The organism is Nocardia pseudovaccinii (assembly GCF_050942345.1).
GTDB lineage: Bacteria > Actinomycetota > Actinomycetes > Mycobacteriales > Mycobacteriaceae > Nocardia > Nocardia pseudovaccinii.
Genome location: NZ_CP192074.1, coordinates 2,177,933 through 2,292,833, shown reverse-complemented (window position 1 = coordinate 2,292,833; position 114,901 = coordinate 2,177,933). Strand labels below are relative to the sequence as shown.

Below are 114,901 nucleotides of genomic sequence, written 5' to 3'. Positions count from 1 at the left end.
TGGTTTCGCATCCACCGGGACTCCGGTGTGGAGATCTCCGGCGCCGATGTCGCCGCGCTGTTGCGTGGCGACATTCCGGACGACGAATTCGCCGAGCGAGGCAGTCAGCGAGGCCGGGTTGGCCCATCTCGAGCGAGCACTACCGCAGTTCCGCCGCGATTCACTGGCCCGCCCACTGCGAAATGATCAGGTGCACAGTCTGGTAACCGTAGGCAATCTGATCGATCTGGTGCATTCGCTGGCCGCGCAGCACAGAACCGAGGCTACGCCGATGGAGGTGGAAATTGAACCCCGCGGCCCTGCTAGCCCGACTCCCCCGGGCCGATCGTGAACGAGACGCTGCGACCGCGGGCGTCCAACCTGCCATCGCCCCAACTCGCGCTGCCGTAGGCGTCGACTTCGATGGCGTACTCGCCGTCGGCCAGATCAGCTGGTAGCCGCACCGACGCCGACGGTCGTCGGTCCACGAGGTCCAGGTAGATCCGCTGCGGGTCGCCGCCGAGCACCACCAGGAAGATCCGTGCGTACTCGAACTTTTTGCGGGCAGCCGATGCGTTGGCGGCCGACCATGTGATGCCGAGCGATCGGCGCGCGGCATCGGTGAACTCGACGCCGACTCGCAATGTCGCCTCGCCCTCCAGCCCGGCCCGGTACCGCACGGCTTCCTCCTCGTATGCCTGCTACGTCGCATTATCTTCCGGGCCGGGTCGGCCGTGCGTGAATTCAGCTCACGCGGTTTCCAGCTGATTCATGCACATGAAGAGATCGCCCAGATATATGTATCGCCGGTCGCCAGTGGATCCACATCGCAGCCTCGGTCGCGCTCGATCGCCGTCGCGCATCTGACGTGTTCAGCGGAATGTCGATTTCAGGTAGTGGGTGACGTCGGGCTGTCGCCGTAGTCGATCAGCAGCTGGGCTTCGCGCTGCATCACATAATCCGGATCGGTCGAATCCGTGCCGATGCCTTCGCGGGCACTGCGAACCGTCCGGCCGACCACCTCGTCGCCGACCGGCCTGCGCTCGGCGTCGTAGCTGGCCAGCAGATCGGTGGCCGCATCGCCTTCGACGGCGAGCGCGAGCTTCCATGCGAGGTTGTGCACGTCCTGGATACCGGTGTTCATGCCCTGCGCGCCGGTCGGCGGATGAATGTGCGCGGCATCGCCCGCCACGAAAGCCCTTCCGCGACTGTAGGAATCGACGATCCGGTGGCTGATCCGGAATACCGACGACCACCGCAGTTCGGACGCTTTGGCAGGCTCGGGTCCGAGCCGGTCCAGCACCGCCTGCAGATGCGACAGTTCGGGCTTGCGCCCGGATTCGAAGCCGTGCGCGATATTGTCGCCGTCGGCCGCCTGAGCGCTCGCGAGTTCGTCGGGGACGAGCATCGAGATGCGGTACCGGGACCTGCCGGGCAACGGGATACACACCAGGACCTCGGCACCATCGACATAAAGGATCTGGCCGCGCAATTGGATCGCCGCGTCCAGCACCTGACGCAGTACGCCCATACCCTCGAACACTTCGAGCGTGCGGGGTTGAATACCAACGGCTTTCGGCTACCGGGGTGGTTCCAGCAGTGGGTCGATGATCCGGCACGACACTCCCCTGCGGCGCAACTCGATCGCCGTGGTCAGGCCGATCGGGCCTGCGCCCGCGATGAGTACGTCGGTCTCATCCATCCGGCATCACCTTCATGTCATCGACCGGGGGTAGTCGCCTCGGTGGTGCTGGTCGGACTCGCGCCGGTGGTCGCCACATCCTTGCCCGGCAGGGCATCGGCACCGTAGAAGGTCGGCAGCATGCCTTTGACGAGCACCAGGGCGGATCCCTCACCCGAGGGAACCGTCGCAAGATTCGTGGCGACCACGATCGTGAGGTCCGATGCCGGGTCGTGGCCCATGAAGGTCATGAAGCCCGGGAGCTGACCGTCGTGTCCGATGAGGTGAGTACCGAATCGCACGATGCCGAGGCCGTATCCGGCTTGGTCCGGGTCGGCCGGATCGATCGGTTGAATGCTGTCCAATCGAGTCTTCTGCATCTTCGCATCGAGCAGACCACCGCCGACGAGCGCCTTCACATACGTCGCCATGTCGGCGGCCGTCGAGATCGCACCACCGGCGGTCCACGCCCAAGAGACGTTGATATTTGTTTGGTTGCTCGGTTTCAGGGTGCCCGCGACGGCCTCGGCCTGTTCCGCGGGAGGAAGTGCGTACGTGTCGATGGTGGAAACGTTCGTGCCGAAGGCATAGCCCTGGGGATGCGGATCCGGAATCGAGGAGTCCGTGGGCGCAGGCAGTGATGTGTGCGCAAGCCTCAGCGGTTCGAAGATGCGCTTCTGAAAACTCTCGGCGGCAGTCATTTTCGTGAGCTTCTCGATGACCAGGCCGAGCAGGATGAAGTTGGTATTGCTGTATTCGAACTTTTCCCCGGGTTGGAAGTTCACCGGGTGCGCGAACGCGATGGCCAGCAATTCCTCCGGCGTATATACCTTCTGCGGCTCGTTGTCGAGCGCGGCATTGAACTGCGGGTCGAAGGTGTAACTGTATAGCCCGCTTCGCATTTCGTTCAGCTGCGCAATCGTGATCCGATCACCGTTCGGCACGCCGGGCCAATACTTGTCGATGGGGTCGTCGAGCGAGAGCTTGCCATCCTGCGCCAACTGCAGGATGACCGTCGACGTCATCGTCTTGGTATTACTGCCGACGCGAAAGTAGTCGTCGACTTCGATCGGCTCGCTCGTGCCGATGGCACGCGTACCGAATGCCGCGGCCCAATCGCCTTGCTTCGGCGATTTGACGACTACCACAGCGCCCGGAATCGCGTTGTCCTTCATCAGCGTGGTTATCACCGGCCGGATAGCGGCGACGTATGCGGGCTCGGCGCCCGATGCGGTCGATTGCGTGGAAGTTCCGGTGGTGTCCGTCGACGTTCCGCAACTCGTGACGATCAACAGCCCGGCCGCAATGCACGCGGCGATGCCTGTCCTGTGTCCCATAACGCTCCGTCCGAGGTTTGCTGGAACGTGGCTATGTAGCGCGGAGCAACACTAACTCCGTGCGACACGGTTTCGGGCGGGAATGCCGGGCAACCCGTCAGCTCGGGCGATGCTCCGACCTTTCCGAAGAATTTCGGCGCGGCCTGCGCCGACGTGATCCGCGTCTCAGGTACCGTGCGACGACCTACGGCCGGGCCATGAGCGGCTCGGTCGGCACAGCGAAAGGCGGGCATGATGGGCGGACTCTCGCGCGGCGCGGCCGGTGTGGCGCTGGCGGCTGCGTGTCTGGCAGTACCGACAACCTTTGCACCCCAAGCGAATGCGATGATCGCCCCGACGCTGTCGGTGACGATGGTCGGCCCGGCACTCGGTGCGAACAGTGTCGCCGCGGTCGGCTGTGGGCAGACTGCGCAGGCAACCGTGCAGCGCCCCGATGGCACTCCGGTACAAAGCGGTGTCGTCGAATTCACGAGCCGCCTGCCCGGCCTCGGTGGGAATATCGTCGGGACCGTACCGGTCACCAACGGCACCGCGAGCATCCTCTGGATTCCCGACACCGTCGGCCAGCACATCGTCAGCGCCGTCTACTACGACGGCCCGCCCGACTACCAACCAGCAGCCGGGTACACCACCGTCACCGCAATGAACCTCGGCGGCATCTGCCTGTAGTTCCGAACGATCCACCGAAACGACGAAGGCCCGGTCCGTGTGGACCGGGCCTTTCGAGTGGAGCTGCCGGGAATCGAACCCGGGTCCTCCGCCGCGTCTTCAGGGCTTCTCCGTGTGCAGTTCGCTAGGTCTCTACTCGGATCTCCGGGTCTCGCGAACAAGCTCGGATGACGATCCCAGTCGCTGTTGGATGTCCCGTCCGACTCCGCGACCGAGCCGGACGGTAATTCCCTCTAGCTGATGCCAGTACCCGGGTCGAGGGACGAACCCGGACTGACAGAGACGACCTGCTACTTAGGCAGCGAGGGCGTACTCGCGCTGATTGGAATCGGCGCTTAATTGGTTGCAGCGACGCTTACGGTGGTCTCTTGCCTGCACCGACACGCTTCCCCTAAATCTACGTACGCAGTCGAAACCGTTCAGCCCCGTACGTCCCGACACCTTGTCGGGCTAGTCATGTTAACACTCGGTGACCCGCTGTTCATTCCATTATCCCCGTACCCGAACTCAGACCTCTGACCTGGGCGGAATCAGTGTCGGGCGCACCACACCGTGATGTCACTGCCGTACATCCAGCCCCATCAGTCGCACCAGCATGCCGGGTCAGGACCCGGCGAACTCGATCAGGCCGCCGCGATCAAGCCGACCGCAGCGAGCGCCAAAGCCATCCCGACCTGTTGCTGTCGCCCGACCCGCTCACCGAGTAGGGCCATCGCCAGCAGGACGGTCGCGGCCGGGTACAGCGAGCCGATCACGCTGACCAGCGAGAGCATCGAACCATGGAAGGCGTATAGCAGTGCGGCATTCGCGACGGTGTCCAGCACCGCGATATAGGCCGCCAACCGCAGTGGTTCACCGCGCAGCGGCCGGAACTCCCCCGCTGACAATGCAATGAGCCAGACCATCGGGCTCGCCGCGCCGCGTTGGGCCAGCAGCGGCCAGACCCCGGCACTCGCGTTGGTTTCGTGCAGGAAGACGAAGGCGAGTCCGAAGGCCGCACCCGAGCCGATGGTGAGCAGCGCGACCTTCCTGGTGAAGCGCAGCTCACGCCCACCGGTGATCTCCTCGGTGACGTCATCGGGCGACTCGCGGCTCACCAGGTATACCGCACCGAGCGCGAACACGATGCCAGCGATGGCGAGCGGGCCGGGGCGCTCGCCGAGCACCAGCCCGACCAGCACCGGAATACCGGCGACCAGCAGGGCCGTCAGCGGCGAAACCACCGCCATCGGACCGCTGGCGAGCGCGGCATAGAACCACCACACCGCGAAGCCGCTCGCCACACCGGCCGCCAGTCCCCACAGCATCGATGCGGTGTCGGGAGCGCCGTCGAACAGCGGCAGCAGCGCGAGGACGAACAGCACCGACATGGGATAGGAAATGATCACGACGCGCAGGGCGGTCACCCGCCGAGATGCCACCCCACCGAAGAAATCACTGACGCCGTAGCCGACCGCGGCCACCAGCGCCAGCAGAACGGCGGTCAGCGCATGCCCTTGATCCGCCGCCCCAGTTCTCGGGTGACCTCGCGCTCGGCGGTGCGCTTGGCCAGATCCTGTCGCTTGTCGTAGTCCTGCTTACCCTTGGCGAGCGCGAGTTCGACCTTGACCTTGCCGTCGGAGAAGTACATCGACAGCGGCACCAATGTCTGATTGCCCTCGCGCGACTTGCCGACCAGCCGCTCGATCTCGCGCTTGTGCAGCAGTAACTTGCGTACCCGGCGCGGGGAGTGGTTGGTCCAGGTGCCGTGGCTGAACTCGGGAATGTGCAGGCCGCGCAGCCACACCTCGCCGTTGTCGACGGTCGCGAAGGCGTCCACCAGCGAGGCCTTGCCCTCGCGCAGACTCTTGACCTCGGTACCGACCAGCGCGATCCCGGCCTCATAGGTGTCCAGGATCGTGTAGTTGTGCCGCGCCCGGCGGTTGGTCGCGATGACCTTGCGCCCCTGTTCCTTCATAACGGTCAACTTTAAGTGACTCGGCAACCGAATTATTCCGCGGCTATCGCCCTAGCCACCCGGCCGGACCGCGAGATACAGCAGCAGCACCGCGATGAAAGCCGCGACCAGCAAGACCGTGGTCATGCGTGGTAAGCCGCGCGGGCGCGGTGGTGGTGGCGGACGATGGCGCAGCCAGACGGATTCCACCGCGGGGTCGTGGGTGCCGCGCCGATACGGCGGCGGATCGCCAGGGTCCGTGGACGGCGAGCTGCCCAGGTCGGGCCCGTCGTCGGTGGGGCCATCACCGGAATGCATATCGTGAACGGTAGCCGCCGAACTGGTTCGACGCCGGGCAATTTTGTTGCGATTCAGGCAATTCGGCGGGTGAACGCCGCGTCGGCACCTCCGCTCGCAAGATCGACGGTGACCACCGTGAGGTCGACAGTGCTCGTGGTGAGGTCCATGACCATGAAGCCGAGCTCGTGATAGTTCTCGAACAGGGCGGCGTTGCCGGAGCCGCCGGGATTCAGCTTCGGTTCCGCCGCTACGGTTTTGGCTGCCGCGCCGGAGACGAGCTGGCGGGTGCCCTTCGATGCCGCGGTCGGCTCGAGCACCTGCAGCGAATGATCGTGCCCGGAGAGGATGAAGTGGCATTTGCCGACGACATGGTCCTCGAAGAACCGCTTCGCGTGGATGCCGTTGATCGGTGCCACCGAGAGCCCCTCGTAGCGACCGGCGTCACCGTGCGGACCGTTGTTCACATACGGGTGGTGGGTGCAGGCGATCTTCCACTCAGCGGGTGATTCGGCGATGGCGCGGTCGAACCAGACGCGCTGCTCGTTCATGAACTGGCCGTCGACCGCCCAGTACGGATCGAAGATCGGCGGGATATAGGCGGCGAGCGGATTGACATCCAGCACAAAGAATTCGACCACCGGCCGCTGCTCGGGTATCCGCACCGAGTAGTACCGGCTCGGCATCCACCAGCGCGGCGAATTCGCGTGGTATTCGACCTCGCTGTTGCCGCGCAGCAGCCAACCACCGTCGCCGCCGAGGACCGAACTGTTGTCGTGATTGCCGAGCACCATCAGCCACGGGAAATCCAGTTCCGCATTGGGGTTTTCGAATTTGTCCGCGAACTGGGCATCGACGGCGCTGTACGGACCGCTCTCATAGATATTGTCGCCGAGGCCGAGGGCGAGCGAAAACGGTTGGCGGCGATGGTAATCCCGCATTGCGTCGGCGACGGCCCACTGAGTGCGGGTGCCGGTGCCCGCATCGCCGGTGACGAGCACCCGCACATTGCGGTCGGTCGGGAAGTCGAACTTGGTGACACCGCTCGCGACCGGAACCGCATCGGCGGGCGATAGACCGACCAGCGATGCACCTGCCGCCGCGGTGGCCGCGCCCGCCAGAAACCCGCGCCGCCCGATCATGCTTTACTCACTTCCCCGGCCAGGACGGCGAGTACTCCATCGCCGTACTTGGCCAGTTTGTTCTCACCGACACCGCCGACCGTCCCGAGTTCGGACAGGCTCGCGGGCTTACGTGCGGCGATCTCCCGCAGCGTCGCGTCGTGGAAGACGACATAGGCGGGTGCGCCCTGTTCCTTGGCCGTCGCGGCCCGCCATTCACGCAGCTTCTCGAACAGCGGCACGTCTGCCGAAGACAGGTCGGCAGCCGGGGACTTGCCCTTCGCCGCCTTGGGGGTCCTGGCTGGTTTGACCGCACGCTCCGGTTCGCGGCGCAGTAGCACTTCACGGCCGTCGAACAACACCTCGTTACTGGCCTCGGTGAGGATGAGCACGCCGTAGTCGCCGTGCACGGCGAGTAGTCCCTGTGCGAGCAATTGCCTTACGACACCGCGCCATTCGACATCGCGCAGATCGGTGCCGATGCCGAAGACCTTGAGCTCGTGGTGATCATGTTGCAGCACTTTGGGATTCGATTTGCCGAGCAGGATATCGACGATGTGGCCCGCGCCGAAGCTCTGTCCGCGTTCCCGCTTCAGGCGCAGCACCGTCGAAAGCACCTTCTGCGCGGGCACGGTGCCGTCCCAGGTTTCCGGCGCGGTCAGGCAGGTGTCGCAATTGCCGCACGACTGCCCCGACTGTCCGAAGTAGGCCAGCAGCTGAGTTCGCCTGCATGACACCGTTTCACACAGCGCGAGCATCGCGTCCAGGTGCAGCTGCAGTTGCCTGCGGTGGGTGGCGTCGCCGTCGGAGGAGTCGATCATCTTGCGCTGCTGCACCACGTCGGCGAGTCCGTAAACCATCCACGCGGTCGACGGCGACCCGTCGCGACCTGCTCGCCCGGTCTCCTGGTAGTAGCCCTCCACGGACTTGGGCAGATCGAGATGGGCGACGAAGCGCACGTCGGGCTTATCGATGCCCATGCCGAAGGCGATCGTCGCGACCACGACGAGGCCGTCCTCACGCAGGAACCGCGCCTGGTTGGCCGCGCGGGTGCGCGAGTCCAGGCCCGCGTGATACGGAACCGCCTCGACGCCGTTCTCGGTGAGGAAGGCCGCGGTCTTCTCCACCGAATTGCGCGACAGGCAGTAGACGATGCCGGCGTCTCCGGCGTGCTCGGTCTTGATGAAGTCCAGCAGCTGCCGATCCGGCCGGTTCTTGGGTTCGATCCGGTATTGGATATTGGGCCGGTCGAAGCTGGCGACGAAACGCCGGGCCGCGCCGAGGTCGAGACGCTCGATGATCTCGTCGCGGGTCTTCGCCGTCGCGGTCGCGGTGAGCGCGATGCGCGGCACATCCGGCCAGCGCTCGTGCAGCATCGACAGGCCGAGATAGTCGGGTCGGAAGTCGTGGCCCCACTGCGATACGCAGTGCGCCTCGTCTATGGCGAACAGCGCCACCTTGCCGCGATCCAGCAGGGCGGCGGTCGACTCCAGGCGCAGCCGCTCGGGCGCGAGATACAGCAGATCCAACTCCCCCGCGACGAACTGCGCCTCGACCATCCGGCGCTCGTCCGGGAACTGCGTCGAGTTCAGGAATCCGGCGCGCACGCCGAGCGCACTGAGCGCGTCCACCTGATCCTGCATCAATGCGATCAGCGGTGACACCACCACGCCGACGCCGGGACGGACCAGTGCTGGCACCTGATAGCACAGCGACTTTCCGCCGCCCGTCGGCATGAGCACCAGCGCGTCCCCGCCGCCGACCACGTGCTCGACGATCTCCCGCTGATCACCGCGGAAGCTGTCGTAGCCGAACACCCGGCGTAGAACCTCTTGTGCCGCACCGGATTCGGCGACCGGGGCACCGTCGGTCAGAACAGCCGCGAAAGCATCGGGGGATTCCACGCGGCCCATCCTACGAGCGCGGTCGGACAACGGAACCCCTACATCGGCGCGGATCCCAGGTGACCGGCCGAGTTGTCCACATGTGGATAACCAATTTCGATCGCCGCGCGGTGGGCTCGTCGCCCACCCACCGACGGCCTCACACGAGTTACAGCGTGTGCGAGGCCGTCATCCGCAGGTCAGTCGCGCACGTAGTAGCGCAACGTGCCGTAGGCCGTGATCGCGGCGAATACGATGCCGAGTGGTGCGACGGTCAGGGACACCAGTGCGATGTCCTCGCCGGTGATGTGCGGGAAGACATTGCTGTTGAAGAGCGCACCGAGTCCACGGTTCACCACCAACGGCTGTGCGAGGAACAGCCCGACAACCGCCAGAATCGATCCGGTCAAGGCCGCGACCACCGCTTCCAGGAGGAACGGCAACTGCGTGTACCAGCGCGTCGCACCGACCATCCGCATGATGCCGACCTCCTCGCGTCGACTGAACGCCGCGATCTGCACCATATTCGCGATCAACAGCAATGCGGCCAAGGCCTGCAATGCCGCCAACGCGAATGCCGCATTCCGCAGGCCGTCGAACACCCCGACCAGGCGGTCCACGGTGTCCTTGTCGTTGAGTACGCTCTGGATCCCGTCCTTACCGTTGAATGTCTGGTAGATCCGCGGGTACTGATCGGCATCGGTCATCTTCACGCGCAAGGATGCGGGCAGGCGGGTGTCCTTGATCATGTCCAGCATTTCGGGCTGGTCCTTGAAGGTCACCTCGGTGGCTTCCTTCATCGCCTCGTCGCTGTTGATGAACTGGACCGAGACCACACCGTCGGTCTTCTTCAGATCCGACATCAGCTGCTGACACGGATTCAGTGAACAGTCCCGATCGTTCGCCGAGACCAGATCGGAGAGGTAGAGCCGGATCTCGACCCGGTCCATGAAGTAGTTCTGGGTCTTGTCCGCGATTCGCAGTGCGAGCAGACCGCCGCCGAGCATGGTCAGCGATACCGCGGTGGTCAGGATCATCGCGATGGTCATGGTGACATTGCGACGCAGGCCGGTGAGGACCTCGTTGAACAGGAATCCAGCGCGCATTACCGGCCCACCCCGTAGACGCCGATCGCGTCGTCGCGGATCAGCCGACCCCGGTCCAACTCCACCACTCGCTTACGCATCGCGTCGACGATGTGATTGTCGTGTGTGGCCATCACCACGGTGGTGCCGATGCGGTTGATCCGCTCCAGCAGCAGCATGATGTCGCCGCTGGTGTCGGGATCGAGGTTGCCGGTCGGCTCATCGGCGAGCAGGACCAGCGGACGGTTCACGAAGGCCCGCGCGATCGCGACACGCTGCTGCTCACCACCGGACAATTCGTGCGGCAGCCGATCGGCCTTGCCGCCGAGCCCGACCATATCCAGCACCTCGGGCACGGTCCGGTCGATGAACTGGCGCCGCTTGCCGATCACCTCCAGCGCGAACGCCACATTTTGGGCCACGGTCTTCTGCTGCAGCAGCCGGAAGTCCTGGAATACGCAACCCATGCGCTGACGCAACTTCGGCACCTTCCGCCCGGGCAGCCGGTCGACCTGGAAGTCGGCGACCCGGATCTCGCCCGCGGTCGGGGCCTCCTCCTTGAGCAGCAGTCGCATGAAGGTCGACTTGCCCGAACCGGACGGGCCGATGATGAAGACGAATTCGCCCTTGCCCACACCGACGGTGATGTTGTCCAGCGCGGGTCGCGTCGAGGTCTGATACGACTTGGTCACGTTCCGCATAGCGATCACGGCTAGCCAGTGTAACCAGCAACTGTCGTGCAGCCACCAGCTACATCATGGTCAATGACCCGGCGTGGCCGTATTCAGCACTGCGGGAACGGTGTTGAGTTTCTCGGGCGATGTCACGATCGGTTGATCGGGCTTGACGAACAGGTACAACACGAACGTGGCGACCCATGATGCCATCAGGATCGCCGTGGATCTACGTGGTCTCACTGATTCCCTCCCGGCGCAATGCCGCGGCGACTCGCACCCGCAACTCGCGACCGACCTCGAACTGCTTACCCGGCAACGTTCGGGCAACCATTCGAATATTCATTTGGTCCACTGTCAGGTCTTCGACGCCCATGACGGTGGGCTCGTCGAGCAGCAGCGGCTTCAATCTGCGGTCCTCGTACGCCTTTGTACCGACCTCGTGCAGGATCTCGTTGATCCTGGTGATGTCGACGCTGGCCGCAACCGGAACGTCGATCGCGGCACGCGCCCAATCCTTCGAGAGATTGGTCACTTTGACGATCTGGCCGTTGGGCACGGTGATCACCTCACCGTCGGCATTGCGCAGTGTGGTGATCCGCAGCGTGACGTCCTCGACCGTACCCTCGGCCTGCTCCGCGGATCCAGTGACAGCGATGCGAACCACATCACCAAATCCGTACTGCCGCTCGGTAATCAGGAAAAATCCGGCAAGGATGTCCTGCACGATCCGCTGTGCGCCGAAGCCGAGCGCGGCGCCGAGCACGGCCGCGGGTGCGACCAGACCGGTGACCGCGAAACCCATCCGCCGCAGCACTTCCATGCCGACCAGGACATAGACGACGGTCAGCACCACCCAGGTGACCACCTGGGCCAGCGCGTGTCGATGTTTGGCCGCCTCGGACCGCACCAGTGCGTCACTGCTGCGGAATCCGGCGTCGATCCTGCGGGTGATCCGATCGCGGATAAAGGTGGCGAAACGGCTGAACAGCACCGCGCCCAGGAGCAGCAGGACGATCTCTAGACCGGAGGACCGCAGCCAGGTGGTGAAGTCGGTGGACGTGGAGAAAGCCTGGGGTACGTCCAACTAGCTCGCCTGCTCTCGCATTCGCCAACGAATTCCGGATTCGATGAAACCATCGATATCGCCGTCGAGCACGGCAGTCGGGTTGTTGACTTCGTAGTTGGTGCGCAGATCCTTGACCATCTGGTACGGATGCAGCACGTAGGAGCGCATCTGGTTGCCCCAGGACGCGCCCTCGTTCGTCTTGAGCGCATCCATTTCGGCGCGCTCCTCCTGCCGCTTGCGTTCCAGCAGTTTGGCCTGCAGCACCCGCATGGCCGAAATCTTGTTCTGCAGCTGGGATTTCTCGTTCTGACAGGTCACCACGATGCCGGTCGGGATATGGGTCAGCCGCACCGCGGAGTCGGTGGTGTTGACGCTCTGGCCGCCGGGACCCGAGGAGCGGTAGACGTCCACGCGGACCTCGCCCTCGGGAATTTCGATGTGGTCGGTGGTCTCGACCACGGGTAGCACCTCGACCTCTGCGAAGGAGGTCTGACGGCGGCCCTGATTGTCGAACGGGCTGATCCGGACCAGGCGGTGCGTGCCCATTTCCACCGAGAGGGTGCCATAGGCATACGGCGACTTCACCGCGAAGGTGGCGCTCTTGATGCCCGCCTCTTCGGCGTAGGAAGTGTCGTAGACCTCGACGGAGTACTTGTGCCGGTCTGCCCAGCGGATGTACATGCGCATCAGCATTTCGGCCCAGTCGGCGGCATCCACACCACCCGCGCCGGAGCGGATATTGACCAGCGCCTCACGCTTGTCGTACTCGCCGGAGAGCAGGGTGCGGACCTCCATGGCCTCCACATCACTGTGCAGCGTGGCCCGCTCGGCATCGGCGTCGGCGAGCGCGGCCACCCTCGCCTCGCCCTCCTCTTCCTCTGCCAATTCATATAGAACGGACAGATCGTCGAGGCGCTGGCGCAGTTCCTCGACCCGGCGCAACTCGCTCTGCGCGTGCGACAGCTCACTGGTGACCTGCTGCGCATGCTCCTGGTTGTTCCACAGATCGGGATCGGCGGCCTGGTGCTCGAGCTCATCGATCCGTCGACGCAGTTCCTCGACATCGAGGACCGACTCGACGGTCTTGAGCGTGGCGTCGAGTTCGGCGAGGTCAGCGGAGACGTCAGGATGCACGATGCTCAAGCCTACTGGGCGCGGTGAAGACAGCGGAACACGCGGTCGTGTGGGGGTAGCCGTCCTCAGCCGGAGACGGCACGCAGCCCGCCCGGACGGCGACCGGCGAGGGCGTCGAGGGCGGCCGCGGTGGCGTCGTCGGCGGGGAGGTAGACGATGAGCTGCTGGTCGTCGTCGGCGGATAGTTCGAGGGTTTCGTAGGTGAGGCGCAGGTTGCCCGCCTGGGGGTGGGTGAGACGGGTGGTTCCGGTGGCGGCGGCGAGACTGGGGACGGATCCGACGCGGCGGGTGAACTCGGCACCGGCGGCGACGGTCAGTTCGTCGGCAAGGGCGGCGATGTGCGGGTCGCTGCGGAACGGGCCTTGCTTCAGTGCGGCGACCAGTTCGTCGGCGATGTGGTCCCAGTCGGGATAGGCGGTGCGGGCCCGCGGGTCGGTGAAGGCGAACAGGGCGAGATTGGCGCGATGTTCGTGGTCGAGCAGTCCGATCGGCGCCATCAGGCGCTCGAATCCCTCGGTCCAGGCGAGCACCTCGCGCAGTCGGTTGACGACCAGCGCGGGTGCGGGTTCCAGGCGATCGAGGATGGCGCGGACCGCTGGGCGCACCTCGCGCGGCGGCTGCGCACCGCCCATGCAGCTGAAACCCGGATCGGCGCCCTTGGTGAGACGGTGCAGGTGGATGCGTTCGCTCGGCGTCAAGGCGAGAGCGTCGGCGAGTGCGGACAGCACCGGTGGCGAGGGGTGGCGGTCGCGTCCCTGCTCGAGGCGTGTGATGTATTCGACGCTCACACCCGCCAGGGTTGCCAGTTCCGCGCGACGCAGGCCGGGGGTTCGGCGGCGCGGTCCGGTGGGCAGGCCGACCTGAGCCGGGGTCACCGCCTCACGGCGGGTGCGCAGGAAAAGACCCAACTCGTTGTCGCTCACTCCACGACGGTACAAGCGTGGTCGGCGCCGAGGGTGTCCCTGCCACTACCACTCTTCGCGCGGTCTTCCTGGTGGCGATGCCGGGCAGCAGATTGGGACTCGAACAATTTCCTGATCGGAGGAGAACACCATGTCCTTGAAGCTCGCGGTGATCATCGGCAGCGTCCGGGAGGGACGCTTCGCACCGACCGTGGCCGACTGGTTCGTCGAGGAGGCCGCTCGGCACGGACAGTTCGAGATCGACCTGATCGATCTGGCCGAGGCCGATCTGCCATTGGGCCTGCCCGCGGTTCCCCCGGCGATGGACCCCGACCCGGAACGCCCGGCCGGGATGACCGACCTCAGTCGGCGGCTCGGTGCGGCGGACGCATTCGTCATCCTCACTCCGGATTACAACCGCAGCTACCCGGCCGCGCTGAAGGCCGCGATCGACTGGCACTTCACCCAATGGGACAGCAAGGCAATCGGTTTCGTCGGCTACAGCGGTGCGAGCGGCGGCCTGCTCGCCATCGAGCACCTGCGCCAGGTCTTCAACGAACTCAATGCCCACACCGTCCGCAACTACGTCAGCTTCCCTCGCTACTACCTGCTCTTCGATGCCGAAGGCAAACTCGTCGACCCGACCGAACCCGCCGCTGCCGCACAGTCCATGCTCGACCAACTCCACTGGTGGGCAAGTGCCCTCGCCGCCGCCCGCTCCGTCTCCACCGCCGCATAGCGGGCGCCTCGTGGCTGCCTCGCACAAGGTACGTCCTATGCGAGGTGGGCACTGCTTATGCGACAGCGGGGATGCGTCTGGCGGGACGGGGGATGGGCGATAGGGTTCGGGGGTGGCTGATTACTCCTCCGATCTCGAACTTGCGCTCCGATTGGCCGATGCGGCCGATGGGATTACCCGAGCGCGGTTCGGGGCGTTGGATTTGCGGGTCGACGCCAAGCCGGATCTGACACCGGTGTCGGATGCGGATCTGGCGGTGGAGAAGGCGATACGCCAGGTGCTCGGGCAGGAGCGGCCCGGGGATTCGGTGCTCGGTGAGGAGTTCGGCGGTGACGTCGAGTTCAACGGGCGGCAGTGGGTGATCGATCCGATCGATGGCACCAAGAACTTCGTGCGCGGGGTACCGATTTGGGCGACGCTGATCTCGCTGCTCGAGGACGGCGTTCCGGTGGTCGGCGTGGTGAGCGCACCCGCATTGGCGCGACGGTGGTGGGCGGCGGCCGGTTCCGGCGCCTGGGCCTGCGTCGATGCCGATGCGCCGAAACCGATTTCGGTCTCCGCGGTCGGTGAGCTCGGCTCGGCCAGCCTGGCCTTCTCCAGCCTGTCGGGCTGGCGCGAACGCGGTCTGCGCGAGAAGTTCCTCGACCTCACCGACGCGGTATGGCGGGTCCGCGGCTACGGCGACTTCTTCACCTACTGCCTGCTCGCCGAGGGCGCGGTCGATATCGCCACCGAACCCGAAGTCTCCCTGTGGGACCTGGCCGCCCTCGACATCCTCGTCCGCGAAGCAGGCGGCCGCTTCACCTCCCTCGCCGGCGCCCCCGGCCCGCACGGCGGCGACGCCATAGCCACCAATTCCCTACTCCACGACGCTGTTCTTACCCGGTTGAACTGAGTCGCGAGATACTTTCTATCGTCTCGAATCGGCCGGAGTCAGGTCGATGCCCGCGGGCGGACGTAGTCGACGCAAGGTTCCGTCCATGCTCGTGACGAACAGTGCCCACCCGTCACCGTCGCGAGCGATCCGCACGGAGGTCGCGCCGTCCGGCGGGTTGCGCATCGGACCGGGTTTGATCAGGCCGGTGATGATCGTGCAGCCCGCGCCGGTGGCCGGGTCGATCTGGTAGACCGCGCCCTGGATGTGGTCGGCGACGAAGAGCTGACCCGCGCGGGTCGCTTCCATATCGTCGAGCAGCGCAACCAGATCGGGAGCACCGGCGACGACCGTCGCGTTGTCGGGATCGTCGAGCGGGACGCGGAAGACGCGCAGCGTCATATTGTCGGTGTAGATCGACTTCCCGTCGGGGGCAAGCGCCAGCCCATTCGCCCACGGCACGTTGGACCAGGTCTGCGTGTACTCCCCCGTCGACGGCCGATACCGCGAGATGCCGGTCGGTGGCCCATTGATACCGATGGTGGCGAATACGAGGTCGCCGTCGGGCAATTCGAGCAGTCCGTTCGGACCGTTCAGCCCGGTGAGCAGAATCGTCACCGCACCGGTGTCGATGTCATAGCGCCGCAAGGTGCCCGGCGCCTCCGCCACACCGTCGCCGGTGACGAAGTACACGGACCGTCCGACAACCCGTACACCCGCAGGGTGATCCAGACCGGTTACCAGCTTCGCGAACTCGCCTGTGGCATCGATATGGGCAAGGTACCCGTCGACGATTCCGGTGACATAGAAGCCGCCGGCCCCGTCGGTATCGAGATTCTCCAGATTGCCGACCCCGCTGACGATCGTGGAAACATCCCAGCCGTCCGCACAGGACCCCGAGGGCGTCTGCGCCCCGGCCGTTCCTGCGGACACGATGCCCGCGGTAATTGCCGCGGTCAGCAGCGTTGCCCTCAGTCGCCGACTACGCGGCCGTCTTGCCATGCGGCACAACCTAACAGCCGCGCTGGAATGTTGCCCGGGGCGGACCGTCCGCCCCGGGCGACTCGGCTCACGGAACGAACAGTGTGGCAATCATAGTGAGGACCCCGGAGACGAGCTGATCGACAATGCGAGGAACCATGGGCATCTCCTTTCTAGTACTGCGGTATTCGGCCTCGGTGGAAACGCGGCCGAGTGCTGTGGACGGCACCTGTGTAGACAGGCGTCGATCGGTCTTCGTTGCCGCCGGGCTCATGGATGGCTTTATCCGGACCGCTCAGCTCAGATGTTTCGCCGCAGGCCACATTTCGGCCAGCGGTGCTCGCGGTTTGCGGCAGATGAACAGCGGTCGGCCCTGTTCGTCGTTGTCGATGCCGAGACCGTTGTCGATGTGACCGGCGGGTTCGACCTCGGCGAAGTACCCGGTCAGGTGGTCACGATCGAGGCCGACAGTGATCACCGCGGTGGCCGTATCGCTGGGTGGGCCCCACCACCAGTAGGAGTTGTGACCGCTGTGCGGAGTCGGCAATCCGTATTCGCCGCCGAAGCGTTCGATCGCGCCCGCCTCGCCATAGTTGTCGGTAAGGATGGCGACGTCGGGTCCGAGCGGGGCCCGCACCTCGGCGATTCGGCGCACGAATTGCGGCCAGCCGATGGTTTCGCCCGCGTCGTAATTGATCGCGAGGACCGGCGAATCCTTCAGTACCGCCACGGGTAACACCGGCAGGAACAGCACCGCGGAGACGATCGCATTCACCGCGATGACCGAACCCACTGCTGCCCAGCGGGTTCGCCGACGCCCCAGCCAAGCGGCGACCGGTACCGCACCGGCGGCCATAAGAATCGGGTACATCCCGCCCAGGTAGTACGCCTTCCCACCGCTGACCAGGAAAACCACGAAGAGCACCGCATACGCGACCGCAAACGCGCGCCGACGCGGATCTCGCCACAGTCGCCAGAGCCCGAGTGCCCACAGCGGCACCAGCAAGGGGCCCATCAGCCCGAATTGCGAGAGCACGAACATCATCGGCGAATCCGACGTTCCGGAGGATCCGCTCGCGATCGCCCGGCTCATCTCCCACTGTGGCCAACCATTGCGCCACTGCCACAGCAGATATGGCAGCCAGATCAGCACCGCCAACCCGACCGCCATCGGAAAGTACTTGGTGGCGAATATCTTTCGCGGACCGACGAGAACCAGCGCAAGCACCAGCGCCGCCACCGAAAAGATCAGCAGCACCTTGTTCTGCAACCCGATCCCGACAACCAGCCCCACCCCGAGCCACCACCGCGGCCCCAACCCACCGACACCCGCACGCCCAACCGCTTCGGAGCCCGGCCCGATCCGATCGGCACCCCACCGGTCCGCGCCTCGCAGCAGCCCCGACACCAACAGGCAAACCAACACCCACGCCGCCATATCGAACGACGCGGTACTCAGCAGATGACCGATCCCCAGCACCATCGCCGCACTCGCGACGGCAACCGACGCCAACGCCTGCGCCCCACGCCCACCGCCGAGCTCGCGCGCCATCAACCCCGCGGCTACGACAACGAAGGTCGCCGCCGAGATCGACGGAAGCCGTAGTAGCAGTAACGAATCGGCATCGATTGCGGACATCGCGCGGGCCAGTAGCGGAGTCAATGGCGGTTGGTCCGGGTAGCCCCAATCCGGATGCCTGCCCGCCGCCAGAAAGTACAGCTCGTCCCGGTGATAGCCGTAGCGCGTGGCGAATGCGGTGAGTAGTGCGGCGAACAGCACAGCGACGACGGACAACGGTCGTCCGACGACTTTGGGCACTTGTCCAGCCTGACACAGTTCGGCGGCGTATGCTGCACCTCGACGCACTTCTTACTCTGGAGTAAGATAGCCTTACTCAGGAGTAAGATAGCTGGGACCAGACCTCACCCCACCCATCCGAGAAAACAGGTGATGATGAGCACTCGAGACAGCGCAACGAAGCGAAGTCCAGACACGTCCGCGGTCGGCCTGAACCACCCCAAACGGGACTGGATGGGCGCGGCAATGCGGGTGATGACGACCATTACCGGGTCGGAGCTCGCCGAGAAGTACAACCTGCGCAAGCCGATCGAGCGGGTCACCTACGAAGGCACCAAGACCGGTTTCCGCACCCTCGGCGCCGCCACTCGCGCATTCGGCAAGGTCGCCGGTGGCGGTGCGCCGAAACGCTTGGCGGACAACGAGTCCAAGAGCAAAGACTTCTTCGACCTCACCCCGAGCGACGAGCAGCAGATGATCGTCGAGACGGTGAGGGAATTCGCCGCCGAGATCCTGCGCCCGGCCGCCTACGAGGCCGACAACGCCGCCAAGGCCCCGCGCGACCTGCTCGAACGCGCCGCCGAACTCGGCATCACCCTGATCAATGTGCCCGAGGAGTTGGAAGGCGCGGCCGCCGAGCGCGGCGCGGTCACCAACTCGCTGGTCGCCGAGGCACTCGCACACGGTGATATGGGCCTGGCCCTGCCGATTCTCGCGCCGAGCGGTGTCGCGGTCGCCCTGTCCCAGTGGGGTACCGACGCGCAGCAGCAGACCTACCTGCCCGCCTTCACCGGCGAGAATGTGCCGCAGGCCTCGGTCGTGATCAACGAACCGCGCGCGCTGTTCGACCCGTTCGCCCTGCAGACCAAGGCCACCCGCTCCCCCAGCGGCTACCGCCTCAACGGTGTGAAGAGCCTGGTCCCGGCCGCCGGTGATGCCGAGCTATTCATCGTGGCCGCCGAGCTCGACGGCCGTCCCGCCCTGTTCATCGTGCCGTCGGACAGCAAGGGTCTGGTCGTGGAGGCCGATCCGAGCATGGGTCTGCGTGCCGCAGGCCTCGGTCGCCTGCTGCTCAACGACGTCACGGTCGGCACCGACGCCATCCTCGGCGACGGCGATGCCAAGACCCGCGCCGAGGAGTACGCCGACGCGGTGCGCCTGGCCCGCCTCGGCTGGGCTTCGCTGGCCATCGGTACCGGACAGGCCGTGCTCGACTACGTGATTCCGTATGTGAACGAGCGTGAGGCATTCGGCGAGCCGATCTCGCATCGCCAGGCGGTCGCGTTCATGGTCGCGAATATGGCAATCGAACTGGACGGCCTCCGGCTCGTGACCCTGCGGGGTGCGTCACGTGCGGAGCAGGGGCTTTCCTACGCCCGCGAGGCGGCACTGGCCCGCAAGCTCGCTACCGACAAGGGCATGCAGATCGGTCTCGACGGCGTGCAGCTGCTCGGCGGCCACGGCTTCACCAAGGAACACCCGGTCGAGCGCTGGTACCGCGATCTGCGGGCCATCGGCGTCGCCGAGGGTGTCGTGCTCGTCTGACCGGCTGGTTCCTTACTTCCAGGAGACATCACCATGATCAATCTCGAACTTCCCAAGAAGCTGCGGGCCAGCGCCAACCAAGCCCATCAGGTCGCCCAGGAAATCTTCCGGCCGATCTCGCGCAAGTACGACCTCGGTGAACACGACTACCCGGTCGAGCTGGACACCATGGCCGCCATGGTCGAGGGCCTCGCCGACTCCGGCACCCAGAAGATCGGCGGCGCGGCCGGTGGCCGTTCCGACGGGGACGAGCACGCCACCGAGCTGCTCGGAAACACCAACGGCGGCAATATGTCCGCGCTGCTGAACGCGCTGGAGACCTCGTGGGGCGACGTCGGCCTGATGCTGTCGATTCCCTACCAGGGTCTGGGCAATGCGGCCATCGCGGCCGTCGCCACCGATGAACAGCTGAAGCGGTTCGGCAAGGTGTGGGCCTCGATGGCCATCACCGAACCGTCCTTCGGTTCCGATTCGGCCGCCGTCACCACCACCGCCGTACTCGACGGCGACGAGTGGGTGCTCAACGGCGAGAAGATCTTCGTGACCGCGGGTCAGCGCTCCACCCACATCGTGGTGTGGGCCTCGGTCGACCGCAGCCTCGGCCGCGCGGCGATCAAGTCGTTCGTCGTGCCGCGCGACGCTCCCGGACTTTCGGTGGCCCGGCTCGAGCACAAGCTCGGCATCAAGGCCTCCGACACCGCGGTACTGCTGTTGCAGGACTGCCGGATTCCGAAGGACAACATTCTCGGCAGCCCGGAAGTCAACGTGGAGAAGGGTTTTGCCGGGGTCATGCAGACCTTCGACAACACCCGGCCCCTCGTGGCCGCGATGGCGGTCGGTGTCGCGCGGGCGGCGTTGGAGGAGTTGCGCGCCATCCTGAAGGATGCGGGCATCGAGCCGTCCTACGACATCCCGGCCAACAACCAGCCCGCGGCCGCCGCCGAATTCCTGCGGATGGAGGCCGATTACGAGGCCGCGTACCTGCTGTCGCTGCGCGCGGCGTGGATGGCGGACAACAAGAAGCCGAACTCCTTGGAAGCCTCGATGTCCAAGGCGAAGGCGGGCCGCACCGGCACCGACATCACCCTCAAGGCCGTCGAACTCGCGGGCACCATCGGCTACTCCCAGCGCACGCTGCTCGAAAAATGGGGCCGTGACTCGAAAATCCTCGACATCTTCGAAGGCACCCAGCAGATCCAGCAACTCATCGTCGCGCGCCGGGTACTCGGCAAGACCAGCGCCGAACTGAAATAGCAAGTCGCACAACGGAAAACCGGTGTCGATCCATTGACGGGCCGACACCGGTTTCTTGTTCACTGCTTCTTGACCGATACGAAGGAGGGGAAGGAAAGTCCCCAGGAATGCAAAAACGTCACGTTTGCGCTGTCACCACATTCATCAGTGGAGGGGATTTCGGGAAAACAACCGGCAAGGACGTCAAGGATCGGTGGAATGGCCCGGGCCGCCACGTCAATTGGTCGGCGTGCACGGCCAGTTTGATGTCGGGTAGGGCGTCGAGAAGTTGGTCGATGGCATCCTGGGCGATCAAGTAGGCGACGGAGCGGGCTGGGCAGGCGTGCGGACCTGCGCCCCACGCCAGGTGTGAGCGGTTGCCCTTGTACTCGCCGATGTTTACCGCAGGATCATTGTTGCAGCCGGCCATGCTGATGATGACCGGCTGGTGAGCGGGCAGCCAGACGCCGTCGATCAGGCTCGGCTGCCGCGGGTAGCTGGGGCAGTGGTTGGCGAACGGCGGGTCGTTGAACAACACCTCATCGAGAGCGTCGCGGGTTGCCAGGCCGCCGCCCAAGACACCACCGGCGAACCGGTCGTCGGTGAGGATCAGCAGCAGGGTGTTGATGATCAGGTTCTGTTGCGGTTCGATGCCACCGCCGTAGAGGTTGGCTATCTGGTGAACCATCTCCATGTCGTCGAGGTCGGCCGGGTGGTTCAGCATCCGTGTGGTGATGTCGTCGCCGGGCTGGGCGCGTTTGAGGGCAATCAGCTCCACTATCGCCTCACTGAACATTTGCATGCCTTGCTGCGCTTCGACGCCCTCGAAGACCGCCGCCATGCCAGCCGCGACGCGCTGCCCGATCTGCGCCGGACAGCCCAGCATGTCGTTGACGACTGCTGAAGACAGCGGAAATGCGTACTGGCTGATCAGATCCGCCGTACCCGTTTCGCAGAAGGTGTTGATCAGCGATACCGCGATCCGTTCCGCAGTGGTGTGCACGGCGTGCAAGTCGACCCCCGTGAGGCCCGCGGTAACCGCCTGTCGATACCGTGCGTGCTCGGCTCCGGCGCTGTGTACCGAGGTCGGCCGGTATTGCAGCATCGGCAGGACCGGGCAGTCGCTGGGAATGTTCTTCTCCCAGATGCGTGGGTCGGCCGGGAAGCGTTCGGGGTCATTGAGTATCGCGACCGCGTGGTTGTAGCCGATCACCAGCGTCGCGGGAACCCCTGGAGCCAGGTCCACTGGCACCAACGGCCCGTAGCGGTGGCGCATGTCGCGATAGACGCGGTGCGGATCAGAGGAGAACTCCGGGGAGTACAGCGGGACGCGAGGTCCATCAGGGGCGCCGGGTGATGCGTAGGCCACAGACTGGGTCTCTGGCTGGTCGGGGGGCAGTGTGGCGGTCAAGTATGTGACTCCAGACGATGAAGCGGGAACTTCACGAGCGACTCAGTGGCTGTACACAGATGCGCCGCTCGCCGCGCATCGAGCGCAGTGGCCATCAGGGAGGATATACCGACGTTGCTGTTCGCGTGGGCGGCGAAATGGAAGAACGCTCGTAGGCAGCGGCAAGGCGAGCCGCACGAAATGCCTTGGGACAGGACGCACTTCAAAGCATTTTGGCGCATGGCGAGTTCACGGGCGATGGCGACGTTGGCGATCACGGGGCGTTTGCGGTGGGCGGTGAACTGCTCCCACGAAGGCACCCAGCAGATCCAGCAGCTCATCGTGACGCGCCGCATCCTCGGCAAGACCAGCGCCGAGCTGAGGTGACGCCGAACTAGCAAGTGCTACAAGGGAACCGGTGCGACTCGCGCCGGTTTTCTTGTTTCAGCCCGTCCCCGGGGACGACTGCGGTCGGCGCGATCCGCGGCACCCGCCGAAACGGGTGAAGTGACGCACGGTATCTTGCCTGCTGAGAATCAGCGGACGAATTCCATCGAGCAGTACCAAGAACCCCCACAGGAGACTGGTTATGCACAGGCTGGGTTTGATACGTCGCTTCACCGCCGCAGTCGCGGCCACCACCGCACTCGTCGTCGTCTTCGCGGGTCATGCCACTGCCGAGCCGACGACATTCGACTGGAATGTGGCGACGCAGCAATTGCGCAAGGCCGCCAGCGGCAATCCCGCCGCCGAACAGGCTGTGGATCGGCTGCTGGCATCCGGACAGGTCGCCACTCAGGTGGCAGTGCCCGCACAACCTTTCCAGATCCCGGCGCAGTCCGATATCGGACGCGGTGACGGGCCGGGCGTCTACGGGTCCGGCATCGCCCTCGGTTACGACGGGTTGCGGTTCGGATTCTTCGGCGGGCCGGGCACGATCGCACCGGATCAGACCGGGGCCAAGCTCCAGATCCTGTGGATCAATCTGTCCAACGGCCGCAGTGGCACCGAGGTGCTCTCCGAGCACAACGACGCCACGGTCGACACCACGATCCGCACCCGCCCGGTCGACACCGGTGGCGGCGTCATCGTCGGCGCGGTCTACGGCACCCTGTTGCACCGCTGGCCCGTCCCGGTCAGCGACGCCAACCCGGATGGTTTCCAGTACAAACTCGCAACCATCTCGGTCCCGTCCTTCGGATCGATCTACAACTGACCATCCGGCACGCGAGCCCGGCACGTTTCCGTGCCGGGCTCTTGCGTCGCATCAGCTAACCATTGCCAGCGATTACGTAACTCCGTATGTTTGCGCTCGTGAGCGTGGAGGACCGACTAGCGAAGCTCGAACGCCGACTCGCGGCCAAGGACCTCATCAAGGATGGCAGCGGGCAACCGACTGGATCCGCCGCGCAGGGCGGATGGGCGCTGCGGCGGCTTCATGAGGAATTCGCGAATGCGGACCAGCACAATGGCGGGGTGATGTTCGCCGGTTCGGGCGCACTACCCAGTACGGAACAATTCGAATGGCAAGTCCAGTTCAGCACCGATGACATCGTCGGCTACGACTGGGACGATGCCGCCGAATGCCTCGCCGCCCTTGGCAGTCCGGTCCGCCTGCGGATTCTTCGGCAGATCCTTCGGGGCAGCAGAACCGCCGCCGAACTCACAGACCTCGGCGAGGTGGGCAGCTCCGGCGAGATCTACCACCACCTCCGTCAACTGGCAGCGACCGGCTGGCTGCACACCGTGGGCCACGGCCACTTCGAAGTCCCCCCGAATCGGGTCGTCCCGCTGCTCGTCGCGCTGGCTACCGCGCGCAGATGATCAAGACCAGGCGGGAACCTCTTCGGATGTGATGTGGGTCATAGCGCTGATACGGTTGGTGAGACAGAACGATTGTTCAGATCGCTTGGGCGAGTGCCGACGCGAGTTGCTGGTAGAGGTGGTCGACGATGAAGTTGGCGCATGCGCTGGAGGTTGCGAAGGCATTCGGGGTGCTGCGGGCACGCGGGGTCAGCGATCCCAAGAAACCACTGGAAACGTTGCGGACGGTGAAGGAATCGCGGGTCTATGGGCCGCAGGCGACCTTGATCCGGCATTCGGCCCGCATCGTGCCCGATGCCCCGGGGCTGGTCGACGAGCGCGGCGAACTGACCTACCGGCAATTGGACGAGCAGTCGACCGCGATCGCGCGCGGGCTGCGACAGGCGAATCTGACCGAGGGGTCCGTGGTCGGTGTGCTGGCTCGCGACCATCGCGGTCTCATTCTGGCCATGGCCGCGGCGGGCAAACTCGGCGTGCGGGTCGCGCTGATGAATACCGGCTTCGCCAAACCGCAGTTCGCCGAGGTCTGCGAGCGTGAGAAGGTCAAGGCCGTCCTGCACGACAGCGAGTTCCTCGGCCTGCTCGACGCGTTGCCGCCGAGTCTGCCGCGCTACCTCACCTGGGTCGACGAGGGCACCGAATTGCCCGAGGGCGCACAGACTCTCGACGATCTCATCGCCGCCAACTCGACCGCGGACCTGCCCGCACCGTCCAAGCCCGGCGGCTTCGTCATCCTCACCAGCGGCACCACCGGCCTGCCGAAGGGCGCACCGCGCAGCAAGGTGACCCCGCTGGCCACCGCACAGATGGTGGACCGAATCCCGTTCCCGGTCAGGGGAACTCAGGTCATCGTGTCGCCGATCTTCCACAGCACCGGCCTCGGCACCTACCTGGTGGCCTCCGCGATGAGCAATAAAGTGGTGGTGCGCCGCCGTTTCGACGCCGAGGCCACACTGAAGATGGTGGCCGATCACAAGGCCGAAATGCTGGTCGCGGTGCCGACCATGCTGCACCGGATGACCGAACTGGCTCCGGAGATCCGCGCCAAGTACGACACCACCTCGCTGAAATGCATTCTGCTCGCGGGTTCGGCGCTGTCGCCGGAGTTGTGCGTCAAGGCAACGCAGATCTTCGGTCCGGTCCTGTACAACCTGTACGGCTCGACCGAATGCGCCGTCGCCACCGTCGCGAACCCGGACGATCTGGCCAACGCGCCGGGCACCGTCGGCCGCGCGCCGATCACCTGCGAGGTCCGGCTCTACGACGACAACGACAAGCAGGTCAACGCGATCAACACCACCGCGCGCATCTTCATCCGCAGCGGTGCGCCGTTCGAGGGCTACACCGACGGCAGGCATAAGCAGATCATCGACGGCTATATGTCCAGCGGCGATGTCGGCCATTTCGACGGGCAGGGCCTGCTGATGGTGGACGGCCGCGATGACGACATGATCGTCTCCGGCGGCGAGAACGTCTTCCCGCAGGAAGTCGAGAACCTGCTGCTGGAGCGGCCTGATGTATTCGATGCGGCCGTCGTCGGCGTCGACGACGCGGAATTCGGCAAGCGCCTGCGCGCCTTCGTGGTCCCCGAGGCCGGTCACTCCCCCGACGGCGAGGAGATCAAGGCCTACGTCAAGGAGAATCTGGCCCGCTACAAGGTGCCGCGCGAGGTGATCTTCCTGGACGATCTGCCCCGCAACCCCACCGGCAAACTGCTGCGCCGGGTGCTCGTGGAGTACGAAGTCAACGCTTAGACCTGGGCCGTAGGGACAACTGAGATACGTGACACAGCGAGTCACAGATGCTTGCTATTGTTAGCGGCAGCACTGGATCTCGAAGTTGCGGTCCACACCACCCCCGGTCCCGGTGGGTGGATCGCGGAAGGCGTTGACGAATGTCCCTATCCCTGCCTGCGCTCAATGACTCCGTCCGGAAGGCGGGCGATTTCGCCCAGGGCGTGAATGTCATGGTCAAGCGGCGCTTGTTCAATCCGCTCCGACCCGATCACGCGGCGCGGTCCGCGTTCAATGTGCTCAAATTCGGCCCGTTCGCCGGTGTCGTCATGCACGCGGCGCAGACCAGACCGGATGCGGCGGCCATCGTCGACGAGCGCGGCGAGGTGAGCTTCGGCGAGCTCAACGAGCAGTCCAGTGCCCTGGCTCGCGGGCTGGAAGCGCAGGGAATCAAGCCTGGTGACGTCGTCGCGCTGCTGGCGCGCGACCATCGCGGCATGGTGCTGAGCCTGCTCGCGACCGGCAAGCTCGGCGTGCGCACGGTGCTGATGAATACCGGCTTCGCGAAACCGCAGTTCGCCGATGTGGCAGCGCGCGAGAACGTCAAGGCCGTACTGCACGACAGTGAATTCCTCGACCTGATGAGCGCGATCCCGGCCGAGATCCCTCGGGTGCTCACCTGGGTGGACGAGAAGGACAATGTCGATCCGTCGGTCTCGACCATCGAATCGCTGATCAAGGCCCGCTCCACCGCGCCGCTGCCCGCGCCCGCCAAGCCCGGCGGCATGGTCATCCTGACCAGCGGCACCACCGGCACGCCGAAGGGTGCGCCGCGCGACCGGGTCAGCCCGTTCGCCTCGGCCCAGTTCGTCGACCGCGTGCCGCTACCCAATAACGGGACCATGATCATGGCCGCGCCGATCTTCCACGGCACCGGACTTTCCCAGTTCACCCTGGGCCTTGCCCTCGGCAACCGGGTGATTTTCCAGCAGCGCCGGTTCGATCCGGAGAAGACGCTCGCGAATATCCAGCAGTACCAAGCGGATTCGCTGGTCGTGGTGCCGACCATGCTGCAACGCATCCTCGATCTCGGCGACGAGGTGCTGGCCGAGTACGACCCGCGCACCATCAAGGTGATCTTCGCGGCCGGTTCGGCCATCGCACCCGATGTGGTCACCCGCACCCTCGACTACTTCGGCGACAGCCTCTACAACCTGTACGGCTCCACCGAATGCGCGGTCATGACCGTCGCGACACCGGAGGATCTACGCAAGGCCCCGACCACCGCGGGTAAGGCCCCGGTCGGCATCCGGATCGTGCTGCTGGACGAGAACCGCAAGCCGATCACCGAGCCGAATGTCACCGGGACCATCTTCGTGGACAACGGTTTCGCCTTCACCGGCTACACCGACGGCCGCACCAAGGAGATCGTGGACGGCATGATGTCCAGCGGTGACGTCGGGCATTTCGATGCCGACGGCCTGCTCTACATCGACGGCCGCGACGACGACATGATCGTCTCCGGTGGCGAGAACGTCTTCCCGCTCGAGGTGGAGAACCTGATCGCGGGCCGCGACGACATCTTCGAGGCCGCGGTAGTCGGCGTGGACGATCGCGAATTCGGAAAGCGGTTGCGCGCCTTCGTCGTTCCCGGCCCGGAGTCCAAGCGCGATGCGCAGGAGATCAAGGATTACGTCAAGGCGAATCTGGCGCGATACAAGGTGCCGCGCGAGGTGGTCTTCCTCGACGAGCTGCCGCGCAATGCGACCGGTAAGTTGCTACGCAAGCCGTTGATCGAGATGGAAATCGACGCGGACTGATTCGAGGCCGAGCCGCACACCTGCGAATTCGCCGGGTGTGCGGCTTTTGCTTTTCTTCCAGCTGGAAACTCGATACATCCCGGCCGCCACTCGGGTGGGAATCGGCGGGTAATTCGTCGGTTATCATCAGCGCGTGAGTATCGAGTTCGGCCCGGCCGCTGCGGGGCATCGCAGCGCCGTCGCGCGGGTGCGCGGCGCATGTGCCGGTTCGATCTCCGGTGCCATATCCGTTGCGGCACATGGGTGGGCCTCCGGTGGGATGCCGCCGAGCAGTACCACGCTCGCGCTCCTCGTTGCCGCTTCCGCGGTTGTCGGCGCGCTGGTCGCCGGGCTCGCACCGCTGCGCGATACCTCGATCGGGCTGATCTCGGTGCTCGTCGGGGGTCAGCTGCTCGGGCACGTCACCATGGGCTGGGGTTCGGGGCATATGCATCACGGCGATGCCCAGCTCACGCCCGGTATGGTCGCCGCGCACCTCGTCGCGGCCGTGCTCGCGGCGGTGGTGATCCGAGGTGCGGAGACCGCATATCGAATCGGTTGTGCGGTGCTTTCGCGGGTGCTGCCGTTGCGGTATCGTCCGCCCGCAATACCAGGGCCGGTGCCGCTGCGCCTGACGCATCGCGATCGTGTGATTCTGCGCATATTCGCGACGGAATCACTACGCACACGCGGTCCGCCGCTGGCGTTCGGTAGCTGATTTTCCTTACCCGGTGCATGGGCTCGGCTCGTGCGTCGTCGTTTTCGCGCAACATCTTTCGCTGATGAGATTCCGCAGCCTCATGCGAATTTCTCGCGAATCACGTTGTCGTGCACTCGACCATTCCCGGGTTCTTCCGAACTCCAGAAACGAATAACCATGAGCATTACGGACGCCAGTCCGCCGGATGCCGAATCGTCGGCTCCGGCAAAGGAAATACGGTCGCGCAACGGCCTCTATCCACTCGCGATGCGGTTGCATTTCTATGCGGGCATCTTCGTCGCACCGTTCATCCTGATCGCCGCGGTCACCGGAGCGCTCTACGCCATCTCCCCGACCCTGGAATCGATTACCTCGCACGACCTGTTGAAGGTCGAGGCGAACGGCGAGATGCGGCCGCTGTCCGAACAGGTCACCGCTGCCGTCGCCACCCAGCCGAATCTGAAGCTGGTCGCGGTGGCGCCCGCACCCGAGGCCGACGACACCACCCGCGTGCTGTTCGACGACCCGTCGCTGGGCGAGTCCGAACGGCGTGCGGTCTTCGTGAATCCGTATACCGCGCAGCCGGTCGGCAGCGATGTGGTCTACGGCAGTTCGGGTGCGCTTCCGATGCGCACCTGGATCGATAGGCTGCATCGGGATCTGCACCTGGGCGAGCCCGGACGCGTATACAGCGAACTCGCCGCCTCCTGGCTGTGGGTAGTGGCGCTGGCCGGTCTGGTGCTGTGGATCCGTCGGGTGCGCGGACGCCGCAGCCGCAACTCCGCCGCCTGGCTGCTGGCACCGGACGGTTCCCAAAAGGGGCGTGGCCGTTCGATGAGTTGGCATGGGGCCGTTGGTATTTGGATCATGCCGGTGATCCTGCTGCTGTCGGCGACCGGGATGACCTGGTCGACCTATGCCGGTGCGAACATCACCGAACTGCGCGAGCAGCTCAGCTGGACCACACCTGCCGTGAGCACCGCACTGCCGGGTGCGGCCACGCAGGAACACGCCGGCGGCGAGCACCACGGCGGCGGCCATACGCCCGCGCCGGTCGATGTCCCGACCCGGATCGCGCAGCTCGACGGGGTTTATGCGGCGGCCCGCGCCAATGGCGTCACACAGGGTTCCGAGATCGCCATTCCGGCCAAAGCCGGCGCCGCATTCGCGGTGAAGGAACGGCGCATGCCGGGCACCTACACCGTCGATGCCGTCGCCGTGGACGGCGCGACCGGCGCGGTCACCGACAAGCTCGCCTACGCCGACTGGCCGATCATGGCCAAGCTCACCAACTGGGGCATCCAGTTCCACATGGGCCTGATGTTCGGGCTGCTCAACCAGTTGCTGCTGCTCGCGGTGATGATCGGGCTGATCGTCGTGCTCGTGCTCGGCTACCTGATGTGGTGGAAGCGTCGTCCGACCCGCGGTGCCGCGCGGTTCGCCATCGGACGGCCACCACGTCGCGGCGCAATGCGCCAGACCTCGCCGTGGCTGGCGGCGCCCATCGTGGCGGCCGCACTGGTTGTCGGCTGGTTCGTGCCGCTGGTCGGGCTGAGCCTGCTCGCCTTCCTAGCCGTCGACATCATCGTCGGCCTAGTGGCGGGCAAGCGCGCCACGGCCTAGTGCCGCGGGTTGTTCCTGAGGTCCGATTCACGTGCCGCGCACGTCATCGCGCCGCATGTGATGTGCGGCGCCGGGCGAATGCGCGCGGGACGCACCAACTGGAACTGCCGGAGCGTGAGGGGCTCCGGCAGTTACCACCAGCCCTTAGTATGGTTGTAAACGACTGCCGCACAACCGAATACGAGCGCCCCACCCGGTCACAACCAGGCGGGGCGCTCGTATCTGCTGGAACGCTGCCAGAATCTGGGGACTTCAGTCCCGCTTGCGTCCCGCGGCCTTGGTGTCAGACTCAGAACGCTTCTTGACGCCGAGAATCTTCTCCGCTTGACGACGGCGCGACTGAACCTGCTCCGGCGACAACTTCACGCGCACCGGATGCAACACATCTCTCGTAAGCGCACTCACAGCTCGCCCTCCATCACAACGGCGTATATGCGCCACATACTACGCGCGGCGTCGAAGGCTACGTCAACAATGAAGTAGCTCCGTGCGTCGATGATCAGTACCTCGCGCTCCTCTGGTATCTCGGCGAGTTCACCGAGCCTGAGGGCGGGGGTGCCTACGGGCACGATCAGGTCGAGAATCACTGGGTCGATATGCCTCTTCGAGTGCGGCGGTATCGCTGCACCACTGGTCGACAGAAACCCGGCTTCCCTGAACTCGACGTCGACAAGCGCTCGTGCCGACGCCTCATCGCTCAGCCCGTAGATGGCCGCCTCGGTCTCCCGAGTGACTCGCACGGTTTGCGGCAGTGGATATTTTCGCAGGCCCGACCGTATCGCTTCGATCCGACGGTCGAGTTCGTCTGTCATCGGGATCGTCTCGCGCATGGCCTGATTGATCCGTTCGTATCCACCGAGTGCATATGCCTCGATCACGTCGCGCTCAGTATCGTTCAATCGATCGGCGCTCTGCCCAGCGAGCACTGCCGCGGCCAGCGGTATCGCGTCGAAACTGTCGTGAGCATCGGCCACGCCTGGATTGTTCCGCATCGACGGGTGCTGTGGTTCAAATCCGGTGCAGCTCAGTGTGATCGATGCCGTTGCACCCCCGGAACATTCGCGGCTGAACAGCCTGGAGCAAGTCGCCTACGACCACACCACCTGGCAATGGGATGCCGCTCAATTACGCGAATTCACCGGCCGATGCAGAGTTGGGCCCCCGCGCTCACGGGTCTTGCCGAGCACGAAGACAGTCCACCGATGAGTTGTCCATCGCAGATCGTTGCGCTCATGCGGATCCAAGTACGAACATCGGTGAATACCGCCGCAGGATCGTTGCCGTAAGTTCGCTGGGGTTCGGAGTTCTGGCCGATCCTGGGTGGATTCGGTGGTGGCCTGTGTATCTGTCGGTGGTGTGCGGCATCATCTGTGCACGCAGCCATCCACGAATACCGCTCGGAGTTCACCATGCCGTCCCCACGAACGAAACCACAGCCGTTGTCGGACACTGAGATTCAGCAGATCGCCACGGACATCGCCGGCGGCCGCCCGCCGATGGTGTGGTTCACCGCGGCCGCGGTGGGCGTGCCGGAGGGACGGTCCGGCAAGGTGGTCGAGATCGGTGATCGATCCGAAAGCGACTTCCTGCGGGTCAAGCCGACCGGATCGAAGGATGTACTGTCCTTTTCTCCGACCGAAGTCACGTTGACCAAGCCGCCACGGGATAAGGCGGCAACCACAAGCTCTGCCCAGCCGAAGTCGACAACCAGGAAGGAATCCACTGTGACCCAGCCGTCGACCTTGACGAGCACCGCGACACCGGCCCCCCGGCCGGCCCCGAGCCCGACCCCGCCCGCCCCGGCCCCGAAACCCGTTGCCGCCGCGGCGGAACCGGCCAAACCCGCGACACCCGCAGCCACCGCGAAGCCCGCGGCGAAGGCGACGACCGCCGCGCGGAGCAAGGCGAAGGCGCCGGAGGTCACGGTGACGCTCACCGGTACCGCGGACGGCGAATGGTCGGTCGATGTGGTCAGCGGCAAGAAGAAGTCCGTGCGCGGTCTGCCGGTGACCAGCTCCGCGGTGGCACAGGCGGCCAAGGTGCTGCATCCGGAGGTGGCCGAGGTGGTTGCCGGAATCCTGGAGGCGGCCCGGGTGGTCCAGGAGTCCAAGGTGCAGCAGTTACAGGCCGAGTTGGAGGAAGCGCGGCGACTGCTCGACGAGCTCTCGGACTAGACCGCGGTGCTGGCGGATTTTCCGTTGGCGTTGTGGGAGCGGCCGCTCGGGCGCCAGATCCGGCGTCCCGAGTCGGCGGTGTTGTGCCGCGGTTCCGCACCGTGGCGCAGATCGTCGTGGAAGGCGTAGCCGAGCGAGTACTCCTTCGCGTGGTACATCGCCGAATCCGCGTCCCGGATAAGGTCGTAGATGGTGTCGTCGGAGCTGCGCGGACTGCCGCAGGCCAGGCCGACACTCGCGGTGATCGGAATTTCGCCCGCGCTCAGCTCGAACGGCCGAACGAAGGCGCCGAGTAGTCGCTCCGCGAGCATGGCGGCCTCCTGTCGATCCACCGTGGCGAGCACCACGAATTCGTCGCCGCCGTAGCGGGCCACCACATCGTCGCGCCGGATGATGTGCCGGATCCGGGATGCCGCGTTCGCGATCAGCTCGTCGCCGACCGCGTGGCCGTAGCTGTCATTGACCATCTTGAAGCCGTCGAGATCGATGAACAGCAGACACAGCGGCTGCTCGATCCAGTGCTCCTGATTGCGATTCAGCGCGCGCAGCAGCGCGGACCGGTTCAGCAAGCCGGTGAGCATGTCGTGATCGGCCTGGTACTGCGCACGCCGTTCACTGCGCGCACTGCGGACAATCGCGCGCTCGCTACGCACCAGCACGCCGATGAGCAGCAGCGCGCACAGTGACGAGACAACCACCCGATCGAGGGTGTCCAGACTGGAGCCGACCACCGGAATCAGCGAGGCCACGATCAACGCGACGGCGATGACGCTGGCCCGCTGCCGCGAGTGGTGCGGGTGGATGTGCCGTGGCGCACCGAGACTCGCCATGGTCGGATGCAGCGCGGCGACACCGACGATCGGATAGGCCACCAGCAGCGGCACCAGCAGCAACTCGTGCACGACGGGTGCGCGCCCGACGGCGTCGAGGCTGTACCCGAAATCGCCGATCAGCACGGCGATCAACCCGACGTGCAGCAGACGCAGCGAGGTCTCCGAACGGGTCGCGGTCGCCATCGAATGCGCGACCAGGGTCAGCAGCAGAGCATCGAGCACCGGATAGGTCGCGGCCACCACAGTGTTCGCGGTGGTGTCGTGCGACTGCAGGATCGGTGAGATCAGAAAGGTCCACGAGGCCAGTAGTGCGCCGAGTCCGATGAGCGCCGAGTCGAGCAGCAGATCGTAGTTGGGCCGGGCCTGGCGCGGGCGCAACCACAGCGCCGCGGCCACCCCGGTGCCGAAATAGCCTGCGAGAGTGAACAGGTCGTCGACCGGGTGCAGCGCGTGGCCGTCCACCTCGCGGATGGCCGTACCCACCGCGAACAGCACGGCCGAGGCCGAGAGCAGATACCAGGGCACCGGCCGCTCGGGACGATATCGCCGCAGGCCGATAAAGATCATGGTGAGCGCGCCGAGCACCACGGCAGCCATGGTAATCAGCGACAACGGCCGGACGTCGATGCAGAGCAGCACCGCGAGACCGATTGCTGTCAGCGCGAGAATTACTGTGCACCACCGCATTTCGAGGCGGTGCCGAACGATGGTCGGCTGCTCTTCGCGGACGGTCATCAGCCCCCCTTGGTCGCTCCATCCCCAGTGAACCGCGCCGCGTAGTAGGTCTGTGAATCCTCCACCGCGACTTCGACGTTCGCCTCTTGCTCATCGAGCACCGCTCGAATGCTGTCGGCGAAGGAAAACCGAGTGTTGTTATACGAGCAGATGTCCCAACCGACCGCTGCGCGCTCGGCCACCAATACCTGGACAACTGATTTGATCATGGCATGAAACGCCGCCCCTTGTCGGGCACTTGGCGCAACAAGGGTGAAACCCGCGTAGTAGATCGCATCGCGCGCCGCATGCTCGGGATAACGGGCGGCGAAATACTCCGGACTGATCCACGGGACGGTCTCGAGATGTTTGGTCAAAGTCGTCACGCCGATGGGGTCGCCGGTCGCGGTGCGCGCGACGTGTTTTGCGACCCGCGGGTCGATCATCTCCTCGCGGAATTCCGATCGATGCAGGACCTGCCTGGCAACGGCCTTGGTACGCAAGGGTCCGAAGGCCTCTTCGTACAGCAGGTGGAACATGTCGATCCGGTCGTCCGGAATGGTCGATTCGATCGTTACTTTCAGCTCAGGCAGCCCACCCGTCGCCCGACCACGACACCCCATGGAATCGCTGCGCGATGCTGTCATTGTCGACCCCACGGTGTCGTGTGGTACGCCGCGAGCACCAGCGCGCAGGTCGGCGTGCCATCGGAGCGTGCCTCGGTGGTGCAGAGTTGAATCGGGCCGAAGCGTTGCGGCCGGTTGCGGGTCATATCGGTCAAACTCGCGCGAATCAGCGTCGCGACCTGCGCGGCCGTCTCCGCCTCGTGCTCGACGAAAAGTCCGGCGCCGGAACCGTCGTCGCGCAGCGCCCAGCCGATGCCCGCGCCCGCGCGTTCGCCCGCCGCATTCGCATGCTGCGCGGCGTAGACACAGTAGAGCCGATCACCCCAGGGAATCGGCTTGCGGACGCGACCGTTTCGGACCAGAACGGCGCGCGGTGGAATGACCGATGACAGGCGGATCAAGTTGGCATCACCTACTCCCAGGTCACGCAGTGCCGCATCGAAGGCCGACATAGCCGTCGGGCCTACCCCCGTCGCCGCGCTGATCTCGATCGTCAGTGGAGCTCCGGAGTCACGCTGATCGCCGCGGTCCGGCCTGCCCATGGGCGGGAGTAGTCGATCGATCCACTGCAGCCCGAGCAGGCCGCCGCGTGGGGTTGTCTGAATCATAATGCCCTCCCATAACCATCGGCCGGATTTTTTAGGCCGGTATTGCGTCAAAACCGACTGTGCGTCAAGGCGATCGATCACGCATCCGAGCGGGGTGAAAGACGTGCTCCGGAGGCGTGTCTCGTAGGGTGTGGTGCCCAGGGTCGCTGGGATGACATGCGTGGGCACTGGCAATGCGACGAAGCGAGGAATTCGTGCCGAAGTGGGTGGCGCCGGGGCGGGTCAACATCATCGGTGAACACACCGATTACAACGACGGTTTCGTGCTGCCGATCGCATTGCCGCTGGTAGTCGAGTGTCGGGCGGAAGCGCGAACCGACGGCCGTGTCCGGGTGGTCTCGCGACAGCGGCCGGGTGAGACGGTGCTGGTCGCGGTGAGCGAGCTTGCCGCCGAACGGGATCGGGTGCCCGGATGGTCGCGGTATCCGCTGGGCGTTGTGTCCGAATTCGCCCGGCGCGGTTATGCGCGCGACGGCATCGACCTGGAGTTGGACGGTGCGGTGCCGATCGGCGCCGGATTGTCGTCCTCGGCGGCGCTGTCGTGCGCGGTTGCGGTCGCGCTGCGAGATCTGTTCGCGCCCACCGTCACCGATCGGGAGTTGATCGACCTGGCCCGCGCCGCCGAGAACGACTACGCCGGGGTGCCGACCGGACTGCTCGATCAATCCGCATCGATTCTGTGCACGGCGGGGCATGCGTTGTTCCTGGATGTGCGGCGTCTGGTCGCGCACGACGGTGTCGCGCACGAACAGATTCCGTTCGATCTCGATCGATTCGGGCTGGAGCTGTTGGTGATCGATACCGGACAGCCGCACGCGCTGATCGATGGTGGTTACGCGCGGCGGCGCGCCCAATGCGAGGCGGCCGCCGCGGCACTCGACGTACCCGCGCTGCGTGATATCGAATCGCCGGCCGCCGTGGACCGCATCGGCGATGCGGTACTGCGGCGACGGGCACGACACGTGGTGACCGAGAATGCGCGAGTGCTCACGATTGCCGAAAAGTTGCGAGGCGGTGCGGATCCGCGCGAGATCGGGCCGATCCTGACCGCGGCGCACGAGTCGCTGCGCGATGACTTCGAGGTTTCGACACCGGCACTGGACGCCGCGGTATCCGCCGCGCTCGACACCGGGGCGCACGGCGCGCGCATGGTCGGCGGCGGGTTCGGCGGCAGCGTGATCGCGCTGGTCGATCGGGACGACACCGCGTCGGTCGCCGACGCGGTGCGAGATCGGTTCGCGCGATCGGGTTTCGAGGTACCGCGCACGTTCGTGGTCGTCGCGGGAGCGGGTGCACACCGCATCGTTTGAGCAACCGCTCAACTTTTGTGCGTGATTGTGCCGCGCGCGTGCGGCACAATCACGCACAGTAGAACGCGAGACGTCCGGTTTCATCGCCTGGAGGGACGACGCTGTGCCGCTTGCCGATTCGACCGTTTTCACATCGGCGCTGGATGCCGTCTCGGTACACGCCGAGACGACACTGCGCCTGGACGCGCAGCCCGTCGACTATGCGCTGGTAGCGCTGTATTTCATCTTCGTAATCGGGATCGGTCTGCTGGCCAGGCAGCGGGTCTCGTCGAGTATCGACTTCTTCCTCTCCGGACGATCGCTGCCCGCCTGGGTGACCGGTCTCGCCTTCATCTCCGCCAATCTGGGCGCGGTCGAAATCATGGGTATGTCGGCCAATGGCGCCGAATACGGCTTCCCCACCTTCCACTACTTCTGGATCGGCGCGGTCCCGGCCATGCTTTTCCTCGGCGTGGTGATGATGCCGTTCTACTACGGCTCCAAGGTGCGCAGTGTGCCGGAATTCATGCGGCGGCGCTTCGGTACCGGCGCACATCTGGTGAACGCGTTGAGTTTCGCGATCGCGCAGGTGCTCATTGCCGGGGTGAATCTGTATCTGCTGGGTTCGATTCTGAATGTGCTGCTCGGCTGGCCGCTGTGGGTGTCGGTGATCGTCGCCGCGGTGATCGTGCTCTCCTACATCACCCTCGGCGGATTGTCCGCGGCGATCTACAACGAGGTGTTGCAGTTCTTCGTGATCGTCGCCGCGCTGCTGCCGCTGACGCTGGTCGGTCTGCACAAGGCGGGTGGCTGGGATGGGCTGCGGGACAAGGTGACCGCTTCACCCGGCGGTGGCGCGCAGTTGGAATCCTGGCCGGGCAATGCGCTCAGCGGATTTTCCGATAACTTCCTTTCGGTGGTCGGCATCGTCTTCGGCCTCGGATTCGTGCTCTCGTTCGGCTACTGGACCACCAACTTCGTCGAGGTGCAGCGCGCACTCGCGACGCATTCCATTTCGGCCGCGCGGCGTACCCCGATCATCGGCGCGTATCCGAAGATGTTCATTCCGTTGATCGTGGTGATTCCCGGCATGATCAGCGCGGTGCTGGTACCGCAGATGAGCGAGTACAAGGCGGCGGAGACGACGGGTTCGAACTACTCCGGTGATGCCACCTACAACCAGGCGCTGCTGTATCTGATGAAGGACGTGCTGCCGAACGGACTGCTCGGCGTCGGACTCGCCGGATTGCTTGCGGCATTCATGGCGGGTATGGCGGCCAATATCTCCGCCTTCAATACGGTGTTCAGCTATGACCTGTGGCAGCAGTATGTGCGGCGGGATCGGCCGGACGGGTACTACCTGAACGTCGGTCGGCTGGCCACGGTCGGCGCGACCGTGGCGGCGATCGGAACCGCGTTCATCGCAGGCAATTTCAGCAATATGATGGACTATCTGCAGACGCTGTTCAGCTTCTTCAACGCGCCGCTGTTCGCGACGTTCATTCTCGGTATGTTCTGGAAGCGGATGACGCCGACGGCGGGTTGGATGGGGCTGGTCTTCGGAACTGCCTCGGCGATAGTGGTTTTCATCCTGCACAAAACCGATGTCTTCGAATTGTCCGGTCAGGGTTCGAGTTTCGTCGCGGCCGGGGTGGCGTTCGTCGTGGATATCGTGGTCAGCGTGGCGGTTACCCAGGTGACGCAGTCGAAGCCGGATGCCGAACTGGTCGGGCTGGTGTATTCCGAGACGCCGAAGGAACTGCGACACGATCCGGACGAGGCGAGCCTGCCCTGGTATCAGCGGCCGGTGCTGCTCGCGGGGATTGCGCTGGTACTGGTCATCGCCCTGAATATCATTGTCGGATAAGGAGGCCGGTCGATGCTTTTCGATATCCGCACCATTGTCGGCGCGCTGCTGGGCAGTTATGCGGTCGTTTTGGTTGTGACCGGACTGGTACACGACACCGGAGCCGAGGAAGCCAAGACCGGCGGAGTGAATGTGAATCTCTGGGCCGGCCTCGGGATGGGAGCGGTGGCGCTGGCCTTCCTGGTCTGGGTGTTGTTGCGGCCGGTCGCGGTGCCGACCAAGGCGGACACGCCTGTCGGCGAGGAGGATTCCCCTCCTGAGGCATGACTCGGGCTCGCGATTTCGCCGGTGCTACGGTCGAGGCATCCGAGATTCGCGAAGCGGTTGCAGGAGAGATCTTTGAGCCACGCCGACCCGTTCCCGCTCCAGCCGTCACCGATTCACGTACCCGATGCGGTGCTCACCGATCTGCGACAGCGGCTCGCGCTGACGCGCTGGCCCGACGATGTGGGCAATGACGACCGCTACTACGGCGTAGACCGCGGCTACCTGCAAGAACTCGTCGAGTACTGGCAGCGCGAATACGACTGGCGCGAGGCCGAAGCCGCGATCAACGCCTATGACAACTACCTCGTCGACGTCGATGGCGTGCCGGTGCATTTCCTGCGCAAACCCGGTGTCGGCCCGAATCCGATACCGCTGATCCTCACCCACGGCTGGCCGTGGACGTTCTGGCACTGGGCCAGGGTCATCGATCCGCTCGCCGATCCCGGGGCGTACGGTGGCGATCCCGCCGACGCCTTCGATGTGATCGTGCCGTCTTTCCCCGGTTTCGGCTTCTCCAGTCCGCTCTCGAAGCATCCGGACATGAACTTCTGGAAGGTCGCCGACCTCTGGCACACCCTCATGACCGAAACCCTGGGCTACCCGAAATACGCCGCCGCGGGGTGCGATGTCGGCGCGTTGGTCACCGGTCAGCTCGGCCACAAGTATGCCGACGAGTTGTATGCCATCCACATCGGTTCGGGCCAGAAGCTGACTCTGTTCAACGGTGACCGAGGCTGGGACCTAACCGGCGGGCGTCCCATTCCGGACGGCCTGCCCACGGATGTCTACGACCGAATCATCGAGCTGGAGCACCGTTTCGGCGTCCACCTCGCCGCGCACGTCCTCGAACCGAGCACCCTGGCCTTCGGCCTCTCCGATTCACCCGCGGGCATGCTCGCCTGGATACTCCAGCGCTGGATGGCATGGAGCGACAACGGCGGCGATATCGAAACCGTCTTCAGCAAGGACGAACTGCTCACCCACGCGATGATCTACTGGGTCACCAATTCCATCGGTACCTCGATCCGCACCTACGCCAATAACAACCGGTACCCCTGGACCCCATCCCACGATCGCGACCCCGTCGTCGAGGCCCCCACCGGGATTACCTTCGTCGGCTACGAGAATCCACCCGGCGTCATCACCGCCGACCGCGTCGAGCACTTCCGCACCAGCGACCGCGGCCCTTGGTACAACCTCGTCAACCTGACCGCTTACGACCAGGGCGGCCACTTCATTCCCTGGGAAATCCCGGACCTCTGGACCCAGGACCTTCGCCGCACCTTCCGCGGCCGCCGCTAGGCGGGGGCTTGCAGGGCCGGAAACCAGATGTCGGTGAGGACTTCGGCGGCTTGCGCGGCGGAGACATCGATGGTGCCTTGCATGGCCCAGCGGGTGAAGAAGCGTTCCAGTTGGGCGACAAGGAGTTCCACGCGTAGGCGCGCCTCGTCGCGACGGTCTTCGGGCCAGCGGGCGAGGTAGGAGGTCATGGCATTGGGCAGGGCCAGAATGCCGCGGCGGGCGATTTCGCGGAATTCCGGCTCCAGTGCGGTGGCCTCGTCCCAGGCGGGCAGCAGGTCCTTGTATTCGTGGAACCAGGCGATGGCTCGGGTCACCCAGTCCACGAATTCCGCGCGAGAGCCGGTGTCGAGTACCCGGTCCAGATCCTCGTAGAAGTGCAGTGCGGTCGGCGCGGTGCTCTGTTCGGCGATGGCGCGCAGAATCTCCAGCTTGCTGCTGAAGTGCAGGTAGAAGGTGGCGCGGCTGCAACCGACGGCGGCGGCGATGTCGTCGACCCGGACCGCCGCATAACCCCGTTCGGTGAACAACGCCTTGGCGCCGTCCATCAGTCTGGCGCGGGTCTGCAGCTTCTGTTCGTCGCGCAGGCTCAGTCCGGGCGGGTTCGACTTGGTCGGCATGGTAGACATCATGTCATTCACTAGACAGCAAGTCTAGTCAGTGCTAATTTGTTGCCTACGTCACTCCACGTGCCGCAGGCGGCGCGGGATGGTTCGCCGCACCGGATCCGGTGCCGCCCACGTGACGGCAATCCTTCGGACGAGGACTACGGAATTGACTCACAGCAATCTGCCCCGGGTATGCGTCATCGGCGCGGGCCCCTCCGGAATCACCGCCGCAAAACGCCTGCAGGACTTCGATATTCCCTTCGAGGTCTTCGAGGCGAGCGATGAGGTCGGCGGCAATTGGTATTTCAAGAATCCCAATGGGATGTCGGCCTGCTACCAGTCGCTGCATATCGACACCAGCAAGTTCCGGCTCGCCTTCGAGGATTATCCGGCGCCCGAGGAATGGCCGGACTTCCCGCACCATTCGCAGCTGTTCCAGTACTTCAAGGACTACGTGGACCATTTCGGCTTCCGCGACAAGATCCTGTTCGATACCAAGGTCACCGCGGCCGAGCGGCAGGACGACGGCAGCTGGCTGGTCACTGCGAGCGATGGCCGGACCCGGGCCTACGACGTGCTGATCGTCTGCAACGGCCACCACTGGGATCCGCGCGTTCCGGACTATCCTGGCGAATTCGACGGCGTGCTGCTGCACAGTCACGCCTACAACGATCCCTTCGATCCGGTGGACATGCGCGGTAAGAAGGTCGTGGTGGTCGGCATGGGCAATTCCGGTCTGGATATCGCCACGGAACTGTCGCAGCGCTTCGTCGCCGAGAAGCTCACCGTGTCCGCGCGCCGCGGGGTCTGGGTGCTGCCGAAGTATGTGAACGGCAAGGTCGGCGACAAACAGAGTGTGCCGCCGTGGATTCCGCGCAAGGTGAGCCTGAAGCTCAAGCAGCGTTTCGTGCGCAAGTTCCGCGGCGATATGGAGTTCTACGGACTGCCGAAACCCGATCACAAACCGTTCGAGGCACATCCGTCGGCGAGCGAGGAGTTCCTGCATCGCGCGGGCTGTGGCGATATCGCCTTCAAACCGGCCATTACCGCCCTGGAGGGCACGCAGGTGCGCTTCGCCGACGGCAGCACCGAGGAGGTGGACGTCATCGTCTGCGCCACCGGCTATCACATCAGCTTCCCGTTCTTCTCGGATCCGAAGCTGGTGCCGGACGAGCAGAATCGCATCCCGCTGTTCAAGCAGATGATGAAGCCGGGTGTGGACAATCTGTTCTACCTCGGTCTGGCCCAACCGCTGCCGACGCTGGTGAATTTCGCCGAACAGCAGAGCAAGTTGGTCGCGGACTATCTGACCGGCAAGTACCTGCCGCCGTCGGAGGCGGAGATGACTGCCGCGATCGCGGCGGCCGAACAGCGTCGCACCGGACGGTATTACAACTCGCCCCGGCATACGATCCAGGTCGAGTTCGAGCCTTATGTGCGCGATATGAATCGGGAAATGGCAAGGGGTGCAAAGCGAGCCGCTGCCGCCGGCAATGCGCTGCCGGTGCCCGCCAGGGCGCTCGAGAACGCATGAGGGCGGCGCGATGACGACATCAGGATTCTGTGCCGATGAATTCGCCGGTGTGCGAGAAGAATTGGCCGACCAGATCGCCTCGGGTGCGGAGCTCGGGGCATCGATCTGCGTGACCGTCGACGGCGAACCGGTCGTCGATATCTGGGGTGGGCACCGTGATCTCGAGCGGACCGTGCCGTGGACCGAGGACACCCTGGTCAACGTCTTCTCCATCAGCAAGACCATGACCGCGCTGTCGGCGCTGCTGCTGGTGGACCGGGGCGAGCTGGATGTGCAGCAGAAGGTCGCACGCTACTGGCCGGAATTCGCCGCGAACGGCAAGGGCGATATCGAGATTCGCCATCTACTCGGCCACACCTCCGGAGTCTCGGGCTGGGAGCGGCCGATCGAGCTGCCCGATATCTACGACGCCGAGGCGGCGAGCGCGCGTCTCGCGAACCAGCCGCCGTGGTGGGAACCGGGCACCGCATCGGGCTATCACGCACTGAACTACGGGCATCTGGTCGGCGAAGTGATCCGTCGAATTACGGGCCGCACCCTCGGCGAGTTCTTCGCCGAAGAGCTCGCCGGACCGCTCGATGCCGATTTCCATATCGGCACCGCACCGGAAAATCATCACCGCATCGCACCACTCGTCCCGCCGCCGCTGCTGGAATTCGATATGGCCACGCTCGATCAGGACAGCATCCTGGTCAAGACGCTCACCAGTCCGCTGCTCGATATTCCGGAGGCCAATAGTGCCGCATGGCGGAAGGCCGAGATCGGCGCGGTGAACGGGCACGGCAATGCGCATTCGGTGGCGGCGGTGCAGTCACTGGTCGCCTGCGGCGGCGAGCTGCGCGGGCGAAGGTTTTTATCGGAGAAGACAATCGATCTGATCTTCGAACAGCAGTCCGACGGTGCGGATCTGGCGCTACTACTGCCGCTGCGCTTCGGCCTCGGTTACGGACTCCCCCAGCCGCAGACCGCGCCGGAGGTGCCCGGCGGGAAGGTGTGCTGGTGGGCCGGATTCGGCGGCGCCATCGTGGTCAACGATCTCGATCATCGAGTCACCTTCGCCTACACCATGAACAAGATGGCGCCGGGACTCATCGGCTCCGATCGTGCGAATGCCTATCTGCGCGCGGTGTTTTCGGTGGTGCGCGGATGATGCGGGCATTGCAGCTCACCGAACCCGGTGTGCTCGAACTGCGCAAGGTCGCGGTGCCCGCGATCGGGCCGACGGATCTGCTGCTGCGCGTCGGTGCCGCGGGTATCTGCCATTCCGATCTGCATGTGCTGCATATTCCGTTCAAGATGCGCGAGGATCCGCTGACGCTCGGGCACGAGGTGGCGGGCACCATCGAGGCGATCGGCAGCGATGTCGAGGGTCGGGTGGCCGGTGAGCGCGGCATCGTCTATCTCTGCTGGTCGTGCGGCGTCTGCCGAGAGTGTGTGAGCGGCAATGAGAATGTGTGCCTCGCCGCCGGACGTACCGCCATGCCGCCGTGTCCCGGACTCGGTCCGGACGGCGGTATGGCGGAGTACATCCGCATCCCCGCAAGCTCTTTCGTACCCATCGGGGAGCTGGATTTCCTGCAGGCCGCGCCGCTGGCCGATGCGGCGCTGTCCAGCTATCACGCCATCAACGGTGCACGAGAGCAGCTGTACCCCGGTTCTGTCGCGGTCGTCATCGGCATCGGTGGACTCGGCCATGTCGCGGTGCAGATACTCACCGCGACCAGCGCGACGCACGTGATCGCCGTCGACGTGAGCGAGGACAAACTCGCCCTGGCCGCTCGCTGCGGTGCGGCCGAGGGTCTGCTCTCCGGTGCCGACACCGCGCGCGAAATCCTGGACCGCACGAATGGCCGCGGTGCCGACGCGGTCTTCGACTTCGTCGGTACCGATGCGACCGCCAGGCTGGCGGTGGAATCGGTTGCCCCCAATGGCGCGTACCGCATGATCGGGCTCGGCGGTGGCGCACCGGAAATCACGGCTGGACCGGCGGGCGGTCCGGGCTGGCCGTGGGGTGCTTCGATCCGAAAGTCCTACGGCGGCACCAAATCCGACCTGATCAACTCCGTTGCCCTGGCCCAGTCGGGTCGGCTGACCGTCGAAACCGAACGCTTCGATCTGGTGGACGGCCGCGCGGCCCTCGACCGGCTGGAGCGCGGGCTCATTACCGGCCGCGCCGTACTTGTGCCCTGAACCACGAGGAAGTTCGTTCTATGACAAAGCCTTTCGATCCACAGGCAATGGCCGCGCGGGCCGTCGCGCGGCTGACCGGTCCCGGCGGACCATTCGAGATGACGGTCGAAGACGTACTCGGCGCGCCGATTCCGGTGATCAAGGACCGGGTCCGCGCACTGCGCGAAGTCCTCGCGGCCTCGGTCGCCCTGGGTGATCGCGACTACCTGGTCACCGAGGACCGGCGAATGTCCTACACCGAGCACGCGGCCGCCGTCGGCGCGCTGGCTCGTGCGCTGCGGGACCGGTACGGCGTCGAAAAGGGCGACCGGATCGGTATCCTCGCGGCCAACACCCCTGAATGGGTGGTGACGTTCTGGGCCGCACAGACGCTCGGCGCGATCGCGGTCGGCTACAACGCCTGGTGGATGCCGCGCGAAATCGCCTACGGCCTCGAGCACACCAGTCCGAAGGTCCTGATCGTCGACGCGAAACGCGCGGGTCAGGTGGCGCAGCTGGACGTTCGGGTTCCCGTGCTCACCATGGAGCACGACCTGCCCGCGCTGATCGCCGAATTCGGCGAAGGGGAACTACCGCATACTCCGGTGGACGAGGACGATCCCGCGATCATCCTCTACACCAGCGGCACCAGCGGCCGCCCCAAGGGCGCGGTGCATTCGCATCGAAACCTGGTGGCGGTCATCGACTATCACCGATTCAACGACGCACTCGCCGCCGCCTTCCAGGGTGGCGTCGACGACGGCAGTCCGAAGGGCCGCCGCTTCCTGCTCACCTCTCCGCTGTTCCACATCGCCAGCCTGCACAATCTGGTGCTGCCGCGGATGGTAACCGGCGATACCGCCGTCATCTACCAGGGCGCGTTCGATGCCGAGCGGATTCTGCGGCTGATCGAACGGGAGCGGATCAGCAACTGGGGCGCGATGCCGACCATGGCGAGTCGCCTGCTCGAAGTGGATCTGTCGAAGTACGATCTGACCTCGCTGGCCGCCTTCTCGCTCAATTCGGCACCGTCCTCGGCCGCACTGCAACAGCAACTGCGCGAACAGCTTCCGGTCGCCAAGACCGCGCTGGTGACCAGCTACGGCATGACCGAATGCAGTACCGCGGCGACCATTGCCGCACCGGCTGAACTCGCCGCCTTCCCGGATACCGTCGGCCGCCCGGTGATCGGGGTCGACCTGCAGATCCGCGATGCGCTCGGCGAACCCGTCGTCGAGGGCGTCGAGGGTGAGATCTGGGTGCGCAGCCCCTATGTGATGCTCGGCTACTGGGCGGACGAGGCCGCGACCGCGGCCGCCATCACGCCCGAGCGCTGGTTGCGCACCGGCGATATCGGTGTCCTGGAGCAGGGCCGACTCCGATTGTCCGGCAGGCGTTCGGATCTCATCCTGCGCGGTGGCGAGAATGTGTACCCGACCGAGGTCGAGCAGTGCCTGGACGAACATCCCGCGGTGCGCGAATCAGCCGTCGTCGGACTGCCCGATGACGATCTCGGCCAGGTGATCGCGGCACTGGTTGTCGTCGAGGACGACTCCGCCACAACGGAACAGGAGCTGGCCGAGTTCGCGAAGCAGCGCATCGCATACTACAAGGTGCCCGCAAAGTGGCGGATCACCACAACGCCCCTGACCCGCAATGCGACCGGCAAGGTCGTGCGGGCCGGGATCGCCGAAGCGCTGTCCGATTCCGCCGCGGAGTGAAGGCATGTACGACACGATCATCAAAGGCGGACGGTGGTTCGACGGCACCGGCTCGCCGTCGGCCGTCCGCCATCTCGGTATCCGGGAAGGTTCTATAGCCGCAGTTTCAGCCGAACCGCTCGACGAGACCGACTGCCCGCACGTCATCGATGCCGCCGGGAAATGGGTGATTCCCGGCATGATCGATATCCACACCCACTACGACGTCGAGGTGCTGCAAAGTCCGGCGCTCGCCGAATCCATCCGGCACGGCATCACGACCGTACTGCTCGGGTCGTGCTCGTTGTCGACAGTGCACGTCGACGCGTCGGACGCCGGTGATCTGTTCGGCCGGGTGGAGGCCATTCCGCGTAAGCACGTCATCGAGGCGATGGCCGAGATCAAGTCCTGGACTTCGGCACACGAATATGTCGAGGCACTGGAGGCACTCCCGCTCGGACCGAACCTGGCCGCCTTCATCGGACATTCCGATATCCGGGCTGCCGAGATGGGGCTGGATCGTGCCACCCGCAAGGAGATTCGGCCGACCGATGCCGAATTGACCTCCATGGCAGCGAAACTCGATGAGGCATTGGACGCGGGCTTTGTCGGCATGTCCTCCCAACAGTTGCTATTCGACAAGCTCGACGGCGAGGTCTGCCGCTCACGCACCCTGCCCTCGACCTATGCGACCGCCAGGGAACGCCGCGTGCTCAATGCGATCCTGCGCCGTCGCGGCCGCGCACTACAGGGCGGCCCGGATGTGGCCCGGCCACAGAGTCTGATCGCGATGGCGGCCAGCAGCCTGGGCATCTTCCGCAAACCGCTCAAGGTCAGCCTGCTGTCCGCGGCCGATATCAAGGCGATTCCCGCTGTCGCCCAGATCTTTCCGTTGATCGCGCGGCTGATCGATCGACTGGGCGGCGACTTCCGCTGGCAGCATCTGCCGGTGCCGTTCGAGGTCTACTCCGACGGTATCGATCTGCCGGTCTTCGAGGAATTCGGTTCGGGCGCGGCGGCACTGCACCTGTCCAACCAGTTGGAGCAGCGCCGGGAACTACTGCGCGACGAAGGTTATCGACGCCGATTCCGCAAGGATTACGACAAGAAGTTCGGGCCGCGGGTGTGGCATCGCGATTTCTTCGACGCCGAGATCGTGGAGTGCCCGGACGCTTCGGTGATCGGCAAGACCTTCGGTCGGGTCGGACAGGAGCGTGGTGGCCTGCATCCGGTGGACGCGTTCCTGGACCTGGTTGTCGAGCACGGTGGCAAAGTGCGTTGGCGCACAACCATCTCCAATCATCGACCGCAGGTGCTCGACAAATTCGCCGCCGATCCCGGTGTGCAACTCGGCTTCTCGGATGCGGGCGCGCACCTGCGAAATATGGCCTTCTACAACTTCGGGTTGCGGTTCCTGCGCAGGGTGTACGACGCCGAGCGCGCTGGCCAGCCGTTCCTGTCCCTCGAACGCGCGGTGCATCGCATCACCGGTGAACTCGCCGACTGGTATGGCATCGACGCGGGCCACCTGCGTCCCGGCGATCGCGCCGATCTGGTCGTCATCGATCCCGCACATCTGGACGAGGCCGTCGAGACCTACGCCGAAGCACCGATCGCCGTATTCGACAACCTGTCACGCATGGTCAACCGCAATGACGCGACGGTGGTCGCGGTGCTCGTCGACGGGGAGTACGTCTTCGGCGGCGGCGTGGCGGAACCTGCCCTCGGCACTCGTCGCACGGGTCGCTTCCTCCGGGCGGGTGCCTGACCTCGCAGTACCGATTGCCCGCCGGCAATTCGCTTCGCCGCCGGATCCGCGCTACCTTAGCGTTACTGGCGAACACAGGTGTTCGCCTATCCACTCGCAAGGAGGCGCCGTGGCGATCTTCACGCATCGCGGTCGGGATGTCGTCTATGACCGCGTCGGCAGCGGCGCACCGGTCATCCTGCTGCACAATGCGGGCGCCCAGCGCCACATCTGGGACGATCAGGTCGGCGAATTGCGGCACGAGCACGAGGTATTCGCGCTGGATCTGCCCGGTTACGGCGAATCCGACCAACCCGCGGACGGCTATCACCTGGCCGACTACGTGCGCATGCTCGAGGCCTTCCTGGCCGAACAGGAACTCACCGATGTCGTGCTGATCGGCAACTGCCTGGGGGCCGCCACCGCACTGCGCTACACGATGACGCATCCGGAAAACGTGCGCGCTCTGGTGCTGTGCAACCCCCTGACCTGGAACACCATGCGGGCTGGACGCCAGTCCGGACTGGCCTGGGTCGATGCCAGACTCCCGCTGGCGCCGGTGGCCCGCAGGGTGACGCTGCCGGATGCGGTCATCTCCCGGATCGTCGCCGACCAGCTCGGCGTGAAGGGGCGGCGGCGCGATCTGCACCACTCGCCGCGTCTCATGGCGCACTGGGGCGATAAGGGCCGGTTGCAGGCGCTGCACGGCCTGGTGCAGGATTTCCCGACCTATGCCGACCTCGATGGTTTCAACCCCGGCCCGGGATTCCCGCCGATCTGCACCATCTGGGGCGAGCAGAACCGCATCCTGTCGGCCCGGGCCGGCGCCCGACTCGACGACACACTGCATCCGCACACCCGAATTCAGCTCACGGAATGCGGCCACCTGCCTATGGTGGAGGATCCAGAGACCGTAACGAACATCATCACCACCTTTCTGTCCAGTCCGGAGGTACGGCCGTTCGGCGCGACAGAACACCCGGTCAAACCTTGATTCCGGGTGTTGATCTTGTTGTTTGACGGCGCCGAACGCGGTTACCCGAACCTCAGCCATCGAGGAAAGGGACGTCATGTTGCTACGCCGATTTGCCCGACCACTGCTGGCGACCGCGTTCGTCGCCGATGGGGTCGACGCGCTGGTCCACCCCGAGCCGCGCACCCAAGCGGCATCGGCCCTGGTCCAGCAGGGACAGCAGTCGCTGCCCGACAATATCGCCGCGAAATTGCCAGCGGATCCCGGGACGTTCGTACGGATCAATGCGCTCACCCAGGTCTCGGCCGGTGTGCTGCTCGCCCTCGGTAAGTTTCCGCGCCTGGCCTCGCTCACCCTGGCCGCGACGGTGATTCCCGCGACGGTCACCGAACAGGACTTCTGGGCGGAAAAGGATCCGGAACGCAAGGCGGCCAAGCGCAAGGCCTTCGTCAAGGATGTGAGTCTGCTCGGCGGTCTGATGATCGCCAGCGCGGATACCGAGGGCAGGCCGTCGCTCGGCTGGCGTGGCCGACGGGCCGCGAGCAATGCCACGGCGGCGGTTTCGGCCGCATTGCCGTTCACCGCAACGGATTCGGCCACCGGTGACGCACTGCGCCGCCGCGCTCACGATGCCGCCGTGCGGGCCCGCGAACTCGGCGATGTCGCGCAGGAGCGGGGGTCCGATATCGCGGAGACGGTAAGGGAACACGGTCCGGAATGGGCCGAGCTGGCCAAGGAACGCGGTGCGAAGTGGGCCGAGAAGGCGGCGGAATTCGCGGAGCTCGCCAAGGAACGCGGGCCGGAAATCGCCGCGGCGGCGCGGGAGCGCAGTGTGCACCTCGCGGAGCTCGCCAAGGAACGCGGCCCGGAACTCACTTCGACCGCACGCGAACGCGGCGCCGAAATCTCGGGCAAAGCACAGAAACGTAGCGCGCGGTGGGCCGAGAAGGCCCAGCACCGCGGCATCGAGCTCACGGAGCTCGCCAAGGAACGCGGGCCCGGAATCGCCTCGACCGCACGGGAACGCGGCGCGCACCTCGCCGAAATTGCCCAGCACCGCGGCACCGAGATCGCCGAAATCGCCCAGCACCGCGGTGCCGAAATCGCCGAAATCGCCCAGCACCGCGCCGCCGAGCTCGCCGAACTCACCAGGGAACGCGGGCCGGAACTCGCCTCGACCGCACGCGTACGCGGTGCCGAGATCTCGGAAAAGGCGCAGAAGCGCGGCGCGCGGTTGGCCAAGAAGGCGGAGCGGCGTGCGAAGAAGGCGCAGCCGCGGGTCGACAGGGCCCTGCGCCGTCTCGACAAGGCTGAGGAACGGGCGGCGCTGGCGCAGGAACGGATCGCGAACGCGCGTGCCCGTGTGGAGGCGCGGTTCCGCTGAATCACGCGGACCCTACACCGGGGCGGTACATCCCGGTGTGGGGTCCGCGAGCGCCGCGGCCAAGGAGCCGACGCGGCGGAAGTTCGTGGCAAGTCCGGTGAGCTCGATGGCCCGATCGACACAGCGCACGGTGGTGATCAAAACCATTCGGCGGTCGGCCTTTGCGGCCGCCGCCTGAGCCTCGATCAGGGTCGCCAGTCCGGCGGCGGCGAAGAAGGTGACCGGGGACAGATCGACGACCATGATCGAGCCCCGAGAACCGAAGGCACGCAATAGTTTGTCCCGTAGTCGCGGCGCGGTCCACAGATCGACCTCGCCCGTGACGACCACCAGCGTGACATCGCCACGCGGATGGCTCACTGTGAATTGGATGATCCGAGCTCCGGGCACGGTCGAAATATCGACCCGCTCACCGTGTTCCGTTTTGTCACGGTCAGCGGGTCTACCTGCCGGATAAGCGAAATGGGTCGACATGCGCTGGCTCCTGCGGTCCGGTCGGACCTGTCACACAAGTCAAGCAGGGTCGGCCGGGTCTGTACAGGGATCCTGCGCGTCGCACGGTAACGGATGCGAAAAATTTCCGGGAACCAAAGCGTGACACCGTACGACTAAGTGTCCATGCCGTACACAGCACTGCGGATGCGCCCTACCGAAACCGGCGGGCGCACCGGAAGGCCCATGAAACGCGCAGCGGTGCTGGCCATGGCCGTTGGCACTATCGCTGTCACCGGATGTTCGACCACAGTCACCGAATCCGCGACCACCGCGCCTGCCGCCGCGACCGAGGGCATCACGAAATATCCCGTCACCGTGGAGAACTGCGGTAAGAGCTACACCTTCACCGAGACACCGAAGCGGGTCGTGGTGATGAACGGCGGTTCGATCGGCGAGGTTTCGTCGCTGGTCACGCTCGGTGTCGCGGACCGTGTCGTCGCAAATGCCCAGTCCTACGGCTCCTCCGATGTGTCCGGTCGCGCCGATGCCATCGCGGCCCTGCCGACCGGCGATATCACCCCGAACAACCTGCAGGACATCCCCCGCGAAGCCATGCTCGCCCAGCATCCCGATCTCGTCATCTCCACCGGAGGCGGCGGCTTCTCCGCCGATCAGGGTTTCGCCACCCGCGCCGAGCTGTCGAGTGCGGGTGCCAATACCTATGTGCCCCGGTCTAATTGCGGTGTGACCGGCGCGGTCACCGGCATGCCGTCCATCGAGGACAGCTACGCCATGCTGCGCGATTTCGGCACGATCTTCGATGTACCCGGTCGCGCCGCGAAGCTCATCGATGACACCGAGCGCGAGATCGCCGAGACATCCGTGCGGGTGGCCGGGCAGCCCAAGAAGAATGTGCTACTCATCTTCCCGGGGATGGGTATGGGCGATGGGGGCGACTTTTCGGCCATTGCGGCGGGCGGCATCTGGAACGACATCATCGATCAGGCCGGTGCGGTGAATCCGTTCAACCGCACGGACGGAACGACTTTCGTGTCGATCAGCAAGGAGCAGCTCGCCGTCACCCCGATCGATGGACTCATCGTGGTCGACTACCGCAATCCCGATATCGATGGCGCGGCCAAGCGGATCCTCGCGCAGTTCCCGCAGTGGACCGCGAGCAAGAACACCAATTACACGGTGCTGTCGGATTCGATCTACCTCGGACCGAGCAATGACATCGCGGTGGACAAGATCGCCAGACTCGTACATCCCGAACAGTTCGCATGACGAATACGCTTCGACAACGGCGGTTACCGGCGACGACACCCCTGCCTCTAGCGATTGCCGTATCGCTGGCAATCCTGTTCGTGGTCATGCTGGTATCCATCGGTGCGGGATCGGTCACGGTCTCGGTCTCCGATACCTGCCGAGTCATCCTCGCCCACTTATCGAGTAAGTCACCGGATGTCGGATTCACCGTTGACCAGATCGTCTGGAACTATCGTCTTCCCCGGGTCATCCTCGCCGCACTCTGCGGCTGCGGCCTGGCGATTTCCGGCGTGATTCTGCAAGCGCTGGTGAACAATCCGCTTGCCGACCCGTATGTGCTCGGTTTGTCCTCCGGCGCCTCGCTCGGCGCGGTGACCGTGATCGTCACCGCAGGTGCGGCGCTCGGCGGTATGGGCGTTTCGGCCGCCGCGTTCATAGGCGCAATCGGCACCGCCGCAGTGGTTTTCGCACTCGGACAGCGGCGCGGCAGCCTGGCTCCGACCCGTCTGGTTCTGGCAGGTGTCGCCGTCGGATACCTACTGCTGGCGGCGACGAACTACCTCCAGTTGCGGGCCACCCCGAACGAGCTGCGCGCGGTCATGTTCTGGACCATGGGCAGTGTCTCCGGCGCCAGCTGGTCCCGACTCGGACCGGTGACGCTCGTGGTCCTCGTGGTCGTGACCGTCGTGCTGGCCTTCGGTCGACGCCTCAATGTGCTCGGCACCGGCGAAGAACAGGCGACCGCGCTCGGCGTCGATGTCCGCACCACCCGGATCATCCTGCTGGTTCTGGCCTCGCTGCTGACCGGCGTGCTGATTGCGGTGGCGGGTGGAATCGGCTTCGTAGGCTTGATGATTCCGCATCTGATACGTCTCGCCTTCGGCATGGACCACCGTCGGGTACTCCCGCTGGCCGCCCTGCTCGGCGCGGCATACCTGGTCCTGGTCGACCTGCTGTCACGAACCATCGACGCCCCCGACGAACTCCCGCTCGGCATCTTCACCGCCGCCTTCGGCGCGCCGTTCTTCCTCTGGTTACTCCGGCGCGAAGGAGGTCTCGCATGACCGGGCACTCCGTCCATATGTCGGGTGGCCGCCCAATGGAGACACGGGGTGCCCGGATCGCCGAGTTGTCGGTGGTGGGGGTGACGATCGCATTCGGGGGCGCTCGGGTGCTGGATGCGGTGACGTTGCATGCACCGCCGGGGTCGTTCGTCGGGGTGGTGGGGCCCAATGGGAGCGGTAAGACGACGCTGTTGCGCACCATTTATCGCTCACTGCGGCCGGAGCACGGGATGGTGCTGATCGACGGCACCGATATCGGCACGATGTCGGTGCGTGCGGCGGCGCGCACCACGGCCGCGGTGCTCCAGAATGGTTCGGGCGCACCGGAATTGACGGTCGCGGAACTGATCCGGCTCGGCCGTAATCCGCATCATGCGCTGTTCAGCCGGGATACCGCCGCCGATCACGCGGCGGTCGCGGATGCCATGGCGCGCACCGATGTCACCGACTACGCCGAACGCCCGATCGGCTCGCTATCGGGTGGTGAGCGTCAGCGAGTGCTGCTGGCCAGAGCACTCGCACAGCAACCGCGCCTGCTCGTGCTCGACGAACTGACCAACCATCTCGACGTGCGTGCCCGATTCGAACTGCTCGACCTGGTCCGTTCGACCGACATCACGACGCTGGCCGTGCTGCACGAATTGGATCTGGCCGTGCGCTGCTGCGATCAGCTGGTCGTGCTCGACCACGGCAAGGTCGTCGCGGCCGGTGCGGTGCTCGAGGTCATGACCCCGGAGCTGCTGCGGAATGTCTTCGGTGTCAATGCCACTGCCGAGCGGCATGATGACGGCGTTGTCCGATTACATTACGCCGCAAAGCCTTTGGCCGCCCGTCAAACAGCCACTCCCCCTGTGGATTCGTACTGACCGGAAGCCCGGAGTCAGCCGTCCCACTTTACCGGCGACCCGATTGCGTTACACCACAGAGCCTTTGGTCGCACGCTGAACAGCCGCTCCCCGGTGGAGATTCGTGGTCAGCGGAATCCGGAAGTCAGCCGTTCACGCGGCCGCCTACCGACGACCGATTGCATCACACCGCACAGCCTTCGGCCGCCCGCGAAACAGCCATTCCCCGCTGAGGATTCGCACCCAGCGGAGGCCGTCAGCCGTTCGCGCGGCGCTTACCGCCGAAGCGCGTTGCGGCGACGAGCTCCTCGCGGGCGCGTGCTACTCGGGACCGCACCGTCCCCACCGGACACCCGCACACCGCCGCCGCCTCGGCGTACGACAACCCGAGCACCTGCGTCAGCACCAATGCCTCGCGCCGCTCCGCGGACAAGTCCTCGAGCAACAGTTTGAGCTCGACAATGTCGGCGAGCCCATCATGCCGACCCACCTGACGGTCGGCCGCCGCCACCCAATCGACACCCTGCGCGATACGCGGCCGGGCCACGGCCATCCGCACCTGATCGACGACAACGCGACGCGCGATGGACAGCAACCAGGTTCGAGCGCTGGAGCGACCCTCGAAGCGCTTGATGCTGCCCAGCGCGCGCAGATAGGTCTCCTGTGTCAGATCATCGGCACGCGACAGCTCGGTGAGATGGGCCAGCAACCGCCAGACATCCTTCTGGGTGGCCCGGATAAAAGCTTCCAGGGCACGTCGATCCCCACGCGCCGCCGCTAGTGCCAGCTGAGTCGTCTCGTCATCCTCGGCGGGCGTCGGCATGGGCTCGAGAATAACCCGTGCGCAACCCTGGGAACTTTGTGGTTCCGGCAGACGACAATCTGGATGTGGAGTGCAAGGTATGCCGGACCGCGCTGTCGGCCCGGATCGATGGCGAACGCGAAACCGTGCCCGCGGTACGCGTCGACGAACACCTGGAACAGTGCGCGCAGTGCTGTTCCTGGTACGCGGCCGCCGTGGAAACCTCGCGCCTGCTGCGCGGCGGTTCGGCGTACGCACCCGACCTCACCGACGCCATATTCGCCGCCGCGGACCTGCAACGCCCGCGCAGATCGGGGTGGTGGACATCACTTTCCGGGGGCGGCTGGACCAGGCTGCTGCTCGGCCTGCTCGGAATCGTGCAGTGCGCGCTCGCAATCGGTCAGTTCGCCGGATTCGACTTCGGTATGACCCATCACCACGGCGCCGAAATGACTCGGCACCTGATGAACGAGTCGACGGCATGGAGCCTGGCGATCGGCATCGGATTCATCTACTGCGCGCTGCGGCCGTACGCCACCTCCGGTGTGCTCCCGGTGCTCGGCGTGCTGGTGACAGCGCTCACCGCCTTTGTCATCGGTGATCTGTATTCCGGCGTCGTGCCGATCTCCCGGGTGCTCTCGCACGGCATTCTGGTCGCCGCGCTGGTGCTGGTCGTGGTGGTGCATCGCACCCGCCGACCGGAAACCTCACCGCCGGCCCGGACCAGCAATCCCGCGCCCACCGAACTCGTCCTGCCGCCCGGCTCGCGATTCGGCCGACGCACCGGCCATCTTCGCTCGACCCAAGATCCCGCCGCCTGAGACCGAACGGAATCGAATGAACACAGCATTGCGCAGCGATTCGATGAGGGGTGGCGGGCGGGCGATGGGTGGGCTTGATCTCGCCACCCGTCCCGAGGCTGCGACCACTCGCTTTTCGCTCGCGGTATCCGGAATGACCTGTGCCGCCTGCGCGAACCGGGTGGAACGCAAGCTCAACAAGGTCGACGGCGTACTCGCTTCGGTGAACTACGCGACAGGCGTCGCCACCGTCGATGCGGCCGAGCACATTTCGGCCGATCAGCTCTGCGCCGAGGTAGTCGCGGCGGGTTATGGCGCGGAACCGAGAACCGATAGCACCGCACGCGTATCCTCCGCCCCCGAGGAGGCGGCGGTCCGGGATCTGTTCCGCCGCTTGGTCGTCGCGCTGCTGCTGTTCTTTCCCCTCGCCGATCTGTCGGTGATGTTCGCGATGGTCCCGGCCACCAGGATCACCGGCTGGCAGATCATCCTGACCGTGCTGGCGCTGCCCGTTGTGGTCTGGGCGGCCGCGCCATTTCATCGAAAGGCACTGGCGGGCGCGAGGAATTTCACCGCGAGCATGGACACGCTGGTATCGGTCGGCGTGACGACCGCGACGCTGTGGTCGCTGGACACCATGTTCCTGCACGCGGACCGGACCGACGTCCCGGAGGGTGTGTGGGACGCGTTCTGGTCCGGCGATTCGATCTACCTCGAAGCCGCCGCGGGCGTCACCACATTCGTACTCGCCGGACGGTATTTCGAGGCGAAGGCCAAGCGTTCGGCGGGCAGTGCGCTGCGGGCGCTCGCCGCGCTCGGCGCCCGTGAGGTCACGGTGCTGACCCGCGACAATCGCGAAATGCGGGTCCCCATCGGCGAACTCGTCGAGGGACAGCGGTTCGTGGTCCGCCCCGGTGAGACCATCGCCACCGACGGCCTCGTGGTTTCCGGCGAGTCGAGCGTGGATGCCAGTGCAATGACCGGCGAATCCATTCCGGTCGAGGTGACCGAGGGGATGGCGGTGATCGGCGGCACTACCGCCCTCACCGGTCGGCTGGTCGTCGAGGCGGCCGCAGTGGGCGCGGATACAAAGCTCTCCGGCATGATCCGATTGGTCGAGCAGGCGCAGACCGGGAAGGCGCGCATGCAGCGCGTGGCCGACCGGGTCTCCTCGGTCTTCGTACCGTTCGTCTTCGCCGTGGCGGCAAGCACTTTCGCAACCTGGTGGCTGCTCGGCTCCGGTGTGGACCTGGCCGCCTCGGCCGCCCTTGCGGTGCTCGTGGTCGCGTGTCCGTGCGCGCTGGGGCTGGCGATTCCGACCGCGCTGATGGTGGCCTCCGGGCGCGGCGCTCAACTGGGCATTTTCATCAAGGGGCATCAGGCGCTCGAGGCCACTCGCGATGTGGACACGGTGGTGCTGGACAAGACCGGGACCGTGACCAAAGGCGTCATGAGTGTCGTCGGGATGACAGTGACGGATTCGGTGACCGAGGACGAGGTGCTGCGGCTGGCGGGTGCGGTCGAGGCAGCCTCCGAACATGCCGTTGCGGCAGCCGTCACCCGGCACGCCAGGGCCGTGCTCGACGAATTGCCGGAGGTCGAATCCTTCACAGCGCTACCGGGTCTGGGTGCGCGCGGTCTGGTGGCGGGTCGTGAGGTGATGGTCGGCCGCCTGCGTCTGCTGAACGATCGCGGTATCGATGTGCCGCAGACACTGAGTCGTGCTGTGCGCCGAGAAGAACGCGCGGGACGCACCGCGGTGCTCGTGGTGATCGACGGTGCGGCCCGCGCGGTGATCGCGGTCGCCGATACCGTGAAGGACACGGCAGCCGATGCCATCGCCCGGCTGCATACGCTCGGTCTGCGCGTCATGATGTTCACCGGTGACAATGCCTACGCCGCACAGTCGGTCGCGGATGAGATCGGTATCGATGAGGTTGTCGCCGAACTGCTTCCGGAGGCCAAGGTCGAACTGATCGCCCGTATGCAGGAGCAGGGGCGGCGGATCGTGATGGTCGGCGATGGCATCAATGACGGCGCCGCGCTGGCCACCGCCGACCTCGGGATGGCCATCGGGGCGGGTACCGATGTCGCGATCGCGGCCGCCGATGTCATCCTGGTCCGCGACGATCTCGCGGCCGTCGCCGATGCCATCGAACTCGCGCACGCCACCCTGCGCACCATCAAGGGAAATCTGGTGTGGGCCTTCGGTTATAACGTGGTCGCCATCCCGGTGGCCGTACTCGGCCTGCTGAATCCACTGATCGCCGGTGCGGCCATGGCGTTCTCGTCGTTCTTCGTGGTCTCGAACAGCCTGCGGCTGCGGCGAGTTCGGTTCGTGCGCTGAGTCAGCGACGCGACTGCGCCAACTTCTCCAACATGGCGTTGTAGGCGGCGAGTTCGGAGTCTCCGTACTCGTCGTCCTTGCGATCGGTGCGCACCGCGGTGCGGCGATCCTGGGCCACCCACTGCGTCAGCAGTGCACCGACCACGAGCAGGATCGGGATCTCACCGGAGACCCACGCGATGCCGCCGCCGACCCGCTGATCGGCCATCAGGTCCATATGCCAGGGCAATTGGAGTTGTTGGTAGAAGCGCTCGCCGATGACGGTGTTCATCGACATCACCGCGACGCCGAAGAAGGCGTGAAAAGGCATGATGGCGAACAACATACCGAGCCGACCCAGATGCGGCAGTCGGCGCGGACCCGGGTCGATGCCGATGATGGCCCAGTAGAACAGATAGCCGATGATCAGGAAGTGCACGTTCATCAAGACGTGCCCCCAGTGGTAGCGGATCAGGTTCTGGAACAGCGGCGTGAAGTACAGGCCGTAGAGCGAGAGCACGAAGGCCGCGATCGCGGTGCCGGGGTGAGCCAGCATCGCGATCGGGCGGGAATGCAGAATCCACAGAACCCATTCGCGCACACCGGGAACCGCGTCCTTGGGTGCGGCGGGGACGGTGCGCAACAGCAGGGTCACCGGCGCACCGAGCACCAGCAGCACCGGTACGAACATATTGAGCGCCATATGCGTGATCATGTGCATGCTGAACATGGCGTAGCCGTAGGTGCCGATTCCCGACGACGTCGAAATCAGCAGGGCCGCACAGCCGCTCGTCCACGACAGCGTGCGCCATGGCGACCAGTTGTCACCGCGTCGCCGCAGCCGCAGCACTCCGGTGGCGTACAGCACGATCCCGACGATGGCGGCGGTACCGAGGACGATATCGAAGCGCCACGTGGTCATCAGCCGCCAGACGTCCGCCTGCCCCGGCAGATCGAAACCGAGGAACACCTCCTGCGCGGTGAACGAGCGATCGGCGAAAGCCGGAGCCGGTTGGACGGCCATCGAAACCAGTGCGGCAGTCGCCACCACGGACAGCGCGCCGGTTCCTGAGATCATGGCGCTCGAAACATGTTCGGCGGTAATCCTTCTCAGCATGATCGCGACGACGACGGCCGACACGAAGACCACCACGGCGAGCCGACCGTAGCCGGTACTGAACAGCGCCGACCACGGCAACAGGATGGCTCCGAGCACCAACCCGCTGAGCGTTGCCACGCCGAGACACAACGACCCGATGCGCACGTATCGCCGAACCACGGCCGCTACCTGGAAACCGTTGCGCCGCACCTGCGCCGCCACACACCACGCCAGCCCCGGCAGCACCGAGACCGCCAGTTGGCAGATGATCATCGCGCCGGTGCCGAAGTCGTGATTCGGCCCCTCCCCCGCATTCCCGACCATTGCGGGCGGTAGTACCGCGATCAGCGCCAGCACGGTCGGCACCACCAGTACGGTCCACGCCAACGTCAGCCGCGTCACCAGCGCGACGACACCGGCCAGCACCGCGACCACGATCCAGGCCTTCGGCTTCTCGCTCGCATCGATCAGCGCGCCGATCGCACCCCGCTCCAGCGCGGCACTCATCGACAGACCACCCGCATTCGCGGCACTCACCGGAATCAGGATCAGCGCCGAGACGAGCCACCCGAGACTCGCCTGCTCCGCCACCCTGACCCCGGCATACCCGTCCACATCGACCCGGCCGCGCGCGGTGACAACGGTGCAGCACAGCGCGTAGATCAACGCGCCGAAAGTGAGCGCGCCCGCCAGCGCGGCGACCAGCCGCAGCGCGACATAGAGCAGGACATCCACGAATCCGGGATAGGCGATACCCGCCGACCGGTAGGGCATATCTCCGGCCGCGAGCACCGAGAGCAGCACGAGCACACCGGCGACGAGTGCCGCGATCAGCCAGACGAGGTGGTCGAGCGAGCGCTTGACCTGCACGTATTCCACCAATCCTCGGTACCGAATGGGCAATGGAGGTGCCAGCCCCCGCACACAGGTCGGGCGCTGCCCGATGCTGGTTCCCGAGCCGCGGGCGATGCGACGCAGCTCACATCGCGGATCCGGTAGGCGTCACAGCCGGACGGCGATGGGGTACATCGCAACGAAGGTGTCCGAGAGCGCACCGCAACCGGCGCATTGGAATCGCACGCCCATGGCGAAGAAACCGTGGATGCGGAAATAGCAGGTGTCGCACATGAGGTCGACGCCGCTGCGCCGACAGCAGGGGCGTTTGCGGATGTGCCATTCGGCGCGATGGCGGCAGGGCACATCGTCGAAGCGGAAGGTGCAGCCGGGCAGTGCGTCCAGCGATTCGATGACATCTTCGAAAAATGTTGGGGCCGTTGCGGTATCCATCGGCAATGCCCTCCCTGCGGCTCGATCCGAATGCGGTGACCATGTGCGTCCCCACACTCCGGACAATCGTTAGCCAAGCGTTAGCAGTTACTCGTGATATGCGGCACACCAACGTTTGCGGCGTTCACAGCGACACCGGATCAGCAGCATCGCCCCCATGGACGGCGGTTCGACCGGACTGGCCAGTTTCAGATCGATGGCCCGCATCAGCGCGCGCATCGGTCGCGGCAGCTGCGGGCACGGCGCGCGTGACCGGCGCACATCCCACGGTGGTCGCAGCCGGGCTCATACCGTGGCAGCAGACATCACGGCGGCAATGGGGCAAACCGCGCATGTCGGAGATCGAAAAGGCGCATAATCCGGACAAGGCTGCTCGGCGATCGGAAGGTGGCGACGGCCCGTGAGTACCACTACTCAACTCGAGGTAGTTCGGCCCTATCCGCAGCGGGTCGGGCCGAAGGGCTCCTATTTCTGGAAAATGATCACGACCACCGATCCGAAGGTGCTCGGGGTCATGTATCTGACTACCGCGATGACCTACTTCTTCATCGGTGGTCTCATCGCGCTGCTGATGCGCGGCGAGCTGGCCCGCCCAGGTATGCAGTTCCTGTCGACCGAGCAGTTCAACCAGCTGTTCACCATGCACGGCACGATCATGCTGCTGTTCTATGCGACGCCGATCCTGTTCGGCTTCGCCAACTGCGTGCTGCCGCTGCAGATCGGTGCGCCGGATGTGGCGTTCCCCCGGCTCAATGCCTTCAGTTACTGGCTGTACCTGTTCGGCGCGACCATCGCCACGGCGGGCTTCGTCACGCCCGGCGGCGCCGCCGACTTCGGCTGGACCGGCTATACCCCGCTGAGCACCATCGCGCACGCGCCCGGAGCGGGTGCGGATCTGTGGATCATGGGCTTGGCGGTCTCCGGTGTCGGCACCATCCTCGGCGGCGTCAACATGATCACCACGGTGATCTGTCTGCGTGCCCCCGGCATGACCATGTTCCGTATGCCGATATTCACCTGGAATATCCTGGTCACCAGCATCCTGATCCTGCTCGCCTTCCCGATTCTGACCGCCGCGCTGATGGCGCTGGCCTACGACCGTCACCTCGGCGGGCATATCTACGATCCGGCCACCGGCGGCATTCTGCTGTGGCAACACCTGTTCTGGTTCTTCGGCCATCCCGAGGTGTATATCGTCGCGCTACCGTTCTTCGGGATCGTCACCGAGATCTTCCCGGTCTTCAGCCGCAAGCCGCTATTCGGTTACACCACACTGGTTTACGCGACACTGTCCATCGGCGCGCTGTCGATCGCGGTGTGGGCGCACCACATGTACGCGACAGGAGCCGTGCTGCTGCCGTACTTCTCGTTCATGACCTTCCTGATCGCGGTGCCGACCGGTGTGAAGTTCTTCAACTGGATCGGCACCATGTGGCGCGGCCAGCTGACCTTCGAGACGCCGATGCTGTTCTCGGTCGGCTTCCTGGTCACCTTCCTCTTCGGTGGTCTGTCCGGTGTCATCCTGGCCTCGCCGCCGCTGGACTTCCACGTGACCGACTCGTACTTCGTCGTCGCGCACTTCCACTACGTACTCTTCGGCACCATCGTGTTCGCGACGTTCGCGGGCATCTATTTCTGGTTCCCGAAGATGACCGGCCGACTGCTCGACGAACGCCTCGGCAAATGGCACTTCTGGACCACACTCGTCGGCTTCCACCTGACCTTCCTGGTGCAGCACTGGCTGGGCGCCGAAGGCATGCCGCGCCGCTACGCCGACTACCTGCCCGGCGACGGATTCACCGCGCTCAATACGGTTTCCACCATCGGTGCCTTCGTCCTCGGTGCGTCGATGCTGCCGTTCATCTGGAACGTCTTCAAGAGCTACCGCTACGGCGAAGTGGTCACCGTGGACGATCCGTGGGGTTACGGCAACTCGCTGGAGTGGGCCACCACCTGCCCGCCGCCGCGGCACAACTTCTACGAACTGCCCCGAATCCGTTCCGAGCGACCGGCATTCGAGCTGCACTACCCGCACATGGTCGACCGCATGCGCAGCGAATTGCACGTCGGCTGGGGCTCGGGCGCCAAACACGCCGCGGCGGTCGCGGAACAGGACAGGGCGCAGGCTACCGCGCCGGAGTCCTGACGCTGGTTATCGCGCCACGGCGGGTACCGCGTCACGTGCCGAACGTCGCAGCTGAACGGCTGCGGCGGCGAATAACGCGAGTGTGAGCCAGATGTATCCGTTGTGGACGAATGTCGCGAGGTGGCTGCCCGCGGGATAGTCGTAAATGCTGCTCATCGTCGGGTCGAAGAAGGCGATGACACCACCCGATGCGACCACCCCTGCGACCAGTAGACCGATCGACGCGACCACACCGCGTCTGCGCAAGGCCAGATCAGCCAGATAGACCAGCAGCGGTGCCAGCCAGACCCAGTGATGGACCCAGCTGTACGGGGACACCGCGGTGGTGGTGAGTCCGACCAGCACCACCGCGGGCAGTTCATATCCGGTCAGCGACAACCGGCGTGCCAGGTACAGGCAGGCCGCCGCGATGGCGAAAGCGCCTGCCAGCCAGAGCAATTGGTGCACACCCTCGACGCCGACGGTTCGCGCGAGCAGGCCGCGCAGCGATTCGTTGCGTGGATTCTCCGGTACACCGACGCGCTTGGGGTCGGCGAATGCGCCGCTCCAGAAGGTCAGCGAATCCTTGGGCATGGCCGCGAGACCGATCAGAACGGTCGCCACGAACGCACCGATGGCCGTCGCGGCGGCCCGATACCTGCGGGTGACCAGCAGATAGACCACGAAGAAGGCGGGGGTGAGTTTGATGCCCGCCGCGATCCCGGTCAGCACGCCCTTCCAGCGCGACGTATCCGGCAGTGCCATATCGGCGATGACCAGCAACAGCAGGAAGATATTGATCTGACCGAATGCCATGGTCTCGCGCACCGGCTCGCACCACATCAGCAGTCCGGCGATCGGCACGCCCAGCAGCACCAGCCGCAGGTCGCGCCGATAGCCGAGCATCGACAGTGCCGCCAACACCGACGCCGTCAGCATGGCGAAGTTGCCGAACGCACCGACATAGGTGAAGACGTCACCGTGCAGATTGACCAGCGGCACGAACAGCAGCGCGGCGAACGGTGTGTAGACGAACTCCCACACGCCGCGGGTGTGGCCAAGCAGCGGCGTGTCGTAGATGGAGGCGCCGTCGACCACCCGGTGCCCGGCGATCTGATAGACGCCCAGATCCATCAGATGCATCATCACCTGCATCGTTTCGCGCACCTGGTGGATGTAGTACACACCGGCGACCGTCCCGAGGACCGAGATCACCCAGAACGCGGTTGTGGGGATGGTGCGGCGTTCGGGCTCGGTCGGCGCCGCGGTCGGCGCCGCCGCATTCTCGATCGTCGATACAGGCACGCTCATCTCCAGCGATCGGGGTCCGGACTCGCCGCCCCACGGTAGTGGCACTCCGCGTGCGGCGCACACCGCTCGGCAAGACCGGTACTGTCCTCGGATGACTGCTGGCGGCTCATCGCGGATGTACGACGGACGGCCCGTCGCCGACCGCCGTGCGCAGCGGCGAGAGCAGTTTCTGGTCGCCGGGGTGGCGGTATTCGGGGAAAGCGGCTACCAGAACAGTTCGGTTACCGCACTGTGCCGGGCAGCCGGATTGGCGCGCAGCCAGTTCTATGAGCTTTTCGAGAACCGCGAGGATCTGTTGATCGCGGTGTACGACCGGATCCAGACCGAGGCCAGGCAGGCGGTCACCGCCGCGACGACGGCGGCCTCGGGTGATGCGGTCGGTCTGGCGCAGGCGGCGGTGCGGGCCTATGCGGAGTCGATCGGGCGTGACCCGCGCGTGACCCGGATCGCGCATGTGGAGGTCGTCGGGGTCGGTGAGCGGGTCGAGCAGCGCAGGATGGAGCAGCGGGCACTGTGGACGGCCTTCTTCGAGGACCAGATGCGGCGGGCGCTCGGACCCGAATTCGTGCCACCCGGCGGATTCCACACCGCCGTGACCGGATACGTCGGCGCACTGCTCGCGCTGGTACACCAGTGGAGCACCGGTGACGAGCAGACCGACCTCGCCGGGATCACCGAGGTACTGACCCGATTCCTGATCAGCCTGATGACACCGTGATTCAGCGCCTCGGCCGGATGTTCTCACGCACTGCCGCGATATCCGGATAGCCGTTGACCGCCATGAGCAGATCGGCCTCCGCCAGAATCATCCGCAGCACGTGTACCAGACCCGAAACCCCGCCCAGCGCAAGGCCGTACACGTACGGGCGGCCGATGCCGACCATCGTCGCACCCAGGCCGAGCGCCTTGATCACATCACTGCCCGAGCGCACACCGGAATCGAACAGCACCGGCACGCGGTCGGCGACGGCTTCGACCACCCCGGGCAGCGTCTCCAGCGAGCTGAGACCGCCATTGGCTTGGCGCCCACCGTGATTCGAGCAGAAGATGCCGTCGACGCCCGCATCGATCGCGCGGCGCGCGTCTTCGGGATGGGAGATGCCCTTGAGGACGATCGGCAGTTCGGTCAGCGATCGAAGCCACTCGAGATCGTCCCAGGTGAGCGAATTTCCGAAGGTCTGCACCCAGTGCAGCACGATCGACTGCGGATCGTCCGAGCCGACCATCTTCTGGAAGACCGGATCGGAGGTGTAGTTCTTCAGCACGTGCCCGCGCAGCTGCGGGAAGTTCCCGATCGACAGATCACGCGGCCGCCAGCCCGGAACCCAGCTGTCCAAGGTGACCGTGATGCCGCGATATCCGGCGGCCTCGGCCCGGCTCACCAGACTCGCGGCCAGGTCGCGATTCTTCGGCGTGTACAGCTGGAAGAAGCTCGGCGTCGCACCGGCGTGGCCGATGACGTCCTCCAGCGGATCCTCCATGAGCGTCGAGAAGACCGCGGGCACACCGGATTTCGCCGCTGCCTCGGCGACCGCGATATCACCGTGCTTATCGCCGACCAAGCCGATCACGCCGACCGGGGACATGAAGATCGGGCTGGAAAAGGTGATTCCCCAAGCCTGCACCGACAGATCGCGCTCCGTCGCGCCGACGAGCATCCGCGGCACCACACCCCAGTCCTCGAAGGCCTCGACGTTGCGCCGCTGAGTCAGCTCGTCACCGGCTCCGCCCGCGATATAGGAGTACAGCGTTGCGGGCAGTGCGGCCGAGGCCTTCGCCTCGAGCGTCGCGAAGTCCATCGGGAACTCCGGGGCATGCCCGCCGAGAGCGGCGAAGTAGATCTCGTTCTGATAGTCCGCGAACGCCACTGTTCTGCCCTTCGGTAGGGGTCGGTCGGAGGGGTAGCCTCCGCTTGCCGGAATATTAGACGCTAATGTCCATGATCAACCGCGAAACATTCGACCACGGCACAACGAAGGGGTCTGTGCGATGTGTGTCACAGTGCCGGGGTGTTCGAACCGCATGACCTGCGCATCGAGGTCCGATGGCCGTACCTGCTGTAGCGCGAGTAACCGCTGGAGCGACGGGTAATCCGGACGCAGCTGACAGATTGTGAGAACCGCGCCGTGAATCTCGACTACCTCGATAGACCTGGTGACCACGACCTTCTGGTGGCCGGTCAGATCAAGAGCTTGCCACTCCGCCGCCTGGTACAGCTGGCGCTCGGACTATCCACCGAGTCCATGGACCTGCTCACGGCGCTCACCGACCGATTACGAACCGCGGAGGGCGCGCTGGCCGACCCGGCGACCAGCGGCGAGTTCTAGACTGGTACCGCCTCGATAATCGAATGCGGCCCGGCCGTGGCGACCACCCGGCGCAGCTGAAAGCCGCCGCGGGCGAGCAAGTCGCCGTACTCGGCCGCCGACCTCGACGATCCGGCGAAGTCGTAGGCGGCCACTATCGCCCCGACCGAGAGAGCTGGGTGGTCGCCTTCATCGCCTCGTGTAAGCCGATGGCGAAGTCGGGATTTTTGCCGGATAGTCGAATCCGGTTGCCCCGTGGGCCAATTCATGACCTGATCGTCCGGTCTCGACTGCATGGACGAATTGGCCGCGCGATGCCCAGACGGCGGGATGGCCGAGCATCATCAGCACCGGGCGCACGGTTGCCGGTGAATCGGCGCGCAGCGCTTCGGCCATGGGAGTGCGCGCGAAGGGGCGATAGGACCCGGCGCACACACCCCGGCTGGCCAGCGCCCGCATAGCCCGATGCCGCCTGTGCCAGACGTTCGGCTCCGGCTGCAGCACCACGCCGAGCAACGCGGCCAGCCCTATCTTGGTTAGGCCACAGCCACTTTCAGGGACCATCCCGCAACGAGACCAGTTCACACCGACACGACCGATTTCAGCTTTCTCAGCAGCTTTTCGGCCGCCCAGATACCAGAGCGACACGACGCCTCGAGCGGCGCACCACGCAGGTAATTTCCCGCCAGCCCAACGCCTGGCGTCCTGGCGACTTCGGACCTCGGAGCCGCACTGGCTATCGCTTCCAAACTTCTCGCCGACGCGAAATCCCAAGGCGCGACGGTCGTTACCGGCGGCAAGGGCACGGCCGGATCTCGGTCCCATCTTCTTCGAGCCTACGGTGCTGACCGGCGTGACCCCCGAAATGGATTGCGCCCGTGAAGAAACCTTCGGGCCACTGGTCGCTCTCTATCCGGTCACCGATGTGGACGAGGCCGTCCGGCTCGCCAAGACGGTCGCCACCGGATTGCTGGTCGATCTCGACGCACCGCCGAGCATGCCCGCCGAACGGTGGCAAATGTTGCCGGTGCCCATGGCGGAATTCGTGCGCAAACTTCCGGGCAGATGAGCACTAGCATCGTGAGCTGTGATCACTGTGGCCAGTTGGAATGTCCTGCACCGCGTACACGCGGAGAATTGGGGCTCCGATATCGCGACCCGCTGGCCCGATGAGGCAGCGCGCATTGCCGCGGTGACCGCCTGGATCGCCGGACGACCCGAACAGGTGATCGCGCTGCAGGAGGTCAGTGGCGACCAACTGGCGAGTTTGCGATCGGCCCTGTCCGACAAGGACATTCACGAATTGCGCTATCCGCGGGTCCCGCGACCACGCAACGGAACCACCCCGCTGCAAGATCCCACCGAACATCTCGTCCTGGTCCTCGACGAACCTGGCCGAGAAATCGCAGCCGAATCCTTTGAAAACGATCCCGGCAATGGCGCACTGGCCGTCGAAACGGCGGGCGTGGTCATCGTGGCGACCCACGTGACCGGCGATCTGCGCCGCACCCGCCAGCTGACCCGACTGGCCGAACTCACCGCACCGGACCGCGCGACAGTGCTACTCGGCGACTTCAATATCGACCGCGCCGCCGTGGCAACCGCACTCGGCCCCGACTTCACCATCGCCGACCTGCCACCCGCCTCCGCGCCGACCCGTCCGCGCACATCAGGCACCAAATCACAGTTCATCGACCATGTGATCGTGCGCGGCACGCGCGTCCAGGACGCGTCCGTAGTGGCGGTCGACGGCCTCTCAGATCACAATTTCGTCCGCGCCACCATCACCGGATAGCGAACTGCCGCCCCACAGCCAGCGCCAGCGCGGCAACTCCGCGATCACCGTCAGCACTGCCAGCACACCGACGAGGACGGCAAGCCACACCGGCCAGGCCACCCAGGCGGCAATGACCGCCGCAACCAGCTGCAACACCACAAGCGCGATGGTGCCCCATCCCGGTACGGCGACGAGCACCTGCTTCTTATCACCCGGTGTGGCGAACACGGTGGGCAGCCCGATCAGTACAACCACCGAAAGCACGGCCAGCACAACCGAATACCCGGCCAGCGCCCATGGCGTCGCGACCCAGGCAATGAGCTCGGTCGCAAAACGCAGTACCGACGCAATCCGGCCCTGACCTGTGAGATTCGGTGATTCAGACACGGGTGTCAGCGTGCCATGCGATGAGTCCCGATGCTCGGCGAAGCCCCGGGCCGAAGGGGATGGTCCGGGGCTTCACTGGAGATTATCGCGCGAACCGGTCGCCAGGTTAACCACGCGCAACTGTGTCCGGATAGTCGGGCCAGCAAGCTTGGTGCGAGTGCGTTGGCCCTGCTAGTGGTTGTGCGGAGGGACGAGGCCGTGCTTGTGGGCGTAGACGACGGCGTGAATGCGGTCGCGCACACCCAGTTTCGCGAGTACCCGGGATACGTGGGTTTTGATCGTCTCTTCGCCGACGCCGAGTGTCGCGGCGATCTCGGCATTGCTGCGCGCATCGGCCAAGAGCAGCAACACTTCTCGCTCGCGCGCGGTGAGTTGTTCCACCTCGGGCGGGGTGTCGGGCGGGGCGAGCGTGCCCGCGAACCGGGATATCAACCGTCGGGTCATCGACGGATCGATCAGGGCGTCACCGCGAGCCGCAATCCGGATGGCGGCCACCAATTCCTCCGGCGGCAGGCTCTTCAAGAGGAATCCGCTGGCTCCCGCCTGCAGCGCCCGGTACAGGTTGGCATCGCTGTCGTAGGTGGTGAGCACGAGGACGCGGGTGCCGCCCGCCGCGACGATCGCCGCGGTGGCCGCGAGTCCGTCCAGCTTCGGCATGCGCACATCCAGAATCGCGACATCCGGGCGCAGCCGCGCGGTTTCGGTGATGGCGCCGCGGCCGTCGCCGACCTCGGCGACGCATTCGAGATCGGTCTGACTGTCGACGACCGCGCGCAGTCCGGAGCGGAACATGCTGTGGTCGTCGGCTATCAATACCCGGACCGGTGCGTTCACGAACCTCCGATCGGCAGGGAAACCCTGGTGTGCCAATGGTTTTGCGTATCGTCCGGACCGAATCGCAGTTCGCCGCCGAATAATTCGGCACGCTGGCGAATACCGCTCAGGCCACGGTGCTCCGCGGTATCGCCCACTGCGGCGGTGTCGGCGAGCGGATTGATCGACTCCAGCACCACCCGGTTCGGCTGATAGTCCACGATCAGCCGTGCGTGCGCGCCGTCGCCGTGGCGCAACGCATTGGTCAGCATCTCCTGCACGATGCGATACAGCGTCAGGTTCAGCGAATCCGGCAGCTCGACGGCCGCACCGCGCACGGTGAATTCCACGGCCAGACCGGCCGCGCGTACGCGCTCCAGCAGATCCTCGATATCGGCGAGTCCGGGCTGCCGCTGGCCGTCCTCCTCGCGCCCGTGTAGCAGATCGAGCTGGCGGCGCAGGTCGACCATGGCCGCGCGGCTACTCGATTCCACCGCGGTCAGCGATCGAGTTGCGGCGGCATTCCCGGTGTCGGCCATGGCGATTCGGGCCGCACCGGCGTGGATGCCGATGGCGCTGACGTGATGGGAAATCACATCGTGCAGATCCCTGGCAATGGCGGCGCGTTCCTCGGCGACGGCACGGGCGAGTGCGGTCCGCTGCTCCTGTTCGCGCAATTTGGCCTGCTGCTCCAGATCGGCGATATACGCGCCGCGAGCTGCCGTATACCGGCCGACCAGCCACGGCACGACCCCGGCCGATACCGTAGACGCCAGCAGCAGCCGCCAATCGTGCGAGGTATTGCTGCTGATCAGCAGATGCGCGCTCGCGAAGCCAGCGGACATCGCGGTGACGGTCAGCACGGACTTCGGACCGACCATCCAGGCGCCCGCCCGATATCCCGCCACCAGGAATCCGACATCGGCGAAGCGTGCGGCGAAGCCGTGCCGGTGCAGCATCAGGGCCTCGGCCAGTCGCAGCGCCACCTGGATCAAGGCCACGGCACCGGCGGTGCGCGGCGGCGCGGCCAGTGCGAGATCGGCCGCGACGATGGCGATCAGCACCGCGGTGGACTGCCATGGGGCCACCGCGAAGATCCCGTTCAACGTCAACATCGCGGCATCGACCGCAGCCGCCGCCCCAGCGACCACCAGCGATTGGCGGGCCAGCGATCTGCTCACATCCAACAGTTCGCACCACCTTCGCGCAGTCCGGGTCGAGCCGTCCGCGGGCGATCCTACCCAGCGTTCGCCCGTATTCCTCGGACCGAACTCTGCCCGGGCGCCAGCCGCGGCGCATCCCCCGCCCGGGGGATCGCGAATCCCTCGTCAGCGCGATGTTTGCCCAGGCCAGCGCCCGTAACGTGGCGTTGAAGCAGCAGAGCGGAGGAGCCATCGTGATCGGTGCGCAGTTATTCATCTACGCCTTACCGGCGTTCGCCGTATTCATGTTCGTGGAGTGGATCGACTATCGCCGCGATCCGGACCGCCCCGCCAACGGCCACTCCGGACGCGATATGGCCTCCAACGTCGCGACCTATCTGCTCGGCCGATTCCTGAAGCCGGTGCTGCAATATCTGATTCCGTTTTCGGCGGTGGTGGTCGCGGCCGCGATCACTCCGCTGCACCTGTCGCCGGCCACATGGTGGGTGTGGGTGCTCGGCCTGGTGGTCACCGACTTCTGCTACTACTGGGCACACCGCGCCGACCATCGGGTGCGGCTGCTGTGGACCGCGCACAGCGTCCACCACTCCAGTCAGTACTTCAATCTGTCCACCGCCATCCGCCTGCCGTGGGTGCATCCGGCGGCCACCATCGTGCGCGGATTCGCCTGGGTGCCTGCGGCTTTGATCGGCCTGCCCGCGTGGATGATCTTCCTGCTGCAGGCCATCGGGCTGCTCTATCAGTTCCCGATCCACACCCAGCGCATCCGGACACTGCCGCGCCCGATCGAGTTCCTGTTCAACACCCCGGCGCACCACCGCATCCACCATGGTTCGAATCAGCCGTATATCGATAAGAACTACGGCGGCGTCTTCATCATCTGGGACCGGCTCTTCGGCAGCTTCGCCGCGGAGAGCGAACCCATCCGCTACGGCCTCACCAAGAACATCGGCACCGATAACCCGCTGAAGGTCAACTACCACGAGCTCGGTGCGCTGATCAGTGATGTGCGCCATGCGAATACGTGGCGTGGGCGGCTCGGTTACATCTTCGGGCCGCCCGGTTGGTCCGAAGTGGCGCAGGCAGAGGAGGTCCTGCCCGAACCAGCGCGCGAGGGATCGATCGCCGCATAGCTTGTCATGATGGCCGCGGCGGCTCACCGTCGTCGCGGACCACCTCTAGATCGAGTGAATGAATATGCGGATAGCGGTGATTCGACGACTGTCCGGGGCGAAGTCGACGAAGGCGACACCTTGGGCCGATTCGAGCCGGACGCTGGCGCTGACCGTGCGTCCGGCGGCAATCAGCTTGTCCCACTGCATATTCCGAGCCCGATTCGTGAACTCCTCCAGCGAAATCCTGGTTCCGGCCGGAAGTTCGATAATCGTGCGCTCGCTGAGCAGGCGACGAACCCGCGAGATATCCGTGGCCGCCGCGGCCGCGAACACCTGGGCCGCAGCGCGTTTGCCCGATCGGCCGATACCGCGCAGCGCCTGCATCATGCCGAGCATGCCGTCGAAGCCCTGATTCGCGATCAGCTGCGGGCCCAATTTCAGCGCCGCGCCGAGTCCGGGCAGTCCGGTGCGCAGTAACTGCACGATCATCGCGGCCAACTCCCAATGAGCGGCCAGCCGGGTGATCTTCCAGACGCCGTCGTCCTCGACGAGGTCGTAGCGCAGGTGCATGGGCACCGCCACGGTGGCGCCGGTCGACATGGTGGTGCGGATCAGCAGGTCGCGTACCACGGTGGACAGGCCGACGAAGTCGTGGTCGACCCGAAAGGCGATGGTGTTGGGTCCGATGAAGGTGTCATAGAACCGTTCGATCGCCGCGCGGCCGATATGCGGGCGGGAACCGACCGGATCATTGACGGTGGCATCGGTGGTGAACAGGTCGACCCAGGCCGCCTTGTCGTGTGCCGCCACCGCACGCGGTGACGCCTGAACGGCCGCGATCAGGTCTTCGGCTCTGGAATCCAGCGGCATGACAATTCCTCCTAGCTACTGCGTCACATGGTAGAACATGTTCTAATTTCGGCGCCGGGGGTTCGGTGAGAAGTGCTCGGCGCCCTGGTCGACAAGGACGCCTATGGACTGGTACACCGGCAACACCGCATACGACACGGTGCTGACGATCGGCTTCGCATTCGCGGCATTCGTGCTGATCGGCGGCCTCTTCGCACAGAGTCCCTACGGCCGTTTCGGCACCACCAAGATGGGCTTCAACCTCAATCCGAAGCTCGGCTGGTGGTTGATGGAGATTCCCGCGACGGTTGTCTTCGCGGTGTTCTATCTAACCGGCCCGGACCGCTTCGAGCCGACCGCACTGGTGCTCGCGGCCATCTGGCTGCTGCACTACGGCAACCGCGGCTGGTTCTTCCCGCTGTCGATCCGACAGGTCCCGGGCAAGCGCAGCAGCTTCAATGTCTCGGTAATCGCCGCGGGCATGTTCGTCACAGCGCTGCACGGCTACCTCAACGGCGCCCTCTTCAGTCACGACTACCTGTACCAATACGGCATCGACTGGCTGATCGATCCGCGCTTCCTGATCGGTCTGGTCATCTACCTGGGCGGCTTCGCGCTGCTGGTCAGCTCCGAATCGATCGTGCGCAATCTGCGTGATAAGGACAATCCGGGTGCGACCGAATACCGCATCCCGCACGGCGCGGGCTTCCGCTTCGTCAGCAGCCCCGCGTATCTCGCCGAACTGATCGCCTGGGCCGGGTTCGCCCTGCTGACCTGGTCCCTGGCGGGCGTGGTGATCTTCTTGATCACCGCGGGGAATCTGGTGCCGCGCGCATTCGCCACGCACAAGTGGTATCGCGAGAAGTTCGCCGACTATCCGGCCGATCGAAAGGCTTTGATTCCCTTCGTTATCTGAGGCGTCATACAGTGACGTGATGGCGATCATCGATGCGTGGGCCCAGCATCCGACGGTACGGCTGCTCCAGCACGAAATGCTGGACTCGCTGCGCCGCTGGACCGGCGACACCATCCCGGACCAGCCGCCACCGGTCGCCACGACGCTCGCCGCCATGGATGCGGGCGGTGTCGATACCGCATTGATCAGCGCCTGGTACGGGCCGGAGGGCGTGCTGATCTCCAACGACGAGGTGGCCGGATTCGTAGCGGAATCCGGTGGGCGCTTGGTCGGCGTCGCATCGGTGGACCTGCGCAAGCCGATGGTCGCGGTGCGCGAGCTCCGCCGTGCGGTCACCGAACTCGGGATGAAGGCGCTGCGGATCGTGCCGTGGCTGTGGGGCCTGCCGCCGAACGACCGGCGCTACTACCCGCTCTACGCCGAATGCGTCGACCTCGGCATCCCGTTCTGTACACAGGTCGGGCACACCGGCCCGCTGCGCACCTCCGAGACCGGCCGCCCGATTCCCTATCTCGACGATGTCGCACTGGAGTTCCCCGAACTTGTCATCGTCGGCGGGCACATCGGCTATCCGTGGACCACCGAGATGATCGCGATGGCGACGAAATACCCGAACGTCTACATCGACACCTCCGCCTACACGGTGCGCAGATATCCGCCGGAGCTGGTGACGTACCTGAAGTCCCACGGCCGCGGCAAGGTGCTCTTCGGCACCAACTACCCGATGATCCCGCCACAGCGCGCCCTCGCAGGCCTCGACGACCTCGGCTTGGACGACGAGTGCCGCGACCTGTTCCTCTCCGGCAACGCCACCCGCATCTTCGGCCTTTCCAAGTCCGACTGACACTGTGGCGGTGGCACATCCGATCGCTATCTCACACAAGCTTCTGGCCTCTGCGCGATACTCCCTGGATATGCGACCAAGCGAGCAATTCGGTGCGAAACTGGTTGTCCTGCGGGGAAACTCGGCGTCGGGGAAGTCCAGTGTGGCCCGCTACAGCGCTTGCGCGCCCCACACCGCGTGTGAGCCGGAGTCCCCCACGCGGTACACCTGGGTGGTCGCCGCACCGCCCGCGGCAATCGCCAATACCGCGGCCAGCACGGTGACCGCGCGCCCCACCGGACGCCCACGCTCGTCGCGCAGGTGGACGACGATGAGCAATGCCGTGACGAGCAGTAGCGGCACCACGAAGTAGATCATCGTGTTGCCGAGGTCGGCATGCTTATCGATGGCGGGGGATCCGCCGAGTTTGTGCTGGAACCACTGACCTGCTTCGGTCGTCACCGGCGTCAGGGCGACAGTGATCGCGGCCAGGGCCGTGACCAGCCAGATCAGCCGCCGACGAGCCGCAGGCCACAGTGCCGACACGATGAGCAGCACCGCGGTCAGCGGCACGAAGACCACGATGAGGTGCACCAGCAATACATGGGCGGGTAACCCGTTGATCGTCGACATGAGGCAACTCCCGGAGTTCGTGACCGCGGCGACGGTTGCGGCCCAAGTATCTCCCTCACCTCACGGTTCAGCGCGGTACACGGTTCATCCCGGCACGACGGTCGGCGGCAGCGGTGCCACCGCGGCGATACCACAGCGCGGATCCGAGCAGGCCTCGATGCGTGGCCAGCCCTGATGCGCCCGCGCCAAAGCGATCACTCCCCCTCGACAACCTCCGCCGCTTCACCCACCGGATAGAAGCGATGCACCGTGAGCGCCGCCGCCAGCAGCCGCGAGCCGTTCGGCTCACTCGGATCGATACCGGTGAGTTCGGCGACGCGCTTGAGCCGGTAGCTGAAGGTATTGGGGTGCACATGCACTTCGGCGGCAGCCGCCTTGCGATCGGACCCGTGCCGCAGATGCGCCTCCAGAGCTTCGAACAGGTGCGAGCGCAACAGCAGCGGGGCAATGCGGTCGGCCAGTCGGTCCCGCGCCGGACCCGGCCGGGTCAGCTGATACTCGAGCAGCAGATCATCCAGGTCGTACAGTCCGCGCGGCCGGTTGAGCAACCGGGCCAGTTCGGCCAGATCGGTCGCCTCCTGTACCGCATGCGGCAGCAGATCCCGTTCGACCGCGCGACGTTCGGCCAGGAAGACATCGACGCCGAACTGTTCGGTGAGTTCGGCGGCCAGCCGCTCATACTCCTTGGATTCGGAACCGCTTGGCAGCAGCGCGGTTCCGGTCGTGCCGTCGAATGTGCTCAAGGCCTTGGTTCCGGCGATGCCGTCCAATGCCCGCTGCAGCACCCGGATGCGGCGACGGGTGAGCAGATCGGCGACCACGATCGGGTGATCGTCCGGGCGGATATGGATGGCGAGCACCGTATAGCGTTCCGCGAGAACGACATCCGCGCGCGCCGCCAGTTCCTCCGCGGGCTGGCCACGCAGCAGGGCCGAGCACAGCGCCCGGCGCGCCTCGCGTTCGGCGTGGTAGATCGACTGCTCCACATCGGTATACGCCTCCACTACCGCGACATTGATATCCCGCAGCAGATCGAGCAACCGGGCGCCGAAGGCGATCAGATCGTTCATATCCTCTGGCGTGGCCACCGCCGCCGCCTCCTGCAGGATCACCTGACCGGAGCCGTGCACGGCATGCATCAACAGCCCCAACGGAATTCGGTCCTCGGCATGTCGCTCGGCCACCGGGCCGACGAAGTCGATCACCTCGGCTCCGGTGAACACCCGCTGCTCCTGGGTCGCGCGCAGGAAGGCCTGACCACATCCGGCGATCGCGGGTAGCACCTCGCCGGTGAAATGCCCGTCCGGCAGATCCGCGGCCGGTGGCGTGGAGCCCAGGCCCGCCTCGAGCATGCGTTCGGCGATTTCGGGTAACCGACGGACCAGTCGGGCGATTATCGGCGCGTCTCCGGACAGCGGGGGCAGAACAACGGACATGACTTGCACGTTACCCAACGCGGCCATTTATCGATAAATCCCGTAACCGCTCCGTATTTGTCTCCGAACACAAGATTTTCGCGGATTCTTCTCGTCCGCGTGCAGTGACAGCAGAACTCGCATGACGCTGATCACCTGCGTGTTCCCATGTCGTACCGGGTGACGACGGTCACCGTCAACACCGCGATCCGGAGAAAAACACCCGCCTCAATTGTGCTTCGGGACAATTATTTTCCCACCCCCGCATTGCTACGTTGAGTATCGGTATTCCGGCGTCATTTCAAATAAAACACCGTGCCGGTGCACCCTCGAAAGGATGTACAGGAATGAGCGTGCAGGCCGACGCCGGATGGGAATCGACGCACCCGATTGCCGAAATGTTTCGTGCTGGTCGGCCGCAACCGCCGGAGCTGGATCGGTTCTATCGGCCGCCCGCCGGATTCGCACGCTTCGCCCCCGGCACCATCCTGCGGACACGCAAGGTCGAACTGGCACTGTTCGGCCGTGTACCACTGCGGTTTTCGGCCTGGCAGCTGCTGTACCGCACCAGCAACTTCCACGGCACCGCGGAGGCGGCGGTGACCACGGTGCTGCTGCCGTGGGGCGCCGACCCGCGCGAGCCGCGGCCGCTGGTCTCGTTCCAGTGCGCCATCGACGGCGTCAGCTCGAAATGTCTGCCTTCGTACGCACTGCGGCGCGGCGCGCGGGCACTCGGCTCGATTCCGCAGATCGAACTACCCGTCATCACCTACGCGCTGGCCCGCGGCTGGGCGATCTCGGTGCCCGATCACGGCGGGCTGGCCGGACACTTCGGTGTGCCGCGCGAACCCGGCTACCGATCCCTGGACGCCATCCGGGCGAGCCTGCGCTTCGCACCGCTCGGCCTGAGCGAGACGACTCCCGTTGCACTGTGGGGTTATTCGGGCGGCGGCCTCGCCACGGCGTGGGCCGCGGAACTGGCGGCCGGATACGCACCGGAACTCGATATCGTCGGCGCGGTCGCCGGCTCACCGGTCGGCGATCCAGGTTCGGCCTTCGCGCGGTTGAACGGCACCTTCTTCGCCGGTTTCGCGACGGTGTGCGTGGCCGGACTGCGCCGCGCCTACGCGGATCTGGATCGCATCCTGCGCGCCCATGTGAAGACCGAATTCCTCGATCTGCTCACCGATGCCGAATCGCGGACCACACTGCATCTGCTGTTCCGCTTGATGGGCAAAAACGTCGACGATTACAGCCACCGCACCTTCGCCGACCTGCTCGCCGAACCCGGCCTGCAGCAGATCATGGCCGATATCCGTCCCGGCGTGCAGGCGCCTGCCATGCCGATGCTGGTCATCCAGGGCGTAAACGATGAGCTGATCGCCGTCGACGACATCGACCAGCACGTTGCCCGCTACACGGTCCGCGGCGCGCATGTGCACTATCTGCGCGACCGCCTCAGCCTGCATATGCCGCTGTTGTTCATCGGCGCGCCGGTCACCATGAACTGGCTGGCGGACCGATTCGACCATCGCCCGCTGCCCTCGGCGGGTACGAAAACGGTGTGGTCGGTGGCCTTCACGAAGCGAGAGGCACTGGGCCACTTGCGTTTCGCCGTACTCCTCGTGCGCATGCTCGCACGCAGACCGATCCGGCAGTTACATCGGTAGGCGGCGGGCATGACAGTTGTCATGCCGGACCCGTGATGGTTGGCAGATTTGTAGCCGAGCGCCGATCCGTAACGTCATTTCGCGTAGTGCACAGCCGAATCACGAGCCAGGAGCACCCGTAATGACGACCACCGCACAGCCCGCGGCGGAGCCGACCGCCGCGCCGCGCTTCAGCTTGATCCGCGTACTCGCCCCGATCGCCCGCGATGTCGCGGTGCCCATCAGCGCGTACTTCCTGCTGACCGGCCTCGGCTACAGCGACTTCACCGGCCTGCTCGCAGGCACCCTGTTCTCGGGTGCGGTGCTGCTCACCGAGACGATCCGGACGCGGCGCCTCGAGCCGTTCGCCGCGATCATGCTCGGTGTCTTCGCCTTCGGTCTGATCGGTTCGCTCATCAGCGGCGATCCTCGCATGATGATCGTCAAGGATTCCGCGGCCACCGCGATCGTCGGTATCGCCTTCCTGATCAGCACCGTGGTCGGCAAACCGCTGACCTATCTGTCCGCGCGCAAGGCACTCGCGGCCACCGGACCTGCCGAACTCGCCGAATTCGAGGCGTCCTACCAGGCGAACCCGGCCAAGCGCCGTGGCTTCAACACCCTTGCCATGGCCTGGGGCGCCGGTCTTGCGGCCGAAGCCACGGTCCGCATCCTGCTGGCCTACCAACTCCCCATCCACACCATGGCCTGGCTCTCGCCGGTCTTGTCGGTCATCTTCTTCACCCCGCTGATCGCCCTCAGCGTCCGCTTCGTCAAGCGCGCCCGCCGCACCTGAACCCATTGGTAGTTTCGAAGTGTGCAGCTTCGATACAACTTCCGCCTGTATCCCACTGTGGGGCAACAGCGGTCGTTGGCGAAGGCGTTCGGGTGCGCCCGCGTGGTGTTCAACGACGCGTTGCGGGCCCGGCGCGAAGCGTTCGAAGCCGGGCAGCGGATCAGCGACGGCGAATTGTCGAAGCGACTCACCGCAGCCAAACGCACGCCGGAGCGGGAGTGGCTCACCGAAGTGTCATCGGTCGTTCTTCAACAGGCGCTCGCCGACCTGAATACCGCCTACCGCAACTTCTTCAACTCGGTAACGGGCAAGCGGGCAGGCGCCAAGGTCGCGCCGCCGAGGTACCGGTCTGGCAAGGACAGCAGGCAGACGATCCGGTTCACAAGGAACTCACGGTTCGCGGTCACTCCCGACCGGAAGCTGCGGTTACCGAAGATCGGGGACGTATCGGTTCGCTGGTCACGAGAGCTGCCCTCGGACCCGTCGAGTGTGACGGTCGTGAAAGATGCTTCGGGCAGGTATTTCGCGTCGTTTGTGCTAGATGTCGAGTCCGAGCCGCTGCCCAGCTCGGATTCCGAAGTCGGTATCGACTTGGGGTTGACCTCGTTCGCGGTGTTGTCGAACGGCACGGTGATCGAGAACCCGAGGTTCCTGCGCCGCGCCGAACGCAAGCTCCGCAAAGCGCAACGGTCGTTGGCACGCAAGCAGAAGGGCTCGCGAAACCGAGCCAAGGCGCGACGGCGCATCGCCAAGGCTCACGCGAAGGTGGTCGATACGCGCAGGGATTGGGCGCACAAACAGTCCACGGCGATCCTCCGCGATAACCAAGCGGTGTACGTCGAGGACCTGTGTGTCAAGGGTCTGGTGCGGACGAGGTTGGCGAAGTCGGTTCACGATGCCGGGTGGGGCATGTTCACTGGCATGCTCGAAGAGAAGGCCGCACGGTACGGGCGGCGCTTCGGCAAGGTGGATCGCTGGTTTCCATCCACGCAGCTGTGCTCATCTTGCGGTGCGCTGACTGGCAGGAAACCGCTGCATGTCCGGGAGTGGACGTGCACGTGCGGCACCACCCACGATCGGGATGTGAACGCCGCGAAAAACATTCTGGCCGCAGGACGTGCGGACAGTCCAACGACTGTGGAGTTGGTGTCAGACTTGGCCCCGGCCGAGCGACCGGCGTTGAAGCAGGAACCCACCGGAAGCGCGGCATAACCCGCACAGGCCGGAATTTCCCGCCTTCGAGCGGGAGAGGACGTCAATACTGACCGAGCGCCATCGGCGGGAGGTACTCACCGACCAGCGTGCGCCGCCACAGCATGTGCTCCTGCTGGAGTTCGGCACGAGTTGCGAAGCGGTACAGGTAGATTCGCGCCCGCACATATGTCGGTGGCGAGTCAGGGAAGGGGCAGCTACGCAGTAATCGCAGCGTCGCAGGGTCGTTGCGCAGCAGTCGCTCGACGAAGGCGAGCAGCCAGCTGCGGGCATAGGACGGGGAGATCGCGGCGAACCACATCAGCCAGTCCAGCCTGAGGTGATACGGCGCCCATTGCCGTGGCCATCGGCGCGGATTCCCCGGCTTACCCTTGAACTCGTACTCCCGCCACAATGTCTGGTCGGTGATCTCCTCCTCGTCGGTGCCCTCGAACACCACCTCCTCGCGGGTGCGGCCGATACTGCCGAACGCGCCATAGGTATTGACCAGGTGCAAGGGGTTGAAGGACGCATTCATCCGCTGCTGGCGCGAAAGCAGATTGCGGGCGGGCCAGTAGCTCAGCAACACCACCACGACGGTGCACGCGAGCACCAGACCGGCGAACCACGGTGGCGCCGCGGGCATCGACGGCGGATCTGGGACGGGCAGTATCGCTTTCGCCGAGGACACATCGATCACGGTGGTGGCCAATACGATCGTCACCCAGTTCAACCAGGCGAAGTTGCCGGAAAGCACCAGCCACAACTGCGTGACGATGATGAACGCGGCGGCCACGCTCGCCACCGGCTGCGGCGCGAAAAGTCCCCAGGGCACGACGAGTTGGGCGAAATGGTTGGCCGCCACCTCCACACGATGCAGCGGTTTGGGCAGGCGGTGGAAGAACCAGCTCAGCGGGCCGGGCATCGGCTGGGTCTCGTGGTGGTAGTACAGACAGGTCAGATCGCGCCAGCAGGAATCGCCACGCATCTTGATCAGACCGGCGCCGAACTCCACCCGGAACAGCAGCCACCGCGCCAACCACAACACCAGCACCGGCGGCGCGACCCGATCATTGCCGAGGAAGATCGCCAGGAATCCGGCCTCCAGCAGCAGCGACTCCCATCCGAACGCATACCACGCCTGCCCCACATTGACGATCGACAGGTACAGCGCCCACAGCACCGCCCACATCAGCATCGCCGCCCACAGCGGCACCAGATTCAGCGCACCCGCCATCACCGCGGCCGACAGCGCGGCCCCGGACCACGCGGTCACGGCGAAGAACCGGTCCGAATAGTGGAAATGAAAGATGCTGGGCGCCCGGCGAAATTCGACCCGCCGGACGAATCGGGGCACCGGCAACATCCCTTTCGCACCGATGAGTGCCCGGAACTGCCGCGCCGCCGCGACAAAGGCGATCAGATAGATGACGGCCAGACCGTGCTGGAAAACCAGTCTGCCCAACCAGTACTCGGATTCGGTGAACGATGGCATGCCCGCTCCTTCGTACCGCTACCCCCGCCGCTACGGCGCCCGCCCCTCGGGTAGCAATGGCTCGGGTCGATCGGATTGCCGCGGAATCGGCAGCGTCACCGCGACATTGCCGAGCGTCAGGTACATACATTCGGCGCGGTCGCGCCAGCCGCGCATCTCCTCCGCGTCGACTTCCAACTGCTCGGCGATATCCGGTTGGCGCACACAGGCTTCGGCGGCTTCGGCGAGGTTGCGCTGCGCCATCAGATTCGTATAGATGTTGTTGTCGGCGAGTGCGGAGTATTCGTCCGGACCGGTCACACCGTCGATCCGGAAGTTCCCCGCCGTGTCGTAATGGCCCTGGCTCACCCACGAACGCGCGGTCTCCACCAAAAGCTCGACACCGCAGCTTCTTTCGAAGTGCTCGTCGCCGGTCGCGGCGAGATATCGGACCACGGCATCGGCGATATCGGCATTGACGTGCACCGCCGCCGTACCGGTCGGCCAGTAGCCGGAACCCTCGTCGCCGTTGATGGAGCGCCACGGGAACATCGCTCCGGTGTGGCCGAGTTCGTGTGCGCGCTGACGGGCCCGATCGAGGGTGGCGTGCCGCCAACGCAGTGCGTCGCCCGCCGCCACCTGCATCGTGTAGGTCAATACCGGCAGTACGAAAGTCTCTGTGTCCCAGAATGAATGGCCGTCATAGCCCGGCCCGGTCAGCCCCTTGGACGGTATCGCGCGGGTTTCGCCGCGTGCACCCGCCTGCAGTACGTGGAACAGCGCGAATCGGACGGCCTGCTGGAGTTCGGGATCCCCGTCGATCTCGATATCGGCGGTGCACCAGAAGTTGTCCAAGTACTCGCGTTGCCGGGCCAGCAACGTATCCCATTCCGTCTCCAGACCCGCGGCCGATGCCGCGTCCACCTGGGCCCGCAGCGCCGGTACCGAGCGTCGACTCGACCATCCGTAGCCGAGATACTTCGTCAACCGCACGCGCTGGCCCTTCGCGACATCGACCGCGATCGTCAAGCGCGCCAGATCCTCCTCGGCGTGCACACCACAGCGCGGGGTCGCGTCGACCTCGAGTTCGTGGTCCATCGCCGCGGCCATGTGCAGCCCGGAGCGCCGGGTGTGGTGGACGAGCACCGCGGCGAAATCACGGGCCCCGCAGAAGTCCGCCACCAGTGGGTGGTCGAGTGCAGCGGCAAGCCGAGGATCGTCGTGCGAGGTCGGAACCGGTTCATTGGCAAGCAGATCCGATTGGATGACCAGCTCGAGATCGTCGTCGAGCGGTTCGACTTCGTAGCGGATCGCGGCAAGCGCGCGTTCGGTGAACGACACCAGCCGCTCCGAGCGGATGCGCACGCACCGGCCCGTCGGCGAGGTCCAGACCGTGTCGCGCCGCAGCGTGCCGGAACGGAAGTCCAGCACCCGTTCGTGTTCGACGGCCTCGCCGTAGCGCATATCCATCGGCTCGTCCTCGACGAGCAGCCGGATGATCTTCCCGTCGGTCACATCGACGAGGGTCTGGCCCTCCTCCGGATAGCCGTATCCCGCTTCGGCATAAGGCAATTGGCGCTTTTCGTAGAAGCCGTTGAGGTAGGTCCCCGGCTTGCCCACCGGCTCCCCCTCCTCAAAGGTGCCGCGCAGCCCGAGATGTCCGTTGGCGAGTGCGAAGATCGACTCGGTTCGGTGCAATGCCTCGAGATCCAGTCCACACCAGCGCAAGTGCCATGGCGCGATCTCGAAGCCACGGCAGTCGGCAGTCATCGCGGTGGCCCGAGCTCGGCCAGATCGGTGACGACCACATCCGCACCCGCCCGACGCAATGCCTCGGCCTGCGTGCCATCACGCACTCGATCGACGCCGACCACATATCCGAAGTCCGCGGCCCGACCGGCCGTCACCCCGGCGATGGCATCCTCGAACGCCGCGGCCTGTTCCGGCTTGGCGTCGAGTGCCTCCGCGGCCGCGAGAAATGCGTCCGGCGCGGGTTTGCCGCGCAGGCCGCGGCCGGCGATCTCGACCCCGTCGATACACACATCGACGAACCGGGTCAGATCCGCGACCGCCAACACCTCATGGGCATTCGCCGAAGCGGTAACCACACCCGTCCGCAACCCGGCCGCGCGTGCCCCGTTCAGATAGTCCAGCGACCCCGGATAGACGTGCACCCCGTCACGTTCGAGGAACGACAGGAGCAGCCGATTCTTCCGATTACCCAGCCCTTGCACGGTCTGCTCCCCCTCCGCCGCATCGGGTTCCCCCTCCGGCAGCGTGATCCCGCGCGACTTCAGGAACTCCCGGATACCGTCCGCCCGCGAGCGTCCGTCCACATAGCCCAGATACTCCGCATCGGTGAACGGGTGGAACGGGCCGGGGCTGCGTCCGGCCAGAAACTCGTCGAAGACGGCCTTCCACGCCCGCCGGTGCACCGCCGCGGTATCGGTCAACACACCGTCGAGGTCGAACAGCGCCACCGAGATCGTTTCGGGCAATCCGAGCCCCCGGAGATCATGGCTTGGCGTCATACCCCAGCGGTACCCGGGGACAGCAGCGGCAAACGGCGCGACTAGTCGAGCAATTGATCGTCGAGGATGTCGGTGTCGGCGCCGACGGATCCCAGGCGCATCGCGACGGCGGTGACCAGGGCGTGTACCAGGGCGGTGAAGGCGGTCAGAGTGCGCAGGACGGTGAGTGAGCCGGTTCCGACATAGAAGGTCACATCGGCGATGCGGGCCAGCGGAGAGGACGCGTCATCGGTGAGTGCGATGGTGGTGGCGCCGCGGCGGCGTGCCGATTCGACCGCACGGACGGTGTCACTGCTGTAGCGCCGGATCGATACCGCGATGAGTGCGTCACCGGGCTCGATATCGCGCAGTTCGTCGGTCAGCACGCGGGCGGTCGCCCCGAGCTGGCGGACCCGGTGGCGCACCAGCTGCAGCTGGTAGGTGGCGGCATAGGCGATCGCGAGACAGCGCCGCAGCCCGATGACGTGCACGGTGGAGGCATGCGCCAGCTTCTCGACCGCCCGGTCCCAGTCGCCGCGATCGATCCGCGCGAAGGTACGGGACATATTGTTGGTGTCGTATTCGGTTATCGCGGTGAAGAACTCGTCGTTCGAGCTCGGCGGTGGCGCGTCGGCGGGTCTACGCACCAGATACGCCTCGGCCGCGAGTTGTCTGCGGCAGAGTTGGACCAGGCCCGGATAGCCGGGCAGGCCCAGCATGGTCGCGAAACGCACCAGCGAGGAACGGTGCACGCCCGCGAGTTCGGCGCTCTGGCCGATGCTGCGGAATGCGGTTCCCTCCGGATCATCCAATACCAGCCTGGCTATGCGCTGTTGGCCGTCGGCCAGCTCGGGCAGGCGCTGCTGCAGGAGGGCGCGTAGTTCCTGATAGGTGGTGGGAGCGCTGTCCCGCACGGTGAGCCTCGCGATCATTCGGTGTACTCGAACGATAGGCCCACACCATAACTGACGGGCCGTAAGGTTCTAGTGCCCTCGGATAATCACGTTCAACCCACAGGTTTCTCGAAGTTTGAGGTCTGCGCGAATGGATCTCCTTGTCGAGTGGCGAGGTTGCGTGCACGCCCGCCTAGGAAGACCATGGGTTGGGTCCGACATTCGGATCGAAGCCGTTGAAGTTGGCCAGTTGCCGGGTCGACCGCTGCAACGCCTGAAGAAGAATCGGGTCGTTCTGCTGCTGGTAATAATTCGTGGCCGCTTCCTGGTGCTGGAGCGCCAGTTGCCGTCCGATGTGTTGGCGAGTATCGCGCCCGACGTTGCGCCATTCGTCCGGGGTGATGGTTCTGAGCTGATGTTCGTTGCTGTTCATGACCCGCTGCACGAACTGGTGATCTACGGCGTTCGGGTTCATCGGCGCAGTGGAGTGCCGCACGAAGTTGTCCGCAGCGACCACGGCCTGCGACGCGAATGCCGGCAGCGCGGCGACGCCTTGGTGGTTCTCCACCGCGTACCCTGCGGCGAGCGCCTTCTGTAAGGGCGCGAAGCCGTTCGGGTTGTAGTCTTTCATGCTGGCCTTCTGGACGGCCAACGCGCGCTGGGCATCGATCACCTGCTGATCGGTCGCACCCATCGCCAGCAGAATCGGAGCGATCATCGAGTCCGGGACCTTGCTATCGCCCAGACCGTCCAGAACATTTCCGACACCGAGAGCGGACCTGATTCCGCCGTCTATTCCATCCAACCGCCCGGCGGCCTTGACCCGCCAGTTCCCGCGGCCGGCGTGGTTGTACTCCTGCAATTGCCGCACCATCGGCGAGACGGCGATGTTGTTGAGATCCATCCGCTTCTTCCTGCGCGACAGCGGGTTCAACGGGCCCACCGTGGCACCAAGGAGCCACGCGGTCGCAGGCGATGCATTGATCGTGTTCAGCATGCCCATGCCGGACATCAGGCCGCCGTGCAGCGAACCGCCGGCCCGAGCGTCACCCATGCCGAGTGCCGATCCCCCGCCACCTCCACCCCCGGGGCGCGCTCCAGACCCCTGAATCGCCAGCGCGAACCGGTTGGCGATCCAGTCATTGCCCCGGCTGAGGCTGCGGTTCAGCCGTTTCAGCTGAGAGATGGCGACTATCTCGACGGTGCCCGCGATGACGATCACCGCCATGGTCTGCCCCTTCGCCTGCGCGAACAGATTGCCCATAAACAGCACGTAGATGCCGAGGAAGATGGTGTACGCGGTCATTCGGCCCGCCGCGACAACGCTGTCGACGAGATTGCGGACCAGAAAGGTCTGCGTCGGTCCGTAGACGAATCCGCCTGCGGCGAAACCGAATATCGACATGAACCCGTGGTAGATCGCGTCCAGTGCGGCCTTGATGACCCGCACGCCGAGCACCACCGCGAAGACCAACAGGATACCGCCGCAGATCAACAGCATCAGTCCGGTACCGACCTGGCCCATGGTCGGATTCTGGGCCTTGGCGTAGGCGGCGGAATCACCGCAGCTCTGCATGCCCTTGCGGACCCGTTCGTCGTCGCCCGCGGTCATCCCCGTGGACCAGGCCGACCGGCAGGCCGGTTGCTCGTCGACCACATGCCCAAAATTCCACACCTGCACCGGGCGGCGGGCGAAGTTGTCCGCCAGATCGCGCTGCATGGTCGTCACCAGTTGGTTCGGATTCGGGTTGTTGTTGCCGTTCAGCCCGGCCGCGACCGAAATTCCCAAATCCCTGCCCTTGGCGAGCAATCCGTCCGAGGACAGCACATCGCCGAGTGGCTCGGCCAGGAATACCGGACCGAGCACCGCGACACCGAGCATCGTGGCGACCTGCAGCATCGCCTTGGCGTGATAGCCACGCAACCAGAACCACGCGACGCAGAACGCGCCGATGGTGGCGGCGGTGATCAGCAGCATCGGTGTCGCGATCTGACCGGTCAGCCGGTCCGCGACGCCGGTTAATGCCGAGCCGAACATATTGAGCCACTGGAAGCTCAGCGCATTGCCGATCAGCCAGATCGCGGTCGTCACGATGGCGATATAGCCGATGAATTCGAAGCCGAGGATCGCCCAGAGGATCGTCGAGCCCGGGTCCAGCACCCCGCCGTGGTCGGTCGCGAAGGCGTAGTTCGCCAGCGGCACCCCGGACGAATCGCGGATATGCATCCAACTGAGGCCGTCGATTTCGGAGACACCGCTGCCGGTCGCCGCGGCCAGGTACTGCGCATTGGCCACCGCGCCGACGAGTCCGGGAAAGACGAATAGGACGAAGATGACGGCCAGCACCCAGCCGACGCGTCGCCGCCAACGAATTGCATGGGACATACCGGGGCGCGGACAGCACCCCTTCGGATCCTCGGATCCCCACCTCGGCCGGACCGGCCGCCTCGTCGACCGTCTGGCCATGCCTTCAGCATGACGCAACTATTGTTGCGTAGCAATACCTTTGCGAAACCAGTTGTTCACCTAACGTCCACTTCGCACGCTTCCCACGGGCTATCGCGGACGGCACATCGGCACAGCGCCGGTGATGTCTCGCTGAAATCCCCACCATCGACGCTGAGCACATGAAAACCGCACTCCTGCACCGCAACCACGCTCAGGACACCGGGAATCCCGGGCGCGTCACCACTTCTCCCGTCAATGGGGATGGCGGGAGAAGTGGTGCGGGACAACGGCCGATCAGCCGGGCTGATCGGCGGGCACCGGTGTTTCGAGAGGTGCACCGAACCAGCCGACGAGCGCTCCTCGCAGCGCGGACGCGGCGGTATCGATGGGCTCGCCGACGGTTGCCGCCCAGGCGATATGAGCGTCGGGGCGAATCAGCAGGGCATCGGCTGGTCGGTGATCGGTTGCGGCGGTGTGGATTTCGACGCGATGCTGCCAGTCGCGGGCGATCTCGCGCAGCTCCGGCCGGTCGGCGAGGACGAGCAGAATCGGTCGTGCGGTGTGCATGAGTTCCGCGACGCTGGTGGCGCCTTGGTCGGTGTACAGGGTGAGGTCGGGTGCGAAGGTGCCGGTCAAGGGGTGTTCGTTGGGATTGGGTAGCGGATAGCGGATATCGGTGCCCGCGATGAGCGCTCCCACGCGGCGCAATGGCTGCTCGTCCAGAAGCAGTTCCTGGAAGACCTGCCGAAGTGCTTCGGCGGCCGGGTCTTGTCCGCGCCGCAATGCCACCTGGGCCCGAGTGTGCAGCAGTGTCCGCGCGCCCGCGAGGTGGCGTTCCTCGTGGTAGGTGTCCAGCAGACCGTCCGGCGCCCAGCCCTCGATGTCGGCGGCCAGTTTCCAGGCCAGGTTGACCGTATCGAGCATGCCCGCATTGATCGCCACACCCGTGGCGGGGAACAGGTGCGCCGCATCGCCGGCCAGCAGGATCCGCCCGGCGCGGTACCGTTCGGCCAGTCGATCCTTGAAGGTGAAGCGCGACAGCCGAATCGGTTCTCCCAGTGGTAGATCCGCGCCGATCACCCGGCGGACGCTGTCCTGGAACTCGGCCAGGGTCATCGGTTCGTCGTCGTCGTATTCGGTGGACTCGTCCTCCATGGTGAAGAGTCCGAGCAGTTCGGGAGTGGTCGACCCGTTCGCGAACGTACCGCGATCTGTCTGCGTGAATCCCGCACGGATCTTGCCGAACCCAGGGACATCGAGGTCGCCGTTGTCGAGCACGGTCACCGAATCGTGCACGGTGACCTGTACCAGCCGGTTGACCTCCGGATATGTGGTGCCGGGGAATGCGATGCCCGCCATATCGCGGATCCGGCTGTGCCCACCGTCGCAGCCCACCAGGTATCGGGCGGTCACTCGGTACGGTCCGTCCGGCCCGTGCACGTCCGCGGTCACCGTGGCGTCGTCCTGGCTCACCCCGACCACCTCGTGTCCGCGGTGGATGTCGACGCCCAGTTCGGTGACCCGTTCGGCGAGCACACCCTCCAGCCGCTGCTGTGGCAGCGGCAGCGCATGCAGCGGTGGATCCGGCAGGCGCGTCAAGTCCACGTGCACGCCACCGAACGGGAAGCGGGGAGCCGGGATGGGGTCGGTATTGGCTGCTTCACAGCGTTCCAACAGGCCGCGGTAGCGCAGCAGATCCAGAATCTGCCCGCCGATGCCACCGGCCTTCGGGATGTCCCGAGGCTGCGACTTGCGCTCCAACACCAGCGGTCGCATACCGCTCAGACGCAGCTCGGCGGCCAGCATCAACCCGGTCGGGCCCGCACCCACGATGATCACATCGGTGTCGGTCACATGCATTCGGTTACTTCCCATCTCACGCAGGTTCTGGCCTCGGCCAGCGATTCTGCAGCACGACCCGGGTCTTGCCGCAATCCCCTGGGTGCGTTATAAGTTGAGAAGGGAAACGAGTGGGTGCGCCCCGTTTCCTAGTCGCGGGGGTTCTTGAACCGACCGGCGAATCCGCGCAGCGGGAGGTCCGCACTGGTCAGCAGTCCCGGCGGGGCGGCGACAACGGACGCGATCGCGTTGAGTGCGGGCAATCCGGTGACGGTCATGCCGATCGAGGCGAAGTTGTCCGGGTCGGCGAGGTCGACGCCGGGCTTCGGGAGAATCATGTGCTTGTTGTAAATGCACGGATCGCCCTTGATCCGAGTTATGTAGCAGCCCTTGATATTCCAGCTCGGGTCGGTATGCGGTGTCATCTGCCACTCCAGATGCGTCTCGATCCGCGCAACGCCGTCGACCATGCCCTGGTACTTGATGTGATTACCGCCGAGCGAGCCCTTCGGCAGCCGGTACCAGCCCAGGTCGACATCCTTGGTGCAGGCGCCGAGTTCATAAGTGAACTTCACCTCGTCGAGTTCCAGACCGAAGCAGTCGGCCATCATCAGCACGCTGTCGGCGAAGACGCTGGTGTATTTCTCCAGCTTGCCGGGGATGCTGAGCGCCCAGATGCTCGCAGTAGGCATCCATCACCGTCAGCAAGCCCGACTGTGCCCGCCATGCCACCAACTCCCGGCCGAAGTACGTCATCCGGTGGACCGCGCCGACGGCGATCTCGGCCGACCACGCGACTTGGAACCATCCCGTCGGCTTCATCGATAGTGGCGGTTTCGCCATCTCGGTGTCCTCTCCCGGCAGATCACAGTGACCGCTGTGGAACTATCACAGTGGGTACTGTGAAACTATGAAAAGCGGCTCAGCGGGCAGGGATTCGAATGCGGCCGGGTGCGCGCCACCAGCTAACATCTGGAAAGTGACCGACCGGGATAGCTATCAGCGACGCACGATCTCGCCGTGGCGATGCCACCCGGGAGAACATGCTGAAAGCGGCGGTGCGCTCGTTGGCCACCGGAGACTCCGGCGCGGTATCGGCCAGCAAGATCGCCCGCGAGATCGGCGCCACCTGGGGCGCGGTCAAGTATCAGTTCGGCGATAACGACGGACTCTGGGCCGCCGTGCTGCACTACACCGCCGAGCGGCGAGCCGAAATGCTCACCTTCACCGACACCGCGGCACCGCTTCGTCAGCGAGTCGCCGCCATCATCGACACCCGCTACGCGGGACTCACCTCCCCCGACTCCCGCGCGATCGAGAACCTTCGTGCCGCGTTGCCGCGCGATCACACCGAACTCGAACAGCTCTACCCGCGCACCGCCGCCGAACTCGCATCCTGGGGCCACGGCTGGCTCCGAACCTGCCAAAACGCCTTCGCAGACCTCGGGGTGGCCCCGACCGCGTCGAGGAGATCGCAGCGCTGATTCCCGGCGCCATGCGCGGCATAAACTCCGAACGCCAGCTCGGCACCTACTCCGACCTCGACAAGGCCCGCCGCGGACTCACCAACGCGATCGTCGCGTACCTCGAGGATTCAGGTCGAACCACGATTTGATCCGGCTCGCGGATCGAGCGAATAAAGGCTGATGATGTTGCGGCTGATCCGTCGAAGGCGGATGCGAGAATGCTTGCGCGACAAGCCATGTCCGCGACAATGCGCCGTCGGCGACTACGCTCACCGCAATATCGGCATGGGTCAGGTGATCGACGATGGAAGGCGTAATGGTGGATCTCGCTGGAACGGCCGATCACGTTGTGCCCCATCGACATCGGCGCCCTCTTGGGGAACAGAAGCGGCCTGCGGATCGGCCGCCGCCAAGACTCCCGAAACCGGCATCGCTGAGATGACCTCCCCGATCCCGGGTCTGATCACCTGGCCCGTCCTCACAGGTCTCACACTGGTGCTCGCCGGTCGGTGGTGGCTGTTGCGGGACAACAACGTCGACCGGCTCATCAACCGCGCGCTCGCCGCCGGTCTCTGCGAACACCTGTTGCGGGAGGCATGGTTCCAACAGTCACTGACCTGGCTACTGCCCGGCCACGACAGCGACGTGGTGAACATCGCCCGACAGCTCTCGCTGGGAGCAACCGTGTTCGCCATCTCGAATATCTACGGCATCGCCGAGCTGTGGGCAGGCGCCGATCCCGCCCGCACGTGGCGCAGGCAGTGGCGTTACTACCTCGTCGCGATCACCGCCACCGCCGTCATCCTGATCGCGGGGACGCGCGCCCGCCGCGCCGACCAGTTGATCGACCAAGCCCTCGGCTGGCCTGCTGTCGTGGTCTGGGTCGCGTTTTCCCTGCCGCTCGGCGCTACGGCCCTGCTCCTCGGCCGGGTGAGTATGCGCGAGATGCGCGCCGCGGGGGCCACCACCTGGCAGGAACGTGCACTGTACGCAGCGGTCCTGGGCACCACGATGGGCCTTGGGATCGTAGCGGTTATATACCCGCTCGAGACCGCCATCAGTGTCATGACAGGCCAACCGTCATTCGATCCCGAGATGCACTGGAAAGCCTGGAGTGGCTTCCTGCTCTCGGCCGTCGGCGCTCCGGCTGTGGTCACGGTGCCGCTGATCAGCACCCTGCTCACCCACACCGGATGGGACCGCACCGGCCGATACTGCCGCCGCCTGCGCCCGATGTGGACCGATCTCACCGCAGCCGTACCCGAAATCGTCCTCGAGATACGGCACGACCACAACCGCCGAACAGACCCCGCCATCCGCCTACACCGCATGACCGTCGAGATCCGCGACAGCCTGCTCCACCTCAAACGCTACAGCCACAACCCCGACAACCTCACCACCACCGAAGGCGACCCACACACCTACGCCCGCCGCATCGCCGAAGCCATCGCCACCAAAACAGCCGGACACCCCCCGAACGCGAGCCGACTCACACCCAGACACCAAATCCACCCGGGCGCACGAGACCTCACCGCCGAACTACGCCAGCTACTCGCACTCGCCAAAGCATGGCCACACGTCCGCAGCCCGACCAAGTCGCCCTAGCGCCGCGCACGCAGGCCCGCACCACCTGTCGTCAAAACACACGGTCCCACCGGTCTCGACGGATCCAGCAGAGCTTCTGGTCCGGTTCGGTCATTGCGGGGCGAGTGGGACCTGCTTGTGCGACTGGTGCCAGAGTGTGCGACGTACCGGCTCACGCGACCAGTCCGACCGCGACGGCGCTGTTGAGCGAGAGGCAGAACGTGCTTGCCAGGTTGCGCCGCGCGCTGACCTGATCGGCCATCTGCACGCACAGCTTGTACTGCTCGAACACCGCCAACCGATACTTCTCATCCGGCCCGGTGTAGTCGGAGGCGGTAACGGCTTCGTTCCACAGCGCGTCTGACAAGTCCATGCCCGTCGTCCTGTCGCTACCCTCGACGCACCGGCAATGAATCGGATTGGGGAGGAAGTCTTGACGTCGACCGACGACCCCCTTGGCCACGTTCTCGATGCGATCGACGTCAGCCCTTGGCGCGACGTGCCTCCCGAGACGTTGGGCGCGAGCCCAGGTCTGCTGGCGGGGCACAGCCGGAGCGAGGCCGCAGGCCGGTCGTTGAAATACGCCAGAACGAGCGGAGCACGGCGATATGACGAGATCGGCTTCCGCTGGCTGGCCGCCGCCGTGGCCAAAGGACATGTGCCCCTTCAGACATTCGCCCAAGCCCGGCTGGATGCGCAACGCGAGCCGCTCGGCAAACTAGCACCTCGGACTTCACGATTGCTGGAGCAGGCGCCGAAACTGAGACACCGGCCGCTGGCCTTTCCCGACGGACACCTCCAGTGGACCCTCGAACGTGATCTGCTGAATGCCACGATCTCCTCGGAGGACGGCGGTGACGGGATCGTCTGGTCCTATCCTTTGAGCTCGCCTCCGGAGGTGTTCGTCGGCTGGGCTGCTGACGTAGACGTGCCACCGTTGGTGACTCAGTGTCGACCGTCCAACGTACCGGCGACGAACTGGTTGCCACTGCTTGTGCTCATCGGCCGCGGCCGTTTCGAGCGCATGCAGAACTGCCGGGATGACCTGACGACCCAGCTCTACCCTGGCCACTATTACTGCTTCCTATCCCACCGATGGCTCACGCCCACCGCTCCCGACCCGGACGGCACGCAGGCCCGGCTGGCGGCTTGGCAACTTGTCGCGGCCATGTGCGAGGCCGTCTACGTCGCGAAGCGGCGTGGGTTGCACACACCGAGAAAGGTTCTCCGAAACTCGAACACCGCGGTCGGCCCGGCGGGATCAGAGCTGGCGGAGTCGCTCGTGGTGAACGTGTTGCGGCAGACGCTCGATGAGGCGAGCCTGGCCGAGGTCCACGCTGAAATCATCGACCTCGAGCGCATCACCGGCGACAACGGCGTTGCAGCCGCCCACACGGACGTCGGTTTCACCGTGGTCCGGGACTTGGTAGCCGGTCACCCGCTGCTGGCCGTGCTGCTGGCGCGAGTACACCTCTGGTACGACTTCAGCTGCCTACCCCAGGAACCCCGTACCGCCGCGGATCGGGCGGAGTTCGAGCAGGGCATACGCCTGACCGGACTACTACAACTTCTCGGCCGAACCGCCATTCTGCTAGATGACGCCGACGACTACCTCACCCGAGCCTGGTGCACTCTCGAGGCATTGACGGCCGGGATCGCGAACTACGACGTCCTGGTCGGGGCCGACCGCCCCACGGTGAGCAAAGGCTCGACCGAACATCACCTGACGATGTTGTTGCAGGACCGCCCAGACATCGTGTGGCGGGCGTTACTGGATACCGAGGTCTTCGGTGTCCAGCCCCCACTGGAGTGCCTGCGCCGTCTGGATATCACTGCGACCGACCCGGCCGATTTGCCGGTGATCTACACGGGTCTGTGCGGTCTCGGCGCGCCCACCCGGATCCACTACGACGGAAGCCAAATCGTCACCGGCACCTTCCCGCTACCCCTGGTGCGGTCAGCCACCCTGCTGATACCCGCCGACTCGGCGATGCGGCTGGACCGGCCTACCACCGCCGCGACAGCGACTCTGAACTGGATGGATGCACTTCGCCCGGGGCGGGAACGACCGGCTGGGACAGCGTCCTATCAGAGGTTCGACAGCACCGGCTGCCACGTGGTGGTCGTCGGCAGTTGCGAAGGCGAGGCCGTGCTCTTCAGCAGCTGGGTGCTGGCCCACGCGGGCGAACTGGAGCGGACGATCGGCACGCATGTCGGTTCTCTCTCGTGGCTCGCCGCCGACATCGCGCCGGTTGGCCACTTCGCGGAAGGCGTACCGCGAACCGTCGCCATCGAAGCCGCGTTGTGGGTGGTGATCAGCCTGCAGGGTCGGTTCGACGTCTGCTCGGGCACCAAAGCCGTGGTCAACGTGATCGCCGCGGCCGGAACACCATTCGCGACGGTCGCCCTCGATCTGCCAGCGAACAATCTCACCTGGTACCAGCCGATGGAAACCTCCGGAGACGCGGTGCGAATCGCCGCTCAGCGTGCCCGCGTGGGCCGATGGCCCGGCGGTCTCTTCGCTGGCCACTTGTTGGCCGAGATGCGCGACGTGGTGGCCGGGAGATCGTCGTGAACAAGGATATCCGCAGCCGACTGTTCGCCGCGTACCAGGCGGGCGACATGGAGGCGTTCGTCACCATGTGCCGCGACCACACCGCCTCGATCGTCGCGTCGTTCCCAAGTTGGCAGACAGTCCCCGAATATGTCAGAGAGAACCGGGAAGCGGTCGAACGGTGGGTGGGAACGCTGCTGGCCATAGCCCAGGTCCTCGCCGCGAACGGCTATCCGCAGGCCATGGCGACCCTCATGCCGGCCGGGCACGCGAATCCGATCAATGCCTGGCACGACCAGTTCGTCAAGGCCGAACGGCTCAGCAACGAGGGCCGTCACGCGGACAGCGCAGCGACGCTAGAGCGACTGCTTGTGGAATTGCACGGTTCGACTGGCCCTGGAATCGACGACCTGCTGACGAAGATCACGGGCCTGCTCGGCGTCAACGCGATGCGCTGCGGCGAATTCCGGGAAGCCGCCCACTACACCGAGGACGCCCTGCGACGGTGCGAGGACGCAGGCGATAGGGAAGGGGCGTGGATCTACGCCGAGAACCTCGACGCGGTCGTCGTCGCGAGGGAGCTCGAATCCGGAACGGATATCGGGGCACAACTGGCGCGTTGCCGCGAGCGCATCGCGTTCGCACAGGATCTCAGTGACACGGGTCGCTACCAGGGCAGCAACGCCGTCCTACACGAACTGCTCGATGAACTCGCCGATCACCGGAACGCCGGTCGCCGCTATCTCGGGAAGGTGTACGGGCTGCTCGGACTCAACTGCTTCCGACTGAACGAAATGACGGAAGCGAAACGGTACACCGAGCGGGCCGTCACCGAATGCCGCAACCGCAACGATCATTTCGGCGATCGTATCTACTCGGCAAACCTAACTGTGATCGACCGCGCGTGACCGGCCGAGATACCGTGACGCGGTCGGATTGAGCGCGACGGCGACCTTCGTGTTCCTGGGTGTTCTGGTCGTGGGCGCTCGCCCCGCTCGGCGCACTGCTGGCTATCCCACTGACAGTGGTCATATGACGAACCCACCGATCGACCTGTATCAGGAATCCTGAGCTCGGCCAAGGTTCCCAAATACGTTCCCAAGCATCCATGAAAAACGGCCCGGAACTGTATGTTCCGGGCCGTTTCCCTAGTAGCGGGGACAGGATTTGAACCTGCGACCTCTGGGTTATGAGCCCAGCGAGCTACCGAGCTGCTCCACCCCGCGTCGGTAAACACAACATTACACACGTCTACGCACGGAAGGCAAATCGCTTATCTTCCAGGGAGTTTGCCCTGGTCAGCGGGTTGAATGCGGATTCGCGGGCGAGCGGAGTGAGGTTGCACACAGACGGCTCCGAGGGGGCGGTAGCGGGCATCTGCCGAATCCGTCCACCGAAGCCGAGCGAGGGCGGCGGCGAAAGTCGTTCAGAACGCAACAGACCGGTCGACCAATGGCTTCAAACGTGACCTGGGCCACTATTTCGTGGTGATCCCGAACACATAACGGTGCTATAACCGACCGTCCAGAATCCATTCTTATGGCATTTGCGACCTGCGCAAACACCGGTATACACGTTATTCGCATCATGCAATTGCACAGTTATCAAGATGTGATCTGCCGAGATTTCTTCGTTACCGTCGATTCGCGGCCCGGATCAAACGTGATGGGCTCGAACTCGAACCGCCGAACACCGGCGACCCTGTCCCGCGGTTCGAGGATCCCCGACATGCCTGGGGGCAGGGACTCGGCTTTCGCATTACCGGGGGCGGTGGGCGCAGGGAGGGAATACAACATGTCGAAGCACCGAAAGCTCAGCACCCGCGCCCTCGGCTATGCCGCTGTCACCGGCGCAATCGTTGCCGTCCCGTTCGGTCTTTCCACCGGCACCGCGGCCGCCGCCCCGACCCACAATTGGGATGGCGTCGCGCAGTGCGAAAGCGGTGGCAACTGGGGTATCAACACCGGAAATGGCTACTACGGCGGTCTGCAGTTCTCGCAGAGCACCTGGGCCGCCAACGGTGGCGCCGGTTCCGCCAATCATGCCAGCAAAGAAGAGCAGATCCGGGTGGCCGAGAATGTGCTCGCCACCCAGGGTGCGGGCGCCTGGCCGGTCTGCGGTCAGTACCTGCGTGCCGGTGAGTCCGAGCCGAGCGCCCCGGCCGTCGTCGAGCCGGAGCCCGCCGCCCCCGCCGAAGCCAGCCCTGCTCCGGCCACCAATGTCAAGTCCGCCATCGAGCAGGCCAAGTCCGCGGGCTACCAGCTGGCCAAGCAGAACGGCCTCGAGGGCCAGTACCAGCAGCTGCTGGACCAGAACGGCGCACTGATCGACTCGTTCGGTCGCTGACGTAGGAATCGGACGTCACTCGGCAACGGCGCCGAGGTGGACGTCGGTTCGACGTCGATGAGAACGGCCCCGTCACCCGAATCCGGGTGACGGGGCCGTTCTAGTTGGATCAGCGACCGGCGTCCTGATACGCCTTCACTGCGGCGTCCAGTTCCTCCAGTGCCTTGCCGAAGTCCTGGAAGTTCCCGGACTTCATGGCATTTCGCACACTCTCGATCTTCTTGCTCAACTCCGCGGCCGCCGCATCCTTGGCGGCGGACCCGGTCGCCGGCGGCGGCGTGGTGCCCTGTGTCGGCGGTGTTGTGCCCTGCGTCGGCGGCGTGGCGCCGTGATCCGTCGGTGGAGTGGTACCCGGTTTCGGCCTGCTGGCCGGATCACCGCCGAACGGGGTCGCCAGCGAACCGGTCCCCGGCAGCACCTGATTCAGCGCATCGGCCAGGGTGGAGGCGAAACCGACCTTCACACTGCCCGCCACATCGCGATAGCTCACCAGTACCCGCAGCAGCTGCGGGAACGTGGAGCTGCCTGCCCCGGTATTTCGCTCGTTGTAAAACGGCTCCACATAAAGGATTCCGCCGTCGGCGATCGGCAAGGTCAGCAGATTGCCATATCTGATCTTGTTCGAGTTCGACAGCAGCGTTTTCTGACTGGAGACTTCGGGCGCCGTCGTCATACTGTTCTGCGTTTGCTGCGGACCCTGCGTCTGCGTATCGGTCGGCAATTGCAAGATCGTGAATTTTCCGTAGCCGTCCGGATCCGAGCGCACCGAAATATAGGCGGACAGGAACTGCCGGTTGTAGCCGACCATGGCGCTGGTCAGATTGAACACCGGCTTATTGTTCGCCGACGCGTCGCCCAGCAGCACGTAATACGGCGGCTGATTGAAGGTGCCGCCCTCGGTGGTCGGATCACTGGGTACCGACCAGAAAGCGTTGTTGGTGAAGAACTCTCGCGGATTGTCCACGTGGTACTTGGTCAGCATTTCGCGCTGCACCTTGAACAGATCCTCGGGATAGCGGAAGTGCGCGCGCAGTTCCGGCGAGATCTCGCTCTGCGGCTTGACCGCGCCGGGGAACACACCGCGCCAGGCCTTCAGCACCGGGTCGGTGGGGTCCACCTCGTAGAGGGTCACCGTGCCGTCGTAGGCGTCGACGGTGGCCTTCACCGAGTTGCGGATGTAGCTGACCTCCTTGCGCGGCAACAGCCTTCCGGTCTTCTTATCGATGCTGTCCTCGACCGCGCCCTCCAGCGAGGTGGTCTGCGCGTACGGGTAGTTGTCCAGCGTGGTGTACGCGTCGACGATCCACTGGATCCGGCCGTTGACGACTGCCGGGTAGGCATTGCCGTCGGTGGTCAGCCAGGGCGCGACCTTCTGGACCCGCTCGCGCGGGCTACGGTTGAAGATGATCTTGGAGTTGTCCCCGATGGCCGAGGAGAACAGCAGATTGCGCTCGGTGTACTTGGCCGCGAAGGCCAACCGGTTGAACCAGTTCCCGATCGACACGCCACCCTTGCCGTTGTAGGTGAATTGCGCTGTGTCGGAATCGTATTCGCGCGGCTGCGAGCCGTTCACGGCGCCGACGATCGCGTAGTCCGGATTGGACTGCGAGATCAGCTCGCCGTAGTAGACGCGCGGCTGTTCGACCTTGATCTGCTGCTGGTCGGTCGAGTTGAACAGGTCGCTGACCAGGAAGATCGGGTAGCCGCTGTCGCTGCTGCCGCCGGTATTGGCGTTGGGGTCCTCGTACTGCGGCCGGTTGACCCGGTTGGCGGGCGCCGCGACGAAGCCGTTGCCGTGGGTGTAGACGGTGTGCTTGTTGATCCAGTCGGTCTGATTACCGCTCAGCGCCGACGGGTGGAGTTCGCGGGCGGCCACGATGTAGTCCTGGGTATCGCCGTTGAGTGTGTAGCGGTCGATATCCAGCGACTCCGGGAAGCCGTAGAAGTTCTTCAGCTGCTTGAGCTGGGTGAAGGTAGGCGACAAGATATTCGGGTCGAGCAGGCGGGCATTGCCGATGGTCGCCGCATCGACCGGAACTTCCAGCGGGCTCTTCGAACTGTCGCCCTTGTAGTCCTTGTACTCGATCTTGTCCGAGGTGATGCCGAATGCCTGCCTGGTCGCCGCGATATTGCGTTCGATGTATTCACTCTCTTTGTCGGCGGCGTTCGGGCGCACCGAGAACTGCTCGACGACCAGCGGCCATACCGCGCCGACCAGGACCGAGGAGAGCACGAGCAGCGCGGCTGCCATCGCGGGCACCCGCAGGTCGCGCAGCACGATACCGGCGAAGAAGGCGATCGCACATATCACCGCGATGGACAGCAAGATCAGCTTCGCGGGCAGCACGGCGTTGATATCGGTGTAGGAACCACCGGTGAAGGTCGGCTCCTTACGACTGCTCGACAGCAGCTCGTAGCGGTCGAACCAGTAGGCAATCGCCTTGAGCAGCACGAAGATTCCCGCGATCACCGCGAGCTGGATGCGCGCGGGCCGGGTCAGCGTGCCCTCGCGCCCGGTCAGGCGCAGACCGCCGAAGACGTAGTGCGTCACCAGGCTGGCGAAAAATGCGATGACCACCGCGACGAACAGCCAGTTCAGCACCATCCGGTAGAACGGCAGGTCGAAGGCATAGAAACCGACATCGAGACCGAACTGCGGATCCTTCTGGCCGAACGAGTCGCCATTGAGGAACAGTTGCACGGTGACCCAATTCGACTGCGCCACCAGGCCGGAGAGCACGCCGAGCAGCAGCGGGATGCCGATGCCGAACAGCTTGAGCCGGCTCATCACGGTGGTGCGGTAGCGCGCGATCGGATCGTTCGGCCCCGCTACCGGCACGAATACCGGCCTGGTCCGGTAGGCAAGCAACAGCGCCAACCAGACGACGAGACCGACGAACAGCGCGACGGCGATGAACAACAGGATCCGCGTGCGCAGCACGGTGAGATAGACGCTGCGGAAACCGACCTCGCCGAACCACAACCAGTTCGTATAGGTGTCGGTCAGCCGCGGTCCCAGCAGCAACAGCGCCGCCAGAATGATGGCCGCCACCAGCAGCACTCGGCTGCGTCGGGACAACGAAGGTAAGCCGGTGGGGGGCCGCATGCCCACGATGCCACTCTCCAAGGTCCGGCGGCGCGCGCACCGATGTTCTCGGCCGTGACACCGCAGTCCGATGTTGCAGGTGGTCCAAAAGGACCGTTTCGGCCCACTCTACGGAATCGGGCTGTGACACTGGCAGCGCCTTCGGCGCTGCGCGTGCTCTGTCTAATTTGCCGCGCCTACGGCGCGGCGTGTTCGCGGCCCCCTGGTGTCTCGCGTCCGAGCCGTCGAGACTAGCGACTACGTCGCATGCGCTTCGACGACTCGGACGCGAGACGGGCCGCGAACAGGTCGCTCGTAAGACTCGCTCCGTCGTGGTTGCGCGATCACGCCTGCCCTGGCTACGTACACATAGTTGCTGGTGCGAGGATGTCCAGTGTGACCGCAGACCTGCACGCCGAACTCGTCCTCGCCCGTTCCGTCCGTGAAGTGGCGGAATTCGTCGATGCCGAGGGTTGGGGCAGACCGCCGCAGATGTTCGCGCTGGTGCCGACCGCCGATCTGGTCGCGGCCGAGCCCGGGTTGCTGGATCAGCTGGATCAGGGCAGCGAGCTGACTCCCATTGCCCAGGAGTCGTTCCCGGAGGACATCACCGGCGGATCGATGGCGCTCGACGAATTCCTCGCGACCACCAGCTGGCCCGATGCCGTGAGCGGCTGTGTGCTCGTCCAGGAGATCGTCGTGCTGCCGCCGGATGCCGAGAGCACCCTCGACGATGCGCTCACCCCGCTGCTCGCCGATCACGAGGCCGCCGACGCCGCCGCGCGCGCCGCGGCCGAGACGCATCCTGGGCGGCGCACGGCCCGGCTGTTCGCCGCGGTACTTCGCAGCGGCGCGGATCTGTGCCTGCTGCAGGTCAAGCCCGAGGACGATGTCGACGACTTCGGTGATCTCGACCTGCGCACCTATCCGAATCTGGCGCCCAACCTCATCGAGGCACTGCACCACACGATGGAGTGATCAGCCGCAGGAGACGGTCTCCCGGCCCGCGTTGATGTCGTTGAGGGATTGCACTGCGCCGCTGAGGTTTTCGACCTTCACCAGGCGCAGGCCGTCGGGCGTGCGCTGTCTGGCCTCGTTGCAATTGGCGGCCGGGACCAGGAAGGTCTCCGCACCGGCGTCGCGCGCGGCCATCATCTTGTACTGGATGCCGCCGATCGGGCCGACTTTGCCGTCCTGATCGATGGTTCCGGTCCCGGCGACGAACTTGCCGCCATCCAGTTCACCGGGGGTGAGTTTGTCGATCAGCGCGAGACTGAACATCAGACCGGCCGACGGCCCACCGATATCGGCGAGATTGAACGAGACCTCCATCGGCGGGCGCGCACCCTCGGTCGGGGTCAGGCCGAGGTAGCCCTTGTTCGCGTCGTCGGGGCGCGCGGCCAAGGTGATGGTCGCGGTGTGTTCGGTGTTCTCACGCCGGTAGGTCACGGTGATCTGCGCGCCGGGCGTCTGCGAGGACACCGCGGCGACGACATCCTTGGGTGCGGTCATCGGTGCGCCGTTGACGCTGACCAGTTCGTCCCCTGCCTTCAGCGTCTCCTTGGCCGGGCCGTCGTCGGAGACCTTGCGCACCAGCACCACCGTCGGCAGGTTCATGAAGTGCAGCGCCGCCACCTCGGCATTGCCCTCGGAATCCTTGAAGTCCTGCTGGTTGGACTTGTCGATCTCCTCGCGCGGGACGCCGGGCGGGTACACCTCGGCGCGCGGAACCAGGCCGTGCTCACCGCTGACCCAGAACCCGAACGCCTCGAAGATGTTGAGTCCGTCGCGCACCGAGACCGTCGTCATATTCAGATGACCGGTCACCGGGTCCACCTCGGCGCCGCGGACGTCGACGACCTGCTTGCCATCGACCGAGCCGAGGGTATTGAACGTGGGTCCCGGCCCGAGTGCGACGAAGGGCACAGTGAGCAGACTGCCCACCACACCGAGGACGAGCACCGGGATCAGTGCGGCCACCAGGGTCAGGATCCGACGATTCACCTGGACCACAGTAATGATCGCTGCCGCCCCGGGTCGTGCGAGGCGCATATTTACCGGCGTACGCGTGCCGGAGATTTCGCGCCGCGCGAACATCGGCCCCCTACACCACACGCGTAATGTTTGGGGTATGAGTGACCTCCCCTTCGGATTCTCGAACCGCGATGACGACGACCGCAAGCGCGGCGACGAGCCGAGCGGTGCCGGGGCGAACGATCCGTTCGGCTTCGGCGGGGCAGGCGCGGGCGGTTTCGATCCGGCCCAGCTCGGGCAGATGCTCACCTCGCTCGGCCAGATGCTGAGTGGGATGGGGCAGCCGGGTTCGGCGCAGTCCGGCCCGGTCAACTACGACGTGGCCAAGCGATTGGCCCGCCAGCAGCTCGGCGCGAATGTGACGCCGGTCTCCGAAAGCACGGTCAAGGCCGTGGCCGATGCCGCGCACCTGGCCGAACTGTGGCTCGACGGCGCGACCACACTCCCCGCGGGCGCCACCAGAACCGCGGCCTGGACCGCCAACGATTGGATCGAGGAAACGCTGCCGACCTGGAAGCGGCTGTGTGATCCGGTGGCCGAACAGATCTCCGGCATGTGGACCGCGCAGTTGCCGGAGGAGGCGCGCGAGTTCGCCGGTCCCATGGTCGGCATGCTCGGGCAGATGGGCGGACTCGCCTTCGGCTCCCAGCTCGGACAGGCCCTCGGCCAACTCGCCAAGGAGGTGCTGACCTCCACCGATATCGGACTGCCGCTCGGCCCGACCGGCACCGCGGCGCTGCTGCCCGCGGCCATCTCGGAGTTCAGCGCCGGACTCGAGCAGCCGGAAAGCGAGATCCTGGTCTTCCTCGCGGCCCGCGAGGCCGCCCACCAGCGCCTGTTCGCACATGTGCCGTGGCTGCGGCAGCAGGTGCTCGGCGCGGTCGAGGACTATGCGCGCGGCATCAAGATGGACTTCTCCGCCTTGGAGTCGGCGGCCCAGAATATCGACCCGATGTCGCTGACCGATCCTTCGAAGCTCGAGGAGATCCTGTCCCAGGGCGCGTTCGAACCGCAGACCACCCCGGAACAGAAGCAGGCCCTCGAGCGGCTGGAAACGCTGCTGGCCCTGATCGAGGGCTGGGTACAGGTCGTGGCCACCGAGGCGATCGGTGACCGCCTGCCGGGCGCGGGCGCGCTCGCCGAAACCCTGATCCGCCGCCGTGCCACCGGAGGTCCGGCCGAGCAGACCTTCGCGACGCTGGTCGGACTCGAGCTGCGGCCCCGCAAGTTGCGGGAGGCGGCGGCGCTGTGGCGGCGGCTCACTGCCGATGCGGGCATCGACGCGAGGGACGCCATCTGGGCGCATCCGGATCTGCTGCCGGATTCCAATGATCTGGACTCCCCCGCGGGCTTCATCGATTCGGTGATCGGCGGCGGCGTGGACGCCTTCGACGATCCGCTGGCCCAGTTGGCCGAAACCGAGGCACGCGAGAAGGCCGAGCGCGAGGCCGCGAAGAGTGACGGTGAATCCGGCCCGAACCTCGACAAGGACACCGACGCGTCCTGAGACTTGTCCTGTTGATAAGCGCGAATTCCTGTGGATTACTGCAGGATTCGCGCTGATGAACCGATGACCAGATCCGCATACTGCTGCCATGACGACGAGGCGGATGTGCGGGCCGATGCTGGCGCCGCGGGTGACGGTGTTGGTGCGGTCGTCCGGGGTCGTGCAGTTGGGGTGGGATCCGGAGCGGGCACTGCTACTCGATCGGACCGCATCGGATACCGACACCGTGCTGGCATTCCTGCGGCTGCTGGACGGCATGCACAGCCGCCCGCAGGTCATCTGGCGGGCCGGGCAATGTGGGATCGACCCCGAGGATGCGGCTGAGCTGCTGAATCGCATCGATGACGCGGGACTGCTGTTGCACCCGGATCCACGCCTGGGGCGGGTGCGTTCGGTGCGGGTGCACGGACTCGGGCCACTCTCGGATGCGGTCGCGACCGGATTGCGGCGGCTCGGGCTGCGGCCGATCCGGTCACGTGGGTATCGCGCCGACGGTTCGGTGCTGGATTGGCACGGTGAACTCGTGGTGCTGGCCGATTCACTCGTCATCGAACCGCGCCTGGCCAATGAGCTGGTGCTGCACGGGATTCCGCATCTGCAGGTCCGAATTCGCGATGGCAACAAGGGCATCGTCGGTCCGCTGGTCTTTCCCGGCCTGACGAGCTGTCTGCGCTGCCTCGACCTGACCCGCTGTGAGTACGACCCGGAGTGGCCGCAGCTGGCGAGCCAATTGCTCGGCCGGGTCGGGCACGCCTCACCTGCCGGAATCCTGGCGACGGCGGCTTTGCTGCTCGGCGAACTCGAAGCGATCATGCACTGTTCCCCCGAGCGTCAGCTCGACACCATGAACAGCACGATCGAACTCGAACTCGATACGCACCGGATCTCGCGCCGGGAATGGCCGCAGCACGACGGCTGCGGCTGCCGTCGTATTTTCGCTGGTAGCACCGGATGAGAGTGTCGATTCTTACAGTCCGCCAAGCAAAGACATCAAGATTGTCGTGGCGATTTCACGGGTCCGTCCGCCATGATGGGTTACGTGTCTGAGATCGTGCGCCGTCGCTCGTCCCGCAATGCCAAGTTAGCCAAGATTCCGCTGGGTATCGCCGGACGAGCCGCCGTCGGGTTCGGTAAGAAGCTGGCCGGTGGCGATAAGGGGGAGATCAACGCCCAGTTGAACCAAAAGGCCGCCGAGCAGTTGTTCACCGTGCTCGGTGAACTCAAGGGCGGTGCGATGAAGTTCGGACAGGCGCTGAGCGTCATGGAGGCCGCGGTTCCCGAGGAGTTCGGCGAGCACTATCGCGAGGCACTCACCAAACTGCAGGCCGCCGCGCCGCCGATGCCCGCCGAGACCGTGCACCGGGTCCTGGACCAGCAGCTCGGTACCCAGTGGCGGCAACGCTTTCAATCCTTCGATGACACCCCCGCGGCATCGGCGAGCATCGGCCAGGTGCACAAGGCGGTGTGGTCGGACGGCCGGACCGTCGCGGTGAAGGTGCAGTATCCGGGCGCCGACGAGGCGCTGCGCGCCGACCTCAAGACACTGTCGCGGATGACCGGTCTGCTCGCCTCGGTGATCCCGGGCGCGGATGTGAAGCCCCTGCTGGCCGAGATCACCGAGCGCACCGAGGAGGAACTCGACTACCGCAACGAGGCCGCCAACCAACGCACCTTCGCCAGGGCCTTCGACGGGCATCCGGAGATCGTGGTGCCGAAGGTGGTGGCCAGCGCGCCGAAGGTGATCGTGACCGAATGGCTGGACGGCACTCCGGTCTCACAGATCATCAAGCAGGGGGCCGAGGATCCGGTGGGCACGCGTGCGCTGCGCAACCGGGTCGCCGGACTGATGGGCAAATTCCACTTCTCCTCACCGGAAACCGTAGGACTGCTGCACGCCGATCCGCATCCCGGCAACTTCATGATGCTGCCCGACGGCAAACTGGCCGTCATCGATTTCGGCGCCTGCGCGCCCATGCCGGACGGCTTCCCCGAGGTCCTCGGCCGGATGCTGGCCCTGGAACTCGATGAACGCTTCGATGAACTGGTCGAGCTCATGTATGACAACGGCTGGGTGATTCCGGGCCGGACCGTCACCGACAAGGAGATCGCCGACTACCTGCGGCCGTTCACCGACCCGATCCAGACCGATTCGTTCCACTTCACCCGCAAGTGGATGCAGCGGGTGGCCGGTAAGGCCTCCGATATCGGCAGTCCGGATATGAAGACCGCGCGGGCACTGCAACTGCCCGCGCAGTACGTGATGATCTTCCGCGTGCTCGGCGGTTCGGTCGGCATCCTGGCGCAGCTCGATGCGGAGCTGCCGTTCATGCAATTGGTGCGGGCCTGGATGCCCGGCTTCCGGGAGGAGCGATCCGCGAGCTGAAAAGCCGAAAAGGATTGGCCGAGAACGCAAACGAGCCGCCCACCGGATCTCACGGTGAGCGGCTTGTTTGCTTTCTCGTTCCTGGGCCCTGTGCTGATCGGGTTCGGCCGAATCCGAACCGGCCGAATAGGCCTCAGCGACCGGAGGGAGGGGAATCACAGATCTCATACCGAGATCGCGACCTTGCGTGGACGTCCACGCGGGCGCTTGCGGGCGATCACGACACCCTGGTCGAAGATCTCACCGCCCCAGACACCCCAAGGCTCGCGCCGATCCATGGCCGCGGTCAGGCAGCCCTTTCGGATGGGGCAGGACGCGCACAGCGCCTTGGCCTGCTCCAACTGGACCGGGCTCTCGGCGAACCAGAGATCGGGATCTCCGGCTCGACAAGGCAGGACCTTTGTGACCTCCCGGGGGCGGGTGGGCCGTGCCACGGTTCGGCATGTCACGTCAGTAGTGGCTTGTGGCCTCTCTGCGGTGAACACGTCGTTCTCCTTCAGCTCGTTTGCAGCGGTACGTTCGTTCGTTCCGCGAAACCGAGGCCGGTGGTGGCTGAAGGGCCGGTAAAAAATACTGGCCACGGTTTCGCTTCGGGCGATCCGTGGCCAGGAGGTCGGGGAGTGTTCCCTACCTAGTTCGACATCTCTGTCGAATCCTGATCACGGTCGCTGGGTGTGCGGTGCGGCGGAGGCGTGCCTGCAGATCTGCCGGTGCATATCCGGCCTCAACTGCGAAGACGCCGACTTCTGCCGTGTGGGCAAATGCCGGGTGCCAGCCCGCGCTTGGCTTGTCCTGAATGACGACGCAAATCGGGGAATGCATGCTCATGGCTTTGCCGTGATCCCCGGATACGCCGACACCGGACAGACCGATCCCCTGCAAAGCGAGGATCCCCCGGGAGGCCGACATGACGGGTGCAGCATTCACTGCAACGCCAGTAGCGCTGAAGTTCGTATTGCCATTCATCGGTCTGCCTCCCTCCTGTACTCGTGTCGGTAACTCTGCGCGCCGAGATGACCTCCCGGTGCGTGAATCCCACCATATGTGTTGCCGCTCATCGCGACAACCTATTTTCTACCTGCGGTTTTGTGGGCTTGACCGCAGCCGTGATGCCACTATCGATAACACCTCGGCCCCGTATTGCTCGAGCTTCCTCGCCCCGATTCCCGGGATCGCGGCGAGTGCGCTGTCATCGGCAGGCAGTTGCTCGGCGATCGCGGTGAGTGTGGTGTCGGTGAAGATCACGAACTCACGCACCCGCAGATCCTGCGCTTTCTCCTCCCGCCACGCCTGCAGCGCCGCGAGTAGCTCAGCATCGAGTTCGGCCGGGCATCGGCGGCAGCGGCCGAGCATGGTGGCGTAGGTGCCGATCAGCGGTTTGGCACATACCCGGCAGGTGGGGCGCACCCCATTCGAGGCGCTGTCGGCAACCGGTGCGGCGATTCGCGAGGCCGGCGAGTCGTCGGGCACCAGGCCGTTGAGGAATCGGGAGCGCCGCCGCGTGCGCCTGCTGCCCTCGCCGCGGGAGAGCGCCCAGGACAGTTGCAGATATTCGCGGGCCCTGGTCACACCGACGTAGAGCAGTCGCCGTTCCTCTTCGAGGGCGGCCTGATCGGCGACCGAACCGTCGTCGCCCAGCACATGCGCGATCGGCAGCGTGCCGTCGGCGACGCCGACGAGGAATACCGCATCCCATTCCAGCCCCTTCGCCGCGTGCAACGACGCGAGGGTTACGCCCTGGACGGTCGGTGGGTGCCTGGCCTCGGCGCGCGCGGCCAACTCGCGCAGCAGGCCGATCAGGTCGAGTGCGTCGTCCTGGCCGACCAACTCTTCGGTCAGGCGCACCAGCGCCATCAACGATTCCCAGCGCTCACGCGCCTGAGCGCCCGCGGGTTCGGTTGCGGTGAGACCGACCGGCGCGAGTGCGGCGCGCACCAAGGTAACCAAGGCCTTACCACTGCGGGACTGGTCGGGCAGATCCTCGCGAGCGGCCACCTGACGCAATGCGGATATGGCTTGCCTGACCTCATTTCGCGCGAAAAAGCCCTCGCCACCGCGGACCTGATAGGCAATGCCGAGTTCGCTCAGCGCCTGCTCATAGGCCTCGGACTGCGCGTTGATCCGATAGAGCACCGCGATCTCGGCGGCTGTGGTGCCCGCGGCGATCAGTTTCTTGATCGACCGTGCGACCGCACGGGCCTCGGCCGGGCCGTCGTCGTATTCGGCGAACATCGGCTCCGGGCCGTCGTCACGCTGTCCGACCAGTTGCAGCCGGGTGCCCGCGATGCGACCGCGCGCGGCGCCGATCACCCGGTTGGCCAGCGAGACCACCTGCGGTGTGGAGCGATAGTCGCGTTCCAAGCGGACCACCGTCGCCTCCGGAAAGCGGCGGGAGAAGTCGAGCAGATAGCTCGGGGTGGCACCGGTGAACGAGTAGATCGTCTGGTTCGCGTCGCCGACCACGGTCAGATCGTCGCGGTCGCCGAGCCAGGCATCGAGCACCCGCTGCTGCAGTGGCGTGACGTCCTGATACTCGTCGACCACGAAACTTCGGTAGCGCCCGCGGAATTCGTCGGCCACCGACGGATAGTCCTCCAGCGCGGCGGCGGTGTGCAGCAGCAGATCGTCGAAGTCGAGCAGCAGACCATCCGGTGTCGCCTTCAACTTCTCGTAGCCGCTGTAGGCCGCCGCGACCCGCATCGGATCGTAGGGCGGCTCGCGGCGGTGTTCGGCCACGCCCGCTGGATAGTCCTCCGGTGCGATGAGAGTGGCCTTCGCCCATTCGATTTCGGTGAGCAGATCGCGGACGGCTTCGGTGTGTGAGGACAATCCGGCCTGATGTGCGGCCTGTGCCACGACCGGGAATTTGCGATCGAGCAACTGCCACGGCACATCGCCGACGATCTGCGGCCAGAAGTACTTGAGCTGGCGCAGGGCGGCCGCATGGAAGGTACGGGCCTGCACCTGATTGGCCTCGCCACCGAGGCCGAGCGCGCGCAGGCGGTTGCGCATCTCCCCCGCCGCGCGCGCGGTGAATGTCACCGCGAGCACTTGGTCGGCTTTGACGTGTCCGGCGGAAACCAAATGCGCAATGCGATGGGTGATGGTCCTGGTTTTGCCGGTACCGGCACCGGCGAGCACACAGACCGGACCCCGTGGCGCGCGGACTGCCGCGGCCTGTTCGGGGTCGAGCGAGTCCAACTCCGGGCGGGTGGGCTCGCCTGTACTGGTTGCCGACACGACACACATCATGGCAGTGCCCGCTGACAACTCGTGCCACAAGGGATCCGGTCCGGATCGGATTCCGCCGTTTCGCAGACGCGGTCGCTGCGACTAGCGATCGCGTAGGCGACGCAGTGCGCCCGCGAACGCGCTCGTATCGCCGTCGAGCGGGGCGAAGAATTCGTGATCGCAGTTCTCGACCGCGACTATCGCCCGATTCGCCAGCGCCACACCAGCTTCGGTGGGGGCGAGAGCCTTCGCCCTGCGGTCGTGCGGATGGTCGCGGCGCTCCAGCAGCCCCTTCTGCTCGAGTGCGCGCAACACCTGCGAGGTCATCATCGGGTCGGTGGCGGCGTGGGCAGCCAGATCGCGTTGCATGACCGGTTCGTCGCGCCCGGCGGCGAGGTAGGTCAGCGCGGCCAGCAGGACGAACTGCACATGGGTGAGATCGAAGGTGCCGAGGGCCGCGCGCTGAGCGGCCTGCCATCGGTTGGTCACCTGCCAGAGCAAGAGGCCAGGGCTTGCATCGGCCTCGGCGAATCGGCTGCGCAGACCGCGATCCTCACTCATATGCCTGCTTCATCACTGATCATCGCCTGTGCGATTACCGCGAAATCGTGCGCGGTCAGTTCGACCAGTCCACGGCGCAACACCATGCCCCAGTTCGGCGTACTCGTGAGATCCAGTTCACCGCGAAGTTCGTCGATGGGGATCTCATGGGCATCGGTGCGGTAGTGCACAGCGCGCCGCCACGGCTGGAAGCAGCCGCCGTCCTGCGGATCCGCCTGCCAGACCGGCCGGTCCTCGACGGTGCCGATGGCGGTGAAGGACCTTATCGGCGCACCGCCGCGCATGCCTTCGCGCGGCGAGTAATAGAGGAATCCGTCGCCGGGACGCATGCGCTCGAGCGCCGTCCGCTTGCCGTGGTTGACCTGGGCGATCCCCAGTTCGACACCGCGGCGGACATGTTCCCGGGAGACCACACCCAGCCAGTACTTGGTGGTCGTTGCTGTAACCGTCATGAATTTAGTATGCGCGCATATTAAATCCACCGCAAGTCTGGATTCGGAGCTCGGTGGAACAGGATCGGGCCGTCAAATGTTGAACGGTCCGTGACTGACGTGACCCCCGCCTTGACGATGTACTCCACCACTTGGTGCGGCTACTGCCGACGGCTGAAGAAGCAGTTGGACGAGTCCGGTATCAGCTATGTCGAGATCGATATCGAAGAGGATCCCGCATCGGCCGAGTTCGTCGGCAGTGTGAACGGCGGCAACCATGTGGTGCCGACGGTGAAGTTCGCGGATGGGTCCACGGCGACGAATCCGTCGCTGGCCGCGGTCAAGCAGACATTGGCCGCGCTGGCCTGATCAGGCTGAAATCGATCCGTGCGGACCGATCGGTCCGCACGGAACTTTTACGTGTCTTCGATCAGAGCGCGGCCCAGGACTCCACGATGGTGCGCGCGATGGAGATCGAACCCGGCAGCAGTAGCCGCGCACCCTGGTTCTGGGCGGACCAGTCACCGACGGCCAGCGCTTCGCGCACCTCGGCCCGGGTGAACCAGTAGGCCTCGGCGATCTCGCCATCGGAAAAGGTCAGCGGCTGATCGGGATCCGCGATGGCGGCGAAGCCGAGCATGAGCGAGCGCGGGAACGGCCACGGCTGGCTGCCCAGGTAGGTGATATCGCGCACGTCGAGCCCGACCTCCTCGCGCATCTCGCGCTCGACGCACCGCTCCAGCGACTCTCCCGCCTCCACGAATCCGGCGAGCAGGGAGAACAGCGTCTTCGGCCAGGTGTGCTGGCGGGCCAGCAGGACGCGGTCGTCGCCGTCGTGAATCAGGCAGATGACGGCCGGATCGATCCGTGGGAACTCCTCGTGGCCGTTCTCCGTGACCCGCGACCAGCCGCCCTTGGTCGCGATGGACGCGGTGCCGTCGGCGGCGTTGAATCCAGCCTTGTCATGCCAGTTCAGCAGGGCCATGGCGGAGGTGAGCAGGTCGGCGGTGAGATCGTCGAGACCGCCCGCCATGGCGCGCAGGTCGGTCAGCGTGCCATGCAGATCGACATCGCGGACAGCCCACACATGCTTGCCGCCGTGGATGCCGAGGAATACTGCGGCTGGACTCGGCTCGGCGGACAGCTCGATCGCCGATCCCAGCACCAGCGCACCGTCTTCGAAGCGGAACTGCCCGCGCTTGTTGATCCGGAGCAACTCGGCCTCGGCCCAGCCCTCCTTCAGCGACTGTTCGTCGGCCCGGATCTCCTCGGCCCGGTCGAGCACTGAACGCGAAAGCAGTGGAACACCATTGAGCTGAAATCCAGAGGCCACGGTTCGAGACTATCGCGCCGGTATTACCGGCCTGCGTGCCGGATGTAGAGCAGCTTGTCGGTCGCTTCCAGCGCGTCCACCTCGGCCTCACCCACCCGGATCAGTTCACCGCCGCGCACCACGCCGAGCACGATATCGCCGAGATGGCGTGGGGAGCCGCCGACCTCGGACGGTTCCACCTCACGTTCGGCGACCGCGAAGCCCTGTTCGGGGGTCAGCAAGTCCTCGATCATCTCCACCACGGTCGGCGTGGTGGTGGCGATGCCGAGCAACCGGCCCGCGGTCTCGGAGGAGACGACCACCGAATCCGCGCCGGACTGGCGCAGCAGGTGGGTGTTCTCGGCCTCCCGGATGGCGACCACGATCTTGGCGTTCTTATTGAGTTCGCGCGCCGTGAGACTCACCAGGACCGCGGTGTCGTCGCGGTTGGCGGCGACCACGACCGAGGCGGCACGCTGCGCACCGGCCAACCGGAGCACATCGGACTGGGTGGCCGACCCGTGCACCGTCACCAGGCCCGCATTCGCCGCGGCCTCCAGCGCGAGCGCATCGGTATCGACCACGACGATATCGGCGGCCTGTACGCCGTCGCCGAGCATGGCATCGATCGCGGTGCGGCCCTTCGTCCCGTACCCGACGACCACGGTGTGATTACGCACGCTGCGCCTCCAACGCTGAATCTTGAATGCCTGCCGGGAGCGCTCGGTGAGCACGCCGATGGTGGTACCGACGAGCACGATGAGGAAGAGCACGCGTAGCGGGGTGATGATGACGATATTGGCCAGCCTGGCCTCGGGGGTCACCGGCGCGATATCGCCGTAGCCGGTGGTCGACAGCGATACCGTCGCGTAGTAGAAGGCGTCGAGGAAGGACAGCTCGTCACCGGAATTGTCGTGGTATCCATCGCGTCCGAAGTACACCACCAGCGCCGCGGTGAACAGCAGGCCGATCGCGAAGAGCACCCGGCGCACCAGCGAAGCCCCTGGGCTGGTCTGGATTTCGGGGATGCGCAGCACCCCGACCAACGCGAAATCCGGACGACTGGACAGTCCGACACTGCGTGCGCGATCACCGAACACCGGACGCACCCGCCTCTGTGCTCGCCACGGCGTTGGCCGTCTCCGGCGTTGCTTGTCCCTCCGGCACGCACGGCAGCCTACCGGGTCCAGGCGGCGACGCTTGATGCCGACGCGAACGCTTGGTGAATCTCTGGATCATTCCGGGGGCGTCGGCGCCGCATTCCGGATCAACTCGGCCAGTTCGTCCGGGCCGGGCAGTTCGACAGGTGCGATGGTGCGTCCGGTGCGCACGTAATGGAATGCGGCGCCGATGCGTTCGAGCATTTCCGCCTCGGTGCCGTGGTCGCGCGCCGCCATCAACCTGGCCCAGGCCAGTCGGTAGACGGCCAGCTGCATGGCGACCGCGGGCTCGTCGGCGGCTGCGGGTTCGGCGCCGGTTTTCCAGTCGACCACGATCCAGCCGCCGCCGGATTCGGCGAAAACCGCGTCCATCCGGCCACGGATCACCGTGCCCGCGATGGAGGTTTCGAAGGGGATCTCCACCTCGAGCGGGCTGCGATGGGCCCACGGCGAGTTGAGGAAGGACTCCTGCATGGTGACCAGCTCGGTGTCCAGGCCCGCGTCGGCGGCAGTGCTATCGGCGGCGCCGGGCAGTTCGTCGAAGCCGAGCAGCCGGTCGGCGGCGAACCAGCGCTGCACCCAGGCGTGGAAGGCGGTGCCGCGGCGGGCCAGTGGATTCGGCGGGAACGGCAGTGGGCGGCGCAGGCGGGCGGCGAGTTCGGCCGGGTCGGCCCGCATTTCGACGAGGGCGGTTGCGGCGATCTGGCCGGGGAGTTCGACTTCCTGGGTGATGGCTTGGTCGGCTTCGAATTCGGCGAGGAGGGCGTCGACGTCGGCGGACCAGCCGTCGGGGTCGGGGGCGGTGGAATGGTTGTGGGGCGATGTGGGGTCGGAGGTGGATGGGGCGAATTCGTCTGGGGGTGGTTCGAATTCGTCGAAGGACGCGTAGTCGCCGAAGGGCGGCTCGAGGTCGTTGAGGGGAGGTTCGAACTCGCCGGGATGCGGCTCGAAGTCGCTGAGAGGCGGCTCGAACTCGCCGGGATGCGGCTCGAACTCGGGTGGGGACAGCTGAGATTCGTCCTGGCCGTGCACTCCAGATGCGCTTTCGGGCGGTTCGTAGGAGTCGTCGAACGGTGCGGGCGCATCGGGAAAGTCGGGTGGGGGAACGTCGGCATATGGATCGACCGACGGTGCGGCCGGGGCGGGGCTATCGGCGCGAGCTGCCGTTGTTGTCGAGGCGGCAAAGTTGTCGGCGGCAGGGGTTACAGTCGGTGCCATGTCGATGTCATGGGGTGCGCAGTCCGCGAAATCGACTGAGGCAGTTGCTTTGTCACGGGCAGAAGGTCGGGCCGGAGGGTTGGTGACGCCTACCGGTCGTGCTGCAAGTTCGGCGAGGGCGGCGCGGACCAGGGATGCACCCTGTTCAATCGGGTCGCGGCGGTTGCCGAGGGGGTCGCGGGGCCATTCGGCGGTTGCGGGGTTATCGGTGAAGGGGTTGACAGCATCGACGCCGGGGGCGTCGTCCCAGCGGTCGATGGTGACCGCGCCGTTGGCCGGGCTGTCGGGAGCCTCGCTGGCGTGTTCGAGTTCCAGCAGAAAATCCGACGGCCCCTTCGGAGACGTGCCGGTTTCGGCCCAGTGGTGGGCGGAGACGAACAGGACGCGTTCGGTTCTGGTGAGGGCTACGTAGAACAGGCGGCGGTCTTCGTCGATGCGGCGGCGGTCCAGGGATTCCTTGTGGGACTTGATCGCTCGTTCCAGATCGGCGCGATCGTAGAGGTCGGAGAGGTCGAGTACCGGGACGCCCTCGGCGGCATCGTCCTGTCTGCGGTCACCGCGCAGGGAGGTGGGGAGTTCGGCGAGTGCGCCGAGCCAGGTGCCCGAGGCCGCGCCCGAGGGGAAGACCCCGCGGGTCACGTGCGGTACCGCGACGATCTCCCATTCCAGACCCTTGGCCGCGTGCACGGTCAGCACCTGCACGCGATCCCGCGCAACCTCGACTTCGCCCGGCTCCAGGCCGTTCTCGACGGATTCGGCGGCGGCGAAGAACGCGAGCAGGCCGCCGAGCGAAGCGCCGGAATCGCTGGCATAGCCGGCGACCACCTCGGCGAAGGCGTCCAGATGTTCACGTCCAGCGCCCGCGCCGAGCATGGCGCGGCGGGCTTGAGTTTCCACGCCCACGCCGATGGTGCGTTCCACGTCCGCCACCATTTCGGCGAGCGGTTGACCGCTGCGCTCACGCAATGCGGCGAGTTCCCGGCCCAATGCGACGATGCGTTCGAATCCGGACTCCGAATACTGTTCCTGCGGGCCGGGGTCGGCGATCGCATCGGCCAGCCCGGCCTGTTCGGCCGGTTCGGGCGCCACCTCGCGCAATGCCTCGGCCAGTGCGGTCGAATCGGTGATTTCATCGACTTCATTGCCGTGCAGACGGCTGATCGACAGATCCCTGGCGCGGCGGGCGAGCGCGGCGAGGTCCGCGACGCCGATGCGCCAGCGGGCACCGGTAAGTATGCGCATGGCTGCGCTGCCCGCGCCGGGTTCGGCGACGAGCCGCAGCGTCGCGACGATATCGGCGACCTCCGGGGTGGCGAGCAGGCCGCCGAGGCCGACGATTTCCACCGGAAGTCCTTGTTCGCGTAGGGCTTCCGCGAGCGGTGCGGCATCGGCATTGCGTCGTACGAGTACGGCCGAGGTCGGCGGCGGCTCCCCCGCTTCGCGTTTGGCCGCCCATTCCGCGGCGATCCGGACGGCCACCCAATTCCGTTCGTCGGCAACGGTTTCGGTGAGTGACAGCGCGACAACGCCCGGTTCGGCGTCAGGCTTCGCGCGCAGTGCGTCGACGGTTACCCCACCGCTGTCGATGGCATTGCGACGCAATGGTTCGGCGACCAGATTCGCCAGGGCGAGCGCCTCCGGCGGGTTCCGCCAGCTGGTCAGCAGTGGCAGGATCGGCGCGGGAATACCTGGGGCACTGGGGAAATCGGTGGCGAACCTGGGCAGGTTGGCGGCCGAAGCGCCGCGCCAGCCGTAGATCGACTGCATCGGGTCACCGACCGCGGTCACTGCCAAACGCTGTTCGCGACGGCCGGTTGTCCCGTGCTCGGCATCGGGCTGATGCCCCTGCGCCGTATCGCCATGGGGACCA

Annotated in this window: 99 protein-coding genes, 1 tRNA gene, 1 other RNA gene and 7 pseudogenes (2 of these 108 cut by a window edge); 52 read left to right on the top strand and 56 right to left on the bottom strand. The window is 65.5% G+C overall.

Features of this window, described 5'->3' with window-relative positions; translation table 11 throughout:
- On the top strand, positions 1-186 hold the 3' portion of the coding sequence (locus tag ACQPZ2_RS10370) for an acyl carrier protein (protein ID WP_433525338.1). Its footprint begins 111 nt before the window's first position; 186 of the gene's 297 nt are visible here — the last part of the coding sequence; its start codon lies off the left edge, out of view; its stop codon occupies positions 184-186.
- A 116-nt stretch (positions 187-302) separates the two neighbouring features.
- Here the strand turns inward: ACQPZ2_RS10370 and ACQPZ2_RS10365 are convergent, their stop codons facing one another.
- The 3 genes and pseudogenes from ACQPZ2_RS10365 to ACQPZ2_RS10355 form a co-directional block, all read right to left on the bottom strand.
- Entirely contained in the window at positions 303-659 is a 357-nt protein-coding gene (locus ACQPZ2_RS10365; RefSeq protein ID WP_433525337.1) for a hypothetical protein, read from the bottom strand.
- 227 nt (positions 660-886) lie between these two features.
- Positions 887-1,681: pseudogene (locus tag ACQPZ2_RS10360) on the bottom strand (FAD-dependent oxidoreductase); the annotation flags it as partial.
- A gap of 17 nt (positions 1,682-1,698) precedes the next feature.
- Positions 1,699-2,997 carry a serine hydrolase domain-containing protein gene (locus ACQPZ2_RS10355; protein ID WP_433525336.1) on the bottom strand — a complete coding sequence of 433 codons (1,299 nt, stop codon included), beginning with the start codon at positions 2,995-2,997 and terminating at the stop codon, positions 1,699-1,701.
- A gap of 231 nt (positions 2,998-3,228) precedes the next feature.
- Here ACQPZ2_RS10355 and ACQPZ2_RS10350 point away from each other — a divergent pair, with 231 nt between their 5' ends.
- Positions 3,229-3,666 carry a hypothetical protein gene (locus ACQPZ2_RS10350; protein WP_433525335.1) on the top strand — a complete coding sequence of 146 codons (438 nt, stop codon included), beginning with the start codon at positions 3,229-3,231 and terminating at the stop codon, positions 3,664-3,666.
- Positions 3,667-3,721: 55 nt separating this feature from the next.
- Here the strand turns inward: ACQPZ2_RS10350 and ssrA are convergent.
- The 12 genes from ssrA to ACQPZ2_RS10290 all read right to left on the bottom strand — a co-directional run bounded on the left by ssrA (position 3,722) and on the right by ACQPZ2_RS10290 (position 13,788).
- Positions 3,722-4,093, bottom strand: a transfer-messenger RNA (tmRNA) gene (gene ssrA / locus ACQPZ2_RS10345).
- Positions 4,094-4,289: 196 nt separating this feature from the next.
- Entirely contained in the window at positions 4,290-5,153 is an 864-nt protein-coding gene (locus ACQPZ2_RS10340; RefSeq protein WP_433527386.1) for an EamA family transporter, read from the bottom strand.
- On the bottom strand, positions 5,150-5,623 hold the full coding sequence (smpB, locus tag ACQPZ2_RS10335) for an SsrA-binding protein SmpB (protein ID WP_040694424.1): 474 nt from the start codon (positions 5,621-5,623) through the stop codon (positions 5,150-5,152). Before smpB ends, ACQPZ2_RS10340 begins: the two co-directional genes overlap by 4 nt.
- Before the next feature lie 51 nt (positions 5,624-5,674).
- On the bottom strand, positions 5,675-5,920 hold the full coding sequence (locus ACQPZ2_RS10330) for a hypothetical protein (RefSeq protein WP_063041423.1): 246 nt from the start codon (positions 5,918-5,920) through the stop codon (positions 5,675-5,677).
- Between the two features lie 53 nt (positions 5,921-5,973).
- Entirely contained in the window at positions 5,974-7,041 is a 1,068-nt protein-coding gene (locus ACQPZ2_RS10325) for a metallophosphoesterase (protein WP_433525334.1), read from the bottom strand.
- Positions 7,038-8,924 carry a DNA helicase RecQ gene (gene recQ / locus ACQPZ2_RS10320; protein ID WP_433525333.1) on the bottom strand — a complete coding sequence of 629 codons (1,887 nt, stop codon included), beginning with the start codon at positions 8,922-8,924 and terminating at the stop codon, positions 7,038-7,040. Before recQ ends, ACQPZ2_RS10325 begins: the two co-directional genes overlap by 4 nt.
- 179 nt (positions 8,925-9,103) lie before the next feature.
- Positions 9,104-10,009: a permease-like cell division protein FtsX gene (gene ftsX, locus ACQPZ2_RS10315; RefSeq protein WP_433525332.1), complete on the bottom strand. Its 906-nt coding sequence runs from the start codon at positions 10,007-10,009 to the stop codon at positions 9,104-9,106.
- Complete coding sequence (gene ftsE, locus ACQPZ2_RS10310) at positions 10,009-10,689, bottom strand: cell division ATP-binding protein FtsE (RefSeq protein WP_373864755.1); 681 nt, start codon at positions 10,687-10,689, stop codon at positions 10,009-10,011. The genes ftsX and ftsE overlap by 1 nt, the downstream gene beginning before the upstream one ends.
- 60 nt (positions 10,690-10,749) lie before the next feature.
- Positions 10,750-10,875, bottom strand: a complete 126-nt coding sequence (locus tag ACQPZ2_RS10305) for a hypothetical protein (RefSeq protein ID WP_433525331.1) — start codon at positions 10,873-10,875, stop codon at positions 10,750-10,752.
- Between the two features lie 16 nt (positions 10,876-10,891).
- Positions 10,892-11,749: a mechanosensitive ion channel family protein gene (locus ACQPZ2_RS10300; RefSeq protein WP_062984596.1), complete on the bottom strand. Its 858-nt coding sequence runs from the start codon at positions 11,747-11,749 to the stop codon at positions 10,892-10,894.
- Positions 11,750-12,865: a peptide chain release factor 2 gene (gene prfB / locus ACQPZ2_RS10295; protein WP_063041428.1), complete on the bottom strand. Its 1,116-nt coding sequence runs from the start codon at positions 12,863-12,865 to the stop codon at positions 11,750-11,752.
- Positions 12,866-12,930: 65 nt separating this feature from the next.
- Positions 12,931-13,788, bottom strand: a complete 858-nt coding sequence (locus ACQPZ2_RS10290; RefSeq protein WP_433525330.1) for a helix-turn-helix transcriptional regulator — start codon at positions 13,786-13,788, stop codon at positions 12,931-12,933.
- 130 nt (positions 13,789-13,918) lie between these two features.
- Between ACQPZ2_RS10290 and ACQPZ2_RS10285 the strand changes: the two genes are divergently transcribed.
- On the top strand, positions 13,919-14,506 hold the full coding sequence (locus tag ACQPZ2_RS10285; RefSeq protein ID WP_433525329.1) for an NADPH-dependent FMN reductase: 588 nt from the start codon (positions 13,919-13,921) through the stop codon (positions 14,504-14,506).
- A 112-nt stretch (positions 14,507-14,618) separates the two neighbouring features.
- Positions 14,619-15,401, top strand: coding sequence for a histidinol-phosphatase (gene hisN / locus ACQPZ2_RS10280; RefSeq protein ID WP_433525328.1), 783 nt, complete (start codon positions 14,619-14,621; stop codon positions 15,399-15,401).
- Positions 15,402-15,416: 15 nt separating this feature from the next.
- Here the strand turns inward: hisN and ACQPZ2_RS10275 are convergent, their stop codons facing one another.
- Positions 15,417-16,382 carry an SMP-30/gluconolactonase/LRE family protein gene (locus ACQPZ2_RS10275; protein ID WP_433525327.1) on the bottom strand — a complete coding sequence of 322 codons (966 nt, stop codon included), beginning with the start codon at positions 16,380-16,382 and terminating at the stop codon, positions 15,417-15,419.
- 274 nt (positions 16,383-16,656) lie between these two features.
- Positions 16,657-18,180, bottom strand: coding sequence for a glycosyltransferase family 39 protein (locus ACQPZ2_RS10270; protein WP_433525326.1), 1,524 nt, complete (start codon positions 18,178-18,180; stop codon positions 16,657-16,659).
- Positions 18,181-18,309: 129 nt separating this feature from the next.
- On the opposite strand from ACQPZ2_RS10270, the gene ACQPZ2_RS10265 reads away from it, so the two are divergent.
- The gene (locus ACQPZ2_RS10265) at positions 18,310-19,704 is read left to right on the top strand and encodes an acyl-CoA dehydrogenase family protein (protein ID WP_433525325.1); all 1,395 of its coding nucleotides are present in this window, start codon (positions 18,310-18,312) and stop codon (positions 19,702-19,704) included.
- A 33-nt stretch (positions 19,705-19,737) separates the two neighbouring features.
- Entirely contained in the window at positions 19,738-20,958 is a 1,221-nt protein-coding gene (locus ACQPZ2_RS10260; protein WP_063041402.1) for an acyl-CoA dehydrogenase family protein, read from the top strand.
- A gap of 118 nt (positions 20,959-21,076) precedes the next feature.
- Here ACQPZ2_RS10260 and ACQPZ2_RS10255 read toward each other — a convergent pair whose 3' ends face one another.
- Positions 21,077-22,306, bottom strand: a complete 1,230-nt coding sequence (locus tag ACQPZ2_RS10255) for a cytochrome P450 (RefSeq protein ID WP_433525324.1) — start codon at positions 22,304-22,306, stop codon at positions 21,077-21,079.
- Between the two features lie 261 nt (positions 22,307-22,567).
- Between ACQPZ2_RS10255 and ACQPZ2_RS10250 the strand changes: the two genes are divergently transcribed.
- The 7 genes from ACQPZ2_RS10250 (at position 22,568) to ACQPZ2_RS10220 (ending at position 30,006) form a co-directional block, all read left to right on the top strand.
- Entirely contained in the window at positions 22,568-22,714 is a 147-nt protein-coding gene (locus ACQPZ2_RS10250; protein ID WP_433527731.1) for a hypothetical protein, read from the top strand.
- A gap of 202 nt (positions 22,715-22,916) precedes the next feature.
- Positions 22,917-23,543, top strand: coding sequence for a hypothetical protein (locus ACQPZ2_RS10245; RefSeq protein WP_433525323.1), 627 nt, complete (start codon positions 22,917-22,919; stop codon positions 23,541-23,543).
- Between the two features lie 98 nt (positions 23,544-23,641).
- Positions 23,642-24,151, top strand: a complete 510-nt coding sequence (locus ACQPZ2_RS10240) for an ArsR/SmtB family transcription factor (RefSeq protein WP_433525322.1) — start codon at positions 23,642-23,644, stop codon at positions 24,149-24,151.
- A gap of 128 nt (positions 24,152-24,279) precedes the next feature.
- Complete coding sequence (locus ACQPZ2_RS10235) at positions 24,280-25,905, top strand: acyl-CoA synthetase (RefSeq protein WP_433525321.1); 1,626 nt, start codon at positions 24,280-24,282, stop codon at positions 25,903-25,905.
- A 140-nt stretch (positions 25,906-26,045) separates the two neighbouring features.
- On the top strand, positions 26,046-27,704 hold the full coding sequence (locus tag ACQPZ2_RS10230) for an acyl-CoA synthetase (protein WP_433525320.1): 1,659 nt from the start codon (positions 26,046-26,048) through the stop codon (positions 27,702-27,704).
- 133 nt (positions 27,705-27,837) lie between these two features.
- Positions 27,838-28,401, top strand: coding sequence for a hypothetical protein (locus tag ACQPZ2_RS10225; RefSeq protein WP_433525319.1), 564 nt, complete (start codon positions 27,838-27,840; stop codon positions 28,399-28,401).
- Between the two features lie 159 nt (positions 28,402-28,560).
- A complete protein-coding gene (locus ACQPZ2_RS10220) occupies positions 28,561-30,006 on the top strand; it encodes a PepSY-associated TM helix domain-containing protein (RefSeq protein ID WP_433525318.1) in 1,446 nt (481 codons plus the stop codon).
- A gap of 401 nt (positions 30,007-30,407) precedes the next feature.
- Here ACQPZ2_RS10220 and ACQPZ2_RS10215 read toward each other — a convergent pair whose 3' ends face one another.
- Entirely contained in the window at positions 30,408-30,998 is a 591-nt protein-coding gene (locus tag ACQPZ2_RS10215) for an ADP-ribosyltransferase (protein WP_433525317.1), read from the bottom strand.
- Positions 30,999-31,415: 417 nt separating this feature from the next.
- Here ACQPZ2_RS10215 and ACQPZ2_RS10210 point away from each other — a divergent pair, with 417 nt between their 5' ends.
- The gene (locus ACQPZ2_RS10210) at positions 31,416-32,180 is read left to right on the top strand and encodes a DUF6319 family protein (protein WP_433525316.1); all 765 of its coding nucleotides are present in this window, start codon (positions 31,416-31,418) and stop codon (positions 32,178-32,180) included.
- On the opposite strand, the gene ACQPZ2_RS10205 is transcribed toward ACQPZ2_RS10210, so the two are convergent.
- Genes ACQPZ2_RS10205 through ACQPZ2_RS10195 form a run of 3 tightly spaced genes read right to left on the bottom strand, consistent with a single transcriptional unit; the run spans position 32,177 to position 34,961 of the window.
- Positions 32,177-33,748 carry a diguanylate cyclase domain-containing protein gene (locus tag ACQPZ2_RS10205; protein ID WP_433525315.1) on the bottom strand — a complete coding sequence of 524 codons (1,572 nt, stop codon included), beginning with the start codon at positions 33,746-33,748 and terminating at the stop codon, positions 32,177-32,179. The genes ACQPZ2_RS10210 and ACQPZ2_RS10205 overlap by 4 nt on opposite strands.
- On the bottom strand, positions 33,748-34,374 hold the full coding sequence (locus ACQPZ2_RS10200) for a hypothetical protein (RefSeq protein WP_433525314.1): 627 nt from the start codon (positions 34,372-34,374) through the stop codon (positions 33,748-33,750). The genes ACQPZ2_RS10205 and ACQPZ2_RS10200 overlap by 1 nt, the downstream gene beginning before the upstream one ends.
- Complete coding sequence (locus tag ACQPZ2_RS10195; protein ID WP_433525313.1) at positions 34,371-34,961, bottom strand: pyruvoyl-dependent arginine decarboxylase; 591 nt, start codon at positions 34,959-34,961, stop codon at positions 34,371-34,373. The genes ACQPZ2_RS10200 and ACQPZ2_RS10195 overlap by 4 nt, the downstream gene beginning before the upstream one ends.
- Before the next feature lie 173 nt (positions 34,962-35,134).
- Here ACQPZ2_RS10195 and galK point away from each other — a divergent pair, with 173 nt between their 5' ends.
- The 4 genes from galK to ACQPZ2_RS10175 all read left to right on the top strand — a co-directional run bounded on the left by galK (position 35,135) and on the right by ACQPZ2_RS10175 (position 39,686).
- On the top strand, positions 35,135-36,271 hold the full coding sequence (gene galK / locus ACQPZ2_RS10190; protein WP_433525312.1) for a galactokinase: 1,137 nt from the start codon (positions 35,135-35,137) through the stop codon (positions 36,269-36,271).
- Between the two features lie 139 nt (positions 36,272-36,410).
- Positions 36,411-38,117: a sodium:solute symporter family protein gene (locus tag ACQPZ2_RS10185; protein ID WP_433527385.1), complete on the top strand. Its 1,707-nt coding sequence runs from the start codon at positions 36,411-36,413 to the stop codon at positions 38,115-38,117.
- Between the two features lie 12 nt (positions 38,118-38,129).
- On the top strand, positions 38,130-38,384 hold the full coding sequence (locus tag ACQPZ2_RS10180; RefSeq protein WP_433525311.1) for a hypothetical protein: 255 nt from the start codon (positions 38,130-38,132) through the stop codon (positions 38,382-38,384).
- 72 nt (positions 38,385-38,456) lie between these two features.
- Positions 38,457-39,686 (top strand): epoxide hydrolase family protein, encoded by a 1,230-nt coding sequence (locus tag ACQPZ2_RS10175; RefSeq protein ID WP_433525310.1) that lies wholly within the window; start codon positions 38,457-38,459, stop codon positions 39,684-39,686.
- On the opposite strand, the gene ACQPZ2_RS10170 is transcribed toward ACQPZ2_RS10175, so the two are convergent.
- Complete coding sequence (locus ACQPZ2_RS10170; RefSeq protein WP_433525309.1) at positions 39,683-40,303, bottom strand: TetR/AcrR family transcriptional regulator; 621 nt, start codon at positions 40,301-40,303, stop codon at positions 39,683-39,685. The two genes, ACQPZ2_RS10175 and ACQPZ2_RS10170, sit on opposite strands and share 4 nt — an antisense overlap.
- 154 nt (positions 40,304-40,457) lie before the next feature.
- Between ACQPZ2_RS10170 and ACQPZ2_RS10165 the strand changes: the two genes are divergently transcribed.
- From ACQPZ2_RS10165 to ACQPZ2_RS10135, 7 genes are all read left to right on the top strand, one after another.
- Positions 40,458-41,825 carry a flavin-containing monooxygenase gene (locus ACQPZ2_RS10165; protein ID WP_433525308.1) on the top strand — a complete coding sequence of 456 codons (1,368 nt, stop codon included), beginning with the start codon at positions 40,458-40,460 and terminating at the stop codon, positions 41,823-41,825.
- Between the two features lie 10 nt (positions 41,826-41,835).
- Positions 41,836-42,975, top strand: a complete 1,140-nt coding sequence (locus ACQPZ2_RS10160) for a serine hydrolase domain-containing protein (RefSeq protein ID WP_433525307.1) — start codon at positions 41,836-41,838, stop codon at positions 42,973-42,975.
- Entirely contained in the window at positions 42,975-44,015 is a 1,041-nt protein-coding gene (locus tag ACQPZ2_RS10155; RefSeq protein WP_433527384.1) for an NAD(P)-dependent alcohol dehydrogenase, read from the top strand. Before ACQPZ2_RS10160 ends, ACQPZ2_RS10155 begins: the two co-directional genes overlap by 1 nt.
- A 20-nt stretch (positions 44,016-44,035) precedes the next feature.
- Positions 44,036-45,715, top strand: a complete 1,680-nt coding sequence (locus ACQPZ2_RS10150; RefSeq protein ID WP_433525306.1) for a class I adenylate-forming enzyme family protein — start codon at positions 44,036-44,038, stop codon at positions 45,713-45,715.
- Positions 45,716-45,719: 4 nt separating this feature from the next.
- A complete protein-coding gene (locus tag ACQPZ2_RS10145; protein WP_433525305.1) occupies positions 45,720-47,462 on the top strand; it encodes an N-acyl-D-amino-acid deacylase family protein in 1,743 nt (580 codons plus the stop codon).
- Positions 47,463-47,571: 109 nt separating this feature from the next.
- Positions 47,572-48,435 (top strand): alpha/beta fold hydrolase, encoded by an 864-nt coding sequence (locus ACQPZ2_RS10140; protein WP_433525304.1) that lies wholly within the window; start codon positions 47,572-47,574, stop codon positions 48,433-48,435.
- 76 nt (positions 48,436-48,511) lie between these two features.
- Positions 48,512-49,798, top strand: a complete 1,287-nt coding sequence (locus ACQPZ2_RS10135; protein WP_433525303.1) for a DoxX family membrane protein — start codon at positions 48,512-48,514, stop codon at positions 49,796-49,798.
- A 12-nt stretch (positions 49,799-49,810) separates the two neighbouring features.
- On the opposite strand, the gene ACQPZ2_RS10130 is transcribed toward ACQPZ2_RS10135, so the two are convergent.
- Complete coding sequence (locus ACQPZ2_RS10130) at positions 49,811-50,272, bottom strand: STAS domain-containing protein (RefSeq protein ID WP_433525302.1); 462 nt, start codon at positions 50,270-50,272, stop codon at positions 49,811-49,813.
- Positions 50,273-50,476: 204 nt separating this feature from the next.
- On the opposite strand from ACQPZ2_RS10130, the gene ACQPZ2_RS10125 reads away from it, so the two are divergent.
- From ACQPZ2_RS10125 to ACQPZ2_RS10115, 3 genes are read left to right on the top strand one after another with little or no spacing between them, the layout of a single operon-like run.
- Positions 50,477-51,520: an ABC transporter substrate-binding protein gene (locus ACQPZ2_RS10125; protein ID WP_433525301.1), complete on the top strand. Its 1,044-nt coding sequence runs from the start codon at positions 50,477-50,479 to the stop codon at positions 51,518-51,520.
- Positions 51,517-52,566, top strand: a complete 1,050-nt coding sequence (locus ACQPZ2_RS10120) for a FecCD family ABC transporter permease (protein WP_433525300.1) — start codon at positions 51,517-51,519, stop codon at positions 52,564-52,566. The genes ACQPZ2_RS10125 and ACQPZ2_RS10120 overlap by 4 nt, the downstream gene beginning before the upstream one ends.
- Positions 52,563-53,432: an ABC transporter ATP-binding protein gene (locus tag ACQPZ2_RS10115; RefSeq protein ID WP_433525299.1), complete on the top strand. Its 870-nt coding sequence runs from the start codon at positions 52,563-52,565 to the stop codon at positions 53,430-53,432. Before ACQPZ2_RS10120 ends, ACQPZ2_RS10115 begins: the two co-directional genes overlap by 4 nt.
- A 235-nt stretch (positions 53,433-53,667) precedes the next feature.
- On the opposite strand, the gene sigC is transcribed toward ACQPZ2_RS10115, so the two are convergent.
- Positions 53,668-54,234, bottom strand: a complete 567-nt coding sequence (gene sigC / locus ACQPZ2_RS10110) for an RNA polymerase sigma factor SigC (RefSeq protein WP_433525298.1) — start codon at positions 54,232-54,234, stop codon at positions 53,668-53,670.
- A 65-nt stretch (positions 54,235-54,299) separates the two neighbouring features.
- Between sigC and ACQPZ2_RS10105 the strand changes: the two genes are divergently transcribed.
- Together ACQPZ2_RS10105 and ACQPZ2_RS10100 are read left to right on the top strand one after the other, a co-directional pair.
- A complete protein-coding gene (locus tag ACQPZ2_RS10105) occupies positions 54,300-55,034 on the top strand; it encodes a zf-HC2 domain-containing protein (RefSeq protein WP_433525297.1) in 735 nt (244 codons plus the stop codon).
- A gap of 64 nt (positions 55,035-55,098) precedes the next feature.
- Positions 55,099-57,360: a heavy metal translocating P-type ATPase gene (locus ACQPZ2_RS10100; RefSeq protein ID WP_433527383.1), complete on the top strand. Its 2,262-nt coding sequence runs from the start codon at positions 55,099-55,101 to the stop codon at positions 57,358-57,360.
- A 1-nt stretch (position 57,361) separates the two neighbouring features.
- Here the strand turns inward: ACQPZ2_RS10100 and ACQPZ2_RS10095 are convergent, their stop codons facing one another.
- Entirely contained in the window at positions 57,362-59,317 is a 1,956-nt protein-coding gene (locus ACQPZ2_RS10095) for a cytochrome c oxidase assembly protein (RefSeq protein WP_433525296.1), read from the bottom strand.
- A gap of 123 nt (positions 59,318-59,440) precedes the next feature.
- Complete coding sequence (locus ACQPZ2_RS10090; protein WP_433525295.1) at positions 59,441-59,725, bottom strand: hypothetical protein; 285 nt, start codon at positions 59,723-59,725, stop codon at positions 59,441-59,443.
- Positions 59,726-60,125: 400 nt separating this feature from the next.
- On the opposite strand from ACQPZ2_RS10090, the gene ctaD reads away from it, so the two are divergent.
- Complete coding sequence (gene ctaD, locus ACQPZ2_RS10085) at positions 60,126-61,871, top strand: aa3-type cytochrome oxidase subunit I (RefSeq protein ID WP_433525294.1); 1,746 nt, start codon at positions 60,126-60,128, stop codon at positions 61,869-61,871.
- A gap of 6 nt (positions 61,872-61,877) precedes the next feature.
- On the opposite strand, the gene ACQPZ2_RS10080 is transcribed toward ctaD, so the two are convergent.
- Positions 61,878-63,161: a glycosyltransferase 87 family protein gene (locus ACQPZ2_RS10080; protein ID WP_433525293.1), complete on the bottom strand. Its 1,284-nt coding sequence runs from the start codon at positions 63,159-63,161 to the stop codon at positions 61,878-61,880.
- Between the two features lie 91 nt (positions 63,162-63,252).
- On the opposite strand from ACQPZ2_RS10080, the gene ACQPZ2_RS10075 reads away from it, so the two are divergent.
- The gene (locus ACQPZ2_RS10075; RefSeq protein ID WP_433525292.1) at positions 63,253-63,879 is read left to right on the top strand and encodes a TetR/AcrR family transcriptional regulator; all 627 of its coding nucleotides are present in this window, start codon (positions 63,253-63,255) and stop codon (positions 63,877-63,879) included.
- 1 nt (position 63,880) lies between these two features.
- On the opposite strand, the gene ACQPZ2_RS10070 is transcribed toward ACQPZ2_RS10075, so the two are convergent.
- Positions 63,881-65,029 carry an alpha-hydroxy-acid oxidizing protein gene (locus ACQPZ2_RS10070; RefSeq protein ID WP_433525291.1) on the bottom strand — a complete coding sequence of 383 codons (1,149 nt, stop codon included), beginning with the start codon at positions 65,027-65,029 and terminating at the stop codon, positions 63,881-63,883.
- A 258-nt stretch (positions 65,030-65,287) separates the two neighbouring features.
- Between ACQPZ2_RS10070 and ACQPZ2_RS10065 the strand changes: the two genes are divergently transcribed.
- Entirely contained in the window at positions 65,288-65,488 is a 201-nt protein-coding gene (locus tag ACQPZ2_RS10065) for a hypothetical protein (protein WP_063041321.1), read from the top strand.
- Here the strand turns inward: ACQPZ2_RS10065 and ACQPZ2_RS10060 are convergent.
- Together ACQPZ2_RS10060 and ACQPZ2_RS10055 are read right to left on the bottom strand one after the other, a co-directional pair.
- Positions 65,485-65,622 (bottom strand): hypothetical protein, encoded by a 138-nt coding sequence (locus ACQPZ2_RS10060; protein ID WP_433525290.1) that lies wholly within the window; start codon positions 65,620-65,622, stop codon positions 65,485-65,487. The two genes, ACQPZ2_RS10065 and ACQPZ2_RS10060, sit on opposite strands and share 4 nt — an antisense overlap.
- Positions 65,623-65,656: 34 nt before the next feature.
- On the bottom strand, positions 65,657-66,115 hold the full coding sequence (locus ACQPZ2_RS10055) for a hypothetical protein (RefSeq protein ID WP_433525289.1): 459 nt from the start codon (positions 66,113-66,115) through the stop codon (positions 65,657-65,659).
- 111 nt (positions 66,116-66,226) lie between these two features.
- On the opposite strand from ACQPZ2_RS10055, the pseudogene ACQPZ2_RS10050 reads away from it, so the two are divergent.
- Together ACQPZ2_RS10050 and ACQPZ2_RS10045 are read left to right on the top strand one after the other, a co-directional pair.
- Positions 66,227-66,417, top strand: a pseudogene (locus tag ACQPZ2_RS10050) (aldehyde dehydrogenase family protein); the annotation flags it as partial.
- Between the two features lie 137 nt (positions 66,418-66,554).
- Complete coding sequence (locus ACQPZ2_RS10045; protein WP_433525288.1) at positions 66,555-67,262, top strand: endonuclease/exonuclease/phosphatase family protein; 708 nt, start codon at positions 66,555-66,557, stop codon at positions 67,260-67,262.
- On the opposite strand, the gene ACQPZ2_RS10040 is transcribed toward ACQPZ2_RS10045, so the two are convergent.
- The 3 genes from ACQPZ2_RS10040 to ACQPZ2_RS10030 all read right to left on the bottom strand — a co-directional run bounded on the left by ACQPZ2_RS10040 (position 67,224) and on the right by ACQPZ2_RS10030 (position 69,625).
- Positions 67,224-67,631: a hypothetical protein gene (locus ACQPZ2_RS10040; protein WP_433525287.1), complete on the bottom strand. Its 408-nt coding sequence runs from the start codon at positions 67,629-67,631 to the stop codon at positions 67,224-67,226. The two genes, ACQPZ2_RS10045 and ACQPZ2_RS10040, sit on opposite strands and share 39 nt — an antisense overlap.
- Before the next feature lie 171 nt (positions 67,632-67,802).
- On the bottom strand, positions 67,803-68,465 hold the full coding sequence (locus ACQPZ2_RS10035) for a response regulator (RefSeq protein ID WP_433525286.1): 663 nt from the start codon (positions 68,463-68,465) through the stop codon (positions 67,803-67,805).
- Positions 68,462-69,625: a sensor histidine kinase gene (locus ACQPZ2_RS10030; protein ID WP_433527382.1), complete on the bottom strand. Its 1,164-nt coding sequence runs from the start codon at positions 69,623-69,625 to the stop codon at positions 68,462-68,464. Before ACQPZ2_RS10030 ends, ACQPZ2_RS10035 begins: the two co-directional genes overlap by 4 nt.
- A 215-nt stretch (positions 69,626-69,840) precedes the next feature.
- On the opposite strand from ACQPZ2_RS10030, the gene ACQPZ2_RS10025 reads away from it, so the two are divergent.
- Entirely contained in the window at positions 69,841-70,740 is a 900-nt protein-coding gene (locus ACQPZ2_RS10025) for a sterol desaturase family protein (protein ID WP_433525285.1), read from the top strand.
- 45 nt (positions 70,741-70,785) lie between these two features.
- Here the strand turns inward: ACQPZ2_RS10025 and ACQPZ2_RS10020 are convergent, their stop codons facing one another.
- The gene (locus ACQPZ2_RS10020; RefSeq protein WP_433525284.1) at positions 70,786-71,592 is read right to left on the bottom strand and encodes a nuclear transport factor 2 family protein; all 807 of its coding nucleotides are present in this window, start codon (positions 71,590-71,592) and stop codon (positions 70,786-70,788) included.
- A gap of 103 nt (positions 71,593-71,695) precedes the next feature.
- Between ACQPZ2_RS10020 and ACQPZ2_RS10015 the strand changes: the two genes are divergently transcribed.
- On the top strand, positions 71,696-72,487 hold the full coding sequence (locus ACQPZ2_RS10015) for a 3-oxo-5-alpha-steroid 4-dehydrogenase (protein ID WP_433525283.1): 792 nt from the start codon (positions 71,696-71,698) through the stop codon (positions 72,485-72,487).
- 19 nt (positions 72,488-72,506) lie between these two features.
- The gene (locus ACQPZ2_RS10010; protein WP_433525282.1) at positions 72,507-73,331 is read left to right on the top strand and encodes an amidohydrolase family protein; all 825 of its coding nucleotides are present in this window, start codon (positions 72,507-72,509) and stop codon (positions 73,329-73,331) included.
- 150 nt (positions 73,332-73,481) lie between these two features.
- Here ACQPZ2_RS10010 and ACQPZ2_RS10005 read toward each other — a convergent pair whose 3' ends face one another.
- Both ACQPZ2_RS10005 and ACQPZ2_RS10000 read right to left on the bottom strand, forming a co-directional pair.
- Positions 73,482-73,943, bottom strand: coding sequence for a DUF2231 domain-containing protein (locus ACQPZ2_RS10005; protein ID WP_433525281.1), 462 nt, complete (start codon positions 73,941-73,943; stop codon positions 73,482-73,484).
- 194 nt (positions 73,944-74,137) lie between these two features.
- A complete protein-coding gene (locus tag ACQPZ2_RS10000; RefSeq protein WP_433525280.1) occupies positions 74,138-75,379 on the bottom strand; it encodes a PucR family transcriptional regulator in 1,242 nt (413 codons plus the stop codon).
- Between the two features lie 326 nt (positions 75,380-75,705).
- Here ACQPZ2_RS10000 and ACQPZ2_RS09995 point away from each other — a divergent pair, with 326 nt between their 5' ends.
- The 3 genes from ACQPZ2_RS09995 (at position 75,706) to ACQPZ2_RS09985 (ending at position 79,015) form a co-directional block, all read left to right on the top strand.
- Positions 75,706-77,028 carry a lipase family protein gene (locus ACQPZ2_RS09995; RefSeq protein ID WP_433525279.1) on the top strand — a complete coding sequence of 441 codons (1,323 nt, stop codon included), beginning with the start codon at positions 75,706-75,708 and terminating at the stop codon, positions 77,026-77,028.
- A gap of 121 nt (positions 77,029-77,149) precedes the next feature.
- The gene (locus ACQPZ2_RS09990) at positions 77,150-77,803 is read left to right on the top strand and encodes a VC0807 family protein (protein ID WP_433525278.1); all 654 of its coding nucleotides are present in this window, start codon (positions 77,150-77,152) and stop codon (positions 77,801-77,803) included.
- A gap of 21 nt (positions 77,804-77,824) precedes the next feature.
- On the top strand, positions 77,825-79,015 hold the full coding sequence (locus ACQPZ2_RS09985) for an RNA-guided endonuclease InsQ/TnpB family protein (RefSeq protein WP_433525277.1): 1,191 nt from the start codon (positions 77,825-77,827) through the stop codon (positions 79,013-79,015).
- Positions 79,016-79,058: 43 nt separating this feature from the next.
- Here ACQPZ2_RS09985 and ACQPZ2_RS09980 read toward each other — a convergent pair whose 3' ends face one another.
- The 8 genes and pseudogenes from ACQPZ2_RS09980 to ACQPZ2_RS09945 form a co-directional block, all read right to left on the bottom strand.
- Positions 79,059-80,489 (bottom strand): lipase maturation factor family protein, encoded by a 1,431-nt coding sequence (locus ACQPZ2_RS09980; protein WP_433525276.1) that lies wholly within the window; start codon positions 80,487-80,489, stop codon positions 79,059-79,061.
- Positions 80,490-80,558: 69 nt separating this feature from the next.
- Positions 80,559-82,238: pseudogene (locus ACQPZ2_RS09975) on the bottom strand (glycoside hydrolase family 65 protein); the annotation flags it as partial.
- On the bottom strand, positions 82,235-82,999 hold the full coding sequence (locus ACQPZ2_RS09970; RefSeq protein WP_433525275.1) for an HAD family hydrolase: 765 nt from the start codon (positions 82,997-82,999) through the stop codon (positions 82,235-82,237). The gene ACQPZ2_RS09970 and the pseudogene ACQPZ2_RS09975, both read right to left, overlap by 4 nt.
- Positions 83,000-83,040: 41 nt before the next feature.
- Complete coding sequence (locus tag ACQPZ2_RS09965) at positions 83,041-83,910, bottom strand: MurR/RpiR family transcriptional regulator (protein WP_433525274.1); 870 nt, start codon at positions 83,908-83,910, stop codon at positions 83,041-83,043.
- A gap of 154 nt (positions 83,911-84,064) precedes the next feature.
- A complete protein-coding gene (locus ACQPZ2_RS09960; protein ID WP_433525273.1) occupies positions 84,065-86,257 on the bottom strand; it encodes a hypothetical protein in 2,193 nt (730 codons plus the stop codon).
- A gap of 357 nt (positions 86,258-86,614) precedes the next feature.
- Positions 86,615-88,195 (bottom strand): FAD-dependent monooxygenase, encoded by a 1,581-nt coding sequence (locus ACQPZ2_RS09955; protein ID WP_433525272.1) that lies wholly within the window; start codon positions 88,193-88,195, stop codon positions 86,615-86,617.
- 113 nt (positions 88,196-88,308) lie between these two features.
- Positions 88,309-88,824, bottom strand: a pseudogene (locus ACQPZ2_RS09950) (dihydrodipicolinate reductase); the annotation flags it as partial.
- 1 nt (position 88,825) lies between these two features.
- A pseudogene (locus ACQPZ2_RS09945) lies at positions 88,826-89,002 on the bottom strand (Rieske 2Fe-2S domain-containing protein); the annotation flags it as partial.
- A gap of 200 nt (positions 89,003-89,202) precedes the next feature.
- Between ACQPZ2_RS09945 and ACQPZ2_RS09940 the strand changes: the two are divergent.
- Positions 89,203-89,774, top strand: a pseudogene (locus ACQPZ2_RS09940) (TetR/AcrR family transcriptional regulator).
- A gap of 289 nt (positions 89,775-90,063) precedes the next feature.
- Positions 90,064-91,230 (top strand): MAB_1171c family putative transporter, encoded by a 1,167-nt coding sequence (locus tag ACQPZ2_RS09935; RefSeq protein ID WP_433525271.1) that lies wholly within the window; start codon positions 90,064-90,066, stop codon positions 91,228-91,230.
- Positions 91,231-91,381: 151 nt separating this feature from the next.
- Here ACQPZ2_RS09935 and ACQPZ2_RS09930 read toward each other — a convergent pair whose 3' ends face one another.
- On the bottom strand, positions 91,382-91,582 hold the full coding sequence (locus ACQPZ2_RS09930) for a RipA family octameric membrane protein (RefSeq protein ID WP_433525270.1): 201 nt from the start codon (positions 91,580-91,582) through the stop codon (positions 91,382-91,384).
- 60 nt (positions 91,583-91,642) lie between these two features.
- Here ACQPZ2_RS09930 and ACQPZ2_RS09925 point away from each other — a divergent pair, with 60 nt between their 5' ends.
- The 3 genes and pseudogenes from ACQPZ2_RS09925 to ACQPZ2_RS09915 form a co-directional block, all read left to right on the top strand.
- Positions 91,643-93,784 carry a hypothetical protein gene (locus ACQPZ2_RS09925; protein WP_433525269.1) on the top strand — a complete coding sequence of 714 codons (2,142 nt, stop codon included), beginning with the start codon at positions 91,643-91,645 and terminating at the stop codon, positions 93,782-93,784.
- Positions 93,781-94,671 carry a hypothetical protein gene (locus ACQPZ2_RS09920; protein ID WP_433525268.1) on the top strand — a complete coding sequence of 297 codons (891 nt, stop codon included), beginning with the start codon at positions 93,781-93,783 and terminating at the stop codon, positions 94,669-94,671. The genes ACQPZ2_RS09925 and ACQPZ2_RS09920 overlap by 4 nt, the downstream gene beginning before the upstream one ends.
- 16 nt (positions 94,672-94,687) lie before the next feature.
- Positions 94,688-94,793, top strand: a pseudogene (locus ACQPZ2_RS09915) (AI-2E family transporter); the annotation flags it as partial.
- Between the two features lie 122 nt (positions 94,794-94,915).
- On the opposite strand, the gene ACQPZ2_RS09910 reads toward ACQPZ2_RS09915, so the two are convergent.
- Positions 94,916-94,989, bottom strand: a tRNA-Met gene (locus ACQPZ2_RS09910).
- 568 nt (positions 94,990-95,557) lie between these two features.
- Between ACQPZ2_RS09910 and ACQPZ2_RS09905 the strand changes: the two genes are divergently transcribed.
- Positions 95,558-96,109: a transglycosylase family protein gene (locus tag ACQPZ2_RS09905; protein WP_433525267.1), complete on the top strand. Its 552-nt coding sequence runs from the start codon at positions 95,558-95,560 to the stop codon at positions 96,107-96,109.
- A 109-nt stretch (positions 96,110-96,218) separates the two neighbouring features.
- Here ACQPZ2_RS09905 and ACQPZ2_RS09900 read toward each other — a convergent pair whose 3' ends face one another.
- Positions 96,219-99,221 (bottom strand): UPF0182 family protein, encoded by a 3,003-nt coding sequence (locus tag ACQPZ2_RS09900; protein WP_433525266.1) that lies wholly within the window; start codon positions 99,219-99,221, stop codon positions 96,219-96,221.
- A 369-nt stretch (positions 99,222-99,590) separates the two neighbouring features.
- On the opposite strand from ACQPZ2_RS09900, the gene ACQPZ2_RS09895 reads away from it, so the two are divergent.
- Positions 99,591-100,172, top strand: a complete 582-nt coding sequence (locus ACQPZ2_RS09895; RefSeq protein ID WP_373864749.1) for a PPA1309 family protein — start codon at positions 99,591-99,593, stop codon at positions 100,170-100,172.
- On the opposite strand, the gene ACQPZ2_RS09890 is transcribed toward ACQPZ2_RS09895, so the two are convergent.
- Complete coding sequence (locus ACQPZ2_RS09890) at positions 100,173-101,198, bottom strand: YlbL family protein (protein WP_433525265.1); 1,026 nt, start codon at positions 101,196-101,198, stop codon at positions 100,173-100,175.
- 127 nt (positions 101,199-101,325) lie between these two features.
- On the opposite strand from ACQPZ2_RS09890, the gene ACQPZ2_RS09885 reads away from it, so the two are divergent.
- From ACQPZ2_RS09885 to ACQPZ2_RS09875, 3 genes are all read left to right on the top strand, one after another.
- Positions 101,326-102,735 (top strand): zinc-dependent metalloprotease, encoded by a 1,410-nt coding sequence (locus tag ACQPZ2_RS09885; protein ID WP_433525264.1) that lies wholly within the window; start codon positions 101,326-101,328, stop codon positions 102,733-102,735.
- An 88-nt stretch (positions 102,736-102,823) separates the two neighbouring features.
- Positions 102,824-103,690 carry a hypothetical protein gene (locus ACQPZ2_RS09880; RefSeq protein ID WP_433525263.1) on the top strand — a complete coding sequence of 289 codons (867 nt, stop codon included), beginning with the start codon at positions 102,824-102,826 and terminating at the stop codon, positions 103,688-103,690.
- Between the two features lie 75 nt (positions 103,691-103,765).
- Entirely contained in the window at positions 103,766-105,118 is a 1,353-nt protein-coding gene (locus ACQPZ2_RS09875; protein ID WP_433527381.1) for an ABC1 kinase family protein, read from the top strand.
- A 164-nt stretch (positions 105,119-105,282) separates the two neighbouring features.
- On the opposite strand, the gene ACQPZ2_RS09870 is transcribed toward ACQPZ2_RS09875, so the two are convergent.
- The 4 genes from ACQPZ2_RS09870 to ACQPZ2_RS09855 form a co-directional block, all read right to left on the bottom strand.
- Positions 105,283-105,603: a WhiB family transcriptional regulator gene (locus tag ACQPZ2_RS09870; protein WP_373864748.1), complete on the bottom strand. Its 321-nt coding sequence runs from the start codon at positions 105,601-105,603 to the stop codon at positions 105,283-105,285.
- A gap of 589 nt (positions 105,604-106,192) precedes the next feature.
- Positions 106,193-108,370 (bottom strand): ATP-dependent DNA helicase UvrD2, encoded by a 2,178-nt coding sequence (locus ACQPZ2_RS09865; protein WP_433525262.1) that lies wholly within the window; start codon positions 108,368-108,370, stop codon positions 106,193-106,195.
- An 81-nt stretch (positions 108,371-108,451) separates the two neighbouring features.
- Positions 108,452-108,910 carry a MarR family winged helix-turn-helix transcriptional regulator gene (locus ACQPZ2_RS09860; RefSeq protein ID WP_433525261.1) on the bottom strand — a complete coding sequence of 153 codons (459 nt, stop codon included), beginning with the start codon at positions 108,908-108,910 and terminating at the stop codon, positions 108,452-108,454.
- Positions 108,907-109,362 carry an EVE domain-containing protein gene (locus ACQPZ2_RS09855; protein ID WP_433525260.1) on the bottom strand — a complete coding sequence of 152 codons (456 nt, stop codon included), beginning with the start codon at positions 109,360-109,362 and terminating at the stop codon, positions 108,907-108,909. Before ACQPZ2_RS09855 ends, ACQPZ2_RS09860 begins: the two co-directional genes overlap by 4 nt.
- A gap of 117 nt (positions 109,363-109,479) precedes the next feature.
- Between ACQPZ2_RS09855 and ACQPZ2_RS09850 the strand changes: the two genes are divergently transcribed.
- The gene (locus tag ACQPZ2_RS09850) at positions 109,480-109,710 is read left to right on the top strand and encodes a mycoredoxin (RefSeq protein ID WP_040694747.1); all 231 of its coding nucleotides are present in this window, start codon (positions 109,480-109,482) and stop codon (positions 109,708-109,710) included.
- Between the two features lie 61 nt (positions 109,711-109,771).
- Here the strand turns inward: ACQPZ2_RS09850 and nudC are convergent, their stop codons facing one another.
- The 3 genes from nudC to ACQPZ2_RS09835 all read right to left on the bottom strand — a co-directional run.
- Positions 109,772-110,674 (bottom strand): NAD(+) diphosphatase, encoded by a 903-nt coding sequence (nudC, locus tag ACQPZ2_RS09845; protein WP_433525259.1) that lies wholly within the window; start codon positions 110,672-110,674, stop codon positions 109,772-109,774.
- A gap of 23 nt (positions 110,675-110,697) precedes the next feature.
- Positions 110,698-111,753 (bottom strand): potassium channel family protein, encoded by a 1,056-nt coding sequence (locus ACQPZ2_RS09840; protein WP_433525258.1) that lies wholly within the window; start codon positions 111,751-111,753, stop codon positions 110,698-110,700.
- Positions 111,754-111,888: 135 nt separating this feature from the next.
- On the bottom strand, positions 111,889-114,901 hold the 3' portion of the coding sequence (locus tag ACQPZ2_RS09835) for a UvrD-helicase domain-containing protein (RefSeq protein WP_433527380.1). Its footprint extends 992 nt past the window's final position; only the last 3,013 of its 4,005 coding nucleotides appear in the window; the start codon falls outside the window, past its right edge; it ends in the stop codon at positions 111,889-111,891.

What these genes read in the sequence shown, in the direction of transcription:
- ACQPZ2_RS10180 (WP_433525311.1), top strand. Translation starts at nt 38,130, where the DNA reads ATGCTTTTCGATATCCGCACCATTGTCGGCGCGCTGCTGGGCAGTTAT.
- ftsE (WP_373864755.1), bottom strand. Translation starts at nt 10,689, where the DNA reads ATGCGGAACGTGACCAAGTCGTATCAGACCTCGACGCGACCCGCGCTG.
- ACQPZ2_RS10215 (WP_433525317.1), bottom strand. Translation starts at nt 30,998, where the DNA reads ATGCGGAACAATCCAGGCGTGGCCGATGCTCACGACAGTTTCGACGCG.
- ACQPZ2_RS10155 (WP_433527384.1), top strand. Translation starts at nt 42,975, where the DNA reads ATGCGGGCATTGCAGCTCACCGAACCCGGTGTGCTCGAACTGCGCAAG.
- ACQPZ2_RS10145 (WP_433525305.1), top strand. Translation starts at nt 45,720, where the DNA reads ATGTACGACACGATCATCAAAGGCGGACGGTGGTTCGACGGCACCGGC.
- ACQPZ2_RS09990 (WP_433525278.1), top strand. Translation starts at nt 77,150, where the DNA reads ATGACGACCACCGCACAGCCCGCGGCGGAGCCGACCGCCGCGCCGCGC.
- ACQPZ2_RS09930 (WP_433525270.1), bottom strand. Translation starts at nt 91,582, where the DNA reads ATGGACTTGTCAGACGCGCTGTGGAACGAAGCCGTTACCGCCTCCGAC.
- ACQPZ2_RS09995 (WP_433525279.1), top strand. Translation starts at nt 75,706, where the DNA reads ATGAGCGTGCAGGCCGACGCCGGATGGGAATCGACGCACCCGATTGCC.
- ACQPZ2_RS10330 (WP_063041423.1), bottom strand. Translation starts at nt 5,920, where the DNA reads ATGCATTCCGGTGATGGCCCCACCGACGACGGGCCCGACCTGGGCAGC.
- ACQPZ2_RS10195 (WP_433525313.1), bottom strand. Translation starts at nt 34,961, where the DNA reads ATGATTCAGACAACCCCACGCGGCGGCCTGCTCGGGCTGCAGTGGATC.
- ACQPZ2_RS10020 (WP_433525284.1), bottom strand. Translation starts at nt 71,592, where the DNA reads ATGCCGCTGGATTCCAGAGCCGAAGACCTGATCGCGGCCGTTCAGGCG.
- ACQPZ2_RS09860 (WP_433525261.1), bottom strand. Translation starts at nt 108,910, where the DNA reads ATGAGTGAGGATCGCGGTCTGCGCAGCCGATTCGCCGAGGCCGATGCA.
- ACQPZ2_RS10230 (WP_433525320.1), top strand. Translation starts at nt 26,046, where the DNA reads ATGTCCCTATCCCTGCCTGCGCTCAATGACTCCGTCCGGAAGGCGGGC.
- ACQPZ2_RS10115 (WP_433525299.1), top strand. Translation starts at nt 52,563, where the DNA reads ATGACCGGGCACTCCGTCCATATGTCGGGTGGCCGCCCAATGGAGACA.
- ACQPZ2_RS09960 (WP_433525273.1), bottom strand. Translation starts at nt 86,257, where the DNA reads ATGTCCCATGCAATTCGTTGGCGGCGACGCGTCGGCTGGGTGCTGGCC.
- ACQPZ2_RS10235 (WP_433525321.1), top strand. Translation starts at nt 24,280, where the DNA reads ATGAAGTTGGCGCATGCGCTGGAGGTTGCGAAGGCATTCGGGGTGCTG.
- ACQPZ2_RS09855 (WP_433525260.1), bottom strand. Translation starts at nt 109,362, where the DNA reads ATGACGGTTACAGCAACGACCACCAAGTACTGGCTGGGTGTGGTCTCC.
- ACQPZ2_RS10090 (WP_433525295.1), bottom strand. Translation starts at nt 59,725, where the DNA reads ATGGATACCGCAACGGCCCCAACATTTTTCGAAGATGTCATCGAATCG.
- ACQPZ2_RS09905 (WP_433525267.1), top strand. Translation starts at nt 95,558, where the DNA reads ATGTCGAAGCACCGAAAGCTCAGCACCCGCGCCCTCGGCTATGCCGCT.
- ACQPZ2_RS10150 (WP_433525306.1), top strand. Translation starts at nt 44,036, where the DNA reads ATGACAAAGCCTTTCGATCCACAGGCAATGGCCGCGCGGGCCGTCGCG.
- ACQPZ2_RS09885 (WP_433525264.1), top strand. Translation starts at nt 101,326, where the DNA reads ATGAGTGACCTCCCCTTCGGATTCTCGAACCGCGATGACGACGACCGC.
- ACQPZ2_RS10250 (WP_433527731.1), top strand. Translation starts at nt 22,568, where the DNA reads ATGGCGAGTTCACGGGCGATGGCGACGTTGGCGATCACGGGGCGTTTG.
- ACQPZ2_RS10355 (WP_433525336.1), bottom strand. Translation starts at nt 2,997, where the DNA reads ATGGGACACAGGACAGGCATCGCCGCGTGCATTGCGGCCGGGCTGTTG.
- ACQPZ2_RS10010 (WP_433525282.1), top strand. Translation starts at nt 72,507, where the DNA reads ATGGCGATCATCGATGCGTGGGCCCAGCATCCGACGGTACGGCTGCTC.
- ACQPZ2_RS10170 (WP_433525309.1), bottom strand. Translation starts at nt 40,303, where the DNA reads ATGCCGACCAAGTCGAACCCGCCCGGACTGAGCCTGCGCGACGAACAG.
- ACQPZ2_RS10350 (WP_433525335.1), top strand. Translation starts at nt 3,229, where the DNA reads ATGATGGGCGGACTCTCGCGCGGCGCGGCCGGTGTGGCGCTGGCGGCT.
- ACQPZ2_RS09955 (WP_433525272.1), bottom strand. Translation starts at nt 88,195, where the DNA reads ATGGGAAGTAACCGAATGCATGTGACCGACACCGATGTGATCATCGTG.
- ACQPZ2_RS09935 (WP_433525271.1), top strand. Translation starts at nt 90,064, where the DNA reads ATGACCTCCCCGATCCCGGGTCTGATCACCTGGCCCGTCCTCACAGGT.
- ACQPZ2_RS10130 (WP_433525302.1), bottom strand. Translation starts at nt 50,272, where the DNA reads ATGTCGACCCATTTCGCTTATCCGGCAGGTAGACCCGCTGACCGTGAC.
- ACQPZ2_RS10285 (WP_433525329.1), top strand. Translation starts at nt 13,919, where the DNA reads ATGTCCTTGAAGCTCGCGGTGATCATCGGCAGCGTCCGGGAGGGACGC.
- ACQPZ2_RS09865 (WP_433525262.1), bottom strand. Translation starts at nt 108,370, where the DNA reads ATGATGTGTGTCGTGTCGGCAACCAGTACAGGCGAGCCCACCCGCCCG.
- ACQPZ2_RS10000 (WP_433525280.1), bottom strand. Translation starts at nt 75,379, where the DNA reads ATGTCCGTTGTTCTGCCCCCGCTGTCCGGAGACGCGCCGATAATCGCC.
- sigC (WP_433525298.1), bottom strand. Translation starts at nt 54,234, where the DNA reads ATGCCGACGCCCGCCGAGGATGACGAGACGACTCAGCTGGCACTAGCG.
- ACQPZ2_RS10245 (WP_433525323.1), top strand. Translation starts at nt 22,917, where the DNA reads ATGCACAGGCTGGGTTTGATACGTCGCTTCACCGCCGCAGTCGCGGCC.
- ACQPZ2_RS10135 (WP_433525303.1), top strand. Translation starts at nt 48,512, where the DNA reads ATGTTGCTACGCCGATTTGCCCGACCACTGCTGGCGACCGCGTTCGTC.
- ACQPZ2_RS10005 (WP_433525281.1), bottom strand. Translation starts at nt 73,943, where the DNA reads ATGTCGACGATCAACGGGTTACCCGCCCATGTATTGCTGGTGCACCTC.
- ACQPZ2_RS10275 (WP_433525327.1), bottom strand. Translation starts at nt 16,382, where the DNA reads ATGGCAAGACGGCCGCGTAGTCGGCGACTGAGGGCAACGCTGCTGACC.
- ACQPZ2_RS10125 (WP_433525301.1), top strand. Translation starts at nt 50,477, where the DNA reads ATGAAACGCGCAGCGGTGCTGGCCATGGCCGTTGGCACTATCGCTGTC.
- ACQPZ2_RS10200 (WP_433525314.1), bottom strand. Translation starts at nt 34,374, where the DNA reads ATGACAGCATCGCGCAGCGATTCCATGGGGTGTCGTGGTCGGGCGACG.
- ACQPZ2_RS10205 (WP_433525315.1), bottom strand. Translation starts at nt 33,748, where the DNA reads ATGACCGTCCGCGAAGAGCAGCCGACCATCGTTCGGCACCGCCTCGAA.
- smpB (WP_040694424.1), bottom strand. Translation starts at nt 5,623, where the DNA reads ATGAAGGAACAGGGGCGCAAGGTCATCGCGACCAACCGCCGGGCGCGG.
- ftsX (WP_433525332.1), bottom strand. Translation starts at nt 10,009, where the DNA reads ATGCGCGCTGGATTCCTGTTCAACGAGGTCCTCACCGGCCTGCGTCGC.
- ACQPZ2_RS09970 (WP_433525275.1), bottom strand. Translation starts at nt 82,999, where the DNA reads ATGACGCCAAGCCATGATCTCCGGGGGCTCGGATTGCCCGAAACGATC.
- ACQPZ2_RS09965 (WP_433525274.1), bottom strand. Translation starts at nt 83,910, where the DNA reads ATGATCGCGAGGCTCACCGTGCGGGACAGCGCTCCCACCACCTATCAG.
- ACQPZ2_RS10160 (WP_433525307.1), top strand. Translation starts at nt 41,836, where the DNA reads ATGACGACATCAGGATTCTGTGCCGATGAATTCGCCGGTGTGCGAGAA.
- galK (WP_433525312.1), top strand. Translation starts at nt 35,135, where the DNA reads ATGCGACGAAGCGAGGAATTCGTGCCGAAGTGGGTGGCGCCGGGGCGG.
- ACQPZ2_RS10015 (WP_433525283.1), top strand. Translation starts at nt 71,696, where the DNA reads ATGGACTGGTACACCGGCAACACCGCATACGACACGGTGCTGACGATC.
- ACQPZ2_RS10210 (WP_433525316.1), top strand. Translation starts at nt 31,416, where the DNA reads ATGCCGTCCCCACGAACGAAACCACAGCCGTTGTCGGACACTGAGATT.
- ACQPZ2_RS09880 (WP_433525263.1), top strand. Translation starts at nt 102,824, where the DNA reads ATGACGACGAGGCGGATGTGCGGGCCGATGCTGGCGCCGCGGGTGACG.
- ACQPZ2_RS10120 (WP_433525300.1), top strand. Translation starts at nt 51,517, where the DNA reads ATGACGAATACGCTTCGACAACGGCGGTTACCGGCGACGACACCCCTG.
- ACQPZ2_RS09980 (WP_433525276.1), bottom strand. Translation starts at nt 80,489, where the DNA reads ATGCCATCGTTCACCGAATCCGAGTACTGGTTGGGCAGACTGGTTTTC.
- ACQPZ2_RS10220 (WP_433525318.1), top strand. Translation starts at nt 28,561, where the DNA reads ATGAGCATTACGGACGCCAGTCCGCCGGATGCCGAATCGTCGGCTCCG.
- ACQPZ2_RS10080 (WP_433525293.1), bottom strand. Translation starts at nt 63,161, where the DNA reads ATGAGCGTGCCTGTATCGACGATCGAGAATGCGGCGGCGCCGACCGCG.
- ACQPZ2_RS10325 (WP_433525334.1), bottom strand. Translation starts at nt 7,041, where the DNA reads ATGATCGGGCGGCGCGGGTTTCTGGCGGGCGCGGCCACCGCGGCGGCA.
- ACQPZ2_RS10260 (WP_063041402.1), top strand. Translation starts at nt 19,738, where the DNA reads ATGATCAATCTCGAACTTCCCAAGAAGCTGCGGGCCAGCGCCAACCAA.
- ACQPZ2_RS10305 (WP_433525331.1), bottom strand. Translation starts at nt 10,875, where the DNA reads ATGGCATCATGGGTCGCCACGTTCGTGTTGTACCTGTTCGTCAAGCCC.
- ACQPZ2_RS10100 (WP_433527383.1), top strand. Translation starts at nt 55,099, where the DNA reads ATGGGTGGGCTTGATCTCGCCACCCGTCCCGAGGCTGCGACCACTCGC.
- ACQPZ2_RS10075 (WP_433525292.1), top strand. Translation starts at nt 63,253, where the DNA reads ATGACTGCTGGCGGCTCATCGCGGATGTACGACGGACGGCCCGTCGCC.
- ACQPZ2_RS09875 (WP_433527381.1), top strand. Translation starts at nt 103,766, where the DNA reads ATGGGTTACGTGTCTGAGATCGTGCGCCGTCGCTCGTCCCGCAATGCC.
- ACQPZ2_RS09850 (WP_040694747.1), top strand. Translation starts at nt 109,480, where the DNA reads ATGTACTCCACCACTTGGTGCGGCTACTGCCGACGGCTGAAGAAGCAG.